The sequence below is a fragment of the Micromonospora sp. DT44 genome, from assembly GCF_049841635.1.
In the GTDB taxonomy this organism is placed as follows: Bacteria; Actinomycetota; Actinomycetes; order Mycobacteriales; family Micromonosporaceae; genus Micromonospora.
Genome location: NZ_JBNCKS010000005.1, coordinates 44,689 through 160,031 on the forward strand (window position 1 = coordinate 44,689; position 115,343 = coordinate 160,031).

Genomic DNA, 115,343 nt, shown 5'->3' on the forward strand with positions numbered 1-115,343 from the left:
CCGTCTCGTCCCTGTGGGGGCGGGTGGGTCCTGGGGGGGGGCGCCCCCCCCCCCCCCCCCCCGGGGGGCCCCCCCCCGGCGGGGGGGGGGCCCCGCCTCTCGTTGGCCGACACCCGACACCAAAGCGTGCAGTAGCTGACTGTGATCATGTCATCACGGAAAGCACACTCCTCCCCGACACGTCCCTGTCGAGTGGAGGAACCATGCGTCTCCGAACGTTCGTCACCGCCGCGCTGGCCGCCGTCCTGGCCGCCAGCGCGCTCGCACCACCGGCGCCGGCCGCCGCCGCCACCGCCGACCGCTGGGGCTTCGCGTACGTCAAGGACCCCACCGTGGCGGCCTGGACCGTGCTGGACACCAGCCGGCAGTGGGGTAGCTGGAAGGCAGCGTTCCCGGCCGCCTGGGCCGACGGCGTCAAGCTCGCGCCCGGCCGCTTCCAGGTGCGCTTCCCGCAGGTGGGCGCCGGCGCGCGGGGCGTGCCCCACGTGACGCCGGTGAACCGGACCGGGCACTACTGCGAGGTGGTCCGCTGGTTCCAGTCCGGCACCGACGAGATCGTCGACGTGCAGTGCCACCGTCCCGGCGGCACCCGCGAGGACACCCCGTTCACCGTGCTCTGGACGACCAGCTCGGGCGTCGTGGCGGCCGGCACCTCCCACGCGTACCTGCAGTGGGCCAGCGGGGCGGTGGCGCAGTGGTACAACTCGACGGGCGCGGTGAACACCGCCGGGCCGGTGGGCGTCGGGCAGTACCTGGTGCGACTCCCCGGTGTCGGACTGGCCGGCGTGCTCGCCGGCGACGTACAGGTCACCGCGGTACAGCCGAACGCCGGACCCCGCCGCTGCAAGGTCTACTCCTGGGGCGCGGTCGGGGCCGAGGTCCAGGTCTACGTCTTCTGCTACGACCAGGCCGGGGCCGCCGTCAACACCGACTTCGTCCTCTCGTACCACCGTCGCCGGCCGGTGATCGGGTCGCTGGGCCCGCCGTCGTACTTCGGTTACCTGGGTACCGCCGTCGGCGGGCCCACCAACGACAACTCGGTGCTCGGCGTCGGCGCCAACACCGTGGCGGCGCTGGTGCCCGCCGGCCGCTATCTGGCGACCTTCCCGCAGGTCGGCCTCAAGGAGACGCACGCCCAGGTGGTGGCGCAGGGTGCCGGCAGCAACTACTGCCACCTCACCCAGGCGTGGACGTACACCACGAACGCCGACGTCGACGTGATCTGCTTCGACAACACCGGCGCGGTCACCCCGCACCGCTTCCTGGCCACCTTCACCTCCCGAATCTGACCACCCGCGGCGAGTCCCGCCCACGGTCCGATCAGGTCGGACCGTGGGCGGGACCAGGTGCCGCGGTGGTCAGCCGAAGCAGTTGGGTACGGGTGGCGCGCTGGGCGTGCAGTTGGTGGGTCGGTTGCCGCTGATGGCCGACTTGTCGTCCACCGTGACCTGACCACCGTCGTTGAAGACCCCACCCGGCGCCACGACGGAGACGTTCTCCGTGACCTTGGTCTGGGTGAGGGTGAGGGTGGCGTTGTTGTAGATTCCGCCGCCGCGCGAGTTCGTGCCGAACGCCTTGTTCCGGCTGACGAGGGTGCGCCGTAGGACGACCACACCGCTGCCGTTGTAGACGCCGCCGCCGTTCTCGATGGTGCTTCTCGTGCTGGCGGCGTTCTCACTGATCTGGCTGTCCTCGGCCACGAACTGGCCGATCTGGTTGAAGACGCCGCCGCCGCGTTGGCCGGCGTCGTTACGAACAATCTTGCCGTGCTGGAGCTGGAAGGTCCCGTCGGTGAAGATGCCGCCGCCCTCGCTACCGGCCGTGTTCTCGGTGACCTCGATGTTCCTGGCCGTGGTGGTGGCGTTGATCCCGGTGCGGATGCCACCACCCCGGAAGCCGGCGCTGTTGTGGTGCACGCGGACCTCGTCGAGCACGGCGACGCTGGAGTTCGACAGGCCGCCGCCCGCGCCGCCGACCGGCAGGATGATGACGGTCCCGATCGTGCTGTTGTCGCTGAGCCTGGTGTTCCGCACCGTGAGGTTGCCGTTGTTGTAGACGCCACCGCCGTCGAACAACGCGCCGTTGTCGCTGATCCGGCTCTCGTCGTCGCCGTACCGTTCCCGGTCCTTGCCGTCCTTGCCGTCCTTGTCCTTGCCGCCGTGCTCGCTGCGGCCGAGGATCCTGGTGTCGCCGAAGTTGGCGATCCCTCCGCCGGGGCCGTTGGAGTGGTTGAAGACGACGTCGATGTTCTCCAGGGTGGCCCGACCGCCGACGTCGACGCGGATGCCGCCACCGCCACCACCGAGCCCGCTGGTGTCGTCGCCGCCCTTGACGGTGGCGTCGCGGAGCTTCAGGTCGCCGCCGGCCCCCACCTCGAGGATCCGGAACGGCGTGGCGGCGGCCGCCCGGACGATTGTGGAGCCGTTCCCGTCGATCGTGATCGACTGGGTGACGATGGGCAGGCCGACGGGGCCGAACGGCACGGGCGGCTGGGGCGCGGACGCGGTGAGCGTGTAGGTGCACCCCTTGGCGAGCCGGAGCTTCGCCCCGTGACCGGCGTTCGCGCGGACGATCGCCGCGATCAGCTCGTTGGCGCCGCACGGCACGTCCCAGGCGTCCCGGCCGCCACCGCTCCAGTCGTCGTCCCCGCGCTCCTTGCCGCCCCCGTGCTCCTGGTCGCGACCGCCCGGATCGTGCTTGCCGCTGTCGTCGTCCGCCGCCCGGCTGCTGCCGGCGAGGACCTGCTTCCCGAACAGTCCTCCGCCCGCTCCGAGCGCTCCGGTCAGGCCTCCCGGCACGCCGACGGCCGCCAGACCGGCGACCCCGGTCAGGCCGGCCACCCCGGCGACGAGCCAGCGAGCCCGGCGCCTCCTCGGCGGACGTGGCTGGTCTGCCGCCGCATCGCTGACGTTCGGGTGTCGATGGTTGGACATATCTGGCCCTTCTCCGTACACCGTGTCTCTGCACGCCACAGTCGGCGCAGACAGCAACAAATCGGTTGTCGCTCCCACGGGGAACGTAGCCGAGTCGAACTCACATCAACCGGACTTATGCGAAGAAGTCCTACGTTCGGCACGCGGCACGCATAACGCGCAGGACGCGCAGCGCGTGGCCCTGCCCGCCCGGATGACGGTTCGGCGTCGGAACCGAGCCTCCGACGTGCTGGTCGTCAGCCGGCGAGCAGGTGCTTCTGCACCTTGCCCATCGCATTGCGGGGCAGCGTGTCGAGAAACCTGATCTGGCGCGGCCGTTTGTGAACGGACAGCGTCCGCGCCACGAAGTCGACGAGCTCGGCCGCGCTCACCTGGTCCGCGACGACGAAGGCGGTGACCTCCTGGCCGAGGTCGTCGTTCGGCGTGCCGACGACCGCGGCCTCGCGAACACCCGGGTGGGCCAACAGCGCATCCTCGACCTCACCGGCGCCGATCCGGTAACCACCGCTCTTGATCAGGTCGGTCGACCGACGACCGACCAGTCGGTGCACACCATCGGGTGACACGCTCGCGATGTCCCCGGTGCGGAACCACCCGTCCCCGTCGAACAGCCGGGCGGTCACGTCGGGCTTACCCAGGTAACCGTCGAAGAGCATCGGTCCGCGAACCCACAGCTCCCCGATGGCCGTCCCGTCGGCGGGTACCGGCCGCCCGTCCTCGTCGAGCACCCGCGTCTCCGCGCCCGGCACCGGAGTGCCGACCATGCCGGGCCGACGGTGGGGGTCGTCGGCGCGATTGCTCAACGTGATCAACGTTTCGGTCATCCCGTAACGCTCGACCGGCTGGTGACCGGTGAGCTGGCGCATCCGCTCGAACGACGGCGCGGGCAGAGCAGCGCTGCCGGAGACCAGCAGCCGAGCCGAGCTGAGGCGCGCGGCGGCCGTCGGCTGGGCGCAGATCCGCGACCAGACCGTCGGTACCGCGAAGTAGAGGGTGCCGCCCGCCTCGGCGTACGCCTCGGGCGTCGGCCGTCCGGTGTGGTGCAGCCGGCAGCCCACCCGCAGCGCGCCGAGCACGCCGAGAACGAGACCGTGGACGTGGAACAGAGGCAGACCGTGCACCAGAAGGTCGTCCGGGGTCCAGGCCCAGGCGTCGGCGAGCGCGTCGATGCCGGCCTCGACGGCACGGTGCGACAGGACCGCCCCCTTGGGCGCTCCCGTGGTGCCGCTCGTGTACATGATCAGAGCAGTGCGTTCGGGGGCCGGCGCCGGGTGCCGGGTGTCCGAGGTACGGCCCAGGTCGACCCGACGGACACCGATCTGCGCGGGTTCGTCCCCGGTGCCGCCGAGCAGCAGCGTCGCGCCGGAATCGCGCAGGATGTGCGCCCTCTCCCGAGGCCCGGAGTCGGGTGGCACGGGTACGACGGCGGCTCCACCGAGCAGCGCACCGACCACCCCCACCACGGTCTCGGCGGTCGCGCTGGCGTGCACGGCGACGACCGGTTCGCCGCGCAGGTCGTCTGCCACCGCGGCGGCGCATTCCCGCAGGCGTTCGGCGGACATGGTCACCGGACCGAGGCGGATCAGGTCATCGACGGTCGGGCTGCAGCGGTCGAGACCGGCGAGCAGGCGCATGGGCCGAGGCTACGCCGAAGGTGACGCGTACCTGACCATCAGTATCGAAGCCGCTCGCGAAGCCAGCCGCGGTCGGGGTTCACCACGGCCTCAGCGTCGAACACGACCGTGGGCACCGTCTCGTTGCCGCCGGTGATCGCCCGAACGGCCGCGGCACCCTCCGGGTCGTGCCATATGTCAACCCAGTGCGCCCGCCGAGCGAGCCGGCCAAGCGAGAAGCGGAGCTGGAGGCAGTAGCGGCAGCCGGGGCGCCAGTACACGATCGGCAGCCCGTCCGCCGCGCTGGCCCGCTGCGCTTCGGCGGCTCCCATCGAGCGGGGGAAGGCCCGCGGCGACACCGCGAACGCCACCGCCAGGAAGATCAGAAACTCGACACCGCCGACCACCGGTAACCCGGCGGCCAGTTGCGAAGCCAGGACCACCACGCCGAAGGTCGCCGTCAACACCGTCAGGGCCCACCGCCGCACCACGCTGGGGACATTACCGTCGACGAGCGGCTGCGCCCACCCCGCCCCGGTGGAGACCGACCCGGCACCCAGCGTCCATCGCACCCGCCGGGGGCGCGTCCCACCGTCGACGGCTTCCATCGCCGGATGCAAATACGTAAGGGCATCGCTACTATGGGTCAGTCTCGAAGCAAGGGGGTAGTGCCCGCGTGCGAAGTCCCGTCAACGGAACCCCGCCGACGTCCGCGCCCGGTGGACCCTCGCCCGTCGTGGCCGAACGACTGCGCGGGCTCGTCCGGCATCTGGTGCTGTTGGCGGTGGCCGTCGGGGGTGGCTTCGTCCTGGCGCTCCTGTTCCAGGGGCCGGCCAGTGCCGACGGCACGCGCGACGGTTCCGGCGACGAGCTTCATCGGCAGCTCGGCGCTCTGGTGGAGCCGGTCCGGCGGGTCACCATCACCGAACGCTCCGACCACGAGCCCCGCAGCGGCGTACGCGCCGACGACCGCCGCCATGGCGGGCGCCACGCTCCGCTGACCGGCGCGATAGCCGGTGTCGTCGGCGCACGCGACGTGCCGTCCCCGACCGCATCCCGCCACCCGACGGAGGCCGCGCGGACCTCCGTGCCGCCGTCGCGGACGGCCACCTCCGTCCGGTCCGACGCCACGCGGCACGAACGGCTGCGCTCCCCGACCGCGGCCCGCGCGACTCATCGTCCCGCCCACCGCCCCCGCCCACCTCGGTCGGCGGCAGATCCCGCACGGCAGCCGGCGACAGCCGCGCCCGATCACCGAGAGCTGCCCGCAGCGCTCGTCCCGCCCGCCGTGGCGGGACTGCTCGCCCCGGTCCTGCGGCCCGCCGTCGACGTCGTGCGCGCCCTGCCGATCGCGCCCGTAGCGGGGCTGCTGCGCGTCGTCGACACGGTCCTGCTGCGCGTCGTCGACGCCGTCCTGCCGCCCGCTCTCGGCGCGGTGGTCGTACCCACGCCGCGTTCACCGGCCGCTCCCCCGGCGCTCGAACCGACCGGCGCGTCGCCCGGCGCGGCACCCGCGCCGGACCCGCCAACCCCGCCGCCGGTTCCGGCGCTGCCGCCCGTGCGCGCCGTGGCGACGCCGGCACCGTCCGCACCGCCGCCGGCACCCGTGGCCGCGTACCCACCTGCCATGGCCCCACCGGGCCACCTCGCCGCGCGCCCGGCGCCGCCGGCCGTAGCGGCCTACCCTCCGGGTCAGCCCGTCACCCCGGTCGACCAGGACGCCTCCGGCACCGACGAGGGCTCGGCGCCCGCGCCGGGTCTGATCCGGCCGGCTCACCGGCAGTCACACCCCGGCATCGCCGCGCTCTGCCACCTCGTGCCGCTCTCCGTCGAGAGCCGAACTCCGTCTGGGATCGCCCGCCCGGGCTGAGGCCGGCCGCCGACCTCCGGGCTGCTCGCCCGCGCGGTCGGCCCCACCCCGCTGGCCTGGTCAATGGTGCCCGCGCCCGCGCGCCCTGACGGCGTCGTGGGCCCATGGCCGCCCGACTTCTCGCGTACGACGATCGCGGTCGACCCGTGGACACACCGGGTTCGGTGACCGTCGTGACGTGCACCTGAGATCGGAGAAACACGGTGATCCACGTTGTTGTCGCCGAGGACATGGGTTTGCTGCGCGGAGCGCTCTGCGCCGCGCTCTCCCGTGAGGAGGACATGGAGGTGGTCGCCGACGTCGAGGGCGTCGGCGAACTGTTGACGGCGGTCCGCCGGTGCAGGCCGCAGGTGGTGGTGCTGGCGCTGACACCGGAGCTGCCCGACCCGGTGGAGGTGGTCGCCCGGATCAGCGCCGAGGCGCCGCACGCCGCCGTGTTGGCGATGAGCCCCCGGTGGAGCCCGACGCTCGTGGAGGCGGCGCTGGCGGCCGGCGCACGCGGCCTGGTCGGCAAGGACAGCCCGCTGGTGGAGTTGGTGCGGTCGATCCGCGCGCTCGCGGCCGGGGAGCGGGCGATCGACCCGGCGGCCGCGGTGGCGGTGCTCAGTCCGTCGGAGATGCCGCTGACGCCCCGGGAGTTGGACGTGCTGCGGATGGCCGCCGAGGGTCTGCCACTCAAGGAGATCGCCGGTCGCCTCTTCCTGGCCCACGGGACGGTGCGTAACCACCTGTCGGCGATCCTGCGCAAGATCGGGGCCCGCAACCGGTTGGAAGCGGTGTGGCACGCCCGGCGCAACGGCTGGTTGTAGCCATCGGGGCGGGACCGTCAGGGGCCCGCCCCGTCGCCGTGCGGCCCCGACGGATGCGTGTTTTAATATTGACGTTGAGTGATCGCCATGCAAGCGCGGGAAGGTTCGTCGTGATCCGTACCCTGCTCGCTCTGGACGGGGCCCTGGTGCTGGGGGCGCTGTCGTTCGTCCTCGCCGCCGAGGAGGACATCCGTGTCGTGGCGGAGGTGGATCGCGGCGACGCGGTTCCCGCGGCCGTCCGTGCCCAGCGCCCGGACGTGGTGGTGGCCGACCTCGATCTTGTCGAGGAGGAGATTCCCGGCCGCCTGGGCCTGTGCCCCATCCTGATGCTGGTCCACCCGCACCGGGCCCGCCGACTGCGGGGGATGCTCAGCCCGTCCCGGACGGTCGGCATCCTGCGCAACGACGCCGCTCCCCAGCGGGTCGTCGACGGGATCCGCCGGCTCGCCCGCCGGGAGCCCGTCCTCGACGCGGACCTCGTCGTCGCGGCCCTGCAGTCGGACGACCCGCTGACCGAGCGGGAGCGGGAGGTGTTGACGCTGACGGCGGCGGGGGCACCGGTCGCCGAGGTCGCGGCGTCGCTCGGGCTCAGCGGTGGCACCGTCCGCAACCACCTCGCTCGGATCGCCCGCAAGGTGGGTGCGCGCACCCGGGTGGAGGCGGTGCGGTTGGCGGGCGAGGCGGGCTGGATCTGACCGGTGGAGGTCAGCCCGGCCGGGTCGCCGGGGACGGCGTCACCGGCTCCTCCCAGCACCCGACGAGCGCCCGGTAGGTGGCCGAGCGGGTCAGCAACTGCTCGTGCGTCCCCACGGTGGGTGCGCCGCCGTCGAGGACCAGCACCCGATCGGCGCGCAGGGCGGAGCTGATCCGGTGGGCGATCACGATGAGGCTGCCGGGCCGCCGAGCGAAGGCGGCCTCGACGGTCGCCTCCAGCGCCGGGTCGAGATGGCAGGTCGCCTCGTCCAGGACCGCCAGCGGGGCGGGCGCGAGCCAGGCCCGGACCGCCGCGACGAGCTGCCGCTCACCGGCGGAGAGCTGGGCCGGTACGAGCGGCGCGTCCAGGCCCCCCAGGCGGTTCGCCAGGGGGCGTGCGCCCAGCTCGTCGAGGGCGACCGCCAGGGTGTCGTCGTCGGCGTCGGGCCGGAGGTAGCGGAGGTTGTCGGCCAGCGTGCCGGTGAAGACGTACGCCTGCTGGGGCAGCAGCACCCGCATCCGGGCCAGGACGGCCGGCGCGGCGTCGGCGACCGGAGCACCGGCCAGGTGGACCGTGCCCTGCTGCGGTGGCACGAGCCCGGCCAGCAGGGCGGCCAGCGTGGACTTGCCCGCGCCGCTGGGTCCCACCACGGCCAGGTGATCGCCATTGGCCAGCGTCAGCGAGAAGTTCCGCAGGATCGGCTCGGCGCTCGGGCCGTACCGGAAGGTCAGTCCCCGGACCTCGGCGGCCGGTGCGCCGCCGACCGACCTGGTGGACGGGCGCGGGCCGGGGGTCTCCCCCGTGGGCGGCCGGTGGGGATAGACGCGCAGGATGTTCTCCAGAGTGACCGCGTAGCGCAGCCCGCCGCCGCCGAGGCCCTGCACGAGGGTGTGCAGGGCGGGTTGCAGCCCGGTGGACACGTAGATCAGCGCCCCCAGCACCGCGCCCGCCGTCATTCCGCGCTCGACCAGCCACGGAGTGGCCACGAGCAGCACCACCAGCGGCGACCAACCGCCGAGGCCGAGGCTGAGGCTACGGATCACCGCCATCCGGGCGAGGGTGCGCTCGGCGGCGGCCTGCGCCGACACGTGATGCTCCACCTCGGACGCCACGCGCGCCTGGGCGCCACAGGCCAGCACGTCGCGGTGACCGGCCAGCGCCGTCGCCGCCGACTGACCCAACCGCTCGCCCGCGCGGACGTACGCCCGCTGGTGCGCGACCATGGCCGGCAGCGCGGCGAGGAACACGGCCAGGCCGGCGACCAGCGGCGCGGCGGCCAGCGCCGCCGCCACCGGCGCGAGGGCGAGAAGGCCGAGCAGGGCAGCGCCGGCGGAGAAGAGGAAACCACGCGTGACCATCAGCAGGCCGGCGAAGGTGTCCCGGACGATCTCCATCTGGTGGGTCAGCCGGGTCATCGCCGCGCTGTCCGGGCGACCACCCGCGCGCGTGGCGTCCCGGAGCGCGCCCCGCACCACCTGGGCGGCCACCTCGTCGCGGAACGGCTCGACCACCGCGCCGAGGCTCCGGTACGTCCGGCCGGTCGCCGCCGCGCCGACCAGCACGGCCACGGCGAGGACCCCCAACCACGCCAGCCCGTCGACGAGACGCCCGGCCAGGAAGCCGTCGTCCACGGCACGGGCGACCAGCAGGCCGGCGAGCAGCGCCGGCAACGCCTCGACGAGCGACCACCCGCAGAGACGGGCGAGGTCAGCTCGGCGGGCCCGCAGCGCCCGCCAGGTCACCCGGCGTACGGTCGGCGGGGTCACGAGCCACCGCCGGCCGGCTCGAACACGGCCCGGTAGTCCGGCTCGGCCCAGAGCCGCCGGTGCGGCGCCAGCGCGCGCAGCCGACCGCCGTCCAGCCAGGCGACGAGGTCGGCGCGAGCGGCCGCCGCCGCCCGGTGGGTGACCACCAGTCGGGTCTGCTCGCCGGGGCGCCCGACGATCGCTTCGGTGATCCGGTGTTCGGTCGCCGTGTCCAGGCTGGACGTGGCGTCGTCCAGGATGAGCAGCCGCTCGGCGGCGAACGCCCGGGCCAGGCCGAGGCGTTGGGTCTCCCCACCGGAGAGCGGCGCGTCCACCAGCGGCGTACGGTACCCCTCGGGCAGCCGGTCGATGACGTCGGCGACCGCCGCCAGGCGGGCCGCCCGCAGAACCGCCGGCGTGGCCGGGCGCGCGTCGGCCGGCGGCATCGCGACGGCACCCGGCAACGCCAGGCCGACCGCGTCGTGGACGGTCGCACCGATCAGCACCGGCTGATCGAAGGCGTAGCCGACGGCTCGGCGCAGTGCCGACGCGTCCAGGTCACGCAGCGGCACGCCGTCGAGGAGCGCCGTACCGTGATCCGGGTCGTACAGCCGTCCCGCCACGGCCGCGAGGGTCGACTTGCCGGCGCCGGACGCGCCGACGACGGCCACGGTCGCGCCGGCCGGTACGTCCAGGTCGATGCCGTCCAGGATGGGCCGGCCGTCGTCGCCGTACACGCGCACGCCACGCAGTCGCAGCGCGCCGCCGCCGGGCGGTAGGGGCCGGTCGCCGCTCGTCATGGCGGGCTGTCGCAGCGGCTCGGCGACCCGGTGCGCCCCGGCGCGGCTGCGCACCAGGTGGTTGAGCGTGGCGAGGACCGCACCGAGGCCGGCGCCCATGGCCGCGTACCGGACGGCGGCGACCAGTTCACCGGGCGTGAGCCAACCGGCCGTCAGGGCGTACCCGCCGACCGCGACGACGCTCAGGTGCAGCAGCGGCGCCACGGCGGCGGTACGCGCGCTCGCCCGGGCCAGCAGGTCCCAGGTACGTCGGCCGTGCCGGCCCAGCTCCGGTAGGGCCGCCAGCACGCGGGCCTCCTCGCGGTGGACCGTGGCGGCGGCGGCGATGGTCCGGGCGCCGGTCAGCGACTCCAGCAGTCGGCCGGCGATGACGCCGAGCACCCGTTGGTAGCCGGCCGTCGCGGCGGAGGCGTCGGCCACGAAGGCGCGCATGAGGACGGCGAGCAGGCCGAGGCCGGCGAGCAGGGTGATCCCCAGGATCGGTTCCAGGAGGGCGAGCGCGACGACGCTGCCGAGGGGCGGCAGCACCGCCACGGCGGCCAGGACCACGGCGTTGCCGGCCTGTCCCGCGTCGGCGGACTGGCCGACCAGGCGACCGACGAGATCGCCCACCGGGTACCGGCGGGTGGCACGGACGTCCAGCGCGAACAGGTGGCGCAGCAGGTGGCGGCGTAGCCCGGCGGTGGCGCGTGCGGCGCCGAATCCGCTGGCCAGGTCGGTCAGGGCGTCGACGCAGACGAGGACGGCAACCAGGCCGCCGGCGGCCACCGCCCACCAGAGCGGGCCTCCGGAGAGGGCGGCGTCGACGGCGCGGCCCAGGGCTACGGGGAGCAACAGTTCGGCGGCCGCACCCAGGAGCGCGACCGCCGCGAGCCCGGCGGTCCAGCCGCCGCCAGCCAGGACCGTTCGCCGCAGCAACCGGTCCCCCGCGTCGAACGTCGACATCGCTCCTCCCGGTGCCACGCGGTCGCCCTGGGTGGGCACGTCTACCCACCCAGGGCGATCACCTTTGTGCGACGGATCAGTTGCAGGTCGTGACGGAGAGCGAGCTGTCGCCGCAGAGCAGCAGGCTCGCCCGGCTACCGCCACCCGTACGGTCGGCCGGAGCCATCTCCAGGCCCTGGAGGTCCAGAAGCGCCATGTCGTTCACCTCCCTTCCATTCCTTCGTCGATCCGGTCGCCCCCGCTGTCGCGGGGGAGTCTCTGCGCGCCCGGCAGGGGCGCGAGGAAGGGCAGCACCGGCGGGTCGTCGTCCCGCGCGCAGGTCAGCGCGTACAGCACGCCGGCGGTGCCGGTGCCGAAGTCCATGGAGAGCCGGAGCAGCTGCTCACCGGGGAAGGCGGTCCCCTCCCGGTGCGGCAGCGCGTGCCAGGCCAGCCGGTCCACCTGCGCGTCGAGTTCGCGGCGGTCGCCATCGCGGACCGAGGCGGCGAGGTAGGCGATGATGCCGGCCCGGCCGGCGAAGAGCCCGGTCTGCGCGTAGAACGGTGACCGTGCCGCACGGCGGATCCCCGCGCTGGCCGGTGCGAACCCGTCGTCGTCGCGATGGCGCAGGTACTGATCGAGGACCAGTCCGATGCCGACGCTGCCGTGTGCCAGGTACGGCATGGTCCGCCAGCCCTCGTTGACCTCCAGGGCGCCGTCCGGGCGCAGCACGCACCGGCGCAGATCCTGGCGCAACGCCGTGGCGGCGTGCCCCAACAGGTCCTCGTCGCCGCTGAGCTCGTAGAGCCGCAGCAGCATCAACGCCGGTCCGGTCCGGCCGCGCAGCAGCCCGGCGTACGGGTGGCGTCCGCCGCTGATGTCCGGGCCGGGATCGTCGGGCAGTTGCTCGATCACCCGCTCGGCGGCCCGCCACGCGGCGTCGCGCAACGACACCTCCCCGGTACGGGCGGCCAGGTCGGCCAGGTTGAGCGCGATCCCGGACAGTCCACTCGCCAGGCTGTGGTCGAGTCCGTCCAGCGGCTCGCGCAGGCAGATGTCCAGCACGTCCAGCGCGTCCTGCCGACGGCCGAGGCTCTCGAGGGCGTGGGCGACACCGTGCAGGCCGTCGTAGAAGCCGCAGCGGGTGCCGGACGGGGGCGCGGTCGCCCGTCGTACCAGCCAGTCCTCGTGCTCGGGCCAGCGTCCGACGCCGCTGGTGTGCAGGGCGTACAGCACTCCCGCCGCTCCGTGGGCGAGGTTGAGGCCGCCGCTGCGGAACTGCTCGATGTCGCCGGGGAAGAGCCGGTCGGCGCGGGTCGGGGTGGCGCTGGCCAGGACGGCGGTCGCCAGCCTGTCCCGGGTGACGGGCGCGTCGTGTGCGGCCGTCACCTGCGGGCCGCCGGTGATCTCCTCGACCGCCGGGTCGAGGAAGGACCTCGGCACCGGGAAGTTCGCGGCGATGATGTCGGCCAGGTGCGCCGCCTTCGCCGGGGCGAGCCGCACCAGCTGGGTCAGCGGCAGGAACAGCGCCAACCGCAGGCACGCCAGGGCGTACCTGTCGACCGCCGGCCCGGTCCGGTCGCGGGGAGCCGCGAAGCCCTGGTTGCGCAGCCCCGGCCGGCGGTGCCCGTCGATCGGCGCGGCCACCTCGAAGTCGACGAGGGCGACCCGGTCGTCCGGACGAATCATGATGTTGAACAGGTGCAGGTCGCCGTAGACCAGGCCGCGTTCGTGGATCGCCGCGATGAGGGACTCCACCTGCTCGTGGACGTGCCGGGCCCAGCGGGCGTACGCCGCCCGGTCCTCGTCCGTCGCGTCGGCGTCGATCAGCGGATACCTGTCCACCAGCACCTTGTTCAACGGTCGACCCTCGATGAACTCCAGCGCGAGGAACCGGTGTTCGCCCAGGTCGAACTCGTCGTGCACCCGGGGCACCTGCGGCAGGTCGGCGAGCTGCCGCAGGGCATCGGCCTCGCGGGCCAGCCGGGCGACGGCGTCCACGCCGTGGGCGTCCAGGCCGGCGTGCGGCCGGGCCTCCTTCAGCACCACCTCGGTGTCGGTGCGCAGGTCGCGGCCCACGTACAGGCCACCGGCGTTGGAGAAGTGGATGACCCGTTCGATCCGGTACGGCACCTGGTCGGTGCTGGTGCCGCTGCGGGCCGCGAGGTGCGGGCCGAGGAAGTCGGGCAGGGTGACCCAGGACGGCACGTGGAAGACGGGATCGCGCCGGTCCGGCACCAGCGTGCCGGAGTCGTCCTCGATCGCCGGCACCACCTGACCGTCGGGCGAGTGGCAGTAGCGGGCGGCGAAGCCGCCGTAGCGCACGTGGATCGGGCCGGCGCCGTAGCGCAGGTCGCTGAGGATGTACGGCCCGGACTCGCCGGTGAGCAGCTCGTCGAGCTCCTTGCAGACCAGCTCCAGCTCCGCGTCGTCGCGCGGGTAGACGGTGACGAACTTGCCGCTGGCGGCCCGGGAGGCGTACTTGGAGTTGCGCAGCAGCAGTGTGCGGGGGCCCCGGAGGAACTTGAAGGACAGGCCCCGGGGTACGCAGTAGTCCCAGACGGCGTCCAACACGCGCTCGGCGTTCGCCAGACCCGCCGACACGTGGATCTTCCAGCCCTGCTGCGGCAGCGAACCGCCGTCCGGGGCGTAGATCAGCCAGTCGTCCAGCGGCTCACGACGCCAGCCGGTCGGGATGTCCCGCTCGGCGGCCGGAAAGACCGGCTGCGCGACGGCGCTGCCGAGCGAGTCGTAGAACAGGCGATCCGCGGCGCAGTAGCTGTCGTAGCGTTCGTCCACTGTCCCGCCGCCTCTCGATTCCGGCCGGCTGCTGTCGTCCGGCGTTGCATCGAGTCTCATCGACGGGGCCCGGTGGGCTCCAGTGCGCTTAGTCACCGACCGTGATGCGAGGTGCACACGAACTCGTGACAATAGTCAGGCAGTGCCGAGGTTTGAAAAGACGACAGGTGGGCAGCGGGCCGTCGCCCGATCCCCACCTGCCGTTGCGTACGTCGTCAGCCCAGGTACTTGTCCCACGGGCCGGTGATCGCCAGGGTCAGGCCCGGGTCCTGCATGTTGACGAACAGCACCTTGCCGTCGGCGCTGAAGGTCGGGCCGCAGAACTCCGAGTCGTTGAGCTGGTTGCGGGCGATCGCGTACGTCGGGCCACCCGGGATGGTGCTGAGCACATGCGAGGCGCCCTTGCCGTCCTCGGCGAGCACGAGGCTCCCCCACGGGGTGACCGTCACGTTGTCCGGGCCGTCGAAGGTGATGTCGGTGTACTTGACCGGCGTCCCCTCCTCGGCGGCGGCCTGGTGCGGGAAGTACGTCACGAGCTGGATGGTCTGGTCCTTGAAGTTGTAGAACCAGACCATGCCGTCGTGCGGTGCCGCGTCGGCCGGCAGGTCGCCCTCGTCCCACGCGTAGGAGTTCACGACGTACACGCCCTCGTCGGTGCTCCACACGCCCTCGAACTTGCGGCCACGGGTGACCTGACCGTCGGCGAACTGCTCGCGTACGGAGGTGTGCCGTGCGTCGCGGTCGGGCACCTCGATCCACCGGACCGGGAACGGGCGGCCGAGCTGGGCGGAGGTCAGGTAGGCGACGTCCGGCAGCACGGAACCGTCGTCCATGATGATCTGCATGGCGGCGAGGACACCGGCGTCCGGCGCGAGGCGGGTCAGCACACCGGGGCCCAGCTTCACGCCGCGCGGCGCGGACCAGCGGTAGAAGAGGCCGTTGGGCTCGTCGGCGTCCTCGGAGAGGTAGACGTGGGTGCGGTCCTTGTCGATCGCCAGCGCCTCGTGGGAGTAGCGACCCAGACACTTGATCGGCCGCGGGTCGGCGCTGCCGTCGGCCCAGACCTCGAAGACGTACCCGTGGTCCTTGGCGTAGACGCCGGAGCGGTCGCCCTCCTCCCACCTGTCGCCGGCGCGGTCCTCGGTCTCCTCGCAGGTCAGCCAGGTGCCCCACGGGGTCGGGCCGCCGGCGCAGTTGGAGATGGTGCCGGAGAGGGCGACGAACTCGCCCAGGTTGCGGCCCGCGAGATCGGTCGTGATCACCGTGCAGCCACCGGCGTCGACGGCGCCCGGGTCGTAGACGGTGCCCTTGACGTGCGGTACGCCGAACTCGGCGCCGGGGTCGATCTCGTGGTTCTGGATCAGGGTGTAGCGGCCGCGTCCGGCGTCGTAGACGGCCATGCCGTCGTGGTCCGCCGGGGTCACGCCCTGACCACGGTCGAGGCGGGTGACGCCGGCACGGGTGACGATCGTGTAGCGGAAGCCCTTGGGCAGGGCCAGGATCCCCTTGGGGTCGTCCACCAGCGGCGGGAAGGGAACGCGACCGCCCAAGCCCGGCGAGTGCGGCCGGGCGGGGCTGGCCTGCGCCAGGGACGGCAGGCCACCGGCGACGGCGAGGCCCACACCGGCGGCGGCGCCGCTGGCGAGGAAGGTACGACGGGAGGAAGGCACGCGGATCAGCTCCTGATCAAGACAGTGCGACGGCCGACAGCCAACCCGCACCGACAGACACCGAGGCGTCAGCTGTGGGGTACACCGGTGACGTCGAGGTGAAGAAACGGCGTCACCGGCGTCGTCGCGGTGACGCCCAGCCCTGCTCGTGCAGCCGTTCGATGCCGTCCAGCAGCAGGTCGAGCGCGAACTCGAACTCGAACTGGTCATCGCATCCCTGCCCCACGACCGACTCGTCGTCGTGGGATGCGGCGGTGGCGATCTCCGCAAGGTGCGGGAACCGGGCGGCGAACTCCGGCGGCATCGCCGCGGCGGGTTCGGGGCTGGCCGCTCCGGACCGACCGGCGCGGCGGGAGTCGTCGAACAGTTCCTGGCTGAAGCCCAGAACCCGGCTGCCCATCGTGTGCATGACGTGGTGTGCGAGGTTCGCGGAGAACCCGCCGGCCCGGAGGGTGCCGACCACCGAGTCGAGGTAGGCCAGGACGGCCGGCGTCGCCATGGTCCGCGACTCGATGGCCAGCGGGGCCCAGGGGTGCCGGCGCAGCACCGCCCGCGCCGAGAGGATGCGCCGGCGGATGGCGTCCTTCCAGGTGGTGTCGCGCTCAGGCGGGTCAATCTGGCCGACAACGACGTCGATCATGCCGTCGAGCAGTTCGTCCTTGTTGGCCACGTGCTTGTAGAGAGCCATCGGCACGACGCCCAGGTCCTGGGCGAGGTTGCGCATGCTGAGCGATTCGATGCCGGTCTCGTCGGCCAGCGCGACGGCCGCCCGCAGGATGCGGTCCCTGCTCAGCGGTGTGCGGCGCAGCTTCTCAGCCTGCTCGACCATCTCGTCCTCGTCCTGTCCGGCGGTTGTTGAACGATAACCACCATTGACAGGTGTACGGCGTACACCTACCGTCGGTGTACACCGTACACCTCAGGGAGGACCCATGAAGGCGATCGTGCAGGACCGGTACGGCGGCCCGGAAACCCTCGTTCTCGGCGACGTCGCCACACCGACGCCCGCCCCGAACGACGTGCTCGTCCGGGTGCAGGCCGCCTCGCTCAACGCGTACGACTGGCACGCCATGCGCGGCGATCCCCGGATGGCGCGGTTGGCGATGGGCCTGTCGCGGCCCCGCGCACGCATCCGCGGCCGGGACATCGCCGGCCGCGTCGAAGCCGTCGGGGCCGACGTGCGCGACATCCGCGTGGGCGACGCGGTCTTCGGCGACCTCGGCGACGCCAACGGCGCGTTCGCCGAGTACGCGTGCGTGCCCCGGACGCAGGTCGCGCCCATGCCAACGAACCTGACGCCCCAGCAGGCGGCGGCCCTGCCGCTGGCCGGCAGCACGGCGCTGATCGGGCTGTGCGACGTCGGACGGGTCGAGCCCGGTCAGCGTCTGCTCGTCAACGGCGCCTCGGGCGGCGTCGGCACCCTCGCGGTGCAACTGGGCAAGGCGCTCGGCGCGACCGTGACCGGGGTGTGCAGCACCCGCAACGTCGACCTGATCCGCTCTCTCGGCGCCGACGACGTCGTCGACTACCGCCGGGACGACTTCGCCGACGGCTCACACCGCTACGACGTCGTGCTCGACCTGGTCGGCAACCGCTCACTCACCGACCTGCGGCGCGCGCTGACACCGACCGGGACGCTGGTGCTCTCCGGCGGCGGCGTGTACGGCGGCGGCAGCCTCGTCGGGCCGGTGTGGCTGATCGCGCGCGGACGACTACTCGCGCCGCTGGTCCGGCAGCGTGTCGTCACGCTCACCACGACGCCGAGCCGGCAGCACCTCGACACGCTCCGCGCCCACGTCGAGGCCGGCCGCCTCACACCGGTCGTCGACCGGACGTACCCGCTGCACGAGGTGCCCGACGCCATCCGGTACGTCGAGGGCGAACACGCCCGGGCCAAGGTCGTCATCACCATCTGACGTCCGCCGGCCGACCCGTCAGCGTCCCTTCCACTCCGTCGCCGGGGTGAGCGGCACGGGCACGGGCCGTCGTGGCGTCGTCGTCAACTCGATCCGCCGGCCCTGCGCCGCCGACTCCAGCAGCGCGGTCATCGTCTCGAGGACGTGCAGGGCGACGTCGCCACCGGCGCGGGGCGCACGCTGGTCGTCGGCCAGGACGAAGTCGAGCAGGCCGATCCCCCGGCCGCTCTCGGCGTACCCGGCGAGCGCCTGGAGGGCACGCCACTCGTCGCCGCCGAGCGCGAAGTGGCGGACCTCGCCGTCGAAGTAGTTCGGGTCCGGTACGGCGAGCGTGCCGGTCTCCCCCTGGACCTCGATGGGCGCGGCGGTCGTCGCGATGCCGTCGAAACTCGTGGTGATGGTGGACAGCGCGCCGTCGACGTGTTCGAGGACGCCGGTGACGTGGGTGTCCACCCGCACCGGGATGTGCTCGCCAGCACGTGGGCCCGAACCGATGACGCGCTCCGAGCGCAGGCGGCTGGCGGCCCCGACCACCGCGCGGACCGGCCCGAGCAGGTGCACGAGCGCCGAGATGTAGTACGGCCCCATGTCGAACAGGGGGCCACCACCGGGGGTGTAGTAGAAGTCCGGGTGCGGGTGCCAACGCTCGTGACCGGCCGTGACCATGACGGCCGTCGCGGACATCGGGCGGCCGATCAGACCGTCGTCGATCGCCGCACGCGCCGTCTGCGTACCCGTGCCCAGGACGGTGTCCGGCGAGCATCCGACGTGGACGCCCGCCGAGGCGGCGCGTTCGACGATCGAACGGCCGTCCGGGAACGTCACGGCGAGCGGCTTCTCGACGTACACGTTCTTGCCGGCGTCGATCGCGGCGCGGGAGACGTCGGCGTGCGCCGCGGGGATCGTCAGGTTGAGCACCGTGTCCACGTCCGGGTGGGCGAGCAGGCGCTCGACGCTCATCGCCGCGCTGCCGGGGACCGTGGCCGCCGCCGCGGCCGACCGGGACGCGTCGAGGTCGGCCAGAGCGGCGATCCGCACCGCGGGGTGGTGCGCGAGGGTGTCCAGGTACGCGCGGGAGATGACCCCGAGACCTACGATGCCGACGCCGTGCGGGTCGCCCACACCATCCCCCTCTCGATGACGGTACGTACGGACGGGTGCTCCAGCACGTCGAGGTTGTGGCCCGGAGTTGTCACGACGACGCGGCCCGCGCCCCAGCGGCGGGTCCAGATCGCCGGCGAGGTGACCGGCCGGTGCCACGGATGCCACTCCCGCGTGGGGTGGGTGGTGACGGCCAGGACGTCGATCAGATCGTCGTGCAGCACCCAGTACTGCTCGCTGACCAGGTCGAAGTCCTCGATGTCGGCGGTGATCGGGTGTTCCCGGCCGAGGTCGGTGACGCGCACGATGTGCGGCAGGAAATTGTCCTCCTCCCCACCGTGGCGCTCGCAGGGCTCCTTGCCCGGGTGGGTGGCGAACTGGCCGCCCACCAGGTGCAGGTACTCCGCCGAGGCGCGGAACGCGTCCACGATGCCACCGTGCCAGCCGGTGAAGCCCGTGCCGGCGACGACCGCCGAGGCGAGTCCGGCCACCTGGGCCGACGTGATCTCCGACATCGTCATGCACTGCACGATCAGGTCGGTGTCGGCCAGCTCGTCGGCATCGGCGTAGACCTCCGTCGACTCCTCGACCCGTACCGCGTAGCCGTTGCGTTCGAGGAACGGAATGAACAACTCGGTCGCCTTGACCGGCTGGTGCCCCTCCCACCCGCCTCGGACCACCAGTGCTCTCGGCTGCGCCACCGTCGCTCCTCCCACCGTCCGTCGTCACCGGGCCGGCCGCTGCCGCCCCGGCGTTTGTCGGGCATCGAAACCGTACCCGTGCGGCCGTGCCACGGCACGGCGCGGGGCGCGCCGGATCGTACGTCGGATGGCCGATTGTCCACGCTCAGCGCCGTCGATACGGTGATTGCGTGTTCGGGGAGGCCGTGCAGGAGCTTCGGCGCACCAGCGCGTTAACCCAGGAGGATCTGGCCGCGAAGACCGGGCTGTCGGTCCGTCACCTGCGGGACCTGGAGGCGGGGCGGATCGCCCGACCGCGTCCCGCGACGATGCTGTTGCTCGCCGACGCCTTCGGTCTACAGGGGTCGAGGCGGGACCGTTTCCTCGCCGGGGCGCCCACCCCGCCCCCGACGAGTGGCGTTCCGGCGCAGTTGCCGGCGGACGGTTTCGGCTTCGTCGGCCGCGAGGGCGCGCTGGCCCGCCTCGACGAGATCCTGGCCCGGTCGGTGGATCAGCCGACCGCGATGGGGCTCGCGATCGTCTCCGGCACCGCCGGGGTGGGCAAGACCGCGCTCGCGGCGCACTGGGCGCACCGCGTCGCCACGCACTTCCCCGACGGCCAGCTCTACGTCAACCTGCGTGGCTTCGACCCGGGCGGCGTACCGCTCGGTCCGAGCACGGCGCTCGCCGGATTCGTCAACGCTCTCGCGGGACCGGCGGCCCGCCCGTCGACCGGGCTGGACGAGCAGGTCGCCCGGTACCGGAGCCTGCTGGCCGGCCGACGGGTGCTCGTCGTGCTGGACAATGCCGGCGACGCCGACCAGGTACGCCCGCTGCTGCCGGGAGCGCCGGGCTGCTTCGTCCTGGTCACCAGCCGCCACCAGTTCCTGGGCCTGGTCAGCGTGAACGGCGCCCATCCGGTCACCCTGGACGTCATGTCCGGGGCCGAGTCCCGCGCGCTGCTGACCCGACGCCTCGGCGCGGAGCGCGTGGCCGCCGAGCCCGAGGCCGTCGACGCCATCGTCGGCGCCTCCGCCGGGCTGCCGCTGGCGCTGTCGGTCGTGGCCGCCCGCGCGGCGATCCACAGTGGGTTCCGGTTGATGGACCTGGCGGCGCACCTGCGCCCGGAGGCCGATCGCCTCGACGCCTTCGACGGCGGCGAACCCGTCACCGACCTGCGGCTGGTCATGTCCTGGTCGTACCGGACGCTCGACGCGACCACCGCCCAGCTGTTCCGGCTGCTGAGCGTGCATCCGGGCCCGGACTTCGCCGTCGCGGCGGCGGCCAGCCTCGCCGGGATCACTCCCGCGCGGGCCCACCGCCACCTGACCGAGTTGACCCGGGCCCACCTGCTCAGCGAGCACCGGCCCGGCCGGTTCACGTACCACGACCTGCTGCGCGCGTACGCCGCCGAGCTGACGGCGGCCGAGGACGGCGAGGCGGACCGTCACGCGGCCCGTACCCGCCTGCTCGACCACTACCTCGGCGTCGCGTACGCCGCCGACGAACTGCTCTACTCGCAGCGGGACCGACTGCCGATCGACTCGCCGGGGCCGGGGGCCGCGCCGGTGCCACTGGCCGACCGGGACGCGGCGCTGGCGTGGTTCACCGACGAGCACCCGGTGCTGCTCTCGGCGCTGCGGCTGGCCGCCGACCACGGTTTCGACCGGCACACGTGCCACCTCGCCTGGGCGATCACCACTTATCTCAACCAGCGCGGCTACTGGGAAGACTGGACCGGCAGCCTGCGGGCGGCGTTGTCGGCGGCCGTCCGGCTGGCCGACGACCGGGCCGAGGCGTACGCCCACGGGGTGCTCGGCTTCGCCGGCATCGCGCTGCACCAGTACGCGGACGCGCAGCGCCACCTGGAGCTGGCGTACGACCGGTACCGGCGGCTGGACGACCTCGCCGGGCAGGCCCGCGTCGAGCTGAACCTCGGCTGGATCCGCGACCAGACGGGCGAGCCCGAGTTGGCCCTCGGCCACGCCCGGGAGGCGCTGCGGTTGCACCGGCAGGCCGGCCACGTCACCGGCCAGGCCTTCGCGCTGAACGCGGTGGGCTGGTCCCAGGGCCAGCTCGGCGACCACCACGCCGCCATCGAGAGCTGCCAGCAGGCGCTGGCCCTGTTCACGTCGGCGGAGAACGTTCTCGGGCAGGCGATCACCTGGGCCAGCCTCGGGCAGTCGCACCTTCAGCTCGACGCGTTCACCGACGCGGTCACCTGCTACGGGCATGCCGTCCGCCTACGCCGCGAGATCGGTCACCGCCGGTTGGAGGCGGATGCGTTGGTAAGTCTCGGCGACGCTCACCTGGCCGCCGGCGACGCCCCGTCGGCCCGTCTGGCGTGGCAGCGGGCGCGGGACATCCTCTCCTCGCTCGGCGAGGCCGACACCGGGGCGCTCGACGCCAAACTCGCGTAGCGGCGCTGAGTGCCGCACCCCGCGTACCGGTCAGAAGGTGGCGATCGGGTTGACCGGGCTGCCCGACGTGCCGGCGAAGCGGACCGGTGCGACGGCGAGCTGGAAGTCCCACTGGCCGAGTTCGGCGGCGGTCGTCGCGCACGCCTCCAGGTCGCAGTTGTCGAGCAGCCAGAGACCCATCGCGACGAGACCGACGGCGTGCACGGGCATCAACACGTCGTCGTACCCCGAGGGCTGGACGTCCTGCGGGGAGTCGGCGGCGATCAGCGCGACGCCGCGCTCGTGGAGCCACGGCAGGCAGGACGCGTGCCAACCGGTCTGCGCGAAACCGCTGGCCGCGCGACCCTCGCGCCGGAAGCGCCCGTGGCCGGTACGTAGGAGCACCGCGTCGCCGACGCCCACCCGTACGCCCTGGCGGCGCTCGGCCTCCTCCAGGTCGTCGGGGAACACTCCCTGGCCCGGTTCCCACCAGGGGACGTCGCGGGCCCGGGCTACGTCCAGCAGGACACCCCGGGTGACGATGCCGTCCGCCGCCGCCGTGACGGCCGCCCACGCCGAGCCCTCCGCCTCGTCGACCAACGAGTGCGACCGCCCGTTGTACATCGCGCCGTCCCAGAAGATGTGGCACGGCGAATCGAGGTGGGTGATGGTGTTGCCGTGGAACGTCATGCCCAGCCGCTCGGACGAGAAGCCCCAGCGCCGGTCGGCGTGGAAGGCGGCCGGCATGTTCTCGGCTCCCGGCATCTCCGCGGCGTACGGGGCACGTCGTCGTCGACCGTTCCATCTCCCCCGGTACGGCGACCTCCCACGCGCAGGACACACTCCTGCCGTGGCGCACGGCCCGCGCCGCCGCCAGCCGGACGTCGTCGGTGATGTGGTTCAGCGTGCCGCGCTCGTCGTCGTCGCCCCACCGGCCCCAGTTCGACAGCTTGTCGAAGTACCCGAGCACGTCCTCCTGGGTCGGGTTCACCCGCCCTGCCGTCATCGCGGCACCTCCTGTCCCGCGCTCGGGGTTCCGCCGGCGGGGTCGGCCAGCACCAACGCCTGTGCGGCGATGACGCGCCCACCGTCGAAGGTGAGTGCGGGCGAGCCGTACAACCGGTAGCCCTGGGTCAACAGGGCACTGACCCGGGCGCAGAACTCGGCGTCCTCGGGACCGGTGATGAGCCGGTAGCCGAGCGGCTGGACGATTTCCTCCACCGCCACATCATGTCCCTCCGGAGGCATCGACCCAAGGCTCGGCTTTTCTGCGTGTCACGCATCTTTGCGTGTCACGCAAGAAGTGTTAGGGTGGTGGCATGACAGGGCTGCGGGAGCGCAAGAAGGCCGAGACGCGGGCGGCGCTCGGCTGGGCCGCAATCCACCTCACCGCCGAGCGCGGCTACGACAACGTCCGCGTCGAGGACATCGCCGAGGCGGCCGGCGTCTCCCCGCGCACCTTCAACAACTACTTCTCCAGCAAGGCCGAGGCCATCGCCTCCCGCCATCTCGACCGCAGCCTGCGCACCGCCGCCGCGCTGCGCGAACGTCCCGCCGACGAGCCGCTGTGGGAGGCGCTCACCCAGGCCGCGCTGGCGCAGTTCACGCGCGGCCCCGAGGTCGAGGCGATGCCCTCCCCCGCGCACGCCCAGTGGGTGGCCGGCGTCCGCACCATGCTCGCCGAGCCCGCCCTTCAGGGCGAGCGCCTGCGCGCGGTCGCGACCGCCGAGGCCGAGTTGGCCAACGCGGTCGCCGAACGCACCGGTACCGACCTCGCCACCGACATGTACCCGAGGCTCGTCGCGGCCGCCGCCAGCGCGGCCGTCGCCGTCGCCATGCAGCACTACCTCGACAGCGCCGACCCGCCCACCCCGATCGAACACCTCATCAGCGACGCCTTCGCCCAGGTCGCCGCCGGCCTCCCCGCACCGCCCCGCTGACGCGCGGGCCCGCACCCGGGCACCCCTCACCCACCATCCTCAGCCGCGTCACACCCCGCGGCGGGCCGGTCGTACACCGCGCCCGCCGTGGCGACGACGCACGCCCCGAAGGGATCACGACCGTGATCGACGTCCTCATCGTCGGCGCCGGCCCGAACGGCCTGATGCTCGCCTGTGAACTGGCCCTCGCCGGTGTCCACCCCGTCGTCCTCGAACGCCACCCGACGCCCGGCCGCGAGCCGCGCGCCAACGGCCTCGTCGGCCAGGTCGTCCGGCTTCTCGACCGGCGCGGCCTGCACGCGCGCCTCAGCGGCGACAGCAACCCGCCGTCCCCGCAACCCGCCTTCACCTTCGGCGCGTTCCCGCTGGACCTCACGATGCTCACGGACAACCCGCACTATGCGCTCGGCGTGCCGCAGGCCCAGCTCGAAGCCGCCCTCACCGCACGCGCCGCCGAACTCGGCGTCGACCTGCGCCGCGGCCACGAGGTCGTCGACCTGCGCCAACGGCCCGACGCGGTCGAGGTCCACCTCGCCGACGGTACGCGGCTCACCTCCCGCTTCCTCGTCGGCGCGGACGGCGGCCGCAGCCGGGTACGCCGTACCGCCGGCATCGACTTCCCCGGCGTCACCAACGACCGGTCGGTCTCCCGTACCGCGACGGTGACCGTCCCCGCGTCGTTCCTCGACCCCGAGACGGGCGGCCTGCTCGCCCCCGGGTACGGGATCGTGCCGCCGTTCCAGCACACCCGTACGCCGCGCGGCCTGATCGCGTGGGCCCCGTTCCCCGGCCGGCCGGCGCTGGTCAGCACCACGGAGTGGCCCGACGCGCCGACGAGCGACGAGACCCCGATGAGCCTGGCCGAGCTGCGCGCCAGCGTCAGCCGGGTGCTCGGCGTCGACGTCCCTCTCGGTCCACCCGAGGGCGCCGGCCTGCTCCGCCGGCTGACCGGTCGCAACACCCGGATCGCCGCCCGCTACCGCGCCGGCCGGGTGCTGCTGGTCGGCGACGCCGCGCACGTGCACCCGGCGATCGGTGGCCCCGGCCTGAACCTCGGTCTACAGGACGCCGTGAACCTGGGGTGGAAGCTCGCCGCCACGGTGCGTGGCTGGGCGCCGGAGGGTCTGCTCGACACGTACGAGACCGAACGTCGTCCGGTCGCCGAGCGGGTCGTCATGTCCACCGAGGCACAGTCGGCGCTGATCGGTCCCGGCGAGGAGATCACCGGGCTGCGGGAACTCTTCGGCGAACTACTGGGAATACCGGAGGTGACCGGGCACATCGCGGCGCTGATGTCCGGCGCGGACATCCGCTACCCCGCCGATCCCGCCGACCCGATGGCCGGCCGGTCCGCCCCCGACGTGGTCGTCCACGGCGACCGGGGCGTCGTACGCCTCGCCGAGCTGACCCGCGGCGCCCGGCCGCTGCTGCTGGACTCCACGGGCGACTGGGCCGAGGTCGCCGCACCCTGGCGGGACCGGGTGGACGTCGTCACCGGCCACCTGGAGGGCACCACCGCGACGGGGGTGCTCGTACGCCCCGACTGCTACGTCGCCTGGTCGGCCGGGGACGCCGACACGTTGCGTGCCGCGCTCACCCGCCACTTCGGCCGGCCGCTCTGACCATCGGTGGCCGGGAACGCCTCGCGCTCCCGGCCACCGGCTGTCAACAGCGCTGGATCAGTTGGTGATCACCGGCCAGGCGTAGGCGAGCAGCGCGCAGGCGGCGCCGAGCAGCGCGAACGAGATGCCCCGGGTGGGCAGGGGCAGGGCCGCGAGCACGATCAGGATGACGGCGATGATGTAGAGAAATGCCTGGGCGGACATGGAGGTCTCCTCATTCAAAGGGGGGTTGCAAGGGGGTGCGGGACAAACGATCAGCCGTCCGGGGTGAACAGCCCCTGGATGCCGACGACGATCGCGATCAGGCCGAAGATCGCGAGCAACAGGCGGACTCCGGTCGCGCCGTCGGACTGCTCGACGCCCGACGCCCGACGACCGGTCAGACGGCCCCACAACAGGGCCAGGCCGACACCGATCCCGACCACCTCGAAGTGGAACACCCGAGGGCCGGACACCAGGTGGACGATCAGGTAGTAGCCGCCGGTCACCAGCGCCACGAGCCCGACCACCCACGCGATCGGCGCCACCCGACCGGCGAGGCGGCCCAGGTCGTCACCGACGCGCGGCAGCAACCGCAGCACGGCGATGGCGAGCAGGAAGCCGCCGACGATGTTGGCGAGGTCGAGCAGCAAAGCCATGATCACGAGGGTCTCCGTCGATCGGACGATCAGCCGGCGGGCAGATACCCACTGACGTGTCCGGTTGAAACGACATTCAGCGATCGACCTCGAGCGGAAGCGCTCACTGTGGAGCGATGAGGGGGGCGTAGTCGGCACGGCTGAGCGGCTGTGCGGACAGCAACCCGTCGGCGCGCGGCACTCCCAGCGGCCGTTCGTCGCGCAGGAACGTCACGGTGCTGACGTCGTGGCGGCTGGTGAGCGTGCAGACGATCTGCCCGAAGGCGAGCACCTCGTCGCTGCGACCGGCGTCGTCACCAGGTTCGTCGACCATGACCCGGGCCTGGCTGGCGCTCAGCGTCACGCCGGCCGCGTTGACCGCCCCCGGCAGGGCACTGGTGAGGTCGGTGTCGCGTTCGGCCGTGGTGGGGCCGGCGAACAGGTGCCGCAGGTGCTCCTCGATGCTGGGTGGACGGTCGACGCTCCGCAGCACCGGGACGATCCGGTTGTCGCGTACCAGGCAGAGGGTCTCGGTGGCCGGACCGGCCGGCGCGGTGTCGGCGGATGCGGTGTCGGCGGGGGTGGGGAACGGCCCGCGTGGCGGTGGCACCGGGCGGGGCGCGTCGTCGGCGGGGATGCCGCAGCCGGCCAGCAGCGCGACGAGGCCCAGACCGAGCAGGTGCCGACGACTCATGCCAGGCTCTCCGGCAGGGTGACCCGGAACCGAGCGCCGCCGCCGGGGTGGTCGGTGACGGTGACGGTCCCACCGTGCGCGGTCGCGTGCTGGGCGACCAGGGCGAGACCGAGCCCGGTGCCATCGCCCGCGCCACGCGTGTGGGCGGCACGTCCACGCACGAAACGGTCGAAGATGGCCTCCCGGTCCTCGACGGGTACGCCCGGCCCGTCGTCCTCGACCTCGATCACGGCGGCGTCGCCGTCGCGGTCGAGCAGGACGGACGTCGGACCGCCCCCCGTAGGTCACGGCGTTGTCCAGGAGGTTCGCCAGGATCTGCGCGACGCGCCGACGCTCGACCCGCCACGTCGCGGGCACCCCGGGGGCGAGCCGCACGATTGACGCCGGCAGGTCCAGGGCTTCGCAGGCGGCGCGGGCCAGCGCCACCGGGTCCACCGGCGCGCGGTGCGCGGGCTGGTCGCTACGGGCCAGGTCGATCAGGTCGTTGACGAGTCGCTGAAAGCGGTCGATCTCGTCGGCGACCAACCCCGCCGCGATCGCCGTCCGCTCGTCCTGGTGTTCCCGGCGACGGGCCAGCACGCTCGCCGCGGCGGCGAGGGTCTGCAACGGCGAACGCAGCTCGTGGCTGACGTCGGCGGCGAAGCGGCGGTCGCGCTCGATGCGGTGGGCGAGCCGGTCGACCATCTGGTTGAACGAGGAGGACAACCGGGTCAGGTCGGGGTCGGTGGCCGGGTCCAGGCGGGCCGTGAAGTCGCCGGCCGCGATCTTCTCCGCCGCGTCGGCGACCGCCGTCAACGGGCGCAGCCCGTGCCGGGTGGCGTGCCACCCCAGCGCGGCGCCGGACCCGGCGATCATGATGGCCACGGTGGTCAGCGCGAGCGCCAGGACCTGGAACGTCTGCTCCAACTCGCGCAGGGAATTGACCTCGAAGTACGTCGCCGTCGCGGACAGGGGCACGCCGACCACGAGAACCGACTGACCGTCCACCCGTACCCGTTGCACCGCCGGCTGCCCGGACGCCACGACGCGGCGCAGGTCCTGGGGGATAGCGGTGGTGGGGCCGGGGTCGGCCGTGCGGGCGTACCACTCGCCGTTGAGGTGCAGCACCGGGCGACGTCCCCCGCCGGTGTCCAGCGACCGCAACACCTCCACGACATCGGGGGTGTCGGTGTCGATCCCGGCGCGTACGACCGTCGCGTCGAAGTACGCGGCGCGCAGGGCGGTGCGTTCCCGCTCTCCAATCAGGGATCGGCGGGTCAGCTCGTAGGAGACCAGGGCCATCGAGGCGGCGAGCAGGAGCGCGCCGACGGCGAACGCGGCGGTGACCCGGGTACGCAGTCCGAGGCGTCTCATCGCTGCAACTTGTAACCCATACCCCGCAGGGTGACCAGGTGCCGAGGGGTCGCCGGATCGGGCTCGATCTTCTGCCGCAACCGGCCGACGTGCACGTCGACAAGCCGCTCGTCGCCGATGTCGTAGCCCCAGACCCGTTGCAGCAACTGTTGGCGTGACAGCACGCGGCCCGCGTGCTCGGCCAGCTCGCACAGCAACCGGAACTCGGTACGGGTCACCGCCACCGGCCGGCCGCCACGACGCACCTCGCCCGCGTCGGGGCTGATCTCCAACTCGCCGAACGCCAGCACCGGCACCGGCTCCGCCGCCGGCCCCCCGACCACGGCGCGGGCACGGCGACGCAGCGCCCGCAGCCGCGCGGTCAGCTCCTTGATCGCGACCGGTTTGACGAGGTAGTCATCCGCGCCGGCCTCCAGGGCGGCGACGATGTCATGGGTGTCGTCCCGGGCGCTGACCACCACGATCGGCACGTCGTCGTCGCGGCGGAGCTGCCGGATGCACTCGAAGCCGTCGAGGCCGGGCAGCATCAGGTCGACGAGCACGTAGTCCGCCGGATCATCGGCGGACAGGAAGGATCAGCAGCATGACCGTCGTCCCGGACGACAACCTGATGACACTCATCTGTGACACCTGCGGCGACAGTCTCACCGCCACCGCCTGCGTGCTGCCCGACGCCGAGGTCGTCTGGACGCTCGTGTCCGAGCACGGCTGGAGCGGCTCGCCGTTCGCCACCGGCCCGCACCGCTGCCCCCACTGCAGCCTGCTCCCGCCCTCGAACCCCCGGCAGGTCTCAAGCGAGGGCCACGGTCCCGGCGGGGTCCTCGGCATCGACCACCTCGACGACGCCACCATCGTCACCGCCAGCGGTGACATCGACGTCGCCACGGGCGACGCGCTGCGTGCCGCGCTGCGCGAGGCGGGCGAGGCAGGAGCACCCGTGCTGGTCGACCTGAGCCGCGTGCGCGCCATCGACTCCACCGGCCTCGGCCTGCTGGTGCGGGCCCACCTCGACGCCCGCGAGCGGGGACAGACGCTCTGCCTCGCCGCGCCGTCGCGGTTCATCCGGACCGTCCTGCACACGATGCGCCGGGACGGCGTCTTCCCGATCTTCGACAGTCCCGAGGACGCCCTGGACCGGATGGCCCGGCCGGCGCTGTCACGGCGGTGACGCCCACGGCCGAGACGTGACGCCGACCAGGCCGGCGACCGGTCACGACCACGCGGAGACATCCCACGAGCCCGCACGTTCCGTCCTCCCGACGACGACGCCACGCACCTGCAACGAGATCCGTGGGCCGCGGGTTCACGCCGACGACCAACGCCTTCGCAGGGTGTCCAGGCCGGCCGGGGTGATCTCACCGAGGACGCGGAGCCGGGCCATCCCGCCGTCCGGGTAAGCGTCGAGGCGTACCCAGGTGACGGCGTCCGCTTCCGCGACCAGGAAGCGGTGCCGGGTGTCGGGTTGCAGGCGGGTGACCGGCAGGAGGTCGAACCAGCCGTCCGGGTCGTCCGGGTCGGAGGCGCAGCCGCGCACCGCCGCCGCCCCGGGCGCGTTGCCCTTGAAGTGGCTGGTGTCCAGCTCGACGAGGCGGACGACGCCGGGCGCGGCCAGGCGCAGCAGGACCCAGTCGTTGCCGTCGTCGCGGCGGCGTGCCGTCTCCCAGCCCTCCCCCATGGTGCGGGCCCGGCCGGGGGCGATCAGGTTGTGGGGCGTGCCGTAGAACATGTCGCTGCATCCGACGACGAGACCCCCGTGTTCCAGGGCCGCCAGGTCGACCAGACCGCCGGTGAGGAACCGGGGGTCCGGGGTCGCCTCGCCGTGCACCCGCAGCCGGGCGACACCGCCGTCCGGGAAGATCGACAGGCGTACGTGGGTGACCCGGTGGCCCGGTTCGACGGAGAAGACGTTGCGGGTGTCGCCGGCGAGCGCCGCCCGGGGCACAAGCGGCGTCCAGGTCGCGTCGGCAAGTTCCTCGGGTGCCGGATGCCCGTCCAGCCGGCACGCGTCGACGGCCGCGTACGGCGGGTAGTTGCCGGTGAAGTGGCTGGTGTCCACGACGACCGTGTGCACGATCCCGGGTACGCCCAGCCGCACGATGGCGTGGTCGTGCCCGGGCGTACGCCGCCGACGGGTCTCCCACCCCTCGTAGACCTGGCCCTTGGCCCCGAAGGTGCCCGGGGTGAACGTCGGCGGCTTCGGGTCGACGAGGTGGTCGGCGGGGGCGAAGAACTCGTCGTTGGCGTGGACGACGCCACCGGACAGCGCCCGGGAGGCGAGGTCGGGAAGTGTGCTCATCGGCTGCTCCGGGAGATGAGGCGACCCCGTGGCGGCCCGTCCGGCGAGACCGGCTGGCCACGCAGCCACACGCCGCGTACGACGCCGTGCAGCGTCCGCCCGGCGTACGGGGTGACGGGATGACGGTGGCGCAGCGTCGTCGGGTCGACCACGAACGGCTCGTCCGGTGCGAAGGCGACGAGATCGGCGTCGAAGCCGGGAGCGATGCGGCCCTTGGTGCCCAGTCCGGCGATCTCGGCGGGCCGCTGCGCCATCCACCGGACGACGTCCACCAGCCGGTACCCGCGCCGCCGCGCACTGCTCCAGATGGCCGGCAGCCCGATCTGCAACGACGAGATGCCTCCCCACGCGGCGGCGAAGTCACCGCTCGGCGGCCTCTTCAGGGCCGGTGTGCTGGGTGAGTGGTCGGAGACGACGCAGTCGATGACCCCGGCGACCAGACCCGTCCAGAGCCGGTCCTGGTTGGCGCGATCCCGGATCGGCGGGCAGCACTTGTACTCGGTGGCGCCGTCGGGCACCTCCTCGGCGGTCAGGCAGAGGTAGTGCGGGCAGGTCTCGACAGTGACGCTGACGCCCGCGCCCCGCGCGGCGGCGATCAGCGGCAGGGCGTCGGCCGACGACAGGTGCAGGATGTGGACCCGTGCGGCGGCGCGTCGGGCGGCGTCCAGCACCCCGGCGATGGCCGCCGTCTCGGCGTTCGGTGGCCTTGACGCCACGAAGTCGGCGTAGCGGCGCGACGGTGGTGCGGCGCTGATGTCGTCGGGGTTCTCGGCGTGCACGATGAACAGGGCGTCGACCGCGCGGAGCGCGGTGTCGAGCGCCGGTGGGTCCAGCGGCGGGAACTCCGGCACGCCGGAGTCGACGAGGAAACACTTGAAGCCGAGGACACCGGCGCGGTGCAGCGCCGCGAGGTCTCCGGCGTTGCCGGGCACCGCGCCACCCCAGAACCCGACGTCCGCGTGCACCCTGCCATCGGCGGCGCGACGCTTCACGTCGAGGGCCGGCACCGACACGGTCGGCGGCAGGGAGTTCAGCGGCATGTCGACGATCGTCGTCACGCCGCCGGCTATCGCGGCGCGGGTGGCCGAGGCGAAACCCTCCCATTCGGTACGCCCGGGTTCGTTGACGTGCACATGGGTGTCGACGAGGCCGGGCAGCAGGGTCAGGTCGCCGAGGTCGGTGACCGGCCCGTCGGGTACGGCGAAGTGGTCGGTCACCGCCTCGACGCGTCCGTCGGTGACGCAGACCGTCGCCGGCCGCTCGCCCTGCGGGGTGACGACCCGCGTCGAGCGCAGGACGAGGTCGTAGCTCACAGCGCCTCCAGGGTGGCTCGGTCGACGCCGACCTCGTCCGGGTCGAGCGCGCCGCAGTCGAGGCCACGGCGCAGGAACCCGGCCAGCGCGTGCGCGGTCGCCGGTTCGTCCAGCACGCCCCCGGCCCGGCGGTCCAGGTACGCGGTGAGGCGTTCCACGGTGGCCGTGCGGCTCTCGCGGAAGAAGGCGTAGGTGGCGGCGTACCGGGTGGGCAACTGCGCGGGATGCAGGTCCCAACCCTGGTAGAAGCCCCGCGCGAGGGACCGCCGGATGAGGCTCGTGTGCAGCCGCCAGGCCCGGTGTACGGCCGTCGCGTCGCCGACCGGGAGCACGTTCGACGAGCCGTCGCTGAGGCGTACGCCGGTGCCGGCCGCCGCCGCCTGCATGACGGCCTTGGCGTGATCGGCTACGGGATGGTCGAGCGACTGGTGGGCGGCGGCGACGCCGCAGGCGGCGCTGTAGTCGTACGTGCCGTAGTGCAGCCCGACGCAGCGGCCCTGGGCGGCGGTGATCATGCGGGCGACGGTGGCGGTGCCGTCCGCGCCCAGCACCGCCTCCGGGGTCTCGATCTGCAACTCGAAGCGCAGGCTCGCGGCCGGCAGCGCGTACGCGGCCTCCAACGCCGCGCACAGCAGGGACATCGCCGCGACCTGCTCGACGGCCCGGACCTTCGGCAGGGTGACGACGAAACCGGGTGGGGGTGGACCGAGCGCGTCGAGGAACACGTCGAGGGTACGGATCGCCCGGTCCCGGCTGTCGGGGTCGAGGCTCTTGCAGCGCAGCCCGACGAACGCGGGGCGCGGGCCGTCCCGCAGCGCCTTCGCGGCGACGCGGGCGGTCTCGTCCTCCTCGTCGTCGTCGCGTACGCCGTAGCCGTCCTCGAAGTCGAGACGGAGATCCTCGATGGGTTCGGTGGACAGCTTGGCGATCACGCGGTCGCGCAGCTCCACCGGGAAGGGCAGGGGTGGGCACGCGTCGAGCGCTTCCAGCGCCTGCTCGCCCCACCGCCGGCACAGGTCCGGGGTGTACCGGTCCGCCGGGACGTACACGGTGTGCACCGGCTGCCGGCCGGGGGCCTCACCCGGGTAGCGCCGCCGCAGCGCCTCGTCGACCGGCGCGAGCCGGCGGTCCAGTTCGAGGCCGGTCCGCTCGTGCAGTCGGCGGCCCATCAGTCGACGACCGCGTACGCGGGCACCGTGAGGAAGTCGACGAACTCGTCGTCCAGTGCGCCCCGCTCGACGAGGGCACGTGCGTCCGGCCACCGTCCGGCCGCGAAGGCGGTCTCCCCCACGGTGTGCCGGATCGCGGCCAGCTCCTCCCCCACGACGCGTCGGACGAGGTCCGCGGAGACCGTCTCGCCGGTGTCGGCCAGCCGGACACCCTGGTGCGCCCACTGCCAGACCTGGGCGCGGGAGATCTCGGCGGTGGCCGCGTCCTCCATGAGGTTGTTGATGGCGACGGCCCCGACGCCCCGGAGCCAGGCCTCCAGGTATCGCAGCGCGACCGAGACGTTGGTCCGCAGCCCGGCCGAGGTGACCTCGCCGCCCGCGACCGTGAAGTCGAGCAGCCGGTCGGCGGGCACGCGCACGTCGTCGCGCGTGCGGTCCAGTTGGTTGTCCCGCTGCCCGAGCACACCGTCGAAGACCTCCCGGCAGACCGGCACCAGCGCGGGGTGGGCCACCCAGGAGCCGTCGAAGCCGTCGTTCGCCTCGCGCTCCTTGTCCGCGCGGACCTGCGCGAAGGCCGCCGCGTTCCGCTGCGCGTCACCGCCGGGAACGAAGGCCGACATGCCGCCGATCGCCACCGCGCCACGGCGGTGACAGGTCGCGACGAGCAGATCGGTGTACGCGCGCAGAAACGGCGCGGTCATCGTGATCGCGGCACGGTCGGGCAGGACGGTGCGCTCGCGGAAGTTCTTGATGATGGAGAACAGGTAGTCCCAGCGCCCCGCGTTGAGCCCGGCGGCGTGCGGTCCCAGCGCGTGCAGGATCTCGTCCATCTCGAACGCCGCCGTGATGGTCTCGATGAGCACGGTCGCACGGATCGCGCCGCGTCCGATGCCGAGCGTGTCCTCGGCGTACGCGAACACGTCGTGCCAGAGCCGCGCCTCCCGGTGGCTCTCCAGCTTCGGCAGGTAGTAGTACGGGCCGACGCCCCGCGCGATCGACTCCCGCGCGTTGTGAAAGGCGTGCAGGCCGAAGTCGACGAGCGCGCCGGCGGCCGGCACGCCGTCGACCAGCACGTGACGCTCGTCGAGATGCCAGCCCCGTGGTCGTACGACGATGGTGGCGAGCGGTCCGTCGGCGCGCAGGGCGTAGTGCCGCCCGTCCGGCGCGTCGTGGGTGATCGTGGCGCGGACGGCGTCGTACAGGTTGATCTGCCCGGCCATGACGTTCGCCCAGTGCGGCGTGTTGGCGTCCTCCAGGTCGGCGAGCCAGACCTGCGCGCCGGAGTTGAGCGCGTTGATGGCCATCTTCCGGTCGGTGGGTCCGGTGATCTCCACGCGCCGGTCGACGAGACCGGGTGGTGGCGGGGGGACCCGCCACTCGGATTCGCGGATGTCCTTCGTCTCGGTCAGGAAGTCGAGTCGGCCGGTCCGGGCGGTCTCCGCGCGTCGCCGGGCGCGACGGGCGAGCAGTTCCGCACGGCGGGCGTCGAAGCGCCGGTGCAGCCCGCTGACGAACTCCAGCGCCTCGGGGCTGAGGATTTCCCGTTCGGTCATCGTCGGCACGTGCACTCCTGTCCTGGCTGTCGGGTGGGCCGTCACCGGGTTGCGTCGCGCAGCCGACCCGCTGCCCGTCGGGCCCGCAGGAGCAGGTCCCGTTCGTCGACGGTGGTCAGACGGCCGCCCTCGACGACCGGTCGACCGCCGACGAGCAGCAGCTCCACCGGCGGCGGCGCGCCGAGGACGAGGGCGGCGACCGGATCGGCGATGTCGGCGTGGCCGAGCCCGTCGAGACGCCAGAGCGCGACATCGGCCAGCTTGCCCACCTCCAGTGAGCCGATCTCGTCGGAGCGGCCGAGGCAGCGGGCGCCGCCACGGGTGGCGAGGGTGAGCGCCTCGCGCGCGGTCAGGGCGGTCGGCCCACCCCGCAGGCGGGCCACCAGCAGCGCCTGGCGCACCTCCGCGACCATCTGTCCGGCCTCCTGGGAGGCGGCGCCGTCGACGCCGAGTCCGACGGACGCGCCGGCGTCGAGCAGGTCCCGCACGGGGGCGATACCCGCGCCGAGCCGGGCGTTCGAGCTGGGACAGTGGGCCAACGACGTGCCGGTCGCCGCCATCCGCCCGATCGCGTCGGCGTCCAGGTGCACGCCGTGCGCGAGCCAGACGTCGTCGCCGAGCCAGCCCAGCCGCTCGGCGTACTCGGCGGGCGCGCAGCCGTGCGTGGCCCGGCAGTAGTCCTCCTCGTCCACGGTCTCGGCCAGGTGGGTGTGCAGCCGGACGCCCCGGTCCCGCGCCAACGCGGCGGCGTCCCGCATCAACCGTTCGCTCGCGGAGAACGGGGAGCAGGGGCCGACCGCGACCCGGACCATCGCGTCCGGTGCGGGGTCGGAGAAGCGGTCGATCGCGTCGGCCGTCGCGGCCAGCGCGGCGTCGGTGTCCTCCACGAGGTGGTCCGGAGGCAGACCACCGGCGGACGCGCCGAGGTCCATGGAGCCGCGGACGGGGTGAAAGCGCAGCCCCACCCGGCCCGCCTCGGCCACCTCGGCGGCGAACAGGTCGCCGGCCCCCGCCGGGAACACGTAGTGGTGGTCGGTTGTCGTGGTGCAGCCGGACAGCGCGAGCCAGCCCAGCCCCGCGCCGACGGCCGCCGAGACGTCCTCCTCGCCGATGCGCGCCCACACCGGATACAGCTCGGTGAGCCAGCCGAACAGGTCGGCCTGCTGCGCGAACCCCCGGGTGACCCACTGGTAGAGGTGGTGGTGGGTGTTGACCAGCCCCGGCGTGGCGAGGCACCCGGTGCCGTCGACGCGCCGGACCGGCACCGCCTCGTCCGTAGCGGCCGCCGGGCCGGGCCCGACGGCGACGATCCGTCCACCCTCGACGACCAGGTGCCCGCGCTCGTACTCGCGGCCCGTGCCGTCGACCGTCGCGACCGCGCAGCCCTCGATGACGATGCGCTCCGGCCGGGGCGGAGTCACACGTCCCACCACGACTCGACCCACCGTGGCGCGTCGTCGCGACGCACGGCGCCCTCGATCAGCCCGTACGGGCGGTCGGGGGCGTGGAACACCTCGTTGGGGTTGTCGAGCCCGAAGGGTGCGAGGTCGACGAGGAAGTGGTGCTTGTTGGGCAGCGACATCCGTACCTCGGTGATCTCCGGCCGGTTTTCGAGGACCCGCTGCCCCATCGCGTGCAGGGTCTGTTGCAGGGAGAGGCTGTGCGTGTCGACGAACGCCTCGACGAGGTGCCGCCGTACCTCGCCGAACGAGACCGCCCAGTCGTCGCTCCCGCTCGTCGCGTGTCGCCAGCGGGCGTCCACCGCCGTGGCCAGGATCCGGTCGTGCGCCTCGGGCAACGTCGTGTACGCGTCCCGCACGAAGCCGAAGAACTCCGAGTCGGTCGTGTTCATCAGCACCATCCCGGTCAGCCCGGAGACGACGACGGCGTCCGACCCGTCGACGGTGACCGTCGCCGTCCGCGTCTCGGCCCCCGAGCGGGCGAACGAGTGCGGCCCCAGGCGTCCCCAGGCGTGCTCATGGATGTCGACGGTCGCCCGGGTGACGGCGGGCTGTGACTCGACGAAGTGCCGTGCCAGACGCAGCCCGAAGTCCTCGATCGCGCCGACGCCGTGGCGGCGGGCGAAGGCGTACACCGTGTTCTTCTGGCTGTCGGTCGGCAGGACCTTGCTGTTGTCGCCGGTCAGGTGGGTGTCGGCCAGGTCGCCGGCGAGCGCGACGCCGACCGTCAGGTCGGTCAGGTCGTGCCGTTCGCCGTGGCGGACGACGTGGACCAGCCGCACTTCGGCCTTGCCGTACTGGTGGGGGCCGAGAACAACGTCCAACGGGTCAACTCCCTCGATACGTCGAATAGCCGTACGGGCTCAGCAGCAGGGGCACGTGCACGTGCCGCCAGACATCCGTGACCACGAACACCACCGACACCTCCGGGAAGAACGCCCCGAGGCCGAGGTAGCCGGCGGTGTCGAAGCAGAGTCGGTACGTCCCCCGGGCCCAGCGCCGCTTGGGCACCCAGTCACGCAGCCGCCCGTCGGGGTCCGTACGCCCCGTGGCGACGTCGATCCACCGGTCGCCGCTCCAGCGGTACAGGTGCACCGCCACTCCCTGGGCCGGTTCCCCGCGGGCGGTGTCGAGGACGTGCGTGGAGAGGCTCACTCGGCCATCAGCCTCGTCAGTCGCAGCGCCGTGATCCGGGTCAGCTCGGCCCGGACCACCTCCCGCTCGGCCGCCGCGCCGTTGGCGAGCCGGGCGGTGGCGGCGGCGGCGATCTCCGCGGGCGACCGTCCGTTCGCGAAGATCAGGAAGAGGTGGCCGAAGCGGGCCTCGTAGGCGCGGTTGACCTCGTGCAGGGCGAGCCGGGTCCCCTCGTCGCTGTCCGCGACGCCGGCCTGCTCGCGGCGGGACCAGGTCGCGTCGCGCCCGTCGCCGTCGGCCCGTTGCCCGATCCGGGGATGCGCCGCCAGCGCCTCGGCGATGTCGGGCCAGGGCAGGGCGGCGAGCGTCGCGGATCCCGTGGCGACGAGCGCCTCCGGTGTGGCGTAGGGACGGGCGGCGACCACGGCCCGCGCCCACGACGGCGACGCGCAGCACGCCGACAGCTCCCGCTCGGCGTCGGCCGCCGGCAGCGCGTTGAACCACGTCAGACGTTCGTGCACCGGACCTCCCCTCCACTTCGCGGTGGCGGTAGTCAAACAGCGACATCGACCCGGGTGCATTGGGCGAGCGAACCGAACTTGAAACATTGCCGCCCTACGGTCTCTGGAGCTTCCTCCAAGGCAAGGAGTTGTCGATGCGCCTCAACGACCTCCTGGGCCAGACCGGCCTCAAACTGACGTTGCTCAGCGGCCACAGCCAGGGCGAGCGGGTGATCCAGCAGTTCTTCACCACCGACCTGCTCGACCCGAGCCGTTACCTGTCCGGCGGCGAGGTGGTGCTCACCGGTCTCATGTGGAGACGCGGGCCGACGGACTCCGAGGTGTTCGCGGCGGCCGTCGCGCGGGCGGGCGTCAGCGCGGTCGGGGCCGGCGCGGCGGCGTTCGGCACCGTCCCGGCCGATGTCGTCGAGGCGTGCGCACGTCACGACGTCCCCGTGTTCGAGGTGCCCGTCGAGGTGTCCTTCACCGTCATCAGCGATGCGATCGGCGCCGCCCTGCGGGTCGAGAGAGCCACCGGACTGGCCGCGACCGTGCATCGGCACCAGGGTCTGATCGCGGCGCTCACCGAGGACGCGCACCTCGCCGACCTGCTGCCGTCGGCCGCCGCCGAGATCCCCTGCTGGGTCCTGTCGCCCACCGGCCGGATCGTCGCGGGCACCGCCCCGATCGACGGCGACCTGTGCGCCCGTCTGGCGCGTGCGTTCCTGACCGCCCCTCGGCTGCCCCACGTCCTCGGCGTCGGCCGGGACCGGCGCGTCTCGCTCTTCGGCGCGAGTGCCCACCCGGGCCGGCGGGTCGGCGCGTGGTTCCTGGCCTGCGCGGGCGACGTGACCACCTGGGAGCCCGAGCGCCGCCAGGCCGTCGAGGGGCTGGTCACCCTGCTCACCCTCGAACGCGCCCACCTCGACCGGCACCTGCACGTCGAGCGTCGCCTCGCCGCGCTCCTGCTGCGACCGCTGGTCGGCGGAGCCACACCCGCCGAGATCGCGGCGCGTCTCGAAGCGTGTCGCCTGGACCCGGACGCCACCTTCCTCGCCCTCACCGCCGGAACCGCGACGGCGGCGCCCGACGATCTGCCGCTCACCGTCGTCGAGGAGGTCGTGCGGCCGCTGGCGCCCACGTCGGCCATCGCGGCCGTCGGTGACGAGGTCCACGCGGTCATCCCCGTCGACTCCCCCAGCGAGGTCAGCCCGGCCGACCTCGTGGAGGCGATCCGCCAGGCGATGCGGGCACTGACACCGGCTCTGGGCGCGGAGCGGTTCGCCATCGGGATCAGCGCCGCGGCATCCGGGGTCGACGCGCTGGACACTGCTGTCGAGGAGGCCCGCCACGCCTACCGGTACGCCGTCACCGGGCAGGAGCGGGTGGCGGTGGTGTCCAGCTCAGACCTGTCCTCGCACGCGCTGCTGCTGGCCGGCGTCCCGACCGAGGCCCGGCGGGCGTTCCACCGCCGGCTGTTGCGCCCCCTCGCCGAGTACGACCGCGCGCACGACGCCCGCCTCGTGCACACCCTCGACATGTTCCTGCGCTGCGACGGCTCGTGGACCCGCACGGCGAAGGAACTGCACGTGCACGTCAACACCCTGCGCTACCGCATCCAGCGCATCGAGCAGCTCACCGGCCGCAAGCTGCACCGCTTCGACGACCGCGTCGACCTGTACCTCGCGCTGCAACTGCAACGCCACTAGGGCCCGCTGTACGAACGCCCAACTCGCGGCGCTGAGCGCACGACCGCGTTCGTGTCGTGCGCCAATGGGCTGCGACCCTCCGCACTGCTGAGATGGCTGTCAGGTGAGCCGACCGGGTTCGCGGGACGGGGTGTGCGGGGTGGATCTGAACTCGGTACGGACCGTGGTGCCGGCGGCGGCGGCCGGTCGCTGGCAGCCGGGCGACGCCTGGCTCGCCGGTGGCACGTACCTGTTCTCCGAACCGCAGCGGCACCTCCGCCGGCTCCGCGACCTGACCGGCGAGGACTGGCCGCCGGTGACCGACACGCCGCGCGGCCTGGACATCGCCGCGACGTGCACGATCGCGGAGCTGGCCCGTTCCACGGCGGTGCAGCCGTCGGCACTGCGGGATCTGATCCAGAAGTGCTGCGAGGCGTTCCTCGCCTCGTTCAAGATCTGGAACACGGCGACCGTCGGTGGAAACCTGTGCACGGCGCTGCCGGCCGGCCCGATGATCTCGCTGGGCGCGGCCCTGGACGGCACCTGCCTGCTGCTGACCGCCGAGGGCGGCCGGCGTGAGCTGGCGGTCGCCGACTTCGTGACGGGCGAGGGCACGACGCCCCTCGTACCCGGGGAGTTTCTGCGGTCGATGACCCTGCCCGCCGCCACCCTGCGCAGCCCGACGGCGTTCCGCCGGGGATCCCTGTTCGTCGGCGGCCGGTCCGCCGCGCTGCTGGTCGGCCGCACCGACCCGGACGGGTCGTTCGTGCTCACCGTGACCGCGTCCACGGTACGGCCGGTGCAGCTCCGGTTCGACGCCCTGCCCACGGCCGGGACCCTGCGGCAGGCCGTCACCGACGACATCCCCGCCGAGCGGTACGTCGACGACGTGCACGGTCTGCCGCGGTGGCGACGCCACCTCACCCTGCTGTTCGCCGAGCAGATCCGCGCCGAACTCGCCGGAAGGAGCACGCGGTGACCGCCAGAGGAATCGTGGTCGACGGGACGGCGTGCACCCAGGCGCCCCGGCCCGGCCAGTGCCTGCGCACCTACCTGCGCGAACGCGGTCGCTTCGGGGTCAAGAAGGGCTGCGACACGGGCGACTGCGGTGCCTGCACGGTGCACGTCGACGGCCAACCCGTGCACAGCTGCGTCTACCCGGCGGTCCGGGCCCGGGGTCGTCAGGTCACCACCATCGGCGGCCTGGCCACGCCCGACGGCCTGCACCCCGTGCAGCAGCGCTTCCTGGACGCGCAGGGCTTCCAGTGCGGTTTCTGCACGGCCGGGTTCATCATGACGGCCGCCGCGCTCGACGAGCGCCAACTCGGCGCGCTTCCGCAGGCGTTGAAGGGCAACCTGTGCCGCTGCACCGGCTACCGGGCGATCGAGGACGCCGTTCGCGGTGACCGCCACGTCCACGAGCCGGCCTCGGGCGCGGCGGTCGGGGCCAACGTGGCGGCGCCGGCCGGTCGGGAGGTGGTCACCGGCGCGGCCCGGTACACGTTCGACGTCGACGTGCCCGGTCTGCTGCACCTGAAGGTGCTGCGCTCGCCCCACCCGCACGCGCGGATCCTGGCCGTCGACACCTCCGCGGCGCTCGCTCTACCGGGCGTCCACGCGGTGCTCACCCACGCGGACGCCCCCGATCGCCTGTATTCGACCGCGCAGCACGAGCACCCGAGCGACGACCCGGCCGACACCCGGCTCCTGGACGACGTGGTGCGCCACGTGGGCCAGCGGGTCGCCGCCGTCGTCGCGGACACCGAGGCCGCCGCCGAGGAGGGCTGCCGACGCGTCGTCGTGCGCTACGAGGTGCTACCGGCGGTCGTCGACCCGGAGGAGGCCATGGCGCCGGGCGCGCCGGTCCTGCACGGCGACCGGGACGCCGAGGCCGGCATCGCCCGACCGGCCGACAACGTGGTCGGCGAGATCCACGCCGAGGTCGGCGACGTGGACGCCGGGCTCGCGGCCGCCGACCTGGTCCATCGGCAGACGTTCCGCACCCAACGGGTGCAGCACGCCAGCCTGGAGACGCACGGGGCGCTGGCCTGGGTCGACGACGACGGACGGGTGACCGTACGCTCCAGCACCCAGACGCCGTTTCTCACCCGCCGCGCGCTGTGCCGGCTGTTCGACCTGCCGCTGGACCGGGTGCGGGTGCTCACCGGCCGGGTCGGTGGCGGGTTCGGTGGCAAGCAGGAGATGCTCGTCGAGGACCTCGTCGTCCTCGCCGCGCTGCGGACCGGTCGCCCGGTGAAACTCGAACACACCCGCGCGGAGCAGTTCACCGCCACCACCACCCGGCACCCCTTCACCGTCGAGGTGACGGCCGGCGCCCGTCGGGACGGCACCCTGACCGGCATCCGCCTGCGGGTCGTCTCCAACACCGGGGCGTACGGCAACCACGGGCCCGGTGTGCTGTTCCACGGCTGCCACGAATCCCTGTCGGTGTACCGGTGCCCGAACAAGAGAGTCGACGGGTACGCGGTCTACACCAACACCGTCCCCGCCGGCGCGTTCCGCGGCTACGGCCTAGGGCAGGTCAGCTTCGCTGTCGAGTCGGTTCTCGACGAGTTGGCGCGACGCCTCGACCTCGACCCGGTCGCCCTGCGCGCCCGCAACGTCGTACGCCCCGGTGAACGACTCGTTCCTCCGGCCGGCCACGACGACGACCTGACCGTCGGCAGCTACGGCCTCGACCAGTGTCTGGACGTGGTCGCCGCCGCCGCGAGGGACGCGGGACCGCCCGCACCGCCCGGTTGGCTCACCGGGCACGGCATGGCCCTGTCGATGATCGCCACCGCGCCACCCGGCGGGCACCACGCGGACGCCCGGGTGACGCTGCTGCCCGACGGGCGTTTCGAGGTCGCCGTCGGCACCGCCGAGTTCGGCAACGGCAGCACCACCGTGCACCAGCAGCTCGCCGCCGAGACGCTGGGCACGACGCCCGACCGGATCGCCATCCGCCAGTCCGACACGGACCTGGTCGGGCACGACACCGGGGCGTTCGGCAGCACCGGCACGATCGTCGCGGGCACCGCCGTCCTGCACGCCTGTCGGGCGCTGCGCGACCGCCTGCTCGCGCTCGCGTCCGCGCACACCGGCGTACCGGTCGCGCACTGCCGGCTCGACGCCGACGCCCTCGACTGCGCCGGCGACCGGCTACCCCTGCCGGACCTGTGGGATCTCGCCCAGTCGGCCGGCGAGCAGACGGCCGCCGACGGGCACTGCGCGGGCACGCCACGGTCGGTGGCGTTCAACACGCAGTGGTTCCGGGTCGCGGTCGATCCGGACACGGGCGAGATCCGCATCCTGCGCAGCGTCCACGCCGCCGACGCCGGCACGGTCGTGAACCCCATGCAGTGCCGGGGCCAGGTCGAGGGCGGGGTCGCCCAGGCCATCGGGGCCGCCCTGTGCGAGGAGGTACGCGTCGACCCGGGAGGTACCGTCACCACCGCCGCGTTCCGCCAGTACCACCTGCCGACCCTCGCCGACCTTCCGCGCACCGAGGTCCACTTCGCCCGGACGCGCGACGCCGTCGGGCCGCTGGGCGCGAAGTCTATGAGTGAGAGCCCGTTCAATCCGGTCGCGGCGGCGCTGGCGAACGCCCTGCGCGACGCGACCGGCATCCGCTTCACCGATCTGCCACTCACCGCCGACCGGGTCTGGCTCGCTCTGCACGAACATCGCTCAGCACCGAGAATTACCTGATGGTCACGTGAACGGGTACGTTACTCGCCATTCACACGGATCACTGACCATGAGCGCGAAGATCAAGCAATCTCCTTCGAGGGCGCCCGAATGGCGCTTCCACCGATGGTTCGATGAGGAGTATCCCTTGCGTTCCCTTCCTATGCGCGCGGCTCTGGCCACGGCCGCGGCGACACTCGTCGTGCTGGGCACCGCGCCGGCCCCGGCGCAGGCCGCGCCGATCGAGGTGCAGATCCTCGGCTTCAACGACTTCCACGGCCGCCTGGAGGCGCCCACGGCGGGTGTCGGTGGCGCCGCGCAGATGGCCGGCATGATCAAGCAGTTGCGGGCGGCCAACACCAACACGCTGGTCATGTCGGCTGGTGACAGCATCGGCGCGTCCCCGTTCATTTCGCTCGTGCAGAAGGACGAGCCCACGATCGACTTCCTCAAGATGATCGGGGTCGACGCGTCGAGCATTGGCAACCACGAACTCGACCGCGGATTCGATGACCTCAACGACCGGGTCATCCCGCGCGCCGGCTTCCCGTACCTGGCCGCGAACGTGTACCGGGGTACCGAGGCCGCTCCCGGTCGCCTGGCGGAGTCCACCGTGCTGACGGTCGGCGGCGTCCGCATCGGCGTCGTCGGCGCGGTCACCCTGGAGACCTCGTCGCTGGTGTCACCGGCCGGCATCCCGGGCCTGACCTTCAAGGACCCGACCGCCGAGGCGAACCGCGTCGCGGCGAAGCTGAAGGCCGACGACGACGTGGACGCCGTCGTGCTCCTCGTGCACGAGGGCTCGGAGGCGAGCGGCACGGACGCCGCCGCCTGCGCCGCCGTGGCGGACCCGACCACTCCCTTCGGCAAGATCGTGACCGGCGCCAGCGCCGACATCAACGTCATCATCTCGGGTCACACCCACGTCCCGTACAACTGCTCGTACGACGTGCCGAAGCTGGGGCACAAGCGGCCCGTCCTGCAGACCGGCCGGTACGGGGACGCGTTGGACCAGGTCAAGCTCACCGTCGCCGACGGTAAGGTGACCGCCGCCGAAGGCGCGCTCCTCCCGATCAAGGGCTACCCGGCGGACCCGGCGGTCGCGCAGTTCATCGCCGACACCAAGGCCGAGGCCGACGTGCAGGGCAAGGTGAAGATCGGCGAGATCACCGCCGACATCAAGCGCGCCGTCACCGCCGAGGGCGTCGAGGACCGTGGGAACGAGTCGACCCTCGGCAACTTCATCGCGGACGTCCAGTTGGAGGGCACCCGCCCGGCCAACCGGGGCGGCGCGCAGATCGCCTTCATGAACCCGGGCGGCCTGCGCTCCGACTTCGTCAAGAGCCCCGACGGCACGGTCACCTTCGCCGACGCCGCCACCGTCCAGCCGTTCGCCAACGACGTGATCACCAAGACCTACACCGGCGCGGAGATCAAGGAGACGCTGGAGCAGCAGTGGCAACCGGCGGGCGCGTCGCGGCCCTTCCTGCAGCTCGGTGTCTCGAAGGGATTCAGCTACGTCTACGACCCGAACGGTCCGGCCGGCAACCGGGTCATCGCCGACCGCATCTTCCTCAACGGCACGGTCATCGACCCGAAGGGCACCTACCGGGTGACGGTCAACTCGTTCCTGGCCTCCGGCGGCGACAACTTCAAGGCGCTCGCCGGCGGCGTCGACCCGCTCGCGACCGGCGACAACGACCTCACCGTGCTCGTCGACTACTTCCGGGCGAAGTCCCCGGTCACCGCCGACACTGTGGAGCGCGTGTACACCGTGGACCAGCCGGGTGCCCCGGTCGGCGGCGGCCCCAGCGGTGAGCCCACCGTCAGCCCCAGCGGCGGCACCGGCAACGGCGGCGGGGCCGGCGAACCCGGCCTGCCGATCACCGGCGTCAAGGCCCTCACGATCGCCGGCGCCGGCATCCTCCTGTTGCTGGCCGGCGCCGTCGCGCTCGTCGCGGCCCGGCGGCGACGCATCCGCCTGACCGTCGAGTGACGCGGAGCTGAGACGAACGGTCGTCCCCGGAAGCCCGCGCGGCTTCCGGAGACGTCGTCGGCCCGTCACACCGCCCGGGTCAGCCGCAGCAACCGCCAGACGGTACGCAGTGACACGCTCGGGTAGAAGCCGACGTACTCGGGCGTCACCCGCGGCTGCCACTTCTCCTTGAACTCGGCCTGACTGCGGGCCGGGTAGATCCAGTCCCCGTGCTCGGCGATGAAACCGATCAGCCGGTCCGTGCCCCGGTGGCTGCCACCGGCCGGCTGGTGCCGGGGCGACATCTCCCGGAACGGCGTGAGGCCCAGGTGCAGCCAGCGCGCGCCCTCGGCCTGGAAACGCTGCGACGCGACCACGAACGCCAAGTCGACCGCGCCGGGTGGCGCGTCGGGCTCGCGGCGCGTGATGTCATACAGCCAGCCGCCCTCGCGGCCGAACGCCGGGGAGTACGACACGTACGCCACCGGCTCACCGTCGGACAACGCGAGGAACAGCCGGCGTACGGGATCGTCCTGGCGGGCACGTTCACCGACCAGGAACTCGATCTGCTTGACGTGCCGGCCCTTGTCCGCGAGCCAACGGGCGTCCAGGGCGTCCAGCCGCGCGGCGAGCGCCGCGTCGTACGGCACGTCCCGGCCGGCCTCCACGACGGTGACCCCGGCCCGCCGGGAGCGCGCCAACTTGTTGCGGACCTTTTCGAACTTGCGGCCGCGCAGGCTGAAGCTGTCCAGGTCGATCGAGTACGCGGCGCCGAGCTGACTGAGCTGGTAACCGAACTCGGCGTACAGGTCGAGGTCGTCCGGGGTGAGCTGAACCGCGCACAGCCGCCGGCCCTCCTGCTGCGCCCAGCCGTGGAACGCCCCGAGCAGCCGCTTGCGGTCCTCCGGGTCGGCGTAGACGCTGCCCAGTTGCACGGCGTGCCGCCGCCCGGCCGGCCGGTACGCGATGAACCCGTCGAGACCGGGCACCGTGAAGTGCCGCGTGTCCCTGTTCAGCGCCAGCGCGGCGCTGGAGTGTTGCGCGTGCCGGCGCAGGACGGCCAGGGCGGTCATCGGTTCCATGGCGGCGGCCTCCACCTGTCAGGGAGCGGACGGGTCACGGCGGGTCGCCGCGCGCCGGCGTGCCCACGCGAGCTGGACAAGGTCCACGGCCTCACGCCCGACGGCCGAGGCGGGTTCGCCGCCGGTGACACGGTGGGCGACGGCACCCACCAGCCGGGGCAGGGTGAGCAGCCGGTCGGCGTCGAGCCGGTCACCCATCACGTCGTCGAGCCGGCCCACGGCCCGGGGGTTGCGCCGGAGGCCGGCGAGGAACGCGTGCTCCATCGCGGTGACCGTGCCGCCCCGGCCGATGTCCTGGCCGTACCAGTGGTTCGGCAACTCGGCCCGGTCCCGGTCCCGAGCCCACCGGGCCAGCCCCGACGACAGCGCCGCCGGCTGCTCCCAGTGCGCGGTGAGCACCGCCGCGAGTGCGCGGGCGTTGCGCAGCGCGTCGTTGATCCCGTGTCCCAGGGTGGCGTCCTTGGCGTGCCCGGCGTCGCCCACCAGCGCCCAGCCCGGGCCGAACGGCTGGCGGAAGAAGGACGGGTACCGCACCACGCGGTGGAGGTCCCCCACCGGCTCGCCGGCGGCGGCGAGGTGGCCCACCTCCGGGCTGACCGACTCGACGTGCCGCAGGAACCCGGCCACCTTCCGACCCGCCAGCTCGCCCTGTAGGCGCTCCGGAGGTTGCGCGATGACCACGAAATCCTCGGGACCGGTGGGCAGGATCGAGACGATGTGCACCCCGATGCGGTGCCACAGCAGCGCCGGCGGGATCCGGACGCCGGTGAAGTACCGCCAGAGCAGAGCCCGTTCGCTGCGCGCCGTCAGGTACTGCCGCGCGCCCACCCACCGGGCCACCGACGAGTTACGGCCGTCCGCTCCCACCACCAGCCGCGCCGACACGTCCCGGACCGAACCGTCGGCACGCTGCACGGTCACGCCGCGCACCGCGCCGTCCGCGCCGCGCAGCAGACCGACCACGGGGGTGCCGGTGGAGGTCTTGGCGCCGGCGGCGACCGCGCGATCCAGCAGGACCTGGTCGAGGACGTCCCGAGGCGGACACAGCCCCGGGTCGTCCGGGTGGCGGAAGTGCAGCTTCACGTCGTCGAGCCGGACCCACACGTCGTGCAGCGGCGGCACGCCCTGTGCGACGACGGTGTCGTACACGCCCTCGATCCGCAGGTCCTCGGTGCCGTGCAGGATGTGCGTGGACAGGGTCGGCGCGGGCAGGTCACCACGGTCGAACACGGCCACCGACAGACCGGCCGCCGCGAGCCGGGCCGCCAGCGCCGAACCGGCGACCCGCGCCCCCACGATCACGACGTCAACCTGCTGCTCCACGGCCGGGTTCCCGCCCGCGACCGAGCGGCCCGGCCAGGCGACCGCAGGCTCCTCGGCCGAGGCCGGCGACTGTGTGGTCGCAGAAGCCAGCGGCTCTCGCGCAGGAGCCGGCGGCTCTGTCGCAGAGGCCGACAGCTCCGTCGGCCCGGCCGGCACAGCGGGCCCGGCGAGGGCGGGTGGGGTTGGCGAGCGGCGGGCGGGGGCGATCTTGTCGGCCGCGTCCAGCCCGCGCAGGTAGCCGGCCAACAGCAGATTGCCGATCCGGCCCGTCGGCATCAGGCCCGCGGTGCTGCGCAGCCAGGGCAGCTCCGGCAGTGGCGCGGTCGGGTCGGCCGCCGTCGGATCCGAACGGTCGGCCAGCCGGGGGGCGAGCAACTCGGCCGTCAACGCGGAGAGGGCCAGGCCGTGCCCACACCACGCGCCCGCGAACCACACTCCCGGCCGGCCCAGAACCGGACCGACAATCGGCAGCCGGTCGAACGTGGACGCCGTGACACCGGACCAGAAGTCGGTCACCGGCACGTCCGCCAGCGCCGGAAAGGTCGCGGCGAGTTCGCGGACCAGCCGGTCCCGCACGGCGGCGATACCGCGCTCGTCGACGCGCGGCTCCAGCAGGGCGGGACCACCGCCGAACAGCAGCCGGCCGCGGGCGGTCATCCGCAGGTAGTTGAAGAACGACCGGCTGTCGATGGCCGCGCCGCGCCCGTCCCAACCGGTCCGCGCCAGCAGGTCGGCGGGTACGGGGCCGGTGCGCAGGACATGGGTACGGATCACCGCGACGTTCCGGGTGAACAGTCCCAGCCCGGTGGTGAAGCCGTCCGTGGTCACGGCAACCCGTCTGGCGCGTACCCGATGTCCCCCGGCCGTCACCGTGACCGGGTCGCCGCCGGTGATCGCGGTGACGGGCGTGTTCTCGGCGATGCGCACCCCGGCGGTGAGCAGCGCCGCCCGCAGTGCCTGGACCAGCAGCCACGGGTTGACCAGCGCGACGTCGGGGTAGCACAACGCGCCGTGGTATCGAGCGCTGCCCAGGCGCTCGGTGGTGCCGTCGCGGTCCAGGTAGGAGGCGTTGAAGCCGAGGTCGCGCAGGGTCTGTGCCTGACGTCGGAGCGATCCGGCGTGTGCCGGCGCCGACGCGGCCACGAGCTGGAAACCGTCGGTCAGCTCACAGCCGTCGGGCAGGGCCCGGGCCAGCCGCCGCAGCGCGGCGATCCCGTCGAGCGTGGCCGCGAACATGGCCCGGGCCCGGGCCCGTCCGTACCGTTTGACGAGCGTCGTGATCGGGCCGCCGACCCCGGGGCCGACGATGCCGGTGCTGTGTCCGCTGGCGCCGGAGCCGACCTCGGTGGCTTCCAGGACCAGGATGTCGCGGGCGGGCAGGTAATTCGTCATCTGGTACGCCAGCGCGAGCCCGGCCAGCCCACCTCCGACGATGACGACGGACGCCTCCTCGTCGCCGGCGAGGGCGGGCAGTCGCGCGGCCCGCGGGTCGTCGCGTCGCCAACCGCTCGCCGCGGAGCCCGGCCGGCTCATCAGGCCACCGAGGTGGGTCTCGACGTGGCCGCCGGGACCGGTGAGTCGGCTCGCCCGGCAGGGGCCGGCGACGGACGGCCGGTCACCTCGCGCAGCAGCGCGTCGAAGGCGGGCAGACGCTTCGGCTCGAACGGCACGCCGAAGGGCTTGAGCTGGTTGCCGAAGAGCGAGCGGTCACCGAAGAGGTGGATCGGCACGGCCAGCAGCGCCCATTCCGGCCCGATCAGCCAGGCCCAGAGCGCCACCACCAGTCCGGCGCTGAGCAGGCTGTGCATGCTGTTGTAGAGGACGTAGTACGCCTTCGGAATCCGCCCGTCCGGGCTGCGATGGTAGGCGATCGCCCCGGGGATGTAGCCGATCAGGTCGATGTAGAGGAACAGCCCGATCGCCGGCAGCCACCGGATCTCGTCCCAGTGCGCGATGAACAGGCCACTCGCCAGCGCGAGCCCGGCGAACCACTCCGCGCGGTGCAGCCGGGCGGTGGTCGGCGTGTCGAACGTGTTCAGCTGGTCCATCGTCAGGCCTTCCCGCTGACGCCGACCGACGCGGTCGCCAGGACGCCGTCCGGGATGGTCACCGCCGGGAACAGTCCCCGGAGAACGTGGTGGATCGTCTCGGTGAGGACCCGCTCCGCGACCGGGTCGATGATGCTGGCGAGACTGGGCACGCCGAAGTCGAAGCTCGCCACGAACGTCATCGCCACCCCGTCCGGGTCCTGGCGCAGCGTCCACGCGCCGGAGAACTCGTCGAAGTCACCGTCGATCTGGTCGAACTCGATCGTGAGACGATCGCGGTCCAGGTCGTCGGCCTCGGTCCACGCCAGGATCCCGTTGCGGAACAGGACCTCCCACGAGCTGACGACCCTTCGCGCGTCGGCCGGCGACTGCACGGTCACCGATTGGACCACGTCGACCAGGTGCGGGTAGCGCTCGAAGTCGACCAGCTGGTCGAACGCCGCGCCGCCGTCCCCACCGGGTAGGAATGCCTGAATCTCGACCTGTCGCATGTCAGTGGACCCCCAGCCGGTCTGCTGTCGGATAGCGGTGGCCGAGCGTGCGCAGCGCGCCGTCGAACGCGTCGACCAGGAGGGCGACCTCGTCGCCGGAGAGCACCGCGGGTGGAGTGAGGCGCAGCACCGCGCTGGCGTTCAGCGAGTGGTTCACGATCACCCGGGCGTTGAGGAGTTCGAGGATGGCCTCGCCGGCCAGCCCCGGACCGGCGAACTCCACGCCGATCAGCAGCCCGACGCCGCGTACCTCACGAACCAGGTGCGGGTACCCGGCGGCCACCGCCCGCAGGCGGGCCAGCAGCTCGTCGCCGAGCGTCGCCGCGCGCTCGACCAACCGTTCCTCGGTGGCGACCGTGATCGCCGCGCGGGTGGCGGCCATCGCGATCGGCGCGCCGGAGAATGTGGACGTGTGCAGGAACGGGTCCTTGTCGAAGGCCTGGAACGCCTCGGCGGTGGCGACCACGGCGGAGACCGGCACGATGCCGCCGGACAGGCTCTTGCCGGCCAGCAGCACGTCCGGTGTCACGCCCTCGCGAAGGGCGCCCCACCAGTGACCGAGGCGGCCGACGCCGGTGAGGATCTCGTCGAGCACCAGGAACGCGCCGTGCTCCCGGCACAGTCGGGACACCTCGCGCAGGTAGCCGGGCGGTGGGATGACCACCCCGCCCTCGCCCTGCACCGGTTCCATGATCACGCAGGCCGGCGGCCCGGCCGCCAGCGCGGCGCCCAGCGCCTCGACGTCTCCGTACGGAACGTGCGTGGTGTCCGGCAACAGCGGGCGGAACGGGCGCTGGTAGAGGTCCTGCGCGGTGACGGAGAGCGCGCCCATGGTCTTGCCGTGGTATCCGTTCACGGTCGAGACGAGCCTGCGCCGGCCCTGGACACGGGCCATCTTGATGGCCGCCTCCACGGCCTCCGCGCCGGAGCCCGCGAAGTGCACCCGGGTCAGCCCGGGCGGCGCCACCGCGACGAGCGCTGCCGCGGCCTCGGCCACCGACGGCTCCAGCATCAGTCGGGTGGCTATCGGATGGCTCTGGATCTGCGCGACGACCGCGGCGACCACGGCCGGGTGCCGGGCGCCGTGCAGGAACACGCCGTAGCCGCCCACGTTGAGGAATCGGTTACCGTCCGAGGTGTACACCCACGCGCCCTCGGAACCGACCTCGACGTGCCCGCCGAACATGTCGCCGAGCTTGGCGCGACCCCGGGACAGGAAACGACGGTAGTTGTTCCGGACCTGCTCCCGGACCTGCTGATCGGTCTCTACGCTGCTGGCTGTCACCACTCCTCCTAGCTCACCACGAGCGGCTGGCCGCCGAACCAGGCCGTCAGTTCCGCGGCGGTGCTCACGCGCGACGGTGGGTGGAAGGCGACCGCGTGCGACGTGGCGGCGAGATAGGCCACCTCGGGCGAGGAGATGAAGGCCATCCCACCGAGCAGATCCACCGACCCGCGCACCGCCGCGGCGATCGCGTTCGCGGCGGCGAAGCGCACCACGAGCGCCCGGCCGAGGGCGTCGTTGCCGCCGTCGCCGTCGTCGAGGCTCCGTGCCGCGCCGTCCAACATGATCGCCGCGCCCTGCACGGCGGTCGCCACGTCCGCCCGCTCGGTGACCGGTCCCCGGCCGCTGGTGATCGCGCGCTCGACCAGCGCCGACGCCACCCCCAGGTAACACGCGGTCACCAGGAGCTGGAACCAGACGAACCCGATGGTCTGCAGGTCGTCGAGCTGACCGTCGAGCGCGACCTCCGGGTAGACGAACAGGTCCGGATGGACCTCGACGTCGTTGAGCAGCACGGCGTCGGACTCGGCGCCGGTGAGCACCGGCGACGCCCAGAAGGGCTCGATCGTGATGCCCGGCGACTCCGCCGGAATGAGCGCCACACCCAGGCGGGTGCCGCCGTCCTCGGTGGGCACCGCGACGCTGGCGGTCAGCAGGTCCATTGAGGCGGAGAGGCTGCACGGACGCTTCGCACCGGTGACCCGCCAGTTCCTGCCGTCCCGCCGGGCGGTCATGGTGGGCGTCAGGATGCCGCGACCGGCGTGCCCCTCGGCGAAGCCGGAGGCGACCAGCCGGTGATCGGTGGCCACCGCCTCGAGCAGCATCCACTCGAACCCGACGTTCGCCCGGGCCAGGGCCACCAGGCCGGCGACCGAGAACTGGTGCATCGTGGTGGCGACCGCCAGCGACGGCGCCTGCGCGGCCAGGGCGCGGGTGACCCGCACGGTCTGGAGGGCGGACGCGCCGAGCCCGTGGTACGTCTTGGGCACCACCAGACCCGCGCCCCCCGCCTCCCGGAAGAGGGCGATGCCCGGCCCACCCGGGCGCTCCAACTCCATCAGGGGAACCTCGCCGAGCCTCTTGAGCAGGCCCGGAAGCAGCATCTCGCAGGTGTCCCGCTCGGTGTCGAGAAAACTCATGCGGCCAGACCCTCCCGCTCGGCACGCAGCGGGGAGGCAAATGCCGCCCGCCGGGGTTGGACGTCGCGGCCGATGCTGATGCCCTGCAGGTGCGACGTACGCAGCATTGGATAGTTGCTCTCGCCCCCCGGGCCGCCGGTCAGGCCGGCGCCACCGTGGGTGGACAGGTACGGGACGAACCCGATGTGCGAATCGTTGATCTTGAGTAGGCCCCCGTTGTGCACCCGGGCCACGAACTGCTCGACCATGGACTCGTCACCGGTCCAGACCGAGTTGCGCAGGGCGTACTCGTTGGCGTTCAGGAAGTCGATGACGTCGTCGAGCAGGCCGTCGCCGTGATCCGGGTCGGGCACCACCACCGGCAGCAGCGGGAAGAAGGTCTCCCGGGCCACCGCCCACACCGCCCGGGCGTCGGTCAGGCCGTTGACCCGCAGAACGGTCGGCTCGACGAACACCCCGGTGGACGAGATCGAGCCGTCCAGCTCCATCCGGTTCCCACCGGCGAGCACCTCGGCGCCGCACTCCGTGGCCTGCTCGACGTACCGGGCGAACTGGTCGCTCTTGAGCACCGGCGACAGCAGCACGTCCGGATCCTCGGGGTGACCGGGCCGGATCTTGCGGGCGTGGCTGATCAGGCGGGCCAGCAGACGGTCCGCGATCGCCGGGTGGGCCACCACGTAGTTGGGAACCATGCAGATCTGCCCGGAGCCGAAGAAGCTCTCGGTGAGCGCCTCGGCGGCACGGTCGAGATCGGCGTCGTGCCACACCACACAACCGTCGTTGCCGGCCAACTCCAGGATCGGCTTCTTGCCCCGGCGTACCGCCTCCGCTCCGAGCGGGATGCCGAGTTCACTGCTGCCGAAATAGAAGATGTCGTCGACGAGTGGGCTGGCCAGGAACTGGTCGAGGATCCGCTTGGGCGGGCCGCAGACCACGTTCAGGGTGCCCGGTGGGGCACCGACCTCGTCGAGGATCGGCGCCACGATCTCGCGCAGCACGAACATCACGCCGTAGGGGCTCCCACGCGGCGCCTTCACGACGAGCGCGTTGCCGGCCGCGAGCGCGGGAACGCCGAGCAGCGAGTTGACCGCCGCCGCGTTCTGCGGTGGGCTCAGCGCGACCACGCCGTCGGGCTTGCGTACCACCAGTAGACGCCGATTCGCGTCGTCGTACTCCCGGTGCATCTGCTCCGCGCACAGCCCGATCGTCTCGGGGCTCGTCCCGTGCAGGCACCCGGCCAGCTCCCACTCGGCGAGCGCGCGGGGGTGCCCCTCTTGGACGAGGACCTCCACCACCTCGTCGTGCCGCCGGCGCAGCTCCTCGTGGAGTCGGTGCGCCACCTGGAGTCGTACCCGAAGAGGCATCGCGCCCCAGACGGGCGCCGCCGCCGCGGCGGCCTGGATGGCCTGCTCGACGACGGCGTCGTCGGCCACCGCGCAGCGGGCCAGGACGCTCGCGTGGTCGTCGCCGTCGTGGCGACGGCCGCGGTCCAGGTCACGCTTGAGGGAAAGCTGGGGCAGCATGTCGTCGAGCACCGCCGAGGCGCGCAGGCAATGTACCCACTTGTCCGCTGGAACGTCCTGACCTGCGATGTAGGACCCGTACGATCGCAACGTCGCAGCCCCCTCCCATAAGCGAGTCTGTGCTACTAATTCATTAGTCGAGGAACGGTCGAACCATAGATGCCCTCGTTGAAGGGTGTCAACGAACCTTTGAGCAGAGGCAAGATGCCGACACACGACGCGGAAGCGGCCAGGAAAAGCCCCATGCGGTGGATTCGGATCGGATCGGCATTACTGGCCGCGCAGATGCTCGCCCTCGGCGTGCCGGCGTCCGTCGCGCCACGGTGGTTCTTCGACTGGTTCCCGTTCGGCGCGGGCTGGGTGGCCGCCGGCGGCCCATACAACGAACACCTGCTGTCCGACCTGGGCTACGCCTACCTGGCGTTTGCGGTCCTCCTCGGGTGGGCGGCCGCGCGGCCGGTGCGGGAGTTGTGTCTCGCCGCAGCGGCCGCGTCGGTTGTCGCGAACACGCCACACCTGCTGTTCCATCTGGCCCACGCGGGGGCGCTGCCAACCGTCGACAGCGTCGCGGAGAACGCCCTGCTGACGCTCACCGTCGTGGTGGGACTGGCGGTCTTCTTCGCCGGCTACCGTCTCCCGGCCGGCAACGCCTCCGGGCAGACATCCGCCGATCTCCCGCGCGAGCGGCCGTAGCCCGCACGCCGACCGCCCGGACGGTCAGCGCGGGCGTGCGGCGTAGTCCGAGCGGTCGGACCGCCCGGACGGTCGACGCGGGCGTGCGCGGGTACGGCAGCGTCGTCAGGGCCGGCCGAACAGCCCGCGCGTGCGGATCCCGACGCTGATCGACCCGCCCGAGCGGGAGTCGTCCGGCGGTCAGGAGCGGCTGGTCGGCCAGATGCGGCGGGCCGGGCGGCCGTCGGCCGCGGGAAGCGGACGCGTCGACTCCCACAACCGCCGCCACTCGGCGGCCTGCGGCCCGGTGGTGGACGCGACGGCGGCGGCCGGCGCGGTCCGCAGTGAGCGGTACCAGCCGACCTCCTCCTCCACCCACAACCGGCCGATCGCGGCGGACATCCGCTCGTGGAACGCCCGCGCCCCCTCGCCCTCGCGGGGCCACAGTGGCCGGCCGTAGCGCACCACGACCGTGCGCCGGCCGGGCACCGGCCAGTTCCGGCCGCGCGGCATGGCGCCGAACGTGCCCCGCAGCGCGACCGGCACCGCCGGCACGTTGTGCGTACAGCACAGGTGCGCGGCGCCCAGCCGCATGCCGCTCATCCAGCCGTCGGTGGACCTGCTGCTCTCCGGAAAGAGCAGCAGGCTCCACCCGTCGCCGAGCAGCCTGGTGGCGAGGCTGCGTAGCCGCCGGTCACCCTGCCGCTCGATCGGGAAGGCGTTGAACACCAGCGACGTCACGACGGCGCGCCAGCGCGCGTCGAAGAAGTAGTCGGCGGCGGCCCCGACGGCCAGCCGCCGCGCGAACCGACGGGGCACCGAGCCGAGAATCAACGGCGTGTCCAGGTGACTCGCGTGGTTGGAGACGAAGACGGCGGGCCCCTGCAGACCGTCGAGGTACTCCGTGCCCCGGACGACCGGATGGGTCTGGGTCCAGGCCACCGACTTGAGCACGCCTCGCTGCAGGCCGAAACGGACCGCCCCCGCCGCCCGGGTGCGGGCCCAGGCGGTGGGGAACTCGGAGCGCTCACGGCGGATCTCGTACGGCTCGGCGGAGCGAGGGGTCGTCGCCCGGCCACGCCAGTCGCGGCGGCCGCGCAGCAGCCTCACCTCGTCGATCAGGCGCACGTCGCCTCCCGGGTCATCGGACGTCCGCCAGCGTCACGGGCGGGGCGTGCAGGTACGTGATGCTCGGGCTCGACCCGACGGTGTCGCGCGCCATCTCCAGCGCGTCGGCGAGCGAGGATGCCGCCCGGAAGCCCATCACCGCCGCCGTCTTCCGGTCGGCGCCCACGAAGATCACGTCGCCGAGGTGCTCCATCGCGTGCGCCCCCCAGTACCACATGTAGAACGGGTGCACGCCGTGGTACGCGTAGCTGGTCCGGTACAGGTGCCGGTACCAGGGGTCCTGCGCGTACTGCTGCTCGTACTTCGCCTCGATCGCCGCCGGGTCGGTGGTCTGCGGCAGGACCTCCTCGAAGAAGTCGATGTAGCTGGGGTGGTGCACCGGGTGGAACTCCTTGGGCATCGGGTGGTAGAAGATCCCGACCCCGCCGCGCCGCACGATGGGCTGGTTGCGGTAGAGGTTGAAGAAGTACCCCAGGCCCAGCGACATCACCAGGATCGGGTTCATGATCGAGTTGACGTTGTACGGACAGATGAAGGGCAGGCCCCACACGCCGATGTCACTCTGACCCTGCACCTCGGTGAGCTGCTGACGGTGCACGTTGGCCAGCGTGAGCGGGTGGACCGAGTCCGGTCGGCCCGCGTTGACCCCGGTCACCCCGTACGGCGCGTCGTTGTTCTGCCAGACGCGTCGGCGCAGCTTGGCCGGCGTCAGGTCGTTGGCCCGCTTGGTGGCCAGGTAGGACAGCTGGTCGCCGATCCCCCACTCCCACTCCCGGCGATTGAGGAAGCCGACCTGGCTGGGGAACGAGTCGAGGTTGAGGGTGGTCTCGACCGTGAAGACCTTGACCGCCTCGCCCAGCACCTCGGCCATCCGATCGTAGGAGTGGTGCATGGCCGAGTTCGGCGGGTCGTTGAAGGAGCGCGAGTGGCGCAGCGTGTGGACGTTGTGGTGGTGGCGCAGACTCCGGTAGGAGCCGAGCCCCACGGTGACCGACTTGCTGCCGCCGCTCATCGCCGTGAGGTTGATGTTGGCGTACACGATGAGATCGCTCTCGGCCGCCCGCCGGTTGATCTCCACGTCCTCGCCGTGCGGGGTGGTGCCGAGGTGGACCAGACCGTCCGGGTCCTCGGCGTCGTGGTTGCGCAGGTGCTTGGGGAAGAACGCCCGGAAGACCCGCTCGCCGACGATCCGCTTCAGCTCGGCCGGCGTCATCCGCCGGTGCAGCGAGTTCGCCGCGATCAGCTCGACGTCGTCCACACCAGCCTCGGCGGCGAGCTCCAGCACGTTCTCGATCACCCGCTGCCGGATGTCCGGCGGGCGCATCTGCGGCAGCGGGAGCGACAGGTCGTCGAAGACGATCGTCAGGCGCATCCCGGGGCGTAGCAGCTCGGGCAGCGGCGGCGAGTCCACCGGGTGCAGCAGCGCGCGCTGGATGGCGGCGTCGACGTTGGCGATGGGCGGAAGCGAGTCCGGCGGGTACACCACCCGCGTGCCGAGCGGGAACCGCTCGAGGAGGAAACCCTCCCCCTGGTGGACGAGCAGCGGCGGCGTACGCTCGTCGACCTCGAGCACGAAGCCAGGTCTGCTCATGAATTGTCCTTTCGTCGTTCCGGCTCGTGCGTGTGCGTCGGGCTGCTTGGTCAGTTGCGGCTGGGGTCGAAGGCGACCTTGACGGCGCCCAACTGCCCAGCCTTGGCGGCGTGGCCGAGGGCCTCGCGCCACCGCGTCAGCGGGTAGATCGCGTCGACGTAACCGTCCAGGGGCGCCTCGGCGGCCAGCGCCATCGCCTCGGCGAACGTGCCACCGACGGACTCGTCGACCTCCTGCGCGTCGGCGCCGGGCTCGGCGGTCGGGCTCGCCGCCGCGCTGCCGCTGGAGGCGTACGACCCGACGAGGTTCAGCTCCCGGAACCAGACGGGTGTCAGGTCCACCCCGCCGGAAGGCATCCCGGACAGCAGCACCGTGCCACCGGCCCGGACCAGCCGCAGCGCCATGTCCAGGCCGGCACCGGCACCGGTGCACTCGAAGGCCACGTCCGCCCCGCCGAGGAGGAAGTCGCCGCCGATCATGGGTTGCTCCAGCGTGCCGCCACAGGCCCGGCGTACCGCGCGGGCCGCACGGGACGGCTGGAACACCTCGGTCGCCCCGAGCTCGCGGGCCCGGGCGTGCTGGTGCGCGTGCTTGGCCACCACGTAGATGGGGCCGGCCTTGGTCAGAGCACGCAGCGCCAGCAGGGTCAGCAGGCCGACCGTGCCGGCGCCGACGATCAGCACGGCCGCCCCGGCCGGCACCTGCGCCCGATGGACCGAGTGCACCGCGCAGGCCAGCGGCTCGACCAGCACCGCCCGGCGGTCGTCCATCGTGTCGGGTACCCGATGCAGCTGGGCCGCGTGCGCGACCATCTGCCGACCCCAGCCTCCGCCGGTATCGGTGCAGTAGCCGGTCTGCAGGCCGGCGGAGACACGACCGGCGGTGACCCGGTCGCACCGGCTGTGCTGCCCCGCGACACACCATCGGCAGGGCTCCCCGCCGCGTACGGCGCAGGACAGCACCGGATCGACCACGACGCGGCTGCCCTTGGGCAGGTCGGGTAGGTCGTCCAGGGTCTCCGCGACCACCTCGTGCCCGGGCACGAAGGGCATCGACACGACCGCTCCGAAGTACGGCGACGAGCGACCCGTCAGCAGGCTGACGTCCGAGCCGCAGATGCCGGAGAGCAGCGGTCGCAGCCGGACCCAGTCGCCCGACGGCAGGCTGGGCTCGGCCCGGTGCACCAGGCGCAGGGGCGCGACGTTGCTGGCGAGCACGCCGGACATCCGGCCGCCGAGTTTGGTGGAACTGGCGCCCCGGGCGGCGAGGAAGCGGGGAGTCGACTGGCGGTATTCCAGGGCCGGCATCATCGGGCCGCTCCCCGCGCGCCGGGGCCGGCGGCCGAGGTGGTCAGCTCGACCATGTTCTCGACCGCGCCGACCGTGTGCCCGCCCCACTCCTCGATGCGCCAGTTCTGGCGCTTCGCGTGGCGGTACAGCTTGGGATCGGGGTTGACGGCCACCGGGTTGCCCACCCCCTCAAGAAGTGATCGGTCGGAGAAGCTGTCGCCGTACGCGTACGAGCTCCGCAGGTCCGCGCCGATGTCGTCGGCGTGGTGGCGGAGCCAGGCCAGGCGGGCCTCGCCCACCAACGGCGGTGAGGCCAGGAAGCCGGTCAGGACGCCGTCGCGCACGTGCAACCGGCTCGCGACCACATCGTCGAAGAGCGGTCGCAGCGATTCGATGAGGATGTCCGCGGTGCCGGTGATCAGGATGGTGCGGTGGCCGGCCGCACGGTGGGCGCGGATCTGCCGGATCGCCTCCGGCAGCGCCCGCCGCAGCAGGGCGTCACCCATCCGGTCGCGGATCAGGTCGCGCAGCGCCTCCTCGGAGGCCCCCGCGTACCGCCGCATGAAGGTCCGGATGAACTCGCCCCGACTGCGCTGCTCGGCGCGCAGGTAGCGCGGCGCGGCTCCGGCGAGCGCGGCGAGCTCCTTGGCCCAGCCGCCCTTCGGCCGGTCGGACAGGCGGGCCCACAGGAAGGTCTCGATGAGGTTGGACGCCACCACGGTGCCCTCCAGGTCGAAGACCGCCACCGTGTCGCGGCCCTCGGGCAGCGGCCCGCGCCCGCTGGAGCGGGGACGCCGGGTCACCGACTGCCGCAGCAGCGCGGTGATGGCCGGGCAGTGCACCTCCTGGAGGTAGTGCGGCCAGTCCACCTCGGCGACGTCGAAGCTGCCCCGGCTCACCACCTCGTCGGGCAACTGGCGGTGCAGGGCCAGCACGTTGCCGTCGGTGTAGATGGCCTCGACCTCGGTGTAGACGCCGTACAGATCGGAGAGTCGGCGCAGCGACTCGATCCGCTTGGTCTCCTTGTGCACCTTCGTCATCCAGTCGCGGGTGCGCGGCGAGGCCGGCAGCCGCAGCAGCGCCCGTTCGGCGAACGACACGGCGCGCTCGCCGGTGCGCAGCTTGCGCTCGATCTGGCTCGCACCCGGAAACCGCCACGTCGGCACCGCGATGTGACCCCGACCGGCCTCGGGGAGCGGGTGACGACGGAAGTAGTTGCGGATGTTCTCGTCGAGCTGGCGTTGGGTGAGCGGGTTCCGCGCGCCGGTGCCGACGTGGTAGTAGACCGGCGCGGCGGGCTCCGGCTCGACAGGCGCGACCGCCAGCAGGGCGTTGGTGACCAGGTCGATGGGGACGATGTCCACGACCGCGTCGGGCAGGCCGGGAAAGTCCGGAAGCGTGCCCCGCCCGTACGACAGGATGATCGGGTCCACCATCTTGAAGGAGTCGAACCACCCGGGGAACGGATGACGCAGCGCGCTCTGCACGATCGCCGGGCGCACCACGGAGAGGCGCAGCCCCTCGTCGCGGGCGTACTGCTCGGCGACCCGCTCCCCCAGCGCCTTGGTGAACGTGTAGACGTCCGGCCAGCCGACGCTGTGCGCGCGCAGCCGACCGTAGTCGACCAGCCGCTCGGTCACCTTGCGGCGCCGCGCCTCCTCGGCGGCCCGCGCCGTCGCCTGCGGGCCGGCCTTGCCGTGCTCGGCGCGGGCCTCGGCCAACAGCGCGCGCAGCGCCTCGGGGCGGCGGGAGGCGCGCTCCACCTCGGCGCGAGCGGCCCGCGCTGCGGTCAGCTCGGCCTGCCAGTCGACGTCGTGGTCCAGCGGAGCCTCCGGCACCACGCCCTTGCGGGCGCCGGCCACGTACGCCGTGGAGACGTGCACCACGTGCGGACGTCGCGGCAGCGCGACGACCGCGTCGTAGAGGTTGACCAGGCCGCCGACGTTGACCTCGAACGCCTCGTCGATCGGCGGGTCGAAGGACACGGTGGACGCGCAGTGCAGAACGGCGGTCAGGTCGTCCGGCAGCGCCGGGACCGAGCCGGTGAGGTCGCCCTCGAGGACGCTGACCCGCTCGGCCAGCAGCTGTGTGAGGGCCGGCCCGCCGATCCGCCGGCGCAGCGTGCGGAACACCGGCTTGCGCCCCAGCCCGGCGACGCGGTCGGCGCCCGACGTCGCGCCGCGCCCGCGCACCAGCACCGTCACCCGGGTGTTGGGGTGGTCGGCCAGCAGCCGCTCCAGCGCTGCCTGACCGAGGAACCCGGTCACCCCCGTGAGCAGGACGTGGGCACCATCGAGAGACCAGTTCGGCGTGGCGGGTCGGTCACCCGGGTTGTAATTCACCAGATGAGGATAGCGTCAAACGGGCCGCGCGTCAGCCCACCGATTCGCGGAAAAAACGACGCCTCCGGTCAGCGCCAGCGCTCCGGTTCGTCGAGCAGTTCGTTCATCGATCCGGACCGGAACGCCTCCACCGTGAGCGGCACGTCGGGGAATCCGGCCGCGCGGATGGCGGCGGCGAGTCGCTGGTCGGCACGGGCCCGCTCCACGATGGGCGGGTCGACCTCGAGGCGGACGCCGTCGCCCAGGTCACGGACCCGCAGGTCGACCACCCCGTGCGGGTCCAGCAGGCGACGGGCCGCCAGCTCGGCCATCTCCACCCGGGCCAGCCGGGCCGGCGAGATGGGCACACCGAACGCGATCCGGCTGGCCAGACACGCGGCGGCCGGCTTGGCGGCCGTGTCGAGCCCCCAGAGCACCGCTATCGCGCGTACCGCCGGCTTGTCGAGCCCGAGGTCCGCGAGCGGCGTGCGGGCCGCGCGCTCGGCCGCGGCGGCGATCCCCGGTCGGAAGCCGGCGGCCAGGTCCGAGGCGTTAGTGCCCGTCACCACTGTCGTGAAGCCGAGCCGATCGGCCAGCTCGCGCACGGTGTCGATGAGCGTGCTCTTGCAGAAGTAGCACCGGCGCGGGCCGTTCTCGCGGTAGCCCTCGACCTCCAACTCGCGGGTGCCGAGCACGTGGTGCGCCACGCCGAGCCGGGCACAGAAGTCGCGGGCGGCGGCGACCTCGGCGGCGGGGACAGCGGCCGAAACCGCTGTCACCGCAGCGACATCGGCCGGATCCAGAGCCCGCACCGCCGCCGCGACGGCGACGCTGGAGTCCACGCCACCGGAGAATGCGACGAGCGTTTTGCCGTATCGTGTGAATTCCGCGACGAGCTGATCCGCGGCCCCCCAGGCCCATCCATCAGGTCTCACAGCTCGACAGTACTGGAAGGAGCGTGAGGTGTCCGCACCGGAATTCATCGACCTAGGATTCGCACGGATGGACGTGGACCGTCTGTCGCGCACCGGCGACCCCGAAGTGGTGTACGGCGCGGGCAAAACTCCTGAACAGGTGACGGGAGCGATGCGCGCGTTACGCCTCGCCCACCCGGACACCCCGATCCTCGCCACCCGGCTCACCGACGCCGCCATGGCCCGGTGCGCCGACGAGTTCGGCGCCGACGTGGTGGATCCGGTGTCCCGGACGGCCGTGGTGGGCCCAGCGCGCACGCCCGTGGGCACGGTCGCCATCGCCTGCGGTGGCACGAGCGATCTGCCGGTCGCCCGCGAGTGCGCGGCCACCGTGGCCGTCTTCGGCGCCCGGGCGGATCTGGTGGTGGACGTCGGGGTGGCCGGCCTGCACCGGTTGCTGACCGAGCGGGACCGTATCGCCCGCGCCGACGTGGTGGTGGCCATCGCCGGGATGGAGGCCGCGCTGCCGTCGGTCCTCGGTGGACTGGTGGGCAGCCCGCTGATCGCGGTGCCCACCAGCGTCGGGTACGGCTGGCACCTGGACGGCCTGACGGCATGGCTCGGCATGCTCAACTCGTGCGCTCCGGGCGTGCTCACCGTCAACGTGGACAACGGCTTCGGCGCGGGCGTCGCCGCCGCCAGGATCGCCCGCCGCACGCCGAGCTGCGCAGACGCGAATGGCTGAGCCGCGGACGAGGACCGAGGACAGCGCGGCGGTCCCGTCGAGCACCGCCCTGTGGGTCGATCCCAGCAACGGCGCGGCCGGCGACATGCTGCTGGCGGCGTTGCTCGACGCGGGCGCGAGCCTGTCCGTCGTCGAGCAGGGCGTGGCGCGACTCGCGGTTGAGCCGGTGACACTGAAGCTGGAGAGCGTACGGCGACACGGCCTGCGCGCCGCCCATCTGATCGTCACGGCACCCGACAGCGGCACCCACCGCGACCTGGCCGCGGTGACCGCGATCATCGCCCGGGCGGCGCTTCCGTCGGCGGTGCACGACTTCGCGGTCGCCGCCTTCACCACCCTCGCGCGGGCCGAGGCGCGGGTGCACGGCGTACCCCTGGCGGACATCCACTTCCACGAGGTCGGCGCCCTCGACGCGGTGGTCGACCTGGTCGGATGCGCGCTCGCGCTCGCCGACCTGGGGCTGCTCGACGCTCCGATCCGGGTGGTCGGCCCGGTCGCGGTCGGCTCCGGCGTGGTCCGCACCGAGCACGGCCCGATGCCGGTACCCGTGCCCGCCGTTCTGGAGATCCTCTCCGGCGCGGGCGCACCGATCGCCGCCCATGCGGCCGCGATGGAGCTGTGCACGCCGTCGGGCGCGGCCCTGCTCGCCACGCTGGCCACCGGCTGGGGGCCGCCACCGGCGTTGGTGCCGCACGCGGTTGGGGTCGGCGCCGGCACCAGGGACCCGGCCGGCCACCCGAACATCCTTCGGGTGCTGGTGGGCGCCTCGGCGGCCCCGGACGCCGACGCCACGCCCTGGCAGGGCGAACCGCTGCACCGGGTGGACACCACCATCGACGACGTGGACCCACGGGTCTGGCCGGATCTGCTGGAGCGGTTGCGGGCCGTGGGCGCGGCCGACGCCTGGTGCACGCCGGTGCTGATGCGCAAGGGCCGACCGGGGCAACTGCTCAGCGTGCTGGCCGCACCGGCGCAGCTCGACCTGGTCTGCCGGCTGGTCTTCACCTACACCGGCACGCTCGGCGTACGGGTGTCCACCGTGCAGCGCCGCCGGCTGCGCCGCGACCAGATCGCCATGCCGTACGGCGACACCGCCGTCCGGGTCAAACGCGGCTACCTGGGTGACCGTCTGGTCAGCGTGCAACCGGAGTACGACGACGCCCTGGCGGTCGCCCAGCGCGCCGACGTGCCGGTCGCCCGGGTGCTGGACGAGGTACGCGCGGCGGCCCGCGGCGTCGGCCCGTCGCCGGAGGCCGGCCCGCTCCCGGAGGCCGGCCCGCTCCCGGAGGCGACGACCGCATGATCTGTCTGATGCCGCACTGCGGCTTCCTCTCCGCCACCTCGCGCATGTTGGAGATCTACCGTGCGCTGCGCCAGCGCGGGGTGACCGCCCGCATCGCCACGCACGGCGGCACCTACGAGCACGTGCTCCGCGACGTCGGCGTTCCGTACGACATCGTCGGTGAGCGGATGACGCCGCAGCGGTGCGAACGGTTCATCCGCGACGAGATCGGCATGGGCTACGTCGGTCAGAGCATGTACACCGACCGGGAGATGCGCGACTACGTCACCGCCGAGACCGAGTACTTCCGCCAACACGACATCCGTACGGTGGTCACCGGCTTCACGCTGACCACCCTGCTGTCGACCCGGTTGGCCGGTGCCCGGCTGGTCACCGAGCACGCCGGCAGTTGGGTACCGCCGCTGTTCGAGCGCGGGATGCTGCCGGCGCCGAGTCAGGCGCACTTCGGCCTGCTGCCGTCGCCGCTGCTGCGGTGGTTGTCCAACTCCCTGCCGTCCCGGGTCGGCTTCTACTGCGGGGGGTTCAACCGGCTGGCGGCCGACCTGGGCGTACCGCGCGTACCCAGCCTCGCCGCGCTCGTCCTCGGCGACCTGGCGCTCATCCCGGAGGTGCCGGAGGTGCTGGGTGTGTCCGCCACGGAGGTGGCCGACTGGCGGCCGGACGGTCGGTCCGGCTATCGGGCGGGCACCCGGCTGCGCTGCGTCGGGCCGCTCTACGCCCGGCTCGACCTGCCGTTGCCGGAGCGGGTCGCCCGTTTCCTCGCCGAGCCGGGGCCGGTCGTCTACGTGGCGGTCAACTCGGCCGAGGTCGGCTTCGTGCGGCGCGTCGTGACGACCATCGCCACCCTCCCGGTGCGCGTGCTGGTCGCCGGCACCCACCACGACCTGCACGACATGGCCGGCGACCGGGTCATGGTCGGCGGCGTGCTGCCGAGCCACCTGATCATGCCGGAGGTGGACCTGGCGATCACCGCGGGCGGGCAGGGCAGCGTGCAGACGGCGATGGCCGGCGGCACACCGGTGCTCGGTTTTCCGCTCCAACCGGAGCAGGACCTGAACCTCGCGCTGCTGGAACGGATCGGCGCGGCACGCCTGCTGGCGCCGAGACACGTGGGCTCCAGACTGGCCACGCTGGCCGCGGAGATGCTGGCCGACCGGTCCTACCGCGAGGCGGCCGAGCGGGTCCAGCGCTGGTACGCGGCCACCGACGGACCCGCGAACGCGGCCGAGGCCATCCTCGCCCTGCACGATGCCGGCGAGGCCGACCCCATCGGCTCCGCCGGCGTCCTCTGACCCTAGGCGGCCGGCGGGGCCGTTCCCGCCGGTCGGACGACCGGTCCGGTCGACCACTGTTCGTCGTGGTCGGCCTTGCGCAGGAGTTCGTCGGCGCTGTGCGCGACCCGGGACATCGCCAGGCGCAGCAGCGGGGGCGCCATCATCGACGTGACGATGGCGACGAGGGCGATGATCGTGAAGGTGGCGATGTCCAGGACGCCGAGCCGCAACCCCACCATGGCGACGACGATCTCGACGACGCCCCGGGCGTTCATGCCGGCGCCGACGGCCAGGGACTCCCAGTGGCCGAGCCGGCTGGATCGCGCACCGAGGTACGCGCCCGTGAACTTGCCGAGGATCGCCGCCGCGAGGACCACGAAGGCGGCGATCGCCACGTCGCGGTCGAGCAGCACGCCGAGGTCCATCCGCAGGCCGGCGGAGGCCAGGAAGATCGGTGCAAGCACGGTGAGCACGACGGTCCGCAGGGGTGCCAGCACCGCCCGCCGATCCCGGATCGCCTGCCCGACGAGGATGCCGGCGACGAACGCGCCGAACACCGCCTCCATGTGCAGCGACTGGGTGATCGCCGCGCCGGCGAGGACGATGATCACGGCCGTGACGATTGTCGGCCCGGTCTCGGTGGACCGGCCGGCGAGCCGCAGCGCTCCACTCACCAGTGGCCGGCCGACGACGATCGCGGCGACCACGAACGCCACCAGCAGCAGCAGGGACAGCGCGACCTGACCCGCGCGCACCCCGACGGTCGCCATGGCCGACACGACCGACAACAGGAACCATCCCACGGCGTCGTCCACCATGCCGGAAGTCATGATCAACTGCCCGACGTCGCGGTGGATGAGCTTCATGTCCGCCAGCGTCTTGGCGATCACGGGGATCGCCGTCACGCACATGGCGACCGCGAGGAACAGCGCGAACACCGGACGTTCGGTGGTGTCCGGGACGAGTACGGCCGGGGCCAGGTAACCGATCAGGATGCCGAAGCCGATCGGGATGAGCAGACCGCCCAGACTGATCCGGAGAGCCGAGGTGCCACGGCGGCGGACGATCCGGGTGTCCAACTCGATGCCGGCCACCCCCACCAGCAGCAGGACGCCGATCTGGGCGACCGCGTCCAGCAGGTGCATCTGCGCCGGGTCGGCGGGGAACAGCCAGTCGTGCACCGCCGGAGCGGCGTGGCCGAGCAGCGACGGCCCGAGCACCACGCCGGCCATCAGCTCGCCGACGATCGGGGGCAGGCCGAACCGCGCCGCCAACCGGCCCAGGCCGAGGCCGAGCAGGAGCAGGGACGCGATCTGGACGAGCAGGATCACGACCTGTCCGCCAGCCAGCGGCATGATGGGTGCGTTCATACCGGCCTCATCTCCGTGATCAGGGCCGCCAGTCGATCGAGCCCCTGCTCGATCTGCGGTGGCTCCAGCAGGCTGACCGACAGACGGAGCTGGTGACGTCCACCTCCGTCGGCGTAGAAGTGGTGCATCGGCGTCCACAACACACCGAAGTCGCGGGCGGAGCGCTCCAGCAGCGCGTCGTCCACCACGAACGGCACCGTCACCACGAGGAAGAAGCCGCCACCGGGGGTGTTCCAGGAAACGCCGGCACCCGGCCCGAAGCGCGCGGCCAGGCCGTCCAGCACGTGCCGCAGATTGCGTCGGTACGCCCCGGCCTCGCGCTCGTTGGCGCGCACGAGACTGCAGTCGTGCTCCAGTAACTTGCCGGCGATGATCGCCTGCGCCAGCGGTGAGGTGTTGACGGTCACCATACTCTTGATCTTGGCAAGCTCGTCGGCCAGCAGGCCCGTTCCCCCGGGGCCGGCCACCGGCTGGTCGGCGACCACGTAACCCACCCGGGCGCCGGGCATCCCGGTCTTGGCGAACGAGCCGAGATAGACGACGCGACGCTCGTCGTCCATGGCCTTGAGCGTGGCCGGGCGGTCGCCACCGGCGTGGAACAGCCCGTACGGGTTGTCCTCGATGATCAGCAGGTCGTGTTCGGCGGCCGCGCGCAGCACCGCCACCCGGGTCTCGGTGTCCAGGCTCGCCCCGGCCGGGTTGGCGAAGTCGGGCACGAGGTACAGCGCGCGGGGGCGCTGCCCCGCCGCCCGGGCGTCGCGCACCACCCGGGCGAGTTCGGCCAGGTCGATGCCGCGCGAGCCGTCCCGGACCGGCAGCGTGGTCATGTCGACGAGCGACGCGGCCCCGCGAATGCCCACGTAGTTCGGCGAGACGGCCAGCAGCACGTCGCGGGGGTCGGTCCGCAACGCCCGCAACACGAGGAACATGCCCTCCTGCGCGCCCACCGTCACCACGACGGACTCCGGGTCGACGTCCATCCCCTCGTCGACGGACAGGTTGCGGGCCACCAGGTCGTGCACAATGCCCTTGGTCCGGCCGTACTGCAACAGCGTGCGGTTGACCTGACGCTCGCTCAACCCGTGCTCGTCACGCAGGTGGTCGCAGTAGCGGCGCAGGTAGCGATGCACCGCCTCGACCTCGAAGAACTCCTCGTAGGGCCGGCCGGCCGCGAACGACACCGCGTCCGGGAAGCGACCGGCGATCTCGTTGAGGAAGGTCATCGAGTCGAGCACCGGGTCGGCCAGCGAACCGTGCAGGTCGGCCAGCGCGATCGGCGCGCGGGCGCCCACCGTGGTCGTCCCCGACCGGCCGGTCACGGGGACCATCCCGCGAGGGCGTCACCGGACGTCCGGCCCCGCCCCGTCGACACCGGCCCGCCCCCGGCCACGGTGGTGCCGTGGCCCAGCGCCCGCAGGTCGGCGCAGCCCATCATCGCCATCGCATCCTCCAACTCGGCCCGCAGCAACGAGAGCACCCGGCGGGCCCCGGCCCGGCCACCCACCGCCAGCCCCCAGAGAGCGGGCCGACCCACCAGCACCGCGGACGCGCCGAGGGCCAGCGCCCGCGCCACGTCCACGCCGCTACGGACGCCGCTGTCCAGGAGCACCGCGCACCGGTCGGCCACGGCCGCGACCACCGGCTCCAGCGCCGCGATGCTGGGCACCGCGCCGTCGAGCTGGCGGCCGCCGTGGTTGGACACCACGACGGCGTCCGCTCCGAGGTCCGTCGCGCGCACCGCGTCGTCCGGGTGCAGGACGCCCTTCACGACGATCGGCAGACGCGTCCGTCGCCGCAACCAGTCCAGATCCCGCCAGGACAGCCTCGGGTCGAACGCGAGACCGGTGTGCACCATCAGCGCCGAACTGTGCAGACCGCCGGAGTGCGCGGCCGCGCCGACCTCCGGTGGCAGGTTGGCCGCCACCACGTCGTCGGGCAGCGTGAACCCGGACCGCATGTCCCGCAGGCGACGACCCATTCGGGGCACGTCGACCGTCAGCATGAGAGCCCGGCAGCCAGCGGCCTCGGCGCGCGCCACCAGATCGGCGACCAGCCCGCGGTCGCGCAGCCAGTAGAGCTGCATCCAGACCTCCGCCTGGGTGGCGGCGATCCGCTCGACCGGCTCGCTGCTGAGCATGCTGGCGACGAAGACCGCGCCCTCGTCCCGGGCCGCCTCGGCGAGCGCCACCTCACCGTCCGGGTGCAGGAGCCGCTGGTAGGCCATCGGCGCCACCCCGACGGGCAGACCCATCGGCGTGCCCAGCAACTCCGTGCCGAGATCGCAGGTCTCCGTGCCCACCAGCACCCGTGGGACCAGGTGCACCCGGTCGAACGCGTCCCGGTTGTCGCGCAGCGTCGACTCGGTGCCGCTGCCACCGGCCACGTAGTCCCAGACGGGCTCGGTCAGCACCCGCCGCGCCGCCGTCGCCACGTCGTCGAGGCAGAGCAGGCCGGCGAGGTCGGTTCCCTGGGCCGCGATGGTGGTCACAGGACGTCGTGGGTCTTGGTCCGCTCCGCCTCGACCGCCTCGTACAGCGCCCGGATGTTCCCGCTGCCGAAGGTGCGCGCACCCATCCGCTCGATGACCTCGAAGAAGAACGTCCGGCGCGGATGGGTGGACCTGGCGAAGATCTGGAACAGCTGGCCGTCGTGGTCCTCGTCGACGAGGATGTTGCGGGACCGCAACTGGTCCACGTCGTAGCGGGCGAGGTCGAGTCGCTGGCCGAGCAGGTCGTAGTAGGTCTCCGGCGTGCGCAGGAACTCCACGCCCCGATCGGTCAACGCCGAGATCGCCGACACGATGTCCGGCGAGCACAGCGCCACGTGCTGCACACCGGGGCCACCGTGCCCCTTGAGGAAGTCGTCGATCTGCCCGGCGGCGGCCGAGGCGTCCGGCTCGATGAGCGTGAGCGTGACCAACCTCGACGGGCTCTGCACCACCTTGGAGAACATCGCCTGGTTGCCGACGAGGATGTGCTCCTCGAACGTCATGTCGAAGTCCAGCACCGTGCGGTAGAAGTCGACGGTCGGGTCGAGCGTGCCCGCCTCGAGGCAGACGGCGAGGTGGTCGACCACACCCAGCCCCAGAGCCGGCCCCGCCTCCGGCAGGTGCCCGTCCGGAAGACCGGGCGTCAGGCCGGGCAGCACCGGGTCGGCCGAACCCTCGGGTGGCTGGACGAACGTGTGCGTCACGTCGCCGAAGCCGCCGACCGTGGCCGTGACGAACCCGTCGCGGACGGTGGGTTCCACCACCGTCCGCGCGCCGCGGGACACCGCGACCTCGAACGCCGCCGTCGCATCGGCGGTACGCATCGCCAGGTCGGCCACGCCGTCGCCGTGCTGCTGCACGTACAGGCTGGCCGGGTGCGCGTCGGTGAGCCCCTCGGTGACCACGAGAACCGTCGAACCCTGCCGCAGTGCCACCGACACGTGGTCCTCGTCGCGGCGCGAACCGACGACGGCGAAGCCGTACTGTGCGGCGAGCTCGCGTGCGGCCCAGACCGCGTCGGTCACGTGGAATTCGACGTGGTGCACAGCCAGGTCGCTGAACACACTGCTGCCCACGCTCACTGATGTCCCCCCTACCGGGGCCGCACGGCCCCCTTGTGGTCAGAAGATGGGAGCCGCCGCCGGAGCGGACAGCTCACCGAGATACGGATGCCAGAGGTGTTCGGGGTCCTGCTCAACGGCCCGGATGACGTTCCGCATCTCGACGAGCGCCTTGGGCTCGGCCTCGTCGTACATGTTGCCCTGCAACATCTTCAGCACGTCGAGGCGATACCGCGGGTCCTGGACGAACGCGGTGAACAGGATGTTGAGCCGGTAGTAGGCCGAGATGAACTCGTACCAGTTGCGGACGCCGCGCCGCAGCAGCATCTCGTACGTGGCGAACCGCTCGCGCTTGAAGTCGCCCGCCTCGGCGGCGGCGATGATGTCGTTACAGGCCAGCCGGGCGCTGTTGAGGGCGATGCTGACGCCGGTGGAGAAGATGGGATCCACGAAGCGGGCGGCGTCGCCGATCATGACGAAGTTGTCGCCGCAGATCTGCTTCATCGCGTAGCTGTAGTCGCCCTCGGCCTTGAACGGCCGTACCTGCTTCGAGCTGCGCAGGGCCGCCTCCAGCTCGGGCCGGCTGCCCACGCACTCCCAGAAGAACGCTTCGAGATCCTCCCGGGCCGCCTCGGCGAACCGGCTCTTCTGGGTGACGACGCCGATCGACGTGATCGTCTCGGTGATGGGGATCTGCCACACCCAGCTGTCGGTCAGCGGCAGGAAGTGGATGAAGATGAAGTCGGACTTCGCCTGCTCGGCTGAGAGCGCCTGTCGATCGAAGCCGTCGAACCAGGTGTGGATCGCGTACTGGTTGAAGACCGAGTCGGCCACCTTCACCTTGAGCTGACTGCCCAACGTGGTGTTCCGGCCACTGGCATCGACCACCATCCGCACCGGCACCTCGCGTTGCCCGTCCGCGGATCGGGTGTGCAGCACGGGGTGTTCGCCCTCGAAGTCGACGCGGTTGACCCGCACGCCGTGGTGGACCTCAGCGCCGAGACTCGCCGCGTTCTCCAGGAGGATCTGGTCGAACTTGCCCCGGTCGACGTGGAACGTGTAATCGCGGTCGACGCCGGCCTGATCCCGTTCGTTGAACATGACCTCGGCGAGCCGGAAGTCGTGGGTGAGGTTGGAGAAGCCCATGTGGCTCACCGGCCGCGACTCGGCCGACGTCCAGGCCGCGCCGTACTTGCGCGGGAAGCCGGCCGCCTCGACGGCTGCCATCGCCCCGGTCTCCAACAGCACCGGCGTGGTTGCCGGGACCAACGACTCGCCGACGTGCTCGCGGGGAAAGTGCGCGCTCTCGAAGACCACGACGGACAGCCCCGCCTTGGCCAGGTAGGCGGCGGCCGTGGACCCGGCGGGCCCGCCTCCGATGATGCCGATGTCCCACTCTGCTGGCTTGGTGTTCATGGCGCCTCCTCGGGGGCCTGTCAGGCGCGGGGCAACGACAGGATCAGATCGGTGATGGTGTCGAGACTCCGGAAGTGCCGTCCCGTGATGTGCGAAGGCGGCACGTCGACGTCGAGCTCCGCCCGGACGAACGCGATGAGCCGAGCCGTGTTCAGTGAGTTCAGAACGCCCCACTCCAGCAGTGGCGAGTCGGGGCGCAGATCGACTCCGGTGACCGCCTCGTCCTGGTCGCCAATCAGCTCGTGGCGCACGTACACCATCAGTTGGCCGAGTATCTCGTCGCGTTGGTCTGTCGGCACAAACCCCTCCCAGGTCGCCGGACGTGGTATCCCCCATGGGGCGTCACCCGGGAGGCCGGGAAACCCACCGGCGCTTCCCCCTCTGATGACATCCCTGTTCGATGAATTCTAGAAGCCCACGCGGGTTCGTCAAGGGGATGCCGTGCAGGGATCGACGTCAGCAACTGGTGTGACGACGGTGGAGCCCGCCCGCCGAGGGCGGACCGATCAGGCCAGAACGCCCGTGAGGTAGGTCTGGATGGCCTTGCCCGTGCCCGCGGCCAGAGCGGCGGCGCTGAGCTCGACGATCGCCGGGACGCGGAAGACGTACCGGGTGGTGGCGAGACCGATCAGGTGCGAGCCGACCATGGCGGCGCGCAGCTCCGGCTGGGAGTGGCCCAAGGCGCGGGTCAGCGGGAGGATCACCTGGTCGCCGAGGAAGTTACGGACGGCGTCCGCCGCCATGTCGTTGGCCGTCATCGACCGGAGGATGCCGCCGAGCCGAGCCGCCGTGTCGGGCTCGTCCCAGTGACTGAAGAACAGCTCGACAGCGCGCCGGCCGACCTGGCCGCGGGGGCCCTTCATCGCCCGCTCCACCAGTTCCGGCGGCTGCAGGGCACCACGCACCGCCGCCTCGAACAGGCCTTCCTTGGTGAGGAAGAAGTGGTGCACCAGCGCGCTGTCGACGCCCGCCTCCTGGGCGATGGTGCGCACCGTAGTGCCCTCGTAGCCCCGCTCCGCGAACTGGCCACGAGCGATCTCGAGGATGAGCTGATGGCTCACCGTCGGCCCGACTCGTCGCCCCGTCCGTCGTCGTGGAGCACCGTTCGGGGACACCTCCGCGCCCACAAGTTCACCTTTCCCAGTTCATCGCATGCCCTATTCATCGTATGGGGGCAAACGCCATAGTATCGCCTTCCTACGTGCGGAAATACGGAGGTTCTACAGACAGGCCACGACAACAGTACGTAACGATGCCTTGACATGGTGCCCCGCACGGGCCGTAGCATGGCGCAGTGCTACGAACACGGGCCGTCGTCGGAAGTCTCGTCTTCTTTTGCGCCGCGCCGGGCGTGGTCGCCGGTCTCGGTCCATGGTGGATTTCCGACTGGGAAGTCGAAACGCCGTTCGCCTACTACCAGCCGGTTCGAGTCCTCGGCGCGCTGATGCTGGTCGTCGCGGTGGCGTTTCTCCTACAGTCGTTCGTGCGCTTCGTCGTGGAGGGTCTGGGCACTCCGGCCCCGGTGGCGCCGACCGAACACCTGGTGATCGGCGGGCCCTACCGGTACGTCCGCAACCCGATGTACGTCGCGGTGGTGACGGCCATCCTCGGCCAGGCACTGATCTTCGGCCAGGCCGCACTCCTGTGGTACGGGTTGGCCATCGCCCTCATCCAGGCCGCGTTCGTGCGGTTCTACGAGGAACCCGGTCTGCGCCGGCGATACGGCGCCGCGTACGACACCTACCGCGCTGCGGTCCCGGCGTGGATTCCCCGCCTACGGCCGTGGCAGCAGGGGGCCAGCTCACCGCAAGCGTGACCCGATAACGCGCCTCACCAGCCGTGCGGCCGATCGAACGAGCCGCTGACCCGCGAAGGGACTGCCATGTCGCCTACCCCCGAGGGCTGGCTGCCCTCCGCCCACGACGGAGGGCAGCCAGCCGTCTAGGCGACCCGCTGCCGGGTGGGCAGTTCCGCCTGCGTCACCGATGCCTGGCAACTGGCCGTCAACACCGGCAGCCGCCCGGAGACCTCGGCGATCAACTCCCCCCGCAACAGGTCCTCGCCGGCGGGTTCCCCCCAGATGACGAGCCGGCAGTTCACCTGCTCCGCGCGCACCGATGCCGAGGCAGTCCAGATAATGGGCATACGGTGTCGTGCCGCTCCCAGCAATTCCACCGTGACGAACTCGGGAGCCGTCTTGTCGGTGCCGTCGCACTGTTGGAAGCCAACGTGTGCCGTAATCTCACCACTGCCCAGGTAACTCAATTGAAACATTACGCGGAACTCGTGCCCACCTACGTCCGCCGGCAATAGTCCCGCTGTCAATAACAGCCCTTCTGGCTCGTAGAAGAGTACCTGGACATCCGTAACCGCCAGTGCTGATGACTTCATATCCCTGGTGGCCCCATCCCCCATTAGCGTACCGCCAGTTCATCGATGGATGTTATCCTGCCGACGGCCGCGCTGTCCCCCCCTAAATGGGTGAGTGATCACGCGGCACCGGTCGGGTTGCGGACCGTTACGGCCCGAATAGGTCTCATCGGGCACGACGTGCCGGGCGGAGATGCCGCACACGAATGCGAGCACGGCAATCGGCCGCGACCGCATACCCGCGTTGACATGCGTCAACGCCGATGCCGCTCTCGACCACCCCGCATTGGGCGTGGTGCGGTCGCGGCCCGGGCGTGCCGAGCCGGTACGCCACGTCGCTGCGGCGCAACCAGCTCCCACCGTCGAACCTGCCGCCATTGCGACACCGGCTACCGGCGGTCCCACCCGCCCGACCGTCGAACGATCAGCCGCGCCAAGCCCCCCTGGCGCGATCGAGGCCCCGACCGCAGGGCCGGGGCCTCGATTCCCGTGGACCGCTCAGGTCGGGGCGCCCGCCGCGAGGACCTCCTCCTCCTCGTCCTCGACCGCGTGGCCGTGACCCTGTGTGCGCAGGTGCGGAATGAACAGCGCGATGACCGCGCCCGCGGCAAGCGCACAGGCGGCCACCAGGTGGGCCTCCTCCAGGCCGTTGACGAACGTGGCCACGGACTCGTAGCCGCCGTTCGCGCCGAGGATCGCGCCACCCACCGACACGCCCATCACGGTGCCGGTCTGGCGGATCGCGTTGGACACACCGGACGCCACACCCTCCAGCTCGGCGGGCGCGAACCCGAAGGCCAGGCGGCCGATCGGCGCGAGGAAGATGCCCAGGCCGAGCCCGGTGATGACGAACGGCACCACCAGCTTCGAGTACGTCAGGTCGCCGACGACCGAGCCGATCCAGCCCACGCCGATGGCCTGCATCGTCAGGCCCAGGATCACCAGCGGCTTGCCGCCGATCTTGTCGGTCAGGATGCCCGAGATCGGTGCCGCGATCATCGGCATGGCCGTCCACGGCAGCGTGCGAACGCCAGCCTCCAGTGGTGAGTAGCCGAGGACGCTCTGCAGGTACTGGGTGCCGAGGAAGACGGCGCCGAAGACGCCGAACGGCATGATGATGGTCGCCACCATGGTGAGACTGAAGCCCCGGCTGCGGAACAACGACAGCGGCACCATCGGCGTGCGTGCCCGCGACTGCCAGACAATGAACACAAGCACGAGGAGACCGCCGACGATGAATCCCGCCAGGATGGAGGGGCTGTCCCAGCCGGCGCTGTTGCCCCGCACGAGGCTGGACACGATGCCGAGCATGCCGGCGGTGACCAGGACGACGCCCACCGGGTCCAGGCGACCGTAGCCGCCACGGCTCTCGCGGACACGCGTCATCACCGGCAGCAGCAGCAGACCGATGGGCACGTTGACCCAGAAGATCCACTGCCAGGACCAGGTTTCGGTCACCGCGCCGCCGATGACCGGCCCGAGGGCGATGCCGAGACCCACCATCGCGCCCCACAACCCGAACGCGTGGCCGCGCTGACGTGCCGGCACCACACTGGCCAACAGCGTGAGGGTCAGCGGCAGGACGACCGCGGCGCCCAGGCCCTGCACCGCGCGAGCGGCGATCAGGAATTCGATGTTGTCGGCGAGGCCCGCCAGCGCGGACGCAATGGTGAAGACCAGCAGCGCGATGGTGAATACCTTGCGCCGGCCGAAGCGGTCACCGAGCGCCGCGCCGGTCAACAGAAAGACGGCGAAGGTGAGCGTGTACGCGTTGACGATCCATTCAAGATCTTCAAGGCTCGCGTTGAGCTCGGTACGGATGACCGGCAGCGTCGTCGTGACGACGAGGGTGTCGATCGCGACCATGAACACGGCTACCAGGGCCGCGACCCATGTCCACGCCGCGCTGTGGGTCGCTGGTTGGTTCTTGTCCACTCTGTTTCCCTACTCGTGATGGATTGACTGGGAAGGATCGCTGGGACGCTGTCCGTTGCGCTCCTCTCGTTGGTAAGGGGGGCGGGAGACCCGGACATACGTCCCGCGCCAATAGCCCAGTGGCAATCGGTCCGACGCCGTCGCGCCGCCGACGAGACGGCCGAGCACGATGACGTGATCACCAGCGGTGATCACGTCATGGAGCGCGCACTCGGTGAAGGCGACGGTGGGTTCCAGCCGCGGCATACCGGCCACGTCGCCGGGCCGCCAGGCCACATTGGCGAACTTGTCGCTGCTGTAGCTGGCGAACAGTTCGGAGACCTCGTGGCCGTCGGCGTCGAGGAAGTTGACGGCGAATCCGCCGGTCTCCCGGATGGCGTCCAGGGTCGAACTCACCTGCCGCACGCAGAACAACAGCAGCGGCGGGTCCTTGGAGACGCTGCACACCGACGACGAGGTCAGTCCGTGCGGCCGACCCGATGCGTCGATCGTGGTCACCACGCTGACGCCGCTGGCCAGCGAGCCCATGATCGCCAGGAACGCACTCGGTTCCACGTTGACTAGTTCGGTGCCAGTAATGGTCCACCTCCTTCGATCGCCGCCAGCAGCGCGGCTCGATCGGTCTTTCCGTTCGGGGTGAGCGGTAGGCTCGTGGCCGCCTGGACGGAGTCGACGATCATGTACGTCGGCAGCTGCCCGGCGCACCAGCGCTTGATCTCCAGCAGGCCGGGCCGGCGATCGCCCGCCGGCACCACGACCGCGTGCAGCCGCGCGGCGAGCCCGACGCCGGCGACGACCACCGCGGCCGCCGCGACGTCCGGATGCGCGGCGAGGACAGCCTCGATCTCGCCGGGCTCGACCCGGTTGCCGCGCACCTTGGCCATGTCGTCGCGGCGGCCCAGGTACTCCAGCGTGCCGTCGGACGACATCCGCCCGAGATCACCCGTTCGGTACGGTCCACGCTGCGGCTCCCGCCCCCAGTAGCCGAGCATCACCGTGGGCCCGTCCGCCACGATCTCGCCCTCCGGGCAGTCGCCGCCACCAGCGGCACCTGCGCCGTCGAGGCTCGGCGGGACCAGGGTCAGCACCGCGCCACTGGCCGGTCGGCCGATCGGCAACGGGCGGTCGCGCCCCTCGTCGGCGTCGGTCACCTCGTACGACGCGCAGACGTTCGTCTCGGTGGGCCCGTACCAGTTGAGCAGCCGCACGCCCGGCCAGGCGGCACGGAGTTCGTGCACGTACCGGATCGGCATCACCTCACCGGCGAAGACGCAGGCCCGCAGGTCCGGCGGGGGCGGGCCGTCCAGCAACCCGCCGTCCCGGATCATCAGGGTCAGCGCGGACGGCACGGAATACCAGATGGTGATGCCCTCGTCGCGCACGAACCGCGCCAGCTGCACCGGCGCGTAGGCCAGCTCGGCCGGGACCAGGTGCACCGACGCGCCCGCGCGGAACGCCGCGTAGAGGTCGAAGACCGACAGGTCGAAGTTGAACGGGGCGTGGTTGGCCAGCCGGTCCCGTGGCGACACGGTGAGCAGGTCACCGGCCCACTCGACGAACGCCGCCGCGTTGCGGTGGCTCAGGCAGACGCCCTTCGGGGCGCCCGTCGACCCGGAGGTGTAGAGGATGTACGCGGGTTCGTCCGGGGCCGGTCGGTGCACCGGCGGCAGGTCACCCTCGGCCCCCAACCGCTGCAACTCGTCCAGCGACACGAGCGGTGGCCCGTCCGGAACACCACCCTCGCGTGCGACCCGGTCCGCGGCCGGACCGTCCGCCACCACGACGGTCGCCGCGCAGTCGGCCGCGATGCGCCACACCCGGGCGGGCGGGTTCGCCGCGGACACCGGAACGTACGGCGCCCCCAACGACAGCGCCGCCTGCATGACGGCCACCGCGTCGGCCCGTTTGTCGGACCACAGCACCACCCGGTCGCCCGGGGACACCCCCGCGCGCGCCAGCCCCGCCGCCAGGCGCCGCGCGGCCGTCGCCAGCTCCGCGTACGTGAGCTGGCCGTCGTCCGCGATCACCGCCGGCGCGTCCGGTGTACGCCGGGCCCACTCGGCCACGTAGCCGTGGATTCCCGCGCCACCCGGCATGTCGGACTGGTCCACGTCCCGCACGGTCGACACCTCCCTGGTCAAGCCGCGGCCCTCACAGGCCCAGTTCGCGGGCGATGAGCAGCCGTTGGACGTCCGACGTGCCGGAGAAGATCGTGCTGGGGACGGCGTCGCGCAGCATGGTCTCGATCCCGGTGTCGCGCAGGTATCCGAGTCCACCGAACAGGCGCACCGCGTCGAGCGCCCCGGCGACCGCCGCCTCCGAGACGGCCAGCTTCGACAACGCCACGTTGAGTTCCGAGCCGCCGCCGTTGTCCATCTCCCAGCAGCAGCGATAGAGCAGCAGCCGCGCCGACTCCGTCCGCAGCTTCATCTCCACGATCCGGTTCGCGACCGCCTGGAAGTCGCTGATGCGCCGGCCGAACTGGCGGCGCGAGGTCACATGCTCGACGCAACGTTCCACCAGGCGGTCCAGCAGGCCGACATATCCGGCGAACAGGCAGGCCCGCTCCCAGCGCATCGAGTGCTGGAAGATCGCGGCGCCCTGACCCGGCTCGCCGAGCACCCGCTGCGCCGGCACGAGGCAGTCCTGAAAGGACACCCGGCCGGCCGGCGCCGACACGAGGCCCATCTTGTCGAACGGCTCGCTGACCGTCAGGCCGGGAGTGTCCCGGTCCAGCACGAACGCGGTGACACCGAGATGGGCGGCGGCCCGATCGGTGGTCGCGTAGGTCACCAGCACGTCGGCCACCGGTCCGTTGGTCACGAACGTCTTCTCGCCGTTGAGCAGGTAGCCGTCCGCCGTCTCCGTCGCGGTGACGGCGAGGCGCGAGACGTCGGAGCCCGCGCCCGCCTCGGTCATCGCGTTGCCGGCCACCACCTCGCCCGAGCAGATCCGCGGTAGGAGGCCCTTCTTCACCTCGGGTGTGCCGAACCCGGCGATCGGCACCGCGCACGCGAACTGGTGCGCGCTGGCCGCGAACACCAGACCTGTGTCCGCGCACCCCCGACCGAACGCCTCGACACGCAGCGCGGTGTCCAGGGCGCCCAGCCCGCCGCCGCCGTACTCCGCGGGAATGCACAGGCCGAGCAGCCCCAGCCGACCGAGACGCCGCCAGGCCTCGCGGTCGTGCAGCCGGCTGGCGTCGGCGGTGGGCGGGAAAGCCCGCTCGGCGCTCGCGCGCACCTCGTCGTAAGCGTCCCGCTGTTCAGGCGTCCAGGCGAAGTCCACGGTGCCCCCTCGGCCGCGCGGTGAACCGGCGCGACGGAATGACCGGCTTGCAGGAGCAACCCGGACCGGACTGACATATCCTCAAAGGTCTAGACTTAGGCATTTGATCGGGCCGTGCGCTCGGGCGTACGGGAACTCGTAAGAGGTTGCCTTGACGACGCAGCAGGGATTCGACGGTGGCAGCGGCATCCGGCAGGCGATCCTCGACGTCACCCGGCGGGAGATCTCCGAGTGCGGCCTGACCGGGGTGAGCATCCGCAGCGTCGCCCGGCGCGTAGGTGTCGACCCACGGCTCGTGCGGCACTACTACGGCTCCAAGGAGCAGCTCCTGCGGCACGCGGTGCAGGTCGACGGCAACCCCGTTGAGCTGGCCGAACAGCTGCTGGCTGGCAGCCGTCGCCGGCTGGGTCGGGCCACCGCGACCGCCCTGCTCACCCACTGGGACAGCCCTCGTACGACGATCTCCTACCGCGCCCGGCTGTCCGCCTCGCTGACCAGTGACGAGATCGCCGAGCTGATGCGCGACGAGTTCGTACGGGCGTTCTTCGGCACGTTGGCCGAGGGCGTCAGCCCCGACCGACACGAGCTGCGGGCGGCGCTCGCCGCGTCCCAGGTGATCGGCCTGGCCCTGTGCCGCTACCTGATCGACGGCACCGAGCTGTCCCGGCACGACCGCGACGATCTGGCCCGGATGATGGGTCGCACGATCCAGCACTACCTCACCGCCGACCTGGCTGAGTGACGCCGGGCGCGTCGGCGGCCGAGCCGTCCGCGCGTTCGACGTCGTGAGCCGCCAGCCGCTCGTCGTCGACCGATGCCCGCCCCCGGGTCGGCGACGTCGCGTCATCCCGCCGGCCGGTCACGTTGTCCTTGGTGAGCAGCCGCTTGAAGTCCGCGGGCGCCACCGTCATGACCCAGGCCACCATGAGGAGCCGGCGGGGCATCGTGAAGTGGTAGTACCGCGCGTTCGGGTCGCCGAACCGGTACAGCGGCGGCACGAACCGCGCCCGGCGCAGCTCGCGGAAGATCATGTCAGCCGCCTCGGCCTGCCGCAGCCCACCGGCCCGGACCCGGGCGAACACCTCGAAGAACCAGTCCAACATCTGGCGCAGACCGTCCGGGGTGCGGAACCACAGTCCGCCGTCGGCGAACCGCTCGACCGGATCCCACGTCCCGGCGGCCAGGGCATCGTTGGTGGCCCGCTTCAACGACAGGTGGCCCAGGATCTGCCAGAGCAACCAGACCCGGCTGTACGCGTTCCACAACGCGAAGCTGCCGACGGCCGTTCGGGCAGCGGCCAGGATCTGGTCGTTGAACTCGATCAGGGCGTCCTGGAACGCCGCCGCCTCGGCCAGCACGACGCCCGTCGCCGGCTCGTCGCGGAGCGCTCGCGGCAGCGCGGCCCCGAGCGCGTGGACCATCTCCGCCGTCATCGTCACGTCCCGGGACAGGAACTCGTCGGTACGGCAGGCCGACAGCTCCATGGCGAACCACCGTGGCCCGTGGGTCACCGCCGCCCGGCGCTGCCAGTGGGGCGAGGTGGTCCAGCCGCCCTCTGCCGTGGCGGACGCGAACTGCTCCGCCAGGCTCGGGAAGGGCGCGACCAGTGCCCGGAACGCGGCGTCCGGGTCCGCCGGCAGGTCGTCGAACCGGTCGTGGTCCAGCCCCACCGTCACGCTGCACAGGTCGCTGGCGGCGTCGTCGTGGTTGCGGAAGTCCACCACCTGGATCCAGCCGCCGTCGAAGAGGTGGTGCACGGTCCCCCGCGACCAGGTCGTCGCCCGCTGGTAGTCGGCGAGCCGGCTGCACTCCTCGAACGGCCGGACGCCGCGCAGGTAGGCGTGCATCATCTTCGACCGCAGCAACAGCGGTCTCGGATCACCCTCGGCGGTCGCCGCCCGCAGGGGCGACTCCTGGTCGCAGGCGTCCACCACGAACCGCGCGGTCACCGTCCGCCCGGAGCCGAAGGTCAGGTGTACGGCCTCCGGGTCCAGCCGCACCTCGGTGGTGGACGCCCGTTCCGGCAGCACCGACGCGCCGTACCGGACGGCCAGCTCCCGGGCGTACCCGTCGACGACCGGCCGGTAGAGGTGCCACTCGCTGTGCTCGCCCGGCACGTGGAACTGCACGGCGTGCGCCGGGTCGTGCCGGCGGCCCGCCGTGTGGTGCAGGAAGGCGAGGCTCTTCTTGATCCCGCTGGTCCGGCGCACCGCGTCCGGCAGGTCCTCGAAGTGCGCGAAGGAGGCGATCTCCGGCACGTCGAACCGCTCGGCCAGCAGGTGCAGCACAGCGGTCGTGTACGGCACGGTGCTGTCGCCGGACGGCAGCACCGTGTCGTCGGGCGAGCCGACGAGCAGGACCCGCAGGTCCTGCTTGGCCAGTACCGTGGCGAGCAGGCCGGTCGCCAGATGGCTGCCCAGGATCACGACGTCGTACGACACCGGGGCGTCGGGTTCGATGGTGGTCATCCGGTCTCCTAGAAGATCTTCCGGCCCATGAGCTGCTCCTTGCCGGCCTCGCGCAGGAAGCCGAGCATCAGCCGCCGCACGTCCGGCGGCGCCTTGGTCGCCGCCCAGAGCATCGTCCGGCCGATCTTGAGCGGGGTCGGGTTGATGAACCGCAGGTGGCGGTCCTTCCAGCCCCAGTGGTCCGGCACGAAGGGCGCCCGGTTGAGGTGGTCGTACAGGGCGTCCGCCGCCTCGTCGCCGGTGATCTTGCCGGCCTCGAAGTCACCGCACTGCTTGACCATGTCCTCGAACAGCTCGCCGTAGCCCTCGTGGTCGGACCAGTGCAGACCCGGGTTCTTGACCTCTTCCAGCTCGTTCAGATGCCGTTCGTCGCCGGTGGAGCGCCACCGGCGGTACGCCTCGTGGGCCCGGAAGGTGCCGGCGTTCGAGCCCCACGCCCAGATCCGGAACACGGCCGTCCACAGCGAGTAGTGCTCGAACGAGGCGTACGCGGCGTTGACCAGCTTGTCGTTGCCGTCGAACAGCGCCTGCTGGCGGGTGTTCACCCCCTCGAACCGGTCGGCCGAGAAGTCGTCGTCACCCACCGCCCGCAGGATCCGCCAGGCCAGCACGTTGACCGCCTCGCAGGTGTTGGACAGACCACGGGAGAACAGCGGGTCGATGAACGCCGCGGCGTGGGCCAGCAGCACCCAGCGGTCACCGACGGTGGTCTTGGACGAGTACTGCACCCGGTCCGTGCCCACCCACTCCCGCATCGGCCGGGCGCCCTCGAACTGCGCCGCCATACCGGGGAACCGCTGCATGTGCTTCCAGAAGTCCTCCTCCGGCGACATGCCGGGCGTCTTCGGATACATCCGCGGGTCCATCGTGAGGCCCACGCTGCACAGCGGGTTCTTCGAGTCCTTGTGGTTGTTGAACGCGATCACCCACGACCAGCCGCGCGGGAACAGGTGGTGGACGGTGCCCTCGTAGAACGGCACCGGCGGCTTGTCCGCGCCGGTGCGCTGGAACACCTCGTCGGTGGTCTTGAGGTCGATCATGTGGTTCCAGACGGCCCGCGAGTGGTGCTTGTACCGGCACGGGTCCTCGCGCAGCCCGAACTTCTCGGCCAGCGGCGAGCGGTAGCCGCTGGCGTCCACCACGTACCGGCTGCGGAACTGCTCGCCCCGGGTCGAACTGACCGTGACGCCGGAGTCGTCGAAGTCGACGTCGGCGATCGTGAAGTTCACCCGCGCCGTGCAGCCGTACTTGATCGCCGCGTGGAACAGGTACGCGTCGGTGTCCTGCCGGTACATGTGCGGCGTCTCGTGCAGCAGGCTCGGGAAGTTGAACATCGTGACCTGCTTCGGGTCCTGCGGCTTGCCCTCCTGGTGGTTGAGGAAGGCGAAGTGGTCCTTCTTGCCGTGCCAGGGCGAGATGATCTTCTGGCAGGCGGTCAGCGTCGCCAGGGTCATCAACTCCGGCACCTTGTACCGCTCGGACATGGTGCGCAGCGACACCAGCATGTTGGGGATGGTCGACTCCCCGATGGCGAACTTCGGGTGCGCCTTGGCATCGACCAGCAGCACCTTCGCGCCGTTGCGGGCCAGGATCGCGCCGAGCATCGAGCCGGCGAAACCAGCGCCGAGGATGGCAACGTCATAGGTGGCCTTCTCGGCCTCGATCAATTCACTCACCGTGCACTCCAATTTCCTCGGGTTACTTCGGCTCGGGAACGCGCAGCCGGGAGCCGAGCACCGGCCAGCCAGCGATTCTCTGCTTGATCTCCTCGACCGGCTCGAACTCGCCCCGGGCGAAGCGCTTGCGCATGAAGAGGGTCAGACCCTCGTAGGTGAGCTCACCGATCGCTGGCGGCGCGTCCCGCTTCGCCCAGCGCAGGGTGCCGAGCACCTTGGCCGCGGACGCGCCGGTGATCCGGATCGCCGGGTCGGCCAGGCCGAACGCCGGCGGCACGAACCGCGCGCTGGCGAGCTGGTCGCGGATCTGCTTGGCGACGTCCTTCGGCTCCGCCTCCCCCGCGTCGACGGCGCGCATCATCCGGCTGACGCCGGCCAGGAACTCGAGGACCTCGGCGTGGTCGGGGTCGTCGACCTTCGACCGGTCGAACTCGCGCAGCTCCACCCGCCACCACGGCCGTTCCATCCGTCGCAGCACGGCGGGGTCGCGGGTCTTGGAGTAGAGCGCGTAGCCCCGGTTGATCTCGAAGGTGGAGAGGATCTGGGTCAGCGCCCACACCCGGAACCAGGCATCCCACAGGTCCCAGTCCCGGAACGCGATGTACGCGTTGTTGACCAGATCGTCGTTGAAGTCGAGCTGACCCTGCTCGAGCTCCTGCACGTACTCGAACCGCTCGACGGCGAAGTCGTCGTCCTTGAGCGCGTCCAGCAGCCGCTGGGTCAGCGCGTTGATGATCTCCATGGTGTTCGACAGGCCACGCGAGAACAGCGCGTCGACGAAGCCCGCCGCGTGCGACATGAGGCACCAGCGGTAGCCCACCGTCTTCTTCGGCGAGTACTGCAGGCGGCCCGTGCGCACCCACTCGCGCACCGGGGTGGCGTGGGTGAACTGCTGCGCGATGCCCGGGTACCGGTCGAGGAACCGGCGGAACTCGTCCTCCGGCGAGCAGTCCGGCACCGGGTACCTGCGCGGGTCGAACTGCACGCCGACGCTGCACAGGTCATTGGTGGACCGGGGGTGGTTGTCGAACGGGATCACCCACATCCAGCCACCCTCGAAGATGTGGTGCAGCGTCCCCTCGTGCCAACGCGTCGGGTTGCCGTATGTGCCGCGCGGGGCGAAGTCGTCGAACGGCCGCACGCCGACCATGTGCGTGAACAGCGACCGCGAGTGGTGTTCCAGCCGGGTCGGCTCCTCCCGCAGGTCGAACTGCTCGGCCAGCGCCGAGCGGAAGCCGCTGGCGTCCACCAGGTAGCGGGCCCGCACGGGCGCGCCGGGGCCGACGTCGAGCGTCACGCCGTCGTCATCGACCTGTACGCCCGCGATACGCGTCTGCTGCCGGATCACGGCGCCGTACTTCGCCGCCACCGTGAGCATGAAGTTGTCGATGTCCTGCCGGAAGAAGTGGTTCTCGGTGTTCAGGATCTTCGGAATCTGGAACATGTTGGACTCTTCGGGCCGCTGCTGCTCGCCCGGTCGCTGGTAGACGAAGCCGAAGTTCCTCTTCACCCCGCCGGTGGTGTTGATGTGCGCGTACACCGACTCGAAGGTGCTCAGGTACTTGATCTCCGGCACGCCGTACCGCTCGCTGATCAACCGCATCGCCATCGAGGTGTACGGGATGGTCGACTCGCCGACGGCGAAGCGGGGGTGCGTTCCGGCGTCGATCACCAGCGTGTGCGCGCCGTTGGCGGCCAGGCACGCCGCCAAAGTCGAGCCGGCGAGCCCGGAGCCGATCACCACCACATCGAACATCCCGTTGTGCGCGGCAGCACCTTCCATAATGGACTCCTTATCCATTGGATTCACTTCGGCGTCGGGACGCGGAGTCGCTTGCCGACCACGGGCCAGCGCGCGATGAGGTGCTTGAGTTCCTCGCCGACGGCGAACTCGCCGGGCGAGAAGCGCTTCTTCATGAAGAGCGTCAGGCCCTCGTACGTGAGGTCGCCGACGGCCTTCGGCGCCTTCTTGCGCGCCCAGCGCAGGGTCTTGCCGATCTCGAAGAAGTTGGCGTCGGTCCACTGGTTGTCCGGGTCGGCCAGGCCCCACGCGGGCGGCACGAAATCCGCCTCACGCAGCAACCGCAGCAGCTCGGCGGCCGTCTCCCCGGAGTCCGCCCGCCCCTCCTGCACGGCCCGGGTCATGTCGTTGACCTGCTGCAACAGGACCATGACCGCGCCGTACGGCGCGTCCTGCGGGATGACCCGTCCCCGCCACCACGGCCGCTCCAACGGGGCCAGCACCGCCGGGTCGCGGGTGTCCAGGAAGCGGGCGTACGCCCGGTTCACCTCGAAGGTGGCGATGAACTGTCCGAGTGACCAGATGCGGAACCAGGCGTCCCACAGGCGCCAGTCGCCGAACGACGTGTACGCGTTGGCGACCAGGTCGTCATTGAAGTCGAGCAGACCCTGCTCGAACTCCTGCATGTACTCGAACCGCTCGACCGAGAAGTCGTCGTCCTCGATCGCGGAGAGCAGCCGGTGCACCAGCGCGTGCATCGTCTCCAGCGAGTTCGACAGCCCCCGGGAGAACAGCGGGTCCAGGAAGCCGGCCGCGTGCGAGGTGAGGCACCAGCGGTAGCCGACCGTCTGCCGCGACGAGTACTGCAGCCGGCCGGTGCGGGTCCAGTCCCGCACCGAGCGCGCCTGGGCGAACTGGGGTTCGATGTCCGGGTACTGGGCGATGAACCGGCGGAACTCCTCCTCCGGGGAGCAGTCCGGTACCGGGTGGATCCGGGGGTCGAGCTGGAGGCCGACGCTGCACAGGTCGTTGGTGCCGCGCAGGTGGTTGTCGAACGGGATCACCCACATCCAGCCGCCCCGGAACAGGTGGTGCAGCGTGCCGTCGTGCCAGGGGCTGGGATGCCCGTACCGGGACTTGGGGGCCAGCTCGTCGTACGGCCGGATGCCGACCATGTGGGTGAACAGCGACCGCGACTGGTGTCGGAACCGGCTCGGCTCCTCCCGCAGGCCGAACTGCTCGGCCAGCACCGAGCGGAAGCCGCTGGCGTCGACCACGAACTTGGCCCGGAAGTGGCCGCCGGTGTGCTTCAGCGTCGCACCGTCGTCGTCGATCTCCACGCCGGTGATCCGCACCTGCTGGCGGACCGTGGTGCCGTACTTGGCGGCGACCGTGAGCATCCAGTTGTCGATGTCCTGGCGGTAGAAGTGGCTCTCGGTGTGGGTGACCTTGGGAATCGGGAACATGTGGGTCTCGCGCGGGTCCTGGCGCTCCCCCGGCCGGTGGTAGACGAACCCGAAGTTGCGCTTGACTCCCGACGTGGTGTTGATCTTGGACTGGACGCCCTCGAAGGTGGACAGCCACTTGATCTCGGGAACCCCATACCGCTCGCTGACCAGCCGCATCATCATCGACGTCGCCGGAATGGTCGACTCGCCGATGGCGAACCGCGGATGGGTCGTGCCGTCGACGATCAGCACCTTCGCGCCGTTGCGGGCCAGGCAGGCGGCCAGCATGGTGCCGGACAGGCCGGACCCGATGATCGCGACGTCGTACTCCGGCGTGCTGCGCGGATGATCAGTCATATCGTTCAAGCTCCTTCATCAGCCGCTGTGGGAGCGGGCAGGTAGCCGGTCCGCACCATCCAGCGCAGGTAGATGTCGAGTAGGTCGTCGTCCAACGGCGGGCACCGGACGTCGGTGCCCCGCAGTTGTTCCTCGGTGTTGTCGACGCCGTAGTGGACGGCCTCCTCGCCGCCGACCACGAACTCCTGGACCACCGGCATGACCGGGTGCAGTTCGTTCGTGCCGACGGCGTAGGTGGCCTTGAGCGCCTGCCACCACTCCTCGACGGGTACGACCTCGACCGCGAAGCCGTGCCGACGTAGCGCGCGCACCACGTCCGCGAAGAGTGCCTTGTACGGGCTCACCAGGTGGTACGTGCTACCCAGGGCCGGGCCGTACCGGGAGATGTGCACCAGCGCGCCCGCCACGTAGTCGACGGGCGTCATCTCCACCTTGATGTCGATGTCCGGCGCCAACCCGAGCTGCACACAGCCCTTCATGACCCGGGTGGTGAAGTGGGTGGTCAGGCTCGCGCCGGTACGGGAGTCGCCCAGCACCCGACCCGGCCGGTAGATGTCGGCCGGCACGCCGCGCGCGCGGGCCAGCTCGACCAGCCGCTCCGCGGCCCACTTGGTCTGCACGTATCCGGTCACCAGCCGACCGGCCGAGGCGATGTCGTCGTCCTCGCCGACGACGTCGCGGCCGGGGGCCGGTAGGCCCCAGATGCCGTACGTCGAGACGTGGTGGACCGCGGTCGGCCGCCCACGCGCGGCCAACCGCAGGATTTCCTCAGTGCCCGTGACATTGTCCGGTCGGAGCTGCTGGTAGTTGTAGCCGAAGTGCACCCGGGCGCCGCAGTGGTAGATGCCGTCCAACAGGTCGGCGAGTTCGTCGAACCGCTCGGCGGACAGGCCCAACCCGGGTCGGGCCAGGTCACCGGGCAGCACCGTGATCCGGTCGACGGCGGTGGCCGGCAGGGGGAGGTAGCGCTCCATGTTGTCCAGCAGCCGCCGCAGGCCGGCCTCCTCGTCGGCGCACCGCACCAGGCACCACACCCGGGCCGTGGTCGATTCGAGCAGGGTGTGCAGCAAATAGCCGCCGACGAAGCCGGTCGCGCCGGTCAACAGGACGTGCCGGGGGTCGCGCACCCGGGCCGGCGGTTCGCCGACCACCCGGATGTCCGGCGCGAGGGTCACGTCGCCCGCGATCCACGCCGGATCACTGGCCGGGTCATCCGCCAGGTCGCCGCCGCCCTGGTCACCGGCGGGCGGAACGCCGTCGTTAGCGGACCCGTCGACGGACCGGTCGGCCAGCAGCCCGGCGAACAGGTCGGCCCAGTGTGCCGGGGTGGCGAGGGTGAGCAGGTCACCGGCGCGCACGGTGAGGCCGAGATCCCGCCGGCAACGCCGGACGGCGTCCATGACCATGAGCGAGTCCATGCCGCTGGCCAGCACGTCGCTCTCCTCGTCGAGGGCCCCCGAACCGGCGCCCAGGACGTCCGTCGCCAACTCGACCGCGTACGCGCCGAGCGTCGCCCGCACCCGGCGCGGGTCACGCTCGGCGCGCAGGTCGGCCAGCAGCGGCGCCTCCGCGACATCGTCGGCGGCCGGTTCGTCGGCGGTGATGCCGCGCAGCATCGGCCGCTCGGTGCGGGCCTGCATGACCGGCTTGAACACCGACCAGTCGACCGCGCACACCACCCGCTGCGTGGCGTCGCCGGCCGCGAGCGCCGTCAGGATCCGGATGCTCTGGTCGGCCGGCAACGGCCGCAACCCGGTGGCCTTCAGGAACGCCAGCACCTCGTCGCCGAAGAGCGCGGACGGCAGGTCCCACGGGCCCCACGCGACGGACAGGGCCGGCAGGCCGGCGGCGTCGCGGTGCCCCGCCAGCGCGTCGAGGAACGCGTTGCCGGCCGCGTAACTGGCCAGGTGCTGCGAGCCCCAGGTCGCGGCGATCGACGAGAAGCCGATGAAGAAGTCCAGCTCGGCGCCGCGCGTGAGCTGGTGCAGCAGCCAGCCGCCGATCACCTTCGGTCGCCACACCCGCCGGTACGCCGCGTCGGTGGCCGTACGGGCGAACTCGGGCTCCGACACGCCGGCCGCGTGGACGACACCGCGCAGCGGCTGGGCGCCGTTCTCCAGCGCGGTGAACACGGCGGTCATCGCCGCCTCGTCGACCACGTCGGCGGCTACCACGTCGACGGTGGTCCCCAACCGCTCCAGCCGCCGCACCGCGTCGATCCGCCGCGCGGCCTCCCCGGTCGCGTCGGCCCAACCGTCCCGCTCGGGTAGCGGGGTGCGGGCGAGCAGCACCAGGCGCCCGGCGCCGGCGCGGGCCAGCCATTCCGCGACGGTCAGGCCGATTCCGCCGAACGCCCCGGTGATCAGGTACGTGGCCTCGCCGTGGACCGGTGGCCGACGGCGCAGCGCCTCGGGTGGCAGTGCGGGCGCGGGGGTGAGGCGCAGCGCGTACCGACGGTCGGCGCGCAGCGCCTGCTGGTCGTCGTAGCCGTCCGGTGCGTCGGCTGGGCCCACGCCGGACGGGTCGCCGGGGATCAACCCGCCCGTGGTCAGCGCGGCCAGCAGCAGCAGGTCCTCGCCGGGTCGGCGCTGCGGGTCCAGGTCGATCGCGCCACCCCACCGGTCCGGGTGCTCCAGCGCCAGCACCCGGCCCAGGCCCCACAGCGTGCCGGCGACCGGGGCGGCCGCGTCTGGGACGGTGCTCTCCGTGCTCACCCGCAGGGCGGCGCGGGTGACGAGGGTGAGCCGGGCGTCGGCGCACTCCTGGTCGTCGAGCATCGCGCGCAGGAGGGCGAGGGTCGTCAGGTCAGCGCGCCCGGCGTACTCCTGAAGGCTCGCGGCGTCGCAGTCCTTGGACGCGGGCGCGTCGAGCCCGGTCAGGACCACCGCGAGCCGGGGACGACCCGGGCCGGCGGACCAGGTGGCGACCAGCTCCCGGACGGCGTCACGGTCAGGCCGGCAGTCCGACCCCTGGCCCACCACCGGCGGCGCCGACACCGTCACGGCGGCGTCGCGCTCCCGCAGCAGCGCGGCCAGCCCGGTGACCAGCGCGGCATCCGGACCCGTCGGGTCGGCCACCAGCAGGTAGCTCTGTCCGGCCAGGTCGGCCGGCGGCTGCGGAGACGGCCCGGGCAGGGGCACCCAGGTCTGCTCGTAGAGCAGGTCGGCCGGGACCTCCCACTGGGCCGGCGCGGGCACCGGCGCGACGGTCACGTCCTGCGCGTACCCGATCGGCACGCCGCTGGCGTCGAGCAGGTCGACGGCCCCGGTCAGCACGTCGCCGACCGCCCGCACGGACCCGACGCGGACCCGTACCGCCCGTACGCCGCCCGGGGGCGCGACGTCACTCGACGTCGCGGGCGTGCCACCGAGCGCGCCGCAGCCGGCCAGCGTCGACCCGTTCTCCGACTCCGCCCCGCCCGCCACCGTGACCGCGACCCGCGCGGCGTCGAGCACCTCGTGCCAGCCCGCGTCGTCCGGCACCGGGATCTCCGGCGCGGTCTCGACGTCGTCGTCCTCGTCGGGGTACGGGCGGTCGGCCGGCCACCGACGCCGCAGCACCCCGCTGGCGTGGCGGATCCACGGCGCGGCCAGCGCCTCGCGGGCCGCGGTGGCCCCGACCAGCTCCCAGTCGGCCGAGCCGTCGTCCCGCGCCGTGACCGTGAGCCGCAGCTGACCCCGCTCGCCGGTCGGGACCAACGTGTGGACGCGCAGATCCTCGGCGCACCGCCACCCACCACCGAGGCAGTCCGTGGCGGCCCGGACCGCCACATCCAGCACCGCGCCGAGACCCGGCGACTCGCCGGGCAGCGCCTCGGGCGTCACCTCGTACGCCGGCACGGGTCCGGGCAGGCGGCGGCCGACGCCCGGGATGTCTCCGGCCACGGCGGCGGCCCCGGTCTCCTCGGCGGCGGCCGCGACCGGCGCGGCGACCGGCCCGACCTCGCGGAACCAGTAGTGCGCGCCGCGCCACGGTGTCGTCGGCAGCGGTACCGCGCGCACGTCCTCGCCCTCGTGGAAGGCCCGCCAGTCCGGACGTGCGCCCCGCAGGCTCACGCTGCCGACCGCGCCGAGCACCTCACGCAGGTCCTCGCCGCCCCGCCGCAGGGTGGGCACGAACGCGCAATCCGGCTCGCCGGCGAGCGAGCGGGCCGCGAGTGCCGTCAGCACGGGCGCGGGCCCGAGCTCCACGAAGGTGCGCATGCCCGCGTCGTGCAACGCGCGCACCCCGTCGCGGAAGCGGACCGCGCCGGCCGCGTGCCGCAGCCAGTAGTCCGGGCCGAGGTCGTCGTCGCCGAACAGTCGACCGGTGACGTTGGACGCCAACGGGATGCGCGGCGGGCGGAACGACAGCCCGGCCAGCACCGACCGGAACGGCTCCAGCATGGGTCGGATCAGCGGCGAGTGGAACGCGTGCGACACGGCCAGCCGCCGGGTGCGGACGCCGTCGGTCGCCAGCCGCTCCAGGACGGTGGCCAGATGCGCGGCGTGACCCGAGATCGTGACGTCGCTCGGCCCGTTGACCGCGGCGACGGCGACCGTGCCCGCGTACCCGTCGATCGCCGCGACGGCGACCTCCTCCGCGCAGCCCGCGGCGGCCATCGCGCCGCCCGCCGGCAGCTCCGCCATCAATCGCGACCGCGCCGCCACCAGCGTCGCGGCGGCGGGCAGGTCCAGGACACCGGCGACGCAGGCGGCGACCAGCTCGCCGACGCTGTGGCCGGCCACCGCAGACGGTCGCAGGCCCCAGGAGAGCCACATCTGGGCCAGGGCGTACTCGACCGCGAACAGCGCCGGCTGCGTGTACCGGGTGTCGTCGAGCGGCGTCGGACCGTCGGCCCAGAGCACGTCCGCCAACCGACGGGGCAGCTCGCTGTCGAAGAGCGCCGCGGCCTCCTCGAAGGCGGCGCGGAAGGCGGCGTTCCCCAGCAGCCCGCGGGCCATGCCCGGGTACTGGGCGCCCTGGCCGGTGAACAGCCAGGCGACCTTGCGATCGCGGCGGCGGGGCAGCGCGGCGACCGTCAGCCCGCGCGGGTGGCGGCCCTGCGCGTACGCCGACAGGACGTCCGCCAGCTCGTCGGTGTCGGCGGCGGTGACCGCGAGGCCGTGCGTCTGGACCGCGCGGCCGACGTGCGTCGTGTAGCAGGCGTCGCCGAGGGACACCGCGTGCGGACCGCGCAGCCACCGCGCGTGCCGGTCGGCCATCTCGCGCAGCGCCTCCTCGGTACGCGCGGAGGCCAGGAACAACCCGTACGGCGGTTGGGCACCAGCCCGAACGGCACCGGCCGGCGGCGCCGCCAGCACGACGTGCGCGTTCGTCCCGCTCGCCCCGAAGCTGCTCACTCCGCCGGTGCGCGGGTGGCCCCGATCCGGCCACGGCGTACAGGTCACGGGCACCCGCACGTGCAGGCCGGACCAGTCCAGGTTCGGGTTGGGCTCGCTCAGGTGCAGGTGCGGTGGGATCTCGCCGTTCGACATGGCGAGCACGACCTTGAACAGGCCGGCCATGCCGGCGGCCGGCTCCAGGTGCCCGATGTTCGTCTTCACCGAGCCCACCAGCAGCGGGTCGTCGGGGCGGCGGTGCCGACCGATGACGGCTTCCAGCGAACGCAGCTCGATGGGATCTCCCAGCGAGGTGCCCGTGCCGTGCGCCTCGACGTAGTCCACGCCGTCCGGCCCGACGCCGGCCTGGCTCATGGCCGCGCCGACCACGTCCTGCTGCGCGAGCGGGTTCGGCACGGTGAGGCCGCTGGAGCGACCGTCGTGGTTGACCGCCGAGCCACGGACGACCGCGACGATCGGGTCGTTGTCGGCCAGCGCGGCGGAGAGCCGCTTGAGCACCACGACACCGGCGCCCTCGCCGCGGGCGTAGCCGTCGGCCGACGCGTCGAAGGTCTTGCACCGCCCGTCGGCGGACAGCCCGCGGAACTTGCTCATCATGACGAAGCCGTACGGGGACAGCAGCAGGTTCACCCCGCCCGCCAACGCCAGGTCACACTCCCGCAGCCGCAGCGCCTGGCACGCCTCGTGCAGCGCGACCAGCGACGACGAGCAGGAGGTGTCGACGACCTTGCTCGGCCCCCGCAGTCCGAGCAGGTACGAGATGCGGCCCGCCAGGAAGCTGGGCTCGCCGGTGAGCTGGTAGAAGTCGACGTCGTCGATGTCGCCGGCGCTCTGCCGGGCGCGTACGTAGTCGGTCGTGCTCAGCCCGAAGTAGACGCCGGTGCGCGAGCCGTCGAGCCGGTCGGGCGCGTAGCCGGCGCGCTCCAGCCCTTCCCAGCAGATCTCCAGCGCGATGCGGTGCTGCGGGTCCATGCCCAGCGCCTCGCGCGGGGAGATCCCGAACGCCTCCGGCTCGAACCGGTCGACCTGGTCGAGGAACGCGCCCCGGATCGTGTACGCCTTGCCCGGCGCCTCCGGGTCCGGATCGAGGTACGCGCGGGCGTCGGCGCGCTCGGCCGGGAACTCCGAGGTCGTGTCCACCCCGTTGCGCAGCAGGGTCCAGAATTCCTCCGGCGAGTGCGCGCCGCCGGGGAACCGGCAGGCCATCCCGACGATGGCGATCGGTTCGTCCAACCAACCGTCACGACTGTCGGCAAGGCGGCGACGCAGGTCCCCGATGGTGCGCAGCGCGTCGGCCATCAGCCGGCGGCTGTCCGGTGTACGCGAAGCGGTCGTCGACATCTCAGCCCCCCTCCGCGAGCGCGGCCGACAGCCGCGCGATCAGCTCGTCCTCGGACATCGCCGCCAGGTTGTCGTCGGCGTCGTCGGGCACGCCGGTCGCCGTGGTGGCCGGCCCGGTGGTCGCCGTGATGGCGGGCGTGGTGGTCGGCGCGCTCGATCGGCCCACATCGGCGGCCGGATCGAGCAGCGTCAGCAGGTGGTCGGTGAGCGCCGCCGCGTTGGGGAACTCGAACGTGAGCGTCGCCGGCAGGTCCACTCCCAGCGCGCGTTCCAACCAGCCGCGCAGGCTCAGCGACATCACCGAGTCCATGCCGAGGTCGAAGAAGCCCTGGTGGGCCAGCACGTCCACCCCGGACGCCTCGCCCAGCACCTCGGCCACCGCGTCGAGCACCGCCTCCAACAGGCGCTCGGCCCGCTGCTCGGCCGGCAGCGCCAGCACGACGCCGGCCAGCGGCGCGACCGGCGGCCCGGCCTCCTGGGATCCGCCGTCGCTCGCCACCGACTCGACGCCCACCTCGGCCAGGAAGGCGCGGTCGGCCCGCTCCCGGCACACCCGCGCGTACCGGGGCGCGTCCACGTCCGCCACCGTGAACTGGGTCAGGCCCGCCCGGAGCGCCACCTCGAAGGCCTCGCCCACCTCCGCGCCGGCCAGCGGCCGCAGACCGCTGTCGACCATCACCATCCGGTCCCGGCGGGACAGCTCGGCCGGGTCGTCGACGGGCATGAACCGCACCACCTGGACGGGTAGACCGGCCCGCTCCCGCGCCGTGGTCACCGCGTCGACCGCGCCCTCGGCGGCGGCCCGCGCGGCCATCCCGGTGGCCCCCCAGACCGCGGCCGCCGCGCCGGTCAGGCAGAACAGCGGCGGCGCGAGGTCACGGGTCGCCAGGTCCAGCCGGTGTACGACCTCAGCCCAGCGCACGGCCGGCGACACCGCGCCCTCGTCGAGGGTATCGAGCGGGGCGGCCGGCGCGGGCATCCCGACCAGCAGCACGCCCCCGAGCGGGGCGCCCAACGCGTCCGGCGTCAGGTCGGCCGCGAGATCCGCCGCGCGGTCTGCCGCCGATCGTTCGTCCGCCCTACGGTCTGCCGCCGTCAGGTCGATTCGTCGCACCTGCACGCCGGCCGCTGCCAGCTCGGCGAGCCGTACGTTTCCCGGGGACGCACCGTCGGACGGTGTGGCGTCGAGCGGTGTGGCTTCCCCGACGATCAGCCGACGCAGGCCGCGGCGGACGAGCACGTCCACGAACGGTCGGCTGGCCGGGTGCAGCGCGTCGGTCACCAGGTACCAGGCGTCCGGATCACAGTCGAACTCGGGCAGCGCGGTCGGCAGCGGATCCGCCGTGGACAACCGTCCGGCGTACCAGGCTCCTTCGCGCAGGAGCAACTCGTCCTCGGCCGGCCCGGTCGCGGGCCCGCGCGGCGCCGTCAGCGCACCGGCGAGTCCGGCAGCGTCGCCGGGAGTCCAGCCGGCGTCCTGCTGGCCCGCCTCGCCGCCCGCCTGGCCCGCCTCGCCGCCCGCCTGGCCCGCCTCGCCGTCTGCCTGACGCGGCGCGGTGCCGAGCAGGTGCGGGTCGACGTCGACCAGACCACCCCACCCGGGCGCGGCCTCCATGGCCAGCACCCGCCCGGCCGCCCACACCGCCGCCTGCGCCGGGTCCATTTCGCCGGCACCGGTCGGCTGGTACGCCCCGGCGGTGACGACGCGCAACCGCCCGGGCGGCACGTCGAGTCCGGCGCGAAGCTGACGGGCGGCCCGCACGACACCCGCTACCAGGACCTCGACCGGCACACTTCCGGGTGCCGCCGCCGCGACCAGCACGATCCCGTGGTCCGGCGGAACATCGGCCCACGGCGGCAGGTCGCCCTCCGGTGCGCCGCCGGTCGGCCTACCGCCCCGGTCGTCGTCCGGGCCCGAGCCGGCGGACGGTGGCCGCCAGGTCACCTCGACGCCGGCGAGCCGCAGACCGTCGACCACGCGCTGACCCGCCTCGACGGACGCGCCCGTGAGCGGGACGACGAGCCACCGCCCGGCCACCGCCTCCGGGGCGGGCGGCAGGACGCGACGCCAGCGGACGGTGAACGTACGCGCGGCCCAGCGGTCCCGGACGTCGTCGGGCAGGGTGACGGCGGTGAGCGCCGGAGTGGTCGTGACAGCCGGCGTCGTGGTCGCGGAGGCCGACCGCTCCGCGACGGGTGTCGAACCGGTCGCCGGGTCCGACGTGTCCGCCCAGTGCCGGCGTCGCTGCCACGGGTAGCGCGGCAGCACCGCCCGGTACGGGCGGCGGCCGAACAGCCTCTCCCAGTCGATGCCGACACCGACCACGTGGAGCTGGGCGACGACGTCGAGGAATCCCTCCGGACGGCCCAGATCCGCCCCGACCGCCAGGAGGCTCGCCTCCCCTCCTGCGGCGACGGCCGCGGCGTCCGACCCGCCGTCGACCGCGAGCCACACCCGCTCCCCCGCCGCCGCGAGCGGCGCGGCCAGCGCGTCCCAGCCCGACGCCGATGACCGCGCGGGCACCGGGTGCGGACCGGACACCGGCCCGCCCGCCGAGGCCAGCCACAGCACCGGCGCCGAGGACATGTCGGTGGGTGCCGCCACGGTGACGGTCGTGCCGTCGAGCGCCGCGCGGATCGCCCGCGCCGGGTCGAGCGCACCCGCCGCGCACGCCGCCGCCAACTCACCGACACCACGTCCGACGACCGCGTCGGGCCGTACCCCGTATGCCTCCCAGACGGCGGTGAGCGCGAGTTGGACGGCCAGCACGGCGGCCGGCTCGCCCCGATCCGCGTCGCCGGCGGTCAGCGCCGTACGCAGCGCGCCGCTGTCGTCGAGCGCGTCCAACGTGGCCCGGAAAGCGGGCTCGTCGCGATCGAGGGCGCGCCAGTCGACCGGCGCGCGGTCCCCGTACACGAGGACCAGGCGCTCGGACTCGTCGGAGGCCGTGCCCTGGTGCGCGCCGTCGCCACCGGACAGCCCGGCGGCGAGGTCGGCGATCCCGCGACCGACCACCGCCAGCCGGTGTTCCAGGTGAGCGCGGCGGGTCGCCGCGGCGTGGCAGATGTCGGCGATGTCCGCGCCGACCCGCGCGGACAGTACGTCCGCGAAGCTCTCCCGGGCGGCGGCCAGGGCGCCGTGCACGGCGGCCGACAGGATCAGGAGGTGAGCACGGCCGGTCATGATCGCGCCGGCCCTGGAGGACGCGGCGACGTCCGGTGTCCGGTGCCCGTTCTGCGACGACGGGGTGGCCGGCCCGCTGAGCACCACGTGGGCGTTGGTCCCGGCGAATCCGAACGCGCTCACCCCGGCGATCCGGGGTCGCCCGCCGGTGGCCGGCCACTCCGTCGTGGACGTGGTGATCCGGACCGGCAGCCGCGCCCAGTCCACCTGAGAGGTGGGACGGGTGACGTGCAGGTGCGCGGGCAGCTCGCCGTGTCGCAGTGCCAGCGCGGTCTTGATCAGCCCGGCGATACCGGCGGCCGCCTCCAGGTGGCCGATGTTGGTCTTGACGGACCCGACCAGCAGCGGCCGCTCCGGCTGCCGCCCGCCGCCGAGCGCACGCGCGATCGCCCGCAGCTCCACGGCGTCGCCGAGCACCGTGCCGGTGCCGTGCGCCTCCAGGTAGTCCACGTCCGACGCGGCGACGCCACCGGCGGCAAGCGCCGTGCGGATCAGCTCCTCCTGTGCCTCGCCGCCGGGCACGGTCAGGCCGCCGCTCGCGCCGTTGTGGTTGACCGCGCTGCCACGGATCACGGCGTAGACCCGGTCGCCGTCGCGCTCGGCCTGCGCGAGTGTCTTGAGCACCACCACGCCGGCGCCCTCACCGCGCCCGTAGCCGTCGGCACTGGCATCGAAGGTCTTGCAGCGACCGTCGGGCGACAGCGCGCCCGCGGCCGACATGGCCAGGTGCACGGTGGGCCTCACCATCACGTTCACCCCGCCGGCGAGCGCGACGTCCGCCTCCCCGGCGCGCAGGCTCTGCACGGCCAGGTGCACCGCGACGAGCGACGACGAGCAGGCCGTGTCGATCGCCAGGCTGGGGCCACGAACGTCCAGGAAGTACGACAACCGGCCGGCCGTGCCGCTGAAGGAGTTGCCCGTGCCGTAGTAGAGGTCGACGTCCCGGGCCCGCCGGGTGAGCAGTTGCTGGTAGTCGGTGGTGTTCATGCCGACGAAGACGCCGACCCGGGCGGATCGCCGGTGCTCCCGCGTGACCCCGGCGTCCTCGAGCGCTTCCCAGGCCACCTCGAGGAAGAGGCGCTGCTGCGGGTCCATGGCCCGGGCCTCGCGGGCCGAGATCCGGAAGAACGCGTTGTCGAACAGGTCGACCCGGTCGAGGAAACCGCCACGGCGGGTGACCACGGTGCCGGGGGCGCCGGGCCCGGCGCCGAGCAGCGCCTCGGCGTCCCACCGGTCCGCTGGCACGTCGCCGGTGGCGTCGACCCCGTCGGACAGCAGCCGCCAGAACTGCTCGGGACCGTCGGCCCGCGGCAGCCGGCAACCGATGCCCACGATGGCCACCGGCTCGGCCGGCCCGCGTACGACCGGAGCGACCGGAACAGCCGCCGCCGCGATCGGCGGTGACTCGGCCTGGCGGGGCGGCTCAACCGGGCGCGCCGGCTCTGTTGATTTGGCGGCAAGCGGCGGCCCGGCCGGGAGTGCCTCGGCGACGAGGTGATCGGTGAGGGCGTCGATGGTCGGGTGCTCGATGCCGACGGCAGCCCCGAGGACGGCACCCAACTCGCGTTCGAGCCGGCTGACGAGCGCGACCAGGGCGAGCGAGTCCATGCCCAGCTCGAAGAAGCCGCGCCCGCGCGCCAGACGGCGGCCGGGCTCGTACCCGAGGGCCTCGGCGACGGCATCGTTGACGAGGGCGGCGATCCGCTCCCGCTCCACGGGGGTGCGAGCGCGGGCACCGGCCCCGTTGGTGGCTGCGCGGCCGCCGATACCGCTCCCGCCACCGCCGACACCCGCGCCCGCGGCATCCGTACCGCCGGCCGTCGCGCCGTTGGCGGCCGCGCCGCCGACACCGTTGGCGGTGGTACCACCGGCACCGTTGGCGGTGGTACCACCGGCACCGTTGGCGGTGGTACCGCCGACACCGGCGCCGTTGGCGGCCGCACCGCCGCGTTGCTCGCCGACAGCCTCGCCATTCTGGCCACCGCCGCCGTTGGGCGCAGTGGTTGTCGGCACACCGACCCCGGCCAGCGTCTGCACGACGGTGCCGTCCGGCGCGATGAGGCGTACCTCGGCCCGCAGCTCGCCCAGCGCCACGCCGGCGCCGCCAGGGGCACCGTGCGCGGCGCCGACGGAGCCCACCCGCACCGCCTGCGGCGCCGGCGGGGCGACGGACTCGGGGTTCGGCAGCCAGTACCGCTCCTCGGAGAGCCGGACCGGCGGCAGCGGCCGGTACCGACGACCCTCGCCGTACACCGCCGCCCAGTCCACCGCGACACCGGCGGTGTACGCCTGGGCGAGGGCCCGGGTCAGGGTCTCCACCGGGGGTCGTCCCCGCGCCAGGCTGCCGATCGCCGCGCCACGACGGGAGCGGGCCGCGAGTGACGCCGCCAGCGGCCCGGTCAGGACCGGATGCGGACCCAGCTCCACGAAGACCGCCGGCCGCCGGGACAGCAGCCGGTCGATCGCCGGCCAGAACAGCACGGGTTCGCGCACGTTGCGGCCCCAGTAGGCCGGCCCGAACTCCGCTACGACGCCGGTCGGGTCGACGCTGGACAGCATCGGCACACGCGGCTCGGCCGGTGTCAGGCCGTCGAGCCGGCGCTCCAACTCGTCGCCGTACGCCGAGACCGCCGGGCTGTGGAACGCGTAGTCGCCGGCCAGCGGCACGCACCGCACCCCGGCGGCGGTCAGGTCGGCCAGCAGCCGGTCCACGGCGGCCGTCGGGCCGGCGACCACGACCGAGCGAGGCCCGTTGACCGCGGCGATCACGACCTCGGCGTACCTCTCGATGGCGGCGGTGACCTCGTCGGCGGACAGCGCGATGGCGGCCATCCGTCCGCTGCCGGACGCCGGCTGCAACAGCTCGCCCCGCAGCACGATGACCCGCAGCGCGTCTTCCAGCGGCAGCGCGCCGGCCGCGCAGGCCGCGGCGACCTCCCCCATGCTGTGGCCGACGACCGAGTCCGGCGGAACACCCCACCGGGCCCAGAGCCGGGAGAGCCCGATCTGGATCGCGAAGATCGCCGGTTGGGCGAACCGGGTCTCGGACAACCGGCTGCCGGTGCGGCGACCCAGCTCCTCCAGCAGCGACCACCCGGCGATCCGCCGGGTCAACGCGTCGCATTCGTCGAGCGTGGCGCGCATCGTCGCGTCGGCGCGGTAGAGGTCGAGACCCATGCCGGGGTACTGCGAGCCCTGGCCGGAGAACACCTGCACCACGTACGCCGGACCGTCGTGCAGCAGTTCGCCGCTGACCGCGCTGGCGGACCTCTCGCCGGCCTGGTGACCGGCCACCACGCGGCGCAGGTCGGCGGCGCTCGCGCCGGTCACGGCGAGCCGGTGCGTGTGGTGGCTACGCCGGGCGCCGGTGCTGAACAACAGGTCGCCGAGCTGGTCGGGGTCAGCGGCGACGGCGTCGTCGAGCAGTGCCGCGTGCCGGGTGACCTGGTCGGCCAGGGCCGACTCGGAAGGGCCGGACAGCACCAGCACCGGCCACGACACGGGTGCCGACGGCTGCGCGGCGCGCTCCTCTCCGGGCCCGGCGAGCACGACGTGCACGTTGCTGCCGGACAGACCGAACGCGCTGACGCCGGTGAGGCGGTGGGGGGCGTGGGGCAACACCGTGCGGGTGGTGGGGACCGCCAACCCGGAACCGGACCAGCGGAACCGTGGCGTCGGTTGCGCCAGCTTGATCTGCGGCGGGATGACCCCGGTACGCGCGACCAGCAGGCCCTTGAGCAGGCCGAGGATGCCGGCGGCGGAGTCGAGGTGGCCGAAGTTGGCCTTGTGCGAGCCGACGAGCAGCGGGCGCTCCGGGGCACGTTCGGGACCGAAGACCGCCGCCAACGCGCTGAGCTCGATCGGGTCACCCAGCGGCGTGCCGGTGCTGTGGGCCTCGACGTACTCGATGTCGGCGGGCGACACGTCGGCGTCGCGGAGCGCGTTGCGCAGCAACTGCTCCTGGGCCAAGGCGTTGGGCGCGGTCAGGCCGGCGCTGCGGCCGTCGTGGTTCGTCGCGCTTCCCTTGATCACGCCCCAGATCTGGTCGCCGTCGGCGACGGCGTCCGCGTACCTCTTGAGGACGACGACCGCGCCACCCTCGCCACGCACCACGCCGTCGGCGTCCGCGTCGAACGGGCGGCAGAGCCCCTGCGGTGACAGCGCCTGGATGCGTCGCATGTAGAGGGTCAGCTCCGGACCGACCATCAGGTTGACCCCACCCGCCAGCGCGGTGTCGCAGTCGCCCGCCGCCAGGGCACGCGCGGCGAGGTGCACCGCCAGCAGCGACGACGCGCAGGCGGCGGTCAGGGTCATGCAGGGCCCGTTCAGACCGAACGTGTACGCCACCCGGCCTGACCCGAAGCTGAACTCCTTGCCGCTGGCGTAGTGCGCCCCCACGTGGTCGACGCCGAGGGTGCGGGCGTGCAGGACGGCGTAGTCCATCGCCAGGATTCCGAAGTAGACCCCGGTGTTACTGCCCGCCCAGGCGGACAGCGGCACGCCGCTGTGCTCCATGGCACGCCAGGCGAGCGTCAGCAGAAGCCGCTGCTGCGGGTCCATCTCGCGCGCCTCGTGGGGCGAGACGCCGAAGAACTCGGCGTCGAACAGGTCGATGTCGGGCAGGAACCCGCCGGTGCCGACCGTCTCGAGCGAGGCGGCGCCGGGCCGCCCGGCCGGGACGCGGCCGGTGACGTCACGCCCCTCGTCCAGGACGCGCCACAGCGAGTCGAGGTCGTCCACCCCGCCGGGGAACCGGCATCCGACGCCTACCACCGCGATGTCGGTGGCACCTGCCCTGGAGGCTGAGCGACGGTCGCGGCGCATCCCCACGGCACCCCCCACGCGCATCCGTTCGGTGAACTGTAGCGGCCATTCCCCGCCTGATGATTTCCCTGTACGTTGAAGTACATCGGACGAGAAGCGAGATGTCAATGCTGATAGATCACGTCCTGGTTGCCGAAGAAGCACGGGAGAACGGGCGTTCAGGACCGCCGTCGTTGACGGTGTTCGGCTTCCCGGCCGCCGGTGGCTCAGCGTCGCATTTCACCAGGTGGAGGCGGTGGCTGCCGGCCGGAGTGGTCGTCGAGCCGGTGGAGCTGCCCGGGCACGGCACCCGCCGGCAGGAGCCGGCGATCGACGACTGGCCCCGGCTGGTGAACGCCGCGTGCGACGCGGTGCGGGACCGCCTGTCGGGTCCGTACGCCCTGGCCGGGCAGAGCTTCGGCGCGCTGCTGGCGTACGAGGTGGCGGCGACGCTGTCGCGCACCGGCCCGGGCCCCGAGCTGGTGATCGTCGCGGGGCGCAACGGACCCGCCGCCGGTCTCGCCCACCGCCCCCTGCACGCGTTGGACGACGACCGGCTGATCGAGTCGCTGGGACGCCTCGGCGGCACCCCGGCCGAGGTCCTCGCCGAACCGGCGCTGATGCGGCTCGCCCTGCCGGTGCTGCGGACCGACCTGCGGCTGGCGGAGACCTACGCCCGCCCACCCCGGGCGGCGTTGGGATGTCCGATCGCCGCCCTGGTGGGCCGCCACGATCGGATGGCCGACGCGGCGGGCGCGCTGGCCTGGCAGCAGGAGACGGCGGAGCGCTTCGACCTGACCGTCGTGAACGACGGGCACTTCATCCTCGACCATCCGCAGGTCGTCGACGTGGTCACGGCGCGGATGGCCGAGCTGCTTCGCCGGGTGGGTCGATCCGGGGCCGGTACCACCAGCGGTTGACCCGCCCGGCCACCACCACCGCCAGCACCGCGAGGGCTATCCCGGCCAGCAGGTCGACGGCATAGTGCTTGCGCAGGTACAACGTGGACAGCAGCAACCCCAGGCCGATCGGCAGGTACCACCAGAAGAGGCGACGGGCGTCGCGCCACAGATACACCATCAGCACCACCGTCATGGCGGTGTGCAGGCTGGGAAAGAGATCCCGCGCCGGACCCTGCACGGCGGTGATGGCGTCCAGCGCGCCGCCGATCGATCCCTCATGACCGGGCAGCGGGTCGGCGTAGACGTCGGTCTGGTAGATGTGCGGACCCACCCCGGGCACCAGCACGTAACCGGAGTAGCCGACCACCGCGGTGATGGAGATCGCGAGCGCGAAGTCGTGGTACTCGCGCGCATGGCCCCGCACGAACGAGGAGATGGCGTACGCCGCCTGGGACAGGCCGTAGCTCAGGTAGCAGATCGCCATGAACAGCGTCAGCGCGGGTGAGCCGAGGGTGTCGTTGAGCCAACGGCTGACGTCGCCGCCGAAGACGGACCGGTCGAACTCGATCAACGCGGGGTCGACGAGGGGGAAGTCGAGTTCCGGGGTGATGTCGCGCAGACTCGAGTAGATCACCAGGCAGGACAGGAACGGCACCGCCGTCCTGGCCACCCCGCCGACGAACCGGGCCAGCCTCGCCGGACCGCCCGCCCGCGCGTCGAGCGCCGTCGGCCCCGACGCGACGGCGCGGCGGCGCCGGGACAGCGCGAACCCGGCGATCAGCGCGCCGGCCAGCACGGTCGACGCGGCGATCAGCGCCCAGGAGACCGCGCCGGTGACGAGGGCGAGCCCGGCGACGAGGCTGAGGGCCACCGCGAAGAGGCACTCCTCCGGCCACAACAGCGGGACGCGCCGGCTGTCGCCCCGGTCCCGTGCGACTGCCACGGGCCGGGGCGTGCCAACGGTCATGCCGTCTCGCCGTGCGGGGTCGAGGAGCGCCAGAGAACCGGGCAGAACTGCGGGTCGGCGTAGTCGGGCAGACCCGCCTCGTCACGACGTACCAGGGAATCGTGGTTGTAGACGACGAGGTCGCCGTCGGCGCGGTGGAACCGCCGGTAGCGGTTGTCGCCGTCCTGCAGGTGCAGGGAGATGGCGCGCCGGGGGCGCGGACTCCGGTTGGCCCCACTGCCGTGGTACGTACGGCAGTGGTGGAAGCTCATGTGGCCCTGGGGGATGTGCATCGGGATCTTGTTGACCTGCGCACCGTTGTACTCGGCGTTGCTGACGAGCAGATCCTCCAGCTCGGAACGGTCGCGCTCGGCGAAGTGCCTCGTGGTCTTGTCGTCGCCGCCGACCTCCTTCCAGGTGTGGCTGCCGTCGACCATCGTGATCGTGCCCATCTCCTCGGTGCACTCGTGCATCGGGATGAAGGCGGTCAGCATCCGCTCGGAGGTGCAGGTCTGCCAGTAGTGACGGTCGAAGTGCCAGGGCACGATGTTGGTCGGCTCGCCGGGGCTCGGCGGCTTGAGGATCAGGGTGCTCTGGAACACCCGGATCTCGGCCGCCTCCGCCAGCCGCGCCGCGACCGCGCCGATGATCGGCTTGCGCAGGATCGCGGCGACCTCGTCGCTCTCGTAGTGCACGTAGTCGTTGTGTCGCTGCACGTCGCCGTGTTCCGGCTCCCAGTAGGCCAGCTTCGCCGGCCGCCGGGGCAACCGCCGGTCGCGGTGACCCGCGTAGAACCGCTCACTGGCCTCGACGAGCGTGTCCACCTCGTCGTCGGTGAACAACTTCTGGCTGAGGTACCAGCCCCGCTCGGCGTACGACCGGACGTCCTCGTCGGTGGGCAGCGCGGCCCGCTCCTCGTCGGTCAGCGTGAATTCCGTCGTTGTCATCGCGCTCCTCTCATCGTTGATCTGTGGTGGTGACCGCCGCCGCCGGGTCCGCCTCCCGAGCCCGCGCCGTGGAGGGCGGGCCGAACATCAGGCTGACGTTGTGTCCGCCGAACGCGAAGGAGTTGGACAGGACCGCGCGGGGCCGGACCGGACGCGCCTGACCCCGCACGTGGTCGAGGTCGCAGGCCGGGTCCGGATCGTCCAGGTTGTGGGTGGGCGGCAGCATCCCGTAGGTGACCGCCAGGGCCGTCGCCGCCGCCTCGACGGCTCCGGCGCTGCCCAGCAGGTGCCCGGTCACGCCCTTGGTGGAGCTGACCGCCGGGGCGTGCGTACCGAAGGCGGTGTGGACGGCGCGGGTCTCGGCCAGGTCGCCCCGCTTGGTGCTCGTGCCGTGGGCGTTGATGTAGTCGACGTCGGTGGGCGCGACGCCGGCGTCGGCGACCGCCCGGCGCATGCTCTGCGCGGCGCCGGCGCCGTCCGCCCGCGGCGACGTGGGGTGGAAGGCGTCGGTGGTGGCACCCCACCCGATGATGTCGGCGTAACCGGCAACCCCGCGCGCGTCCGCGTGATCGGCGCGCTCGACGACCAAGATCCCGGCGCCCTCGCCCAGCACGAAGCCGTTGCGTCGCCGGTCGAACGGGCGACTCGCCTGGGTCGGGTCGGACCAGCCGGTGGCGAGCGCCCGTGCGTTGGCGAAACCGGCGGTGCCGGTCGGCCCGAGCGGCGACTCCGCCCCGCCGCACACGACCACGTCCGCGTCGCCGGCCCGGATGAGTCGCAGCGCCTCCGCCACGGCGTGCGCGCTGGCCGCGCAGGCGGTCGCGATGCACGAGCTGTAGCCCTGGATGCCGTACCTGATGGCGATGCGCGCGGCGGCCATGTTGGGGAGGAAACCCGGATAGAGGTACGCGCTCACGGCGGTGCGGCCGCGCTCCTCGCGGGCCTTGGCCTGCGCCTCGTAGGTGGTGAGGCCACCCGCGCCACTGGAGACGACCACGGCGACCCGCAGTGGGTCGACGTCGCGGCCGACCTCCAGGCCCGCGTCACGCATCGCGTCGTCGGCGGCGGCCAGACCCATGATCAGGAACCGGTCGGCGGCCAGCACCTCGTTGGGCGGCAGCACGGTGGTGGGATCGATGTCCGGGGCGATCCCGACCACCTCCGTGGCGGCGGCCGCGCCGTGCCCCTCGGGCGGGCGCACCAGACCGGAGCGCCCGTTGCAGATCGCCGCGAAGAAGTCCGCCACCCCCCGCCCGACGGGCGTCACCAGCCCCATGCCGGTGATGGTGGCCGAGGGTCGGGTCGATCCGGTCATGTCAACCGCCTTGTCCGCCGCCGGTCGGCGGCCTGGTCATCTCGTGGTCCGGCGTGAGCAACAGGGCCGTCGCGCCGGAGGGCTTGGCCGGGTCGGTTTCGTGCTCGACGACGATCACCAGCGCCTCCGCCGCGTCCCCGTCGGCGAAGAGGCCCTCCGCCACCGTTCGGCCCTCGCCGAAGGGATCGCCGGTCGGGCTGAGCGACACGACCGGTCCGGTCAGGGCCCACTCGGTGGCGACGTGGCCGAGGACCGAGTTCGGCACGGATTGGAAGAAGTACATCGGCGACACCCGCCGGCCCCCGTCCACCTCCCCGGCGATGGCCGCCGCGGTGGCCTGGTCGGCGTACGCGCTGACCAGGACGACGGCGGTGGGCCCGACGGCGCCCACCCCGGCGCGTCGTTGCAGGCAGCGGCCGGCGACGGCCACGACGAGCGGGGGGAACGGCGAGGCGACGAACCCGCGGACCGCGGGTGGCGGGCCGGCGTCGCCGGGCTCGGGCCACGCCGCGCGGGCCAGCTCACGAACCGCGCCTCCGGCGGTGTCCAGGCCTGTCACACCGCCCCCAGCACCAGAGCGGTGTTGGCGCCACCGAAGGCGAAATTGCAGCTCAGGGCATACCGGCCCACCATCGGGCCGGGCTCGCGCACCACCCGTACCGGGCACTGCGGGTCCGGCTCGGTGAAGCCGGCATTGACCGGCAACCGGCCGGCGTCAAGGGCCAGCGCGGTGACCGCGAACTCCAGCAGGCCGGACGCCTCCAGGGCGTGCCCGTGCACGGACTTGGTCGAGCTCACCGCCACCGACTCGACCGCCGCGCCGAGGCCGATGCGCAACGCGCTGCTCTCGGCCGCGTCGGCACGTGTCGTGCCGGTGCCGTTGGCGTTGACGTACGCCAACTCCTCCGGCGTCACGCCGGCCCGGGCCAGGCCGGCCCGGATGGCCGACGCCATCCCGGCGCCACCCGGATCGGGCTGGCAGACGTGGTAGGCGTCGCCGGCCCGGGCCCAGCCGGCCAGCCGGGACCGCACCCGACCGCCCCGTCCCTGGGCGGCGGCCGCCGACTCCAGCACCACGGCGACGACCGCGTCGCCCAGCAGCATGCCGCGCCGGCCGTTGCTGAACGGGCGGACGGCGCCGTCGTCGGCCAGGGCCCGGCCGGCGTCGAAGAGGGCCTGGTGGTCGGCGTCGACGAGGAAGCCCCCGGCGACCACGGCCCGCTCGCACCGGCCCCGGGCGATCATCGAGGCGGCCTCGGCCAGCGCGGTGCTGCCCGCCACACACGCCGACGTGTAGACCCGCGCGACGCCGCCGAGGCCGGTTCGCCGGGCCACGGTGGCGGCCAACTCGGCCGGCCCGTTGCCCGATCCTCCGGCGCGGACCACGCTGGTGCCCGTGCCGGTGGCGAAGTACAGCGGGCACTCGCCCCGTCGGTGTGCCAACCCGGCGTCGTCGCAGGCGTCCGCCACGACGGCGACCACCTCGGCGGCCAGGTCTCCGGTGTCGGCGAGGGTGGCCGCCGCTCGTACCCGGCTACGGCCCGGGTCGAAGCGACGGACCTCGCCGAACACGGGCTTCCCGGCCAGCACCGCCGCCAGCAGCGGCGCGGGGCCGCGGCCGTGGGCCGTCAGGAGGCCCAGTCCGGTGACCACGACAGTCGTACGGGTCACTCCGACTCCGCCGCCGTCAGGGTAAGACGACTGAGGATCTCCGCCGCACCGGTCACCGTGGACATGGCCGCCAGCTCGTCGTCGTCCAGGTCGAGGTCGAGGCCGTAGCGCCGCTCTATCTCGTAGACCAGCCGGGCGAGCTCCAGCGAGTCGATACGCTCACGCGAGGCGTCGACGCTCCGGTAGCCGACGTCGGCGAGGATCGACAGGATCTCGTCGCGGCGATCGCTGTAGCCCACCGTCACTCCGCCGTGGTGGCCGGTGCGACGGGGGCGCTCCGCGCCGGCTCCGCACGCCCGGCCACCTCGGCGGCGAACCGGTCGAGCGAGTAGTCGGCCAGCTTCTCCAACTCCTCGTCGGTGAACTTGACGCCGAAGGTGTCCTCGACGCGGACGGCGAGTTCGGCGACGGCCAACGACTCCAGGTCGAGCCCGGCGGGACCGAGCACCGTCTCGCCGGTGACGTCGTCGACGTCGTAGTTCATCTGGGCCAGGGCATCGACGATGGACTGGCGAACCTCATCTGACATTGCTTGACTCCTCCCATGGAATGGGTCGTGGTGCGGATTGCGACGATCACCGGCGACCCCAGGGGCCGGGCGTCGGAGCATCTGGTCGGCACCGCTGCCGACCTGCTCGGCGTGCCGGCCGCCGACGTTGGCGTGGCACGGGACCAGACGGGCCGGCCGAGGCTCACCGGCGCGGCGCGCGGGCTGCACGCGAGCATCAGCCACGGGCGCGGCGTGGTGGCGGTGGCCGTCTCCGCGGTGACTCCGGTCGGTGTGGACGTCGAGCGCGAACGCGCGCTGCCCGGCGCGGCGTTGGCTCGGCGCTGGATGGCGCCGGCCGACGCCGACTGGCTGACCGACCAGCCGGGGTCGCTGCACACCAGCGCGTTCCTCTGGCTGTGGACCCAGAAGGAGGCCATCGGCAAGGCGCGCGGCACCGGCCTGCGCGGCGGCGGCCTACGGCAGCCGCTGGTGCTGCCAACCGTCTGGCCGGACCCACCGGGGTCGCTGCCGTTGCGCCCCGTGCCGGGCAGCCGGGCCGGGGTGGCCTGCGGCTCCCTCCCCGAGGGCCTGGTGCTGGCCGTCGCCGGGCAGGACCGACCGGGCCAGGGCGACATCGCCGGCATCCGGCTGCTCATCGGCCCACCGGAGGCGCCCGCGTCATGACGGCCGGGGGGCCGTCGCGCCACCGACGTCCCGTCTCGGGGCATCATGACGACGTCGGCTCGGCCGACGCGCGGCGCAACACGGCCACGTCGCGGACCAGCTTGCCGCTGGACGTACGCGGCAGCCGTTCCAGGATCTGCCACCGCAACGGTCGCTTGTACGGGGCCAGGACGTCCTCCAACGCCGCGTCCAGCTCACGGCCGGTCAACGGCTGGTCGACGGCCGTGTACGCCTCGATGGCGCCGCCGTCGAACGTCACGACGACCTCGGTGACGCCGGGCAGGTCGAGAATGGCCTGTTCGACTTCGGTGAGGTCGACCTTGAGGCCCCCGATGGACACCTGCGAGTCGAGGCGACCGCGGATCGTGACCAGCCCGGTGGCGGGGTCGAGCGTGGCGGCGTCACGGGTGCGTAGCCAGCCGTCGGACCAGCGGCTCTCGTCGACGAGCCCCACGTACGGTGTCACGGGCCGACGGACCTGGAGCTCACCGTCGACGACCCGGACGTCGATCCCGGGCGCCGGGCGCACCCCGGGTCGGTGCGCGCCGAACAGGTCGGTGGCGATGACGCCGACCTCGGTCATCCCGTACATGTTGCCCAACACGGTGTCGTAGCACTCCGCGAAGCGCTCGGGAACGCCGGGCCGGACCAGCTCGCCCGCCGTGGTCATCCGTACGAACTGCGGCAACGGCCCGGCGGGACGGCCGGCCATCAGCATTTCGAGGTGGACGGGCACGCCGATCACCGTGGTCGGCGTGGAGTCCCCCGCGATGACGCCCAGCACGCCGCCCACCGTCATCCGCTCCGGCAGCGTGAGCGTGACGCGGGCGTGCAGGGCGTAGAGCAGGCCGCCGACCAGACCGAGGACGTGTGCCATCGACGCGAGCAGCACGAGCCGTTCGCCGGGTCGGGGCACGCCGTCGGTCAGCGTGTAGCGCTCGATCTCGGCGACGAGGTCGTCGACGGTGCGGCCGATGACCTTCGACGGGCCGGTGGACCCGGAGCTCAGCTGGATGAGGGCGTGCGGCGTCGACGCCGGCCGGCCGGCCGGGCGTGCGATGACCGTCTCGTCGACGGTCACGAAGCCGCGCAGGGGCGGGAGCACGGCGTCGGCGGGTTGGACGAGGAACTGCGCGCCGACGCGTTCGAGCGCCCGCTCGACCTCGCCGCGCGACAGCCGGTGGTCGAGCAGCGTCACCTGGGCCCCGATCCGCCAGGCGGCGAGCAGGTTGGCCACGTACGCCAGCGAGGAGGGCAGCCGCAGCGCTATCGTGCCGCCCGGACGAAGCCCGGCGTCGGTGAGCCGGGCCTGCCGGGAGGCCACCTCGGCGCGCAGCTGCGCCCGGGTGACCGGCATGCCGAGGACGAGGCAGATCTCGTTGCCCGGCCCGGCCAGCAGGACGTCGTCGACCCAGCCCGTGCTGTGCGCGGGCAGATCGTGCCGGACAGCCGCCAGCGGCGAATCTATAGTGGACACAAGGCCTCCACGCTGCTCGAACGGCGGGCCGGCTCGACTCGACGGGTATGTACGTGCCGAACGGAGGAGTTTCCTCATCTGATGACATCCCGGTTCGATGAATTATATCGGCGCGGTCTCCACCGTCAAGCGCCCGCCGGACGGTGGCCCCGACGGTGACGCCCCAGGTGTCGCCGTCCCGGGCCAGGGCCGTGCTCGTCACGCTCTCCCTGGCCGCGTTCGCGTTCGTCACGACCGAGCTGCTGCCGGTCGGCCTGCTGACCCACATCGCGGTCGATCTCGACCGGTCCCGCTCGCGGGTTGGTCTGCTGGTCAGCGGGTACGCCGTCGTGGTCGTGCTGGCGTCCGTCCCGCTGGCCCGGCTGACCCGGCGAATCCCCCGTCGGCACCTGCTCGGCGTGACGATGTTCCTGTTCGCCGCCGCGAACGGCACCGCCGCGCTCGCGCACACGTACGCCACGCTGGCCGGCGCCCGGCTCGTGACCGCTGTCGCCCAGGCGCTGTTCTGGTCCATCGCCACGGCGACGGTGATCGGGCCCTTCCCCCTCGCGGTCCGGGGCCGGGTGGTGGCGCTGTTCGGGGCCGGAGTGACGCTCGCACCGGTGCTCGGCGTACCCCTCGGCACCTGGATCGGTCAGCAGGCAGGTTGGCGCGCGTCGTTCGCGGCGCTGGCGGGGATCGGTCTGGTGATCGCCGCCGCGGTGCTCGTCCTGGTGCCCACGTACCCGCCGGAGGCTGGCGGCGCGGCCCGGGGCACCGCACCGGACGGGCGGCGCTTCGCCGTGCTGCTGACCGCCACCGCCCTCGGCGTCGGCGGCTTCCTGACCTTGCAGACCTACATCGCACCATTCCTGCTGGACGTCGCCGGCTTCACCGACGCGGCCCTGACGCCGCTGCTGTTCACCGCCGGTGTCGCGGCCGTCGTCGGCACCCTGCTCTCGGCCCGGACCCTGGACGCCCGGCCGATCGCCTCGCTGCTGACGCCGCTGAGCATCGGTACGGCCGCGCTGTTCGGCATGTACGGACTCGGCGTGCTCCGACCCGGCGCGGTCGCGTTCCTCGCCGGGCTCGGCCTCGCCTACGCGGCGTTCGCCTCCGCCGTGCAGAACCGGATGCTGCACCTGGCTCCCGGCAGCACCGACATCGCGTCGGCCGGCGTCAGCACCGCCTTCAACGTCGGCATCGCCGGCGGTTCGCTGCTCGGCGGCGCCCTGCTGCCCACGGTGGGGGCCCGCGTGCTCGCGCTCGTCGGTGGACTGCTGACGCTGGCCGCGCTCCTGCTGCTCGCCCAGGACGCGAGGACATCCGCCCGGTCCGACAAACTTCAGAAACTGTCAACTGGCTGACGTCAGGATGTCCGCGCACGACATCCCTCCGCGAGGACAAGGCTCCATGACCACGTCAGAGAACAGCACCCGGCTCCAGCCGGCGCAGCCCGGCGCCCACGGCGATCCGGACGAACCCCAGCAAAACCCCCCGACGCAGCGGGCTACCGCCACTCGGCCCGGTCCCCGCCCGGCACTGACCCTCTTCGCGCTGGCGCTGGGCACCTTCGCCATCGGCACCGGCGAGTTCGGCAGCAACGGGATCCTGCAACTCTTCGCCGCCGACCTGGGCGCGTCCATCCCGGTCGCGACGTACGCGATCAGCGCCTACGCCTTCGGCGTCATGATCGGCTCACCGGCGATCACACTCCTCGCGGCGCGCGCCAACCGCCGTACCCTCCTGCTGGGTCTGATCGCGTTGTTCCTGGTCGGCAACGTCCTGTCCGGCCTGGCCCCGAACATCGCGACCCTCGTCGTCTTCCGCTTCATCACGGGAAGCGTGCAGGGCGCGTTCTTCGGCGCGGGGGCGGTCGTCGCCGCGTACGTCTACGGTCCGGGCAAGGGTGGCCGGGCCTTCGCCACCGTAATGGGCGGCCTGACGGTGGCCACCATCCTCGGGTCGCCGCTCGGCACCCTCGTCGGCCAGCAGGCCGGGTGGCGGGCGACCTACTGGACCGTGGTCGGCCTGGGGCTGCTGGCCGGCGCGGCGCTCCTGGTGTGGCTGCCGCGCACCGACGACCTGCACGGCAGCGCGGTGGCGCACGAGCTCGCCGCCCTCCGGCGACGCGAGGTCTGGCTCATGGTCGCGGTCGCGGCGCTCGGCATCTCCAGCATCTTCGCCGTCTACACCTTCATCGGGCCGTTCGTCACCGACGCGGCTCGGGAGAGCACGTCGCTCATTCCGATCGCCCTGGCCGTCTTCGGCCTCGGCATGGCGTCCGGGAACTACTTCGGCGGTCGCGCCGCGGACCACGACAGCAGCCGACCGCTGATCTACGGGTTCAGCTACGTCCTCGTGCTGCTCGTGGCCATCGCATTCACCGGCCGGGAGATCCTGATCCTCATGCCGGCGCTGTTCTGTGTCGGCGCGACCATGATGTTCGCCATTCCCGCCATCCAGGTACGGCTGACCCAGTTCGCACCCGGCGCGCCGACCCTCATGGGCGCGCTCAACCTGGCCGCCCTCAACCTCGCCAACTCGCTCGGCGCGATCGGCGGCGCCGTCGCCCTCGGCGTCGGCTGGGGAACCCTCTCCACCGTGTGGGCGGGATTCGTCCTGACCAGCGCCGGCCTGGTCCTCTACCTCACCACCATCGGTCGACCCCGGCGAACCGTCGCGTCCGCGACGCCCCGGTGATGAACACGGCCCGGGGTAAGTGACACGACGCGGCGAACTCAGTGCCGATCCACTCCTGGTCAACACGGGGCACCTACCGTTCGACTGTGAGCACCCGAGACGCCGACGGTCCTGTCCTCGACGCGGAGCAGTTCGACCGCCTCGCCAGCTACGGCACGGAGGAGGAGGTCCACCAGGGCCAACACCTGTACGCCGCCGGCGACAGCACCTACGACTTCTTCCTGCTGCGTACGGCGACTGCCGAGGCGGTCCGCAACGCGACGGCGCTGGAGCCCGAACGGCTGATCTACCGGCGTGGACCGGGCGAGTTCCTCGGCGAACTGAGCCTGCTGACCGGGCAGCAGGTGTTCCTCACGGTCCGCGTCGTAACCGCCGGGACGGTCGTCCGGATCACCGCCCCCGAGCTGCGCCGCGTGCTCGCCGACCAGGTCGACATCGCCGACGTGCTGATCGAGACCTTCCGGGCCCGGCGCGAGCTCATGCGCGGCGCGGCCGGCAACGCCCTGGAGATCGTCGGTCGGCCGCACGTGGCCGAGTCGCTGGAGCTGCGGACGTACGTGAACCAGATGCTCCTCCCGCACGCCTGGCTCGACGCGGCGTCGCTGCCCGGGCGGGCGCTCCTGCGCGCCGAGGACGTCGGCGAGGACGACCTTCCGGTCGCGGTCACCAGCAACCGCGTACTGCGTCGCGCCACTCCCGGCACGGTCGCGGAGGCCCTCGGTCTGACCTACGTCGCCACGGCGCGCGACCCCGACCTGGTCGTGGTCGGCGCCGGGCCGGCCGGGCTGGCCGCGGCGGTGTACGGCGCCTCCGAGGGTCTCATCACGGTGCTGCTGGACGGCACCGGCCTGGGCGGCCAGGCGGCCAAGAGCGCGCGCATCGAGAACTACCTCGGCTTCCCCGAGGGGGTCAGCGGTGAACAGTTGGCCCGGCTGGCGATGCTCCAGGCGTTGAAGTTCGGCGTGCAGATCTACGCGCCGTGCGCGGTGGTCGGCCTCGACGTCTCCGACCAGAGCCGTCCTGTCGTGGAGTTGGCGGACGGCACCCGGATCGGGGCGTCCGCGGTCATCGCGGCCACCGGAGCCCGGTACCGACGCCTCGACATCGAGCGGTGGGCGGAGTTCGAGCAGAGCGGCTGCGTCCGGTACGCGGCCACCGAGCTGGACGTGCGTGGGTACGAGTCCCAGCCGGTCGCCGTGCTGGGCGGCGCCAATTCGGCCGGGCAGGCCGCGCTCTCCCTGGCCGCGCGCGGCTGCGCCGTACACCTGGTGGTGCGCGCGGCCGACCTCGGCGCCAAGATGTCGGCGTACCTGACCGACCGGATCCGGGCCGATCCCAGGATCACCGTCCACACCGGCAGCACCCTGCGGGAGCTGCACGGAGAGGACAGCCTGACGGCGATCGTCGTGGCGAAGGAGGGCGATCCCACGCGGTTGGACTGTCGGGGGCTGTTCTGCTTCATCGGCGCCGAACCGGAGTCCGGATGGATGAAGGGCATCGCGATGGACGACAGCGGTTTCGTGCTGACCGACAGCCGACTGCCTCCCGGCACGCACGACGCGCCGCTGCCCTTCCAGACCAGCGCCGCACGCGTCTTCGCGGTGGGCGACATCCGCTCCGGCTCCACCAAGCGGGTGGCGACCGCCGTCGGCGAGGGGGCCGGCGCGGTCTCCGCGGTGCACACCGTGCGATCCCGCTGAGTCTGCCGGGCGGCGCTGCAACCTGACGACCCGCCTGCCGGCCCCCAGAGGTGAATTGACGATGAGCGATTGACTGGGCTCCGGGATACCTCTATAACGTGATACGGGTGGTGATGGATGTCGATCTATTCGCCATGACCTGTGGGGGTGGAGATCCCGCCGACATCCGCCGTCCGCGTTCGAGAAGCCACCCGATGCCCACCGCCCGCGCGCTGCGGGCTCAGCTGCACGGCCCGCGGCGACCCGCCCCTCGGAGACGGCATGACACGTCAGGTCCCCGCCCGCCCCGCCCTGCCCCTACTGCTCATCCTCACCCTCGTCGTCGGCGTGTTCGCCGCACCGGCCCGACCGACGCAGGCCGCCCCGGCCAGGACGCCGCCACTGACCACACCGTGGACCAGCCAGGCGCTGGCCGGAACGCCGCTGCCGGAGTACCCGCGCCCACAGATGACGCGTCCGGACTGGCTCAACCTCAACGGGGAATGGCAGCTACGGCAGTCCGGCACCGACGACGCCCCGCAGTTCAACACCGACCTGCCGGAACGGGTCAACGTGCCGTTTCCCGTGGAGAGCGCCCTCTCCGGTGTCCAGCGGGCCGCCAACGACAACCGCAACTACCTGTTCTACCGACGCACCGTCACCGTCCCGCCGAACTGGTCGGGCCGGCGGACCCTGCTGCACTTCGGCGCCGTGGACTGGCAGAGCACGGTCTGGGTCAACGGCGTACGGGTCGGCGCGCACACCGGCGGCTACGACGCCTTCACCTTCGACGTGACCGCGCAGCTCAACGGCGGCATGAACGAGATCGTGGTGAAGGTGTGGGATCCGACCGACACCCGGCAGAACGGCAGCCTGCCACCGATCGGCAAGCAGACCAAGCAGCCCGGCGGGATCTTCTACACGCCCAGCTCGGGCATCTGGCAGACGGTGTGGATGGAGCCGGTGCCCACGGCGTCGATCAGCAGCGTGGACGTCTATCCGAACCTGGGCGCCAACACCCTGCGTGTACGGGTCTTCACCCGGGGCGACGTGAGCGGGCACAGCGTGCTCGCCGAGGCGTTGAACGGAAGCACCGTCGTCGGCTCCGCCACCGGCGGCTTCACCGACTTCAGCGTCCCGGTGCCCAACGCCCGCCGCTGGTCGCCCGACGACCCGT

Annotated in this window: 86 protein-coding genes and 3 pseudogenes (1 of these 89 running past the window's edge); 25 read left to right on the forward strand and 64 right to left on the reverse strand. The window is 72.6% G+C overall.

The window, feature by feature from the left end:
• The first annotated feature begins 203 nt into the window (after positions 1-203).
• Positions 204-1,289, forward strand: coding sequence for a hypothetical protein (locus tag ACLQ25_RS04425; RefSeq protein WP_425729297.1), 1,086 nt, complete (start codon positions 204-206; stop codon positions 1,287-1,289).
• A 69-nt stretch (positions 1,290-1,358) separates the two neighbouring features.
• Here the strand turns inward: ACLQ25_RS04425 and ACLQ25_RS04430 are convergent, their stop codons facing one another.
• The 3 genes from ACLQ25_RS04430 to ACLQ25_RS04440 form a co-directional block, all read right to left on the reverse strand.
• A complete protein-coding gene (locus ACLQ25_RS04430; protein ID WP_425729299.1) occupies positions 1,359-2,933 on the reverse strand; it encodes a hypothetical protein in 1,575 nt (524 codons plus the stop codon).
• A 236-nt stretch (positions 2,934-3,169) separates the two neighbouring features.
• On the reverse strand, positions 3,170-4,567 hold the full coding sequence (locus tag ACLQ25_RS04435) for an acyl-CoA synthetase (RefSeq protein ID WP_425729301.1): 1,398 nt from the start codon (positions 4,565-4,567) through the stop codon (positions 3,170-3,172).
• Between the two features lie 38 nt (positions 4,568-4,605).
• Entirely contained in the window at positions 4,606-5,154 is a 549-nt protein-coding gene (locus ACLQ25_RS04440; protein WP_425729303.1) for a glutaredoxin domain-containing protein, read from the reverse strand.
• A gap of 128 nt (positions 5,155-5,282) precedes the next feature.
• Here ACLQ25_RS04440 and ACLQ25_RS04445 point away from each other — a divergent pair, with 128 nt between their 5' ends.
• The 3 genes from ACLQ25_RS04445 to ACLQ25_RS04455 all read left to right on the forward strand — a co-directional run bounded on the left by ACLQ25_RS04445 (position 5,283) and on the right by ACLQ25_RS04455 (position 7,920).
• A complete protein-coding gene (locus ACLQ25_RS04445) occupies positions 5,283-6,416 on the forward strand; it encodes a hypothetical protein (RefSeq protein WP_425729305.1) in 1,134 nt (377 codons plus the stop codon).
• A 203-nt stretch (positions 6,417-6,619) separates the two neighbouring features.
• Entirely contained in the window at positions 6,620-7,225 is a 606-nt protein-coding gene (locus tag ACLQ25_RS04450; RefSeq protein ID WP_425729307.1) for a response regulator transcription factor, read from the forward strand.
• A 110-nt stretch (positions 7,226-7,335) separates the two neighbouring features.
• Positions 7,336-7,920 carry a response regulator transcription factor gene (locus ACLQ25_RS04455; protein ID WP_425729309.1) on the forward strand — a complete coding sequence of 195 codons (585 nt, stop codon included), beginning with the start codon at positions 7,336-7,338 and terminating at the stop codon, positions 7,918-7,920.
• Positions 7,921-7,930: 10 nt separating this feature from the next.
• On the opposite strand, the gene ACLQ25_RS04460 is transcribed toward ACLQ25_RS04455, so the two are convergent.
• From ACLQ25_RS04460 to ACLQ25_RS04485, 6 genes are all read right to left on the reverse strand, one after another.
• Positions 7,931-9,685: an ATP-binding cassette domain-containing protein gene (locus tag ACLQ25_RS04460; RefSeq protein ID WP_425729311.1), complete on the reverse strand. Its 1,755-nt coding sequence runs from the start codon at positions 9,683-9,685 to the stop codon at positions 7,931-7,933.
• On the reverse strand, positions 9,682-11,409 hold the full coding sequence (locus ACLQ25_RS04465; RefSeq protein WP_425729313.1) for an ATP-binding cassette domain-containing protein: 1,728 nt from the start codon (positions 11,407-11,409) through the stop codon (positions 9,682-9,684). The genes ACLQ25_RS04460 and ACLQ25_RS04465 overlap by 4 nt, the downstream gene beginning before the upstream one ends.
• A gap of 76 nt (positions 11,410-11,485) precedes the next feature.
• Positions 11,486-11,605, reverse strand: a complete 120-nt coding sequence (locus ACLQ25_RS04470) for a SapB/AmfS family lanthipeptide (protein WP_013734295.1) — start codon at positions 11,603-11,605, stop codon at positions 11,486-11,488.
• Between the two features lie 5 nt (positions 11,606-11,610).
• Positions 11,611-14,187: a class III lanthionine synthetase LanKC gene (lanKC, locus tag ACLQ25_RS04475; RefSeq protein WP_425729316.1), complete on the reverse strand. Its 2,577-nt coding sequence runs from the start codon at positions 14,185-14,187 to the stop codon at positions 11,611-11,613.
• 215 nt (positions 14,188-14,402) lie between these two features.
• A complete protein-coding gene (locus tag ACLQ25_RS04480; RefSeq protein ID WP_425729318.1) occupies positions 14,403-15,857 on the reverse strand; it encodes an alkaline phosphatase PhoX in 1,455 nt (484 codons plus the stop codon).
• 112 nt (positions 15,858-15,969) lie between these two features.
• A complete protein-coding gene (locus tag ACLQ25_RS04485) occupies positions 15,970-16,686 on the reverse strand; it encodes a TetR/AcrR family transcriptional regulator (protein ID WP_425729320.1) in 717 nt (238 codons plus the stop codon).
• Between the two features lie 103 nt (positions 16,687-16,789).
• Between ACLQ25_RS04485 and ACLQ25_RS04490 the strand changes: the two genes are divergently transcribed.
• Complete coding sequence (locus tag ACLQ25_RS04490) at positions 16,790-17,773, forward strand: NAD(P)-dependent alcohol dehydrogenase (protein WP_425729322.1); 984 nt, start codon at positions 16,790-16,792, stop codon at positions 17,771-17,773.
• A gap of 18 nt (positions 17,774-17,791) precedes the next feature.
• On the opposite strand, the gene ACLQ25_RS04495 is transcribed toward ACLQ25_RS04490, so the two are convergent.
• Together ACLQ25_RS04495 and ACLQ25_RS04500 are read right to left on the reverse strand one after the other, a co-directional pair.
• On the reverse strand, positions 17,792-18,895 hold the full coding sequence (locus ACLQ25_RS04495; protein WP_425729324.1) for a Gfo/Idh/MocA family protein: 1,104 nt from the start codon (positions 18,893-18,895) through the stop codon (positions 17,792-17,794).
• Positions 18,865-19,575: a ThuA domain-containing protein gene (locus tag ACLQ25_RS04500; protein ID WP_425729326.1), complete on the reverse strand. Its 711-nt coding sequence runs from the start codon at positions 19,573-19,575 to the stop codon at positions 18,865-18,867. The genes ACLQ25_RS04495 and ACLQ25_RS04500 overlap by 31 nt, the downstream gene beginning before the upstream one ends.
• Positions 19,576-19,745: 170 nt before the next feature.
• On the opposite strand from ACLQ25_RS04500, the gene ACLQ25_RS04505 reads away from it, so the two are divergent.
• Positions 19,746-21,974 (forward strand): ATP-binding protein, encoded by a 2,229-nt coding sequence (locus tag ACLQ25_RS04505; RefSeq protein ID WP_425729328.1) that lies wholly within the window; start codon positions 19,746-19,748, stop codon positions 21,972-21,974.
• Positions 21,975-22,004: 30 nt separating this feature from the next.
• On the opposite strand, the gene ACLQ25_RS04510 is transcribed toward ACLQ25_RS04505, so the two are convergent.
• Together ACLQ25_RS04510 and ACLQ25_RS04515 are read right to left on the reverse strand one after the other, a co-directional pair.
• Positions 22,005-22,718, reverse strand: coding sequence for a cyclase family protein (locus ACLQ25_RS04510; protein ID WP_425729330.1), 714 nt, complete (start codon positions 22,716-22,718; stop codon positions 22,005-22,007).
• 237 nt (positions 22,719-22,955) lie between these two features.
• Positions 22,956-23,174 carry a DUF1737 domain-containing protein gene (locus ACLQ25_RS04515; protein ID WP_425729332.1) on the reverse strand — a complete coding sequence of 73 codons (219 nt, stop codon included), beginning with the start codon at positions 23,172-23,174 and terminating at the stop codon, positions 22,956-22,958.
• Between the two features lie 98 nt (positions 23,175-23,272).
• Here ACLQ25_RS04515 and ACLQ25_RS04520 point away from each other — a divergent pair, with 98 nt between their 5' ends.
• Positions 23,273-23,893: a TetR/AcrR family transcriptional regulator gene (locus tag ACLQ25_RS04520; RefSeq protein ID WP_425729334.1), complete on the forward strand. Its 621-nt coding sequence runs from the start codon at positions 23,273-23,275 to the stop codon at positions 23,891-23,893.
• 122 nt (positions 23,894-24,015) lie between these two features.
• Positions 24,016-25,515, forward strand: a complete 1,500-nt coding sequence (locus ACLQ25_RS04525) for an FAD-dependent monooxygenase (protein WP_425729336.1) — start codon at positions 24,016-24,018, stop codon at positions 25,513-25,515.
• Between the two features lie 57 nt (positions 25,516-25,572).
• Here the strand turns inward: ACLQ25_RS04525 and ACLQ25_RS04530 are convergent, their stop codons facing one another.
• The 5 genes and pseudogenes from ACLQ25_RS04530 to ACLQ25_RS04550 form a co-directional block, all read right to left on the reverse strand.
• A complete protein-coding gene (locus tag ACLQ25_RS04530) occupies positions 25,573-25,719 on the reverse strand; it encodes a hypothetical protein (protein WP_355048005.1) in 147 nt (48 codons plus the stop codon).
• A 50-nt stretch (positions 25,720-25,769) separates the two neighbouring features.
• Entirely contained in the window at positions 25,770-26,153 is a 384-nt protein-coding gene (locus ACLQ25_RS04535; protein ID WP_425729338.1) for a hypothetical protein, read from the reverse strand.
• Between the two features lie 103 nt (positions 26,154-26,256).
• A complete protein-coding gene (locus ACLQ25_RS04540) occupies positions 26,257-26,826 on the reverse strand; it encodes a GerMN domain-containing protein (protein WP_425729340.1) in 570 nt (189 codons plus the stop codon).
• Positions 26,823-28,179: pseudogene (locus ACLQ25_RS04545) on the reverse strand (sensor histidine kinase). The gene ACLQ25_RS04540 and the pseudogene ACLQ25_RS04545 overlap by 4 nt, the downstream one beginning before the upstream one ends.
• Positions 28,176-28,748, reverse strand: a pseudogene (locus ACLQ25_RS04550) (response regulator transcription factor); the annotation flags it as partial. The pseudogenes ACLQ25_RS04545 and ACLQ25_RS04550, both read right to left, overlap by 4 nt.
• 14 nt (positions 28,749-28,762) lie before the next feature.
• On the opposite strand from ACLQ25_RS04550, the gene ACLQ25_RS04555 reads away from it, so the two are divergent.
• Complete coding sequence (locus ACLQ25_RS04555) at positions 28,763-29,347, forward strand: STAS domain-containing protein (protein WP_425729342.1); 585 nt, start codon at positions 28,763-28,765, stop codon at positions 29,345-29,347.
• Positions 29,348-29,482: 135 nt separating this feature from the next.
• On the opposite strand, the gene alc is transcribed toward ACLQ25_RS04555, so the two are convergent.
• The 8 genes from alc to uraD are packed head-to-tail and all read right to left on the reverse strand — an operon-like array spanning position 29,483 to position 37,625.
• A complete protein-coding gene (gene alc, locus ACLQ25_RS04560; protein WP_425729344.1) occupies positions 29,483-30,475 on the reverse strand; it encodes an allantoicase in 993 nt (330 codons plus the stop codon).
• The gene (allB, locus tag ACLQ25_RS04565) at positions 30,472-31,788 is read right to left on the reverse strand and encodes an allantoinase AllB (protein WP_425729346.1); all 1,317 of its coding nucleotides are present in this window, start codon (positions 31,786-31,788) and stop codon (positions 30,472-30,474) included. Before allB ends, alc begins: the two co-directional genes overlap by 4 nt.
• Positions 31,785-32,957, reverse strand: coding sequence for a DUF6986 family protein (locus ACLQ25_RS04570; protein WP_425729348.1), 1,173 nt, complete (start codon positions 32,955-32,957; stop codon positions 31,785-31,787). The genes allB and ACLQ25_RS04570 overlap by 4 nt, the downstream gene beginning before the upstream one ends.
• Positions 32,957-34,510, reverse strand: coding sequence for a malate synthase A (gene aceB / locus ACLQ25_RS04575; RefSeq protein ID WP_425729350.1), 1,554 nt, complete (start codon positions 34,508-34,510; stop codon positions 32,957-32,959). Before aceB ends, ACLQ25_RS04570 begins: the two co-directional genes overlap by 1 nt.
• 41 nt (positions 34,511-34,551) lie before the next feature.
• Positions 34,552-35,931: an 8-oxoguanine deaminase gene (locus tag ACLQ25_RS04580; RefSeq protein ID WP_425729352.1), complete on the reverse strand. Its 1,380-nt coding sequence runs from the start codon at positions 35,929-35,931 to the stop codon at positions 34,552-34,554.
• Entirely contained in the window at positions 35,928-36,794 is an 867-nt protein-coding gene (gene pucL, locus ACLQ25_RS04585; RefSeq protein WP_425729354.1) for a factor-independent urate hydroxylase, read from the reverse strand. Before pucL ends, ACLQ25_RS04580 begins: the two co-directional genes overlap by 4 nt.
• Positions 36,795-36,798: 4 nt before the next feature.
• Positions 36,799-37,125, reverse strand: a complete 327-nt coding sequence (uraH, locus tag ACLQ25_RS04590) for a hydroxyisourate hydrolase (RefSeq protein ID WP_425729356.1) — start codon at positions 37,123-37,125, stop codon at positions 36,799-36,801.
• Positions 37,122-37,625 (reverse strand): 2-oxo-4-hydroxy-4-carboxy-5-ureidoimidazoline decarboxylase, encoded by a 504-nt coding sequence (gene uraD / locus ACLQ25_RS04595; RefSeq protein ID WP_425729358.1) that lies wholly within the window; start codon positions 37,623-37,625, stop codon positions 37,122-37,124. Before uraD ends, uraH begins: the two co-directional genes overlap by 4 nt.
• 134 nt (positions 37,626-37,759) lie before the next feature.
• Here uraD and ACLQ25_RS04600 point away from each other — a divergent pair, with 134 nt between their 5' ends.
• The 4 genes from ACLQ25_RS04600 (at position 37,760) to ACLQ25_RS04615 (ending at position 44,978) form a co-directional block, all read left to right on the forward strand.
• Positions 37,760-39,313, forward strand: coding sequence for a helix-turn-helix domain-containing protein (locus ACLQ25_RS04600; protein WP_425729360.1), 1,554 nt, complete (start codon positions 37,760-37,762; stop codon positions 39,311-39,313).
• 139 nt (positions 39,314-39,452) lie between these two features.
• A complete protein-coding gene (locus ACLQ25_RS04605) occupies positions 39,453-40,271 on the forward strand; it encodes an FAD binding domain-containing protein (protein WP_425729362.1) in 819 nt (272 codons plus the stop codon).
• Positions 40,268-43,003, forward strand: a complete 2,736-nt coding sequence (locus tag ACLQ25_RS04610) for a molybdopterin-dependent oxidoreductase (RefSeq protein ID WP_425729364.1) — start codon at positions 40,268-40,270, stop codon at positions 43,001-43,003. Before ACLQ25_RS04605 ends, ACLQ25_RS04610 begins: the two co-directional genes overlap by 4 nt.
• A gap of 127 nt (positions 43,004-43,130) precedes the next feature.
• Positions 43,131-44,978 (forward strand): bifunctional metallophosphatase/5'-nucleotidase, encoded by a 1,848-nt coding sequence (locus tag ACLQ25_RS04615; RefSeq protein ID WP_425729366.1) that lies wholly within the window; start codon positions 43,131-43,133, stop codon positions 44,976-44,978.
• A gap of 65 nt (positions 44,979-45,043) precedes the next feature.
• Here ACLQ25_RS04615 and ACLQ25_RS04620 read toward each other — a convergent pair whose 3' ends face one another.
• The 7 genes from ACLQ25_RS04620 to ACLQ25_RS04650 are packed head-to-tail and all read right to left on the reverse strand — an operon-like array spanning position 45,044 to position 53,848.
• Positions 45,044-46,039, reverse strand: coding sequence for a phosphatidylglycerol lysyltransferase domain-containing protein (locus ACLQ25_RS04620; RefSeq protein ID WP_425729368.1), 996 nt, complete (start codon positions 46,037-46,039; stop codon positions 45,044-45,046).
• Between the two features lie 18 nt (positions 46,040-46,057).
• Entirely contained in the window at positions 46,058-48,895 is a 2,838-nt protein-coding gene (locus ACLQ25_RS04625) for an FAD-dependent oxidoreductase (RefSeq protein WP_425729370.1), read from the reverse strand.
• Complete coding sequence (locus ACLQ25_RS04630) at positions 48,895-49,410, reverse strand: hypothetical protein (protein WP_425729372.1); 516 nt, start codon at positions 49,408-49,410, stop codon at positions 48,895-48,897. Before ACLQ25_RS04630 ends, ACLQ25_RS04625 begins: the two co-directional genes overlap by 1 nt.
• A 2-nt stretch (positions 49,411-49,412) precedes the next feature.
• Positions 49,413-49,901: a type II toxin-antitoxin system RatA family toxin gene (locus ACLQ25_RS04635; protein ID WP_425729374.1), complete on the reverse strand. Its 489-nt coding sequence runs from the start codon at positions 49,899-49,901 to the stop codon at positions 49,413-49,415.
• Position 49,902: 1 nt separating this feature from the next.
• On the reverse strand, positions 49,903-51,186 hold the full coding sequence (locus ACLQ25_RS04640; protein ID WP_425729376.1) for an aspartate aminotransferase family protein: 1,284 nt from the start codon (positions 51,184-51,186) through the stop codon (positions 49,903-49,905).
• Positions 51,187-51,194: 8 nt separating this feature from the next.
• A complete protein-coding gene (locus tag ACLQ25_RS04645; RefSeq protein ID WP_425729378.1) occupies positions 51,195-52,325 on the reverse strand; it encodes an acyl-CoA dehydrogenase family protein in 1,131 nt (376 codons plus the stop codon).
• Positions 52,322-53,848, reverse strand: coding sequence for an aldehyde dehydrogenase family protein (locus ACLQ25_RS04650; protein ID WP_425729380.1), 1,527 nt, complete (start codon positions 53,846-53,848; stop codon positions 52,322-52,324). Before ACLQ25_RS04650 ends, ACLQ25_RS04645 begins: the two co-directional genes overlap by 4 nt.
• 243 nt (positions 53,849-54,091) lie before the next feature.
• Here ACLQ25_RS04650 and ACLQ25_RS04655 point away from each other — a divergent pair, with 243 nt between their 5' ends.
• On the forward strand, positions 54,092-54,541 hold the full coding sequence (locus ACLQ25_RS04655) for a hypothetical protein (protein WP_425729382.1): 450 nt from the start codon (positions 54,092-54,094) through the stop codon (positions 54,539-54,541).
• Between the two features lie 180 nt (positions 54,542-54,721).
• On the opposite strand, the gene ACLQ25_RS04660 is transcribed toward ACLQ25_RS04655, so the two are convergent.
• The 5 genes from ACLQ25_RS04660 to larE all read right to left on the reverse strand — a co-directional run bounded on the left by ACLQ25_RS04660 (position 54,722) and on the right by larE (position 61,832).
• The gene (locus ACLQ25_RS04660) at positions 54,722-55,648 is read right to left on the reverse strand and encodes a lysophospholipid acyltransferase family protein (protein WP_425729384.1); all 927 of its coding nucleotides are present in this window, start codon (positions 55,646-55,648) and stop codon (positions 54,722-54,724) included.
• A gap of 13 nt (positions 55,649-55,661) precedes the next feature.
• Entirely contained in the window at positions 55,662-57,239 is a 1,578-nt protein-coding gene (locus ACLQ25_RS04665) for a lactate racemase domain-containing protein (protein ID WP_425729386.1), read from the reverse strand.
• 50 nt (positions 57,240-57,289) lie between these two features.
• Positions 57,290-58,549 (reverse strand): zinc-dependent alcohol dehydrogenase, encoded by a 1,260-nt coding sequence (locus ACLQ25_RS04670; RefSeq protein ID WP_425729388.1) that lies wholly within the window; start codon positions 58,547-58,549, stop codon positions 57,290-57,292.
• Positions 58,546-60,870, reverse strand: coding sequence for an HAD-IB family hydrolase (locus ACLQ25_RS04675; RefSeq protein WP_425729390.1), 2,325 nt, complete (start codon positions 60,868-60,870; stop codon positions 58,546-58,548). The genes ACLQ25_RS04670 and ACLQ25_RS04675 overlap by 4 nt, the downstream gene beginning before the upstream one ends.
• A 68-nt stretch (positions 60,871-60,938) precedes the next feature.
• The gene (larE, locus tag ACLQ25_RS04680) at positions 60,939-61,832 is read right to left on the reverse strand and encodes an ATP-dependent sacrificial sulfur transferase LarE (protein ID WP_425729392.1); all 894 of its coding nucleotides are present in this window, start codon (positions 61,830-61,832) and stop codon (positions 60,939-60,941) included.
• Positions 61,833-61,851: 19 nt separating this feature from the next.
• Here larE and larB point away from each other — a divergent pair, with 19 nt between their 5' ends.
• Genes larB through ACLQ25_RS04695 form a run of 3 tightly spaced genes read left to right on the forward strand, consistent with a single transcriptional unit; the run spans position 61,852 to position 65,103 of the window.
• On the forward strand, positions 61,852-62,508 hold the full coding sequence (larB, locus tag ACLQ25_RS04685) for a nickel pincer cofactor biosynthesis protein LarB (protein WP_425729394.1): 657 nt from the start codon (positions 61,852-61,854) through the stop codon (positions 62,506-62,508).
• Positions 62,501-63,811, forward strand: a complete 1,311-nt coding sequence (gene larC, locus ACLQ25_RS04690) for a nickel pincer cofactor biosynthesis protein LarC (RefSeq protein WP_425729396.1) — start codon at positions 62,501-62,503, stop codon at positions 63,809-63,811. The genes larB and larC overlap by 8 nt, the downstream gene beginning before the upstream one ends.
• Entirely contained in the window at positions 63,808-65,103 is a 1,296-nt protein-coding gene (locus ACLQ25_RS04695) for a glycosyltransferase (RefSeq protein ID WP_425729398.1), read from the forward strand. The genes larC and ACLQ25_RS04695 overlap by 4 nt, the downstream gene beginning before the upstream one ends.
• 2 nt (positions 65,104-65,105) lie before the next feature.
• On the opposite strand, the gene ACLQ25_RS04700 is transcribed toward ACLQ25_RS04695, so the two are convergent.
• The 7 genes and pseudogenes from ACLQ25_RS04700 to ACLQ25_RS04730 all read right to left on the reverse strand — a co-directional run bounded on the left by ACLQ25_RS04700 (position 65,106) and on the right by ACLQ25_RS04730 (position 72,481).
• Complete coding sequence (locus ACLQ25_RS04700) at positions 65,106-66,455, reverse strand: cation:proton antiporter (RefSeq protein ID WP_425729400.1); 1,350 nt, start codon at positions 66,453-66,455, stop codon at positions 65,106-65,108.
• The gene (locus tag ACLQ25_RS04705; protein WP_425729402.1) at positions 66,452-67,774 is read right to left on the reverse strand and encodes a PLP-dependent aminotransferase family protein; all 1,323 of its coding nucleotides are present in this window, start codon (positions 67,772-67,774) and stop codon (positions 66,452-66,454) included. The genes ACLQ25_RS04700 and ACLQ25_RS04705 overlap by 4 nt, the downstream gene beginning before the upstream one ends.
• Before the next feature lie 89 nt (positions 67,775-67,863).
• Positions 67,864-68,934: pseudogene (locus ACLQ25_RS04710) on the reverse strand (alpha-hydroxy acid oxidase); the annotation flags it as partial.
• A 5-nt stretch (positions 68,935-68,939) separates the two neighbouring features.
• Positions 68,940-70,019: a 4-hydroxyphenylpyruvate dioxygenase gene (hppD, locus tag ACLQ25_RS04715; protein ID WP_425729404.1), complete on the reverse strand. Its 1,080-nt coding sequence runs from the start codon at positions 70,017-70,019 to the stop codon at positions 68,940-68,942.
• Between the two features lie 45 nt (positions 70,020-70,064).
• Positions 70,065-71,420, reverse strand: a complete 1,356-nt coding sequence (locus ACLQ25_RS04720; protein ID WP_425729406.1) for an NAD(P)/FAD-dependent oxidoreductase — start codon at positions 71,418-71,420, stop codon at positions 70,065-70,067.
• 20 nt (positions 71,421-71,440) lie between these two features.
• Positions 71,441-71,719 carry a phosphopantetheine-binding protein gene (locus ACLQ25_RS04725; protein WP_355047938.1) on the reverse strand — a complete coding sequence of 93 codons (279 nt, stop codon included), beginning with the start codon at positions 71,717-71,719 and terminating at the stop codon, positions 71,441-71,443.
• Between the two features lie 207 nt (positions 71,720-71,926).
• On the reverse strand, positions 71,927-72,481 hold the full coding sequence (locus ACLQ25_RS04730) for a TetR family transcriptional regulator (protein ID WP_425729409.1): 555 nt from the start codon (positions 72,479-72,481) through the stop codon (positions 71,927-71,929).
• Between the two features lie 233 nt (positions 72,482-72,714).
• Here ACLQ25_RS04730 and ACLQ25_RS04735 point away from each other — a divergent pair, with 233 nt between their 5' ends.
• Entirely contained in the window at positions 72,715-73,236 is a 522-nt protein-coding gene (locus tag ACLQ25_RS04735; protein ID WP_425729411.1) for a methyltransferase family protein, read from the forward strand.
• 125 nt (positions 73,237-73,361) lie between these two features.
• Here the strand turns inward: ACLQ25_RS04735 and ACLQ25_RS04740 are convergent, their stop codons facing one another.
• The 5 genes from ACLQ25_RS04740 to ACLQ25_RS04760 form a co-directional block, all read right to left on the reverse strand.
• The gene (locus tag ACLQ25_RS04740; protein WP_425729413.1) at positions 73,362-73,535 is read right to left on the reverse strand and encodes a hypothetical protein; all 174 of its coding nucleotides are present in this window, start codon (positions 73,533-73,535) and stop codon (positions 73,362-73,364) included.
• Positions 73,536-74,288: 753 nt separating this feature from the next.
• Positions 74,289-75,725 (reverse strand): MFS transporter, encoded by a 1,437-nt coding sequence (locus tag ACLQ25_RS04745; RefSeq protein WP_425729415.1) that lies wholly within the window; start codon positions 75,723-75,725, stop codon positions 74,289-74,291.
• Between the two features lie 9 nt (positions 75,726-75,734).
• Positions 75,735-76,253, reverse strand: a complete 519-nt coding sequence (locus ACLQ25_RS04750; protein WP_425729417.1) for a flavin reductase family protein — start codon at positions 76,251-76,253, stop codon at positions 75,735-75,737.
• 32 nt (positions 76,254-76,285) lie between these two features.
• Entirely contained in the window at positions 76,286-77,845 is a 1,560-nt protein-coding gene (locus tag ACLQ25_RS04755) for an amino acid adenylation domain-containing protein (protein ID WP_425729419.1), read from the reverse strand.
• 31 nt (positions 77,846-77,876) lie between these two features.
• A complete protein-coding gene (locus ACLQ25_RS04760) occupies positions 77,877-79,013 on the reverse strand; it encodes an acyl-CoA dehydrogenase family protein (RefSeq protein ID WP_425729421.1) in 1,137 nt (378 codons plus the stop codon).
• 151 nt (positions 79,014-79,164) lie between these two features.
• Between ACLQ25_RS04760 and ACLQ25_RS04765 the strand changes: the two genes are divergently transcribed.
• Entirely contained in the window at positions 79,165-79,755 is a 591-nt protein-coding gene (locus ACLQ25_RS04765) for a TetR family transcriptional regulator (protein WP_355047930.1), read from the forward strand.
• Here ACLQ25_RS04765 and ACLQ25_RS04770 read toward each other — a convergent pair.
• Genes ACLQ25_RS04770 through ACLQ25_RS04795 form a run of 6 tightly spaced genes read right to left on the reverse strand, consistent with a single transcriptional unit; the run spans position 79,733 to position 101,343 of the window.
• A complete protein-coding gene (locus ACLQ25_RS04770; RefSeq protein WP_425729423.1) occupies positions 79,733-81,481 on the reverse strand; it encodes an NAD(P)/FAD-dependent oxidoreductase in 1,749 nt (582 codons plus the stop codon). The genes ACLQ25_RS04765 and ACLQ25_RS04770 overlap by 23 nt on opposite strands.
• 8 nt (positions 81,482-81,489) lie before the next feature.
• The gene (locus ACLQ25_RS04775; protein WP_355047928.1) at positions 81,490-83,157 is read right to left on the reverse strand and encodes an NAD(P)/FAD-dependent oxidoreductase; all 1,668 of its coding nucleotides are present in this window, start codon (positions 83,155-83,157) and stop codon (positions 81,490-81,492) included.
• 22 nt (positions 83,158-83,179) lie between these two features.
• Positions 83,180-84,940 (reverse strand): NAD(P)/FAD-dependent oxidoreductase, encoded by a 1,761-nt coding sequence (locus tag ACLQ25_RS04780; RefSeq protein ID WP_425729426.1) that lies wholly within the window; start codon positions 84,938-84,940, stop codon positions 83,180-83,182.
• Positions 84,941-84,963: 23 nt separating this feature from the next.
• Complete coding sequence (locus ACLQ25_RS04785; protein ID WP_425729428.1) at positions 84,964-86,703, reverse strand: NAD(P)/FAD-dependent oxidoreductase; 1,740 nt, start codon at positions 86,701-86,703, stop codon at positions 84,964-84,966.
• A gap of 5 nt (positions 86,704-86,708) precedes the next feature.
• Positions 86,709-93,386 carry a thioester reductase domain-containing protein gene (locus tag ACLQ25_RS04790; protein WP_425729430.1) on the reverse strand — a complete coding sequence of 2,226 codons (6,678 nt, stop codon included), beginning with the start codon at positions 93,384-93,386 and terminating at the stop codon, positions 86,709-86,711.
• A gap of 1 nt (position 93,387) precedes the next feature.
• Entirely contained in the window at positions 93,388-101,343 is a 7,956-nt protein-coding gene (locus ACLQ25_RS04795; protein ID WP_425729432.1) for a type I polyketide synthase, read from the reverse strand.
• A gap of 152 nt (positions 101,344-101,495) precedes the next feature.
• Here ACLQ25_RS04795 and ACLQ25_RS04800 point away from each other — a divergent pair, with 152 nt between their 5' ends.
• Positions 101,496-102,293 carry a thioesterase II family protein gene (locus ACLQ25_RS04800; RefSeq protein ID WP_425729434.1) on the forward strand — a complete coding sequence of 266 codons (798 nt, stop codon included), beginning with the start codon at positions 101,496-101,498 and terminating at the stop codon, positions 102,291-102,293.
• Here the strand turns inward: ACLQ25_RS04800 and ACLQ25_RS04805 are convergent.
• The 7 genes from ACLQ25_RS04805 to ACLQ25_RS04835 are packed head-to-tail and all read right to left on the reverse strand — an operon-like array spanning position 102,226 to position 107,683.
• Positions 102,226-103,218, reverse strand: coding sequence for a phosphatase PAP2 family protein (locus ACLQ25_RS04805; protein WP_425729436.1), 993 nt, complete (start codon positions 103,216-103,218; stop codon positions 102,226-102,228). The genes ACLQ25_RS04800 and ACLQ25_RS04805 overlap by 68 nt on opposite strands.
• Before the next feature lie 20 nt (positions 103,219-103,238).
• Positions 103,239-104,168, reverse strand: coding sequence for a phytanoyl-CoA dioxygenase family protein (locus ACLQ25_RS04810; RefSeq protein ID WP_425729438.1), 930 nt, complete (start codon positions 104,166-104,168; stop codon positions 103,239-103,241).
• Positions 104,169-104,178: 10 nt separating this feature from the next.
• Positions 104,179-105,483, reverse strand: coding sequence for a beta-ketoacyl-[acyl-carrier-protein] synthase family protein (locus ACLQ25_RS04815; RefSeq protein WP_425729440.1), 1,305 nt, complete (start codon positions 105,481-105,483; stop codon positions 104,179-104,181).
• A gap of 1 nt (position 105,484) precedes the next feature.
• Complete coding sequence (locus ACLQ25_RS04820) at positions 105,485-106,042, reverse strand: beta-ketoacyl synthase chain length factor (RefSeq protein ID WP_425729442.1); 558 nt, start codon at positions 106,040-106,042, stop codon at positions 105,485-105,487.
• Positions 106,039-107,154 (reverse strand): beta-ketoacyl synthase N-terminal-like domain-containing protein, encoded by a 1,116-nt coding sequence (locus ACLQ25_RS04825; RefSeq protein WP_425729444.1) that lies wholly within the window; start codon positions 107,152-107,154, stop codon positions 106,039-106,041. The genes ACLQ25_RS04820 and ACLQ25_RS04825 overlap by 4 nt, the downstream gene beginning before the upstream one ends.
• The gene (locus ACLQ25_RS04830) at positions 107,151-107,393 is read right to left on the reverse strand and encodes a hypothetical protein (protein WP_425729446.1); all 243 of its coding nucleotides are present in this window, start codon (positions 107,391-107,393) and stop codon (positions 107,151-107,153) included. The genes ACLQ25_RS04825 and ACLQ25_RS04830 overlap by 4 nt, the downstream gene beginning before the upstream one ends.
• A gap of 2 nt (positions 107,394-107,395) precedes the next feature.
• The gene (locus tag ACLQ25_RS04835; protein WP_425729448.1) at positions 107,396-107,683 is read right to left on the reverse strand and encodes an acyl carrier protein; all 288 of its coding nucleotides are present in this window, start codon (positions 107,681-107,683) and stop codon (positions 107,396-107,398) included.
• 15 nt (positions 107,684-107,698) lie between these two features.
• Between ACLQ25_RS04835 and ACLQ25_RS04840 the strand changes: the two genes are divergently transcribed.
• Positions 107,699-108,328: a 4'-phosphopantetheinyl transferase family protein gene (locus ACLQ25_RS04840; RefSeq protein ID WP_425729450.1), complete on the forward strand. Its 630-nt coding sequence runs from the start codon at positions 107,699-107,701 to the stop codon at positions 108,326-108,328.
• Positions 108,329-108,371: 43 nt separating this feature from the next.
• Here the strand turns inward: ACLQ25_RS04840 and ACLQ25_RS04845 are convergent, their stop codons facing one another.
• Complete coding sequence (locus ACLQ25_RS04845) at positions 108,372-109,685, reverse strand: class I adenylate-forming enzyme family protein (RefSeq protein ID WP_425729472.1); 1,314 nt, start codon at positions 109,683-109,685, stop codon at positions 108,372-108,374.
• 275 nt (positions 109,686-109,960) lie between these two features.
• On the opposite strand from ACLQ25_RS04845, the gene ACLQ25_RS04850 reads away from it, so the two are divergent.
• From ACLQ25_RS04850 to ACLQ25_RS04865, 4 genes are all read left to right on the forward strand, one after another.
• Positions 109,961-111,151 carry an MFS transporter gene (locus tag ACLQ25_RS04850; RefSeq protein WP_425729452.1) on the forward strand — a complete coding sequence of 397 codons (1,191 nt, stop codon included), beginning with the start codon at positions 109,961-109,963 and terminating at the stop codon, positions 111,149-111,151.
• A 46-nt stretch (positions 111,152-111,197) separates the two neighbouring features.
• Positions 111,198-112,487 carry an MFS transporter gene (locus tag ACLQ25_RS04855; protein WP_425729454.1) on the forward strand — a complete coding sequence of 430 codons (1,290 nt, stop codon included), beginning with the start codon at positions 111,198-111,200 and terminating at the stop codon, positions 112,485-112,487.
• 86 nt (positions 112,488-112,573) lie between these two features.
• Positions 112,574-114,187 carry an FAD-dependent oxidoreductase gene (locus ACLQ25_RS04860; RefSeq protein WP_425729456.1) on the forward strand — a complete coding sequence of 538 codons (1,614 nt, stop codon included), beginning with the start codon at positions 112,574-112,576 and terminating at the stop codon, positions 114,185-114,187.
• Between the two features lie 261 nt (positions 114,188-114,448).
• A protein-coding gene (locus tag ACLQ25_RS04865) for an AbfB domain-containing protein (RefSeq protein WP_425729458.1) crosses the window boundary here: on the forward strand, positions 114,449-115,343 show its beginning. Its footprint extends 1,460 nt past the window's final position; only the first 895 of its 2,355 coding nucleotides appear in the window; its start codon is at positions 114,449-114,451; its stop codon lies off the right edge, out of view.

Excerpts from the sequence above, each read along its gene's own strand:
- ACLQ25_RS04645 (WP_425729378.1), bottom strand. The coding sequence starts at position 52,325 with ATGAGTTTTCTCGACACCGAGCGGGACACCTGCGAGATGCTGCTTCCG.
- ACLQ25_RS04620 (WP_425729368.1), bottom strand. The coding sequence starts at position 46,039 with ATGGAACCGATGACCGCCCTGGCCGTCCTGCGCCGGCACGCGCAACAC.
- ACLQ25_RS04720 (WP_425729406.1), bottom strand. The coding sequence starts at position 71,420 with ATGAACACCAAGCCAGCAGAGTGGGACATCGGCATCATCGGAGGCGGG.
- ACLQ25_RS04855 (WP_425729454.1), top strand. The coding sequence starts at position 111,198 with ATGACCACGTCAGAGAACAGCACCCGGCTCCAGCCGGCGCAGCCCGGC.
- alc (WP_425729344.1), bottom strand. The coding sequence starts at position 30,475 with ATGAGCACACTTCCCGACCTCGCCTCCCGGGCGCTGTCCGGTGGCGTC.
- aceB (WP_425729350.1), bottom strand. The coding sequence starts at position 34,510 with ATGACCGAACGGGAAATCCTCAGCCCCGAGGCGCTGGAGTTCGTCAGC.
- ACLQ25_RS04780 (WP_425729426.1), bottom strand. The coding sequence starts at position 84,940 with ATGGAAGGTGCTGCCGCGCACAACGGGATGTTCGATGTGGTGGTGATC.
- larB (WP_425729394.1), top strand. The coding sequence starts at position 61,852 with ATGGACGTGGACCGTCTGTCGCGCACCGGCGACCCCGAAGTGGTGTAC.
- ACLQ25_RS04800 (WP_425729434.1), top strand. The coding sequence starts at position 101,496 with ATGTCAATGCTGATAGATCACGTCCTGGTTGCCGAAGAAGCACGGGAG.
- ACLQ25_RS04435 (WP_425729301.1), bottom strand. The coding sequence starts at position 4,567 with ATGCGCCTGCTCGCCGGTCTCGACCGCTGCAGCCCGACCGTCGATGAC.
- larC (WP_425729396.1), top strand. The coding sequence starts at position 62,501 with ATGGCTGAGCCGCGGACGAGGACCGAGGACAGCGCGGCGGTCCCGTCG.
- ACLQ25_RS04655 (WP_425729382.1), top strand. The coding sequence starts at position 54,092 with ATGCGGTGGATTCGGATCGGATCGGCATTACTGGCCGCGCAGATGCTC.
- ACLQ25_RS04510 (WP_425729330.1), bottom strand. The coding sequence starts at position 22,718 with ATGCCGGGAGCCGAGAACATGCCGGCCGCCTTCCACGCCGACCGGCGC.
- ACLQ25_RS04570 (WP_425729348.1), bottom strand. The coding sequence starts at position 32,957 with ATGGGCCGCCGACTGCACGAGCGGACCGGCCTCGAACTGGACCGCCGG.
- ACLQ25_RS04835 (WP_425729448.1), bottom strand. The coding sequence starts at position 107,683 with ATGTCAGATGAGGTTCGCCAGTCCATCGTCGATGCCCTGGCCCAGATG.
- ACLQ25_RS04750 (WP_425729417.1), bottom strand. The coding sequence starts at position 76,253 with ATGGGCTCGCTGGCCAGCGGCGTCAGCGTGGTGACCACGATCGACGCA.
- ACLQ25_RS04630 (WP_425729372.1), bottom strand. The coding sequence starts at position 49,410 with ATGGACCAGCTGAACACGTTCGACACGCCGACCACCGCCCGGCTGCAC.
- ACLQ25_RS04665 (WP_425729386.1), bottom strand. The coding sequence starts at position 57,239 with ATGAGCAGACCTGGCTTCGTGCTCGAGGTCGACGAGCGTACGCCGCCG.
- ACLQ25_RS04840 (WP_425729450.1), top strand. The coding sequence starts at position 107,699 with ATGGAATGGGTCGTGGTGCGGATTGCGACGATCACCGGCGACCCCAGG.
- ACLQ25_RS04670 (WP_425729388.1), bottom strand. The coding sequence starts at position 58,549 with ATGATGCCGGCCCTGGAATACCGCCAGTCGACTCCCCGCTTCCTCGCC.
- ACLQ25_RS04845 (WP_425729472.1), bottom strand. The coding sequence starts at position 109,685 with ATGCCGGTCACCCGGGCGCAGCTGCGCGCCGAGGTGGCCTCCCGGCAG.
- ACLQ25_RS04815 (WP_425729440.1), bottom strand. The coding sequence starts at position 105,483 with ATGACCGGATCGACCCGACCCTCGGCCACCATCACCGGCATGGGGCTG.
- ACLQ25_RS04465 (WP_425729313.1), bottom strand. The coding sequence starts at position 11,409 with ATGTCGACGTTCGACGCGGGGGACCGGTTGCTGCGGCGAACGGTCCTG.
- ACLQ25_RS04695 (WP_425729398.1), top strand. The coding sequence starts at position 63,808 with ATGATCTGTCTGATGCCGCACTGCGGCTTCCTCTCCGCCACCTCGCGC.
- ACLQ25_RS04425 (WP_425729297.1), top strand. The coding sequence starts at position 204 with ATGCGTCTCCGAACGTTCGTCACCGCCGCGCTGGCCGCCGTCCTGGCC.
- ACLQ25_RS04770 (WP_425729423.1), bottom strand. The coding sequence starts at position 81,481 with ATGACCACCATCGAACCCGACGCCCCGGTGTCGTACGACGTCGTGATC.
- ACLQ25_RS04785 (WP_425729428.1), bottom strand. The coding sequence starts at position 86,703 with ATGACTGATCATCCGCGCAGCACGCCGGAGTACGACGTCGCGATCATC.
- ACLQ25_RS04635 (WP_425729374.1), bottom strand. The coding sequence starts at position 49,901 with ATGCGACAGGTCGAGATTCAGGCATTCCTACCCGGTGGGGACGGCGGC.
- ACLQ25_RS04810 (WP_425729438.1), bottom strand. The coding sequence starts at position 104,168 with ATGACAACGACGGAATTCACGCTGACCGACGAGGAGCGGGCCGCGCTG.
- ACLQ25_RS04530 (WP_355048005.1), bottom strand. The coding sequence starts at position 25,719 with ATGTCCGCCCAGGCATTTCTCTACATCATCGCCGTCATCCTGATCGTG.
- ACLQ25_RS04555 (WP_425729342.1), top strand. The coding sequence starts at position 28,763 with ATGACCGTCGTCCCGGACGACAACCTGATGACACTCATCTGTGACACC.
- ACLQ25_RS04625 (WP_425729370.1), bottom strand. The coding sequence starts at position 48,895 with ATGAGCCGGCCGGGCTCCGCGGCGAGCGGTTGGCGACGCGACGACCCG.
- ACLQ25_RS04790 (WP_425729430.1), bottom strand. The coding sequence starts at position 93,386 with ATGTCGACGACCGCTTCGCGTACACCGGACAGCCGCCGGCTGATGGCC.
- ACLQ25_RS04440 (WP_425729303.1), bottom strand. The coding sequence starts at position 5,154 with ATGGAAGCCGTCGACGGTGGGACGCGCCCCCGGCGGGTGCGATGGACG.
- ACLQ25_RS04535 (WP_425729338.1), bottom strand. The coding sequence starts at position 26,153 with ATGGCTTTGCTGCTCGACCTCGCCAACATCGTCGGCGGCTTCCTGCTC.
- ACLQ25_RS04700 (WP_425729400.1), bottom strand. The coding sequence starts at position 66,455 with ATGAACGCACCCATCATGCCGCTGGCTGGCGGACAGGTCGTGATCCTG.
- ACLQ25_RS04650 (WP_425729380.1), bottom strand. The coding sequence starts at position 53,848 with ATGCTGCCCCAGCTTTCCCTCAAGCGTGACCTGGACCGCGGCCGTCGC.
- ACLQ25_RS04485 (WP_425729320.1), bottom strand. The coding sequence starts at position 16,686 with ATGGTCGAGCAGGCTGAGAAGCTGCGCCGCACACCGCTGAGCAGGGAC.
- ACLQ25_RS04540 (WP_425729340.1), bottom strand. The coding sequence starts at position 26,826 with ATGAGTCGTCGGCACCTGCTCGGTCTGGGCCTCGTCGCGCTGCTGGCC.
- larE (WP_425729392.1), bottom strand. The coding sequence starts at position 61,832 with ATGAATTCCGGTGCGGACACCTCACGCTCCTTCCAGTACTGTCGAGCT.
- ACLQ25_RS04490 (WP_425729322.1), top strand. The coding sequence starts at position 16,790 with ATGAAGGCGATCGTGCAGGACCGGTACGGCGGCCCGGAAACCCTCGTT.
- ACLQ25_RS04520 (WP_425729334.1), top strand. The coding sequence starts at position 23,273 with ATGACAGGGCTGCGGGAGCGCAAGAAGGCCGAGACGCGGGCGGCGCTC.
- ACLQ25_RS04430 (WP_425729299.1), bottom strand. The coding sequence starts at position 2,933 with ATGTCCAACCATCGACACCCGAACGTCAGCGATGCGGCGGCAGACCAG.
- ACLQ25_RS04470 (WP_013734295.1), bottom strand. The coding sequence starts at position 11,605 with ATGGCGCTTCTGGACCTCCAGGGCCTGGAGATGGCTCCGGCCGACCGT.
- ACLQ25_RS04600 (WP_425729360.1), top strand. The coding sequence starts at position 37,760 with ATGCGCCTCAACGACCTCCTGGGCCAGACCGGCCTCAAACTGACGTTG.